The sequence below is a fragment of the Pseudomonas sp. C32 genome (assembly GCF_030417915.1).
GTDB lineage: Bacteria > Pseudomonadota > Gammaproteobacteria > Pseudomonadales > Pseudomonadaceae > Aquipseudomonas.
The window spans coordinates 56,741-171,403 of sequence record NZ_JAUHUK010000010.1 but is presented as its reverse complement, the minus strand read 5'-3'; the positions used below and the strand labels follow the sequence as shown (position 1 = coordinate 171,403).

The window sequence follows — 114,663 nt, the reverse complement described above, 5'->3', positions numbered from 1 at the left end:
TTCACGCCCTTTTTATGAAACACGCTTTTTGGGGCCTGCGCATTGCCGGGGTTCCTTGAAGTGCCTGACGGAGGCGGACAGCCTGTTTAGCTGTTACGCCCGTGGCGACTATGCAAGACACATTGAGAATCACCGAAGTTTTCTACTCGTTGCAGGGTGAAACGCGGACTGCCGGGCTGCCCACTGTTTTTGTGCGCCTGACCGGTTGCCCTCTGCGTTGCCAATACTGCGACAGCGCCTACGCCTTCACGGGCGGGACCATCCGCACCCTCGATGACATCCTCGAGCAAGTCGCAGGTTTTCGTCCGCGTTATGTCTGTGTCACGGGCGGCGAGCCCTTGGCGCAACCCAACGCCATTCCATTGCTCAAGCGCCTGTGCGATGCCGGTTACGAAGTGTCACTGGAAACCAGTGGCTCTATCGATATCTCGGCGGTAGATTCCCGAGTCAGTCGCGTCGTCGACCTGAAGACGCCGGGTTCGAAGGAAGCGCATCGCAACCGCTACGAAAACATTGAACTGCTCACGCCTAACGATCAGGTGAAGTTTGTCATCTGTTCGCGGGAAGACTATGACTGGTCCGTGTCCAAGCTGATCCAGTACGGTCTGGACCAGCGTGCCGGTGAAGTGCTGTTTTCGCCAAGTCACCATGATCTCAATGCTCGGGATCTGGCGGATTGGGTGGTGGCGGACAATCTGCCAGTGCGTTTGCAATTGCAGCTGCATAAATATCTTTGGAATGACGAGCCGGGGCGCTGAGATGACTGATCAATTGAACACCACCGAAAAACGCGCGGTCATCTTGCTGTCTGGCGGTCTGGATTCCGCCACCGTCGTGGCCATGGCTCGAGCCGAAGGCTACAGCTGCTACACCATGAGCTTCGACTATGGTCAGCGCTCCCATGCCGAACTGCACGCCGCGGCGCGTGTTGCTCGCGATCTGGGTGTAGTCGAGCACAAAGTGATCGGCCTTAACCTGAACGGCATGGGCGGCTCCGCACTGACGGACAGCAGCATCGATATCCCAGAAGAGTTGGGTGAGGGCATTCCGGTGACTTACGTGCCTGCGCGTAACACGGTGTTCCTGTCTCTGGCGTTGGGCTGGGCTGAAGTGCTTGGCGCACGCGACATCTTCATCGGTGTGAATGCGGTGGACTACTCCGGTTATCCGGATTGCCGTCCGGAGTTCATCGAGTCTTTCGAGCGCATGGCCAATCTGGCCACCAAGGCCGGTGTCGAGGGCAATGGTTTCCGCATCCAGGCACCGCTGCAAAACCTCAGCAAGGCGCAGATCGTCCAGGCGGGTGTGAAGCTGGGCGTGGATTACGGTCTGACCGTTTCCTGCTATCAGGCCGATGATAACGGCCGCGCATGCGGCAAGTGCGACAGCTGCCGACTGCGTGCAGAAGGCTTCGCGGCAGCCGGAATCAGCGATCCAACCCCTTATTTTTGATTTATTTCAAAATAGGTGTTGAATAGTCCTTAAAAATCAGTATTATACGCGCCACCACACAGCGGGTCGTTAGCTCAGTTGGTAGAGCAGTTGGCTTTTAACCAATTGGTCGTAGGTTCGAATCCCACACGACCCACCATATTTGGCGGTTTAGAAAATCCGGAAGGCCCACGAAAGTGAGGATTTCCGGGTTTTTTTTTGCCTGATGAAGAGCCAGGCCTGAACCGCTCGACGACTCGAGCGATTCTTGGCTGATTAAAGCAGGCCGTCCTCGGCACATACCTTGATGATCTGTGCGCGAAACCAGCTGTTGGCACTGTCCTGGCTCGGCTTTTCGCTCCACATCATGTCCAGCGTGAAGTTCGGTAGACCTGCCGGTGGTCGACGATGGCTGAACGTGTTCTCGTCGCAGGTCAGCGCCTGAATGCGTCGAGGCAAAGAACGACGAGGCGATCAGCATCGCCCAAATGAGCATGCCCCAGTGAGCGGCTGCAAAACCGACGTTTTTCATCAAGGTCTTATTCCTGTGTTGCGGGTCGGAACGTCATGATGGACAAAACGGTCTGCCGTCATCGGTGGACTGTCAAAACCGGGGCTGCGTCGAATGCAGCCCCGGGCGCCAGTGGCCTGTCTTCGTCGACTAGCTGATATGCCGCGCGTATTGCTTGGGATTGAAGCGCAGGACCATCAGGAGCATCAACGCCATGACGGCGGCGAGCGACCACCAGGCCCATTCGAAGCTGCCCAGCTGATCGCGGATCATCCCGGCAATCAATGGCGAAAGCCCGGCGATCAGGTAGCCGATGCCTTGCACGAACGCGGCCAGGCCACCGGCCCGTCGCGGGTTGTCCAAGTGGTCGAGGGATACGATCAAGCTCATCGGGAACAGGCCGCCGATACCCAGGCCCAACAGGCAAGGCCACAACAGGCTGAAGCGTTCCGGGCTGAGGATCAGGCCGCAGAAGCCGGCCATGATCAGGACCAGTAACACGGCGAGGACCACGCGTTTATCCTGGCTGCGGTTGGCAATTGCCGGGGTGACGAGGCCGGAGAGCACTTCCATGGCCGTAAGGAACCCCAGCAGCAGGCCCGCGTGTTGTTCACTCCAACCTTTTTCCACGTAGTACGGGGCCAGCCAGGCCAGTACACAGGTGTAGGAGGCGGTGCCCAGGCCGAAGAAAATCGCCAGCAGCCAAGCCCGAGAATTGCTGAAGAATGACGCTTGCTGCCGAACAGGGGCTTCGGGCAATGGTGTCACGGCTGCGCGCTGGGCGTACCAGCAACCCAAGGCGACCAACGCCAACAGTGCCCAGATCGCCAGGCCGATGCGCCAGCTGCCGGTCTGGGTCAGGACAAGCGGCGAAAACGACGCGGCAAGCGCCGCCCCGCCCATGATCGACGTGACATACAGGCCCATGAACAGCGAGACGTTGTCGGCGTAGCGCGACTTGATCAGCGCCGGCATCACCGCCTGGATCAGCGCGATGCCGAGCCCGGCCAACACCGCGCTGATAATCAGTTCGGCGGCGCTGTCCAGGTACAAGCGCGAGGCGGTGGCGATACCGATGATCAACAGCGACAACACAATGGTGCGGTGCTCACCGATGCGCAGGGCGATGCGCATGCCCAGGAACATGGCCAAGCCCATGGCCATGACCGGCAACATGGTCAGCAGCGAGGCGGTGCTGAAGCTCAGGGGGACCTCGCTGCGAATGGCTGACAGCAACGGCCCGACGGCAGCCATCGAGGGCCGCAGGTTTAGCGCCACCAACACGATGCTGACCATCAGCCAGACGGCGTGGGTGCTTGAGGTTCGAACGTTTTCCATAACAGAGCCTTGGCTAAAACAAAGCATCATTTATGCGGCGGTACGCTGCTTTGGACAAACTGAAAACTGGCGGGGCTTATTGAAAAATCAAATGCGGTGTCAAATCGTTGAAGGCTCGCCGCTCTGTCGGGCTTTCTCCAGGAGCCTGCTTTGTTTGCCAATAGAGTATTGGCAGCCCATGCATCCGCGGGGCGTGGCCACGGTTTTTTGTGTTCGGTCTGTATGTCGTGGTACGCCTGCAGGGGCACAGGTCAGAATCATCTTTTGCATCCGTCGGATATTCTGTAGCCTTGCGCAGCTTCAACGCTGTCCGTGCCTGATGAATACTCACTTTCCCGGCGGTACCCTGAAGGGTCCGGAGCCGGGTGTATACTCGACTTTCGCGCGAATGCGCCTGCAGGTCTTGCGAACATGACGCAGATTTCCGAACGCCTTCTGGTTCAAGCCCACCTCGATGCCAAGCAGCCCAAGCCGCTGACCGCTGACGAAGAGGCTTACTATCGCGCTGCCATCGCTGCCGAGCTCAAGGCTCAGGATGCGGTGCTGGTCGCACACTTCTATTGCGATCCGGTGATTCAGGCTCTGGCCGAAGAAACCGGTGGTTGCGTTTCCGACTCGCTGGAAATGGCTCGCTTCGGTAATGCTCACCCGGCCAAGACCGTGGTCGTCGCCGGCGTGAAATTCATGGGCGAGACGGCCAAGATCCTCAATCCTGAAAAACGCATCCTGATGCCAACCCTGGAGGCGACCTGCTCGCTGGACCTGGGTTGCCCGGTCGATGAGTTTTCGGCGTTCTGCGATCAGCATCCAGAGCGCACGGTGGTGGTGTATGCCAACACCTCCGCGGCGGTCAAAGCCCGGGCGGACTGGGTCGTGACTTCAAGCTGCGCGCTGGAGATCGTCGAAAGCCTGATGGACAACGGCGAAACCATTATCTGGGGCCCGGACAAACACCTGGGCACCTACATTCAGCGCCAGACCGGTGCCGACATGCTGCTGTGGGACGGTGCCTGCATCGTTCACGAAGAGTTCAAGTCCAAGCAGCTCGAAGACATGAAGGCGCTGTATCCCGATGCAGCGATCCTGGTGCACCCGGAGTCGCCGACCTCGGTCATCGAACTGGCGGACGCCGTGGGTTCGACCAGTCAGTTGATCGCGGCGGCACAGCGCCTGCCGAACAAGACGCTGATTGTTGCGACCGACCGCGGCATCTTCTACAAGATGCAGCAGCTGTGCCCGGACAAGGTCTTTATCGAAGCGCCTACGGCTGGTAACGGCGCCGCGTGCCGCAGTTGCGCGCATTGCCCATGGATGGCGATGAATACCCTTGAGCGCACGCTGAAGAGCTTGAAGGAAGGGACGAACGAGATCTTTGTGGATCCGGCCCTGATTCCGCAGGCGATCCGACCGTTGAAGCGGATGCTGGATTTCACTCAGGCTGCACGGATGAAGCTGGCCGGTAACGCTTAAAAGCAAAAGATCGCAGCCTTCGGCAGCTCCTACAGGTGCAAACGAGACCCTGTAGGAGCTGCCGAAGGCTGCGATCTTTTTTTGTGGGCGTTACTTGGTCTTCTTCGGAATCCGCACCAGCTGGGTATTGGAGTACATGTCATGCCAGCTGCGCTTCTGCTTGTCGAACAGCGACCAGAAGAATCCAAGGCCCACGCACAGCAGCGAGGCGATCGACACCACAAAGCGCAGTAACGCCTGCCACAGGCTGATGGAGGAGCCGTCGGCATTCTGAACACGGATGCACCAGACCTGCATGCCCAGCGTCTGTCCGGTGTACGTCCAGAATTTGGCGAAGAACCCAAACAACACAAACAGCAGGACCGTCGAGAGCAAAGGATCACCGTCCAGCGCCCCGGCTTCGGTCAGGGTGCGCATTTTTTCTTCGCCGAGGATCGCCATCTGAATCATCTTGTAGATGCCGCTGGTGACGATCAGCAGGGCAGTGCACAGCAGGAAGTCGTAGAACATCGCTGCCAGGCGACGACCCAGGCCCGCAGCGGGAAAATCGCCCTGGGGGGTAAGCAGGTGTTTCGACATGGCAGGCTCTCGGCGGAAAAAGAAAGCCATTTTACGGATTTACACGCACAAAAAAGCCCCTGATGTCAGCATCAGGGGCTTTTTCGTTACAGAAGATTAGGCTTCTGCTTGTACTTCGTCAGCCTGCATGCCTTTCTGGCCCTGCACGGCGATGAAAGTCACTTTCTGGCCTTCTTTCAGGCTCTTGAAACCGTTGCCCTGGATGGCACGGAAATGTACGAACAGATCCGGACCGCTTTCAGGAGTGATAAAACCAAAACCTTTCTCGTCGTTAAACCACTTGACGGTACCGCTCTGACGTTGGGACATTTCTTATTTCCTTTGACGCAAGAATTAGTGACAGTCTCCTTCACATGAAAGAGTACTGGGGCTGGTTGCAGGAGAGTAAGAAGACGTCGAACGGGATGTAGCTAACTTGTAGGCTACTGCCCAGGTCACGATTCCAAGCGACCCATGCAAACACAGTGAACAAACTCTACGCCAACTACGGGAGAAAAAACAAGCCCCCGCAGAAGGCCCGTATTTGCTCAGCTTGATGGCATTTAGTCAGTCCGCCGGGTGCCTTATACACTTGTGTTGTTCAAATGTGTTCGATCGTTATAAGCAAAGTTCATAATCGAAGCTTAGAGCTAATACAGTGCACTGTTTTATGGCGGCTGCGTTACACATTAGTGCACTGTTAACGCAACCGCGTTACTTATAGGAACAGTTAATCAGCCACGATAGTAGCGTTGCGGAACAAATGGCATTTTGCTTACAAGCAAAGGCACCTTTTTCCCACGAACAATCGCCCAAACAGGCGTGTCCAGCGCGACATAGGCGCTGTCGACGTAACCCATCGCAAGTGGACCACCCAGCGTCGGCCCGAAACCGCCGCTGCAGACGCTGCCAATGATCTCGCCGGCTTCGTTGACGATTTCGGCGCCTTCGCGCACAGGGGTGCGTTCCTGTGGTAGCAGGCCAACACGCTTGCGGCTGACACCGCCTTGTTGCTGGGCGAATACGCTTTCAGCGCCAGGGAAGCCGCCGGCACGCGCGCCATCGGCACGACGTGGCTTGGAGATCGCCCACAGCAGGCTCGCTTCGATGGGGGTGGTGTCGGTGTTCATGTCGTGGCCGTACAGGCACAAACCCGCCTCAAGGCGCAGGGAGTCGCGGGCACCCAGGCCGATGGCCTCGACTTCCGGTTCGGCCAGCAGCGCACGGGCCAGGGCTTCGGCGCTGTCGGCCGGTACGGAGATTTCAAAACCGTCTTCACCGGTGTAACCGGAGCGGCTGACAAAGCACTCCACGCCCAGCAGGTTGACGCGGGCGAACTGCATGAAGGTCATCTTCGCAACGTCAGGCGCCAGACGTGCCAGCACGGTGACGGCGGCCGGGCCTTGCAGGGCCAGCAGGGCACGTTCTTCGAACAGCGGTTCAATGGTGCACTGTTCGCCAATGTGCTTGCGCAGGTGCGCCAGGTCTTGATCCTTGCAGGCGGCGTTGACCACCAGGAACAGTTCGTCGTTACCCAGGTTGGCAACCATCAGGTCGTCGAGGATGCCGCCCGTCTCGTTGGTAAACATGGCGTAGCGCTGCATACCCACCGGCAGGTCGATGATGTCCACCGGCACCAGGGTTTCCAGGGCCTTGGCGGCGTCGGCGCCGGTCAGGCGGATCTGGCCCATGTGCGAGACGTCGAACAGGCCGGCCTGATCGCGGGTGTGCTGGTGTTCTTTCATCACGCCCAACGGGTACTGCACAGGCATGTCGTAGCCGGCGAACGGCACCATGCGTGCGCCGAGTTCGATATGCAGGGCGTGCAACGGGGTTTTCAACAGTTGTTCGGTGGACATATTCAGCTCCTGAAGAGTTGTGCAGATGAGCGCACATCAGCACTCGATAATGTTGACCGCCAAACCGCCACGGGCGGTTTCCTTGTATTTGCTTTTCATGTCGGCGCCGGTCTGGCGCATGGTGCGGATGACCTTGTCGAGGGAGACGAAGTGTTGCCCGTCACCGCGCAGGGCCATGCGCACGGCATTGATGGCCTTGACCGAGCCCATGGCGTTGCGCTCGATACACGGCACTTGCACCAGCCCGCCAATCGGGTCACAGGTCAGGCCGAGGTTGTGTTCCATGCCGATTTCCGCGGCGTTTTCCACTTGCTGTACGGTGCCGCCGAGGACTTCGCACAAAGCGCCCGCAGCCATCGAACACGCCACGCCAACTTCGCCCTGACAGCCGACTTCGGCGCCAGAGATCGAGGCGTTTTCCTTGTACAGAATGCCGATGGCCGCAGCCGTCAGCAGAAAGCGCACGACGCCGTCGTCGTTCGAGCCGGGGATAAATCGCATGTAGTAATGCAGCACGGCGGGAATGATCCCGGCGGCGCCATTGGTCGGCGCGGTCACGACGCGCCCGCCATTGGCGTTTTCTTCGTTGACCGCCAGCGCGTAGAGGTTGACCCAGTCGAGTACTGACAGTGGGTCGCGCAATGCTGATTCGGGGTTCTTGCACAGTTGCCGGTGCAGCGCGGCGGCCCGTCGTTTGACCTTCAGGCCGCCGGGCAGGATGCCTTCGTTGCGGCAACCGGCGGCGACGCAGTCCTGCATTACTTGCCAGATTTTCAACAGGCCGGCGCGGGTTTCCGCTTCCGGGCGCCAGGCGCTTTCGTTGGTCAGCATCACCTGGCTGATCGACAGCCCGTACTTGGTGCAATGACCGAGCAAATCCTTGGCGCTTTTGAACGGGAAGGTCAGGGGTGTGGCGTCTTCGACGATACGGTCGGCGCCGGCAGCGTCTTCATCGACGACAAAACCGCCGCCAACCGAATAGTACTCGCGGCTGCGGATTTGCAGACCCGCGGCGTCGAAGGCACGAAAGATCATGCCGTTGGGGTGATAGGCCAACGGTTTGCGAATCATCGCCAGGTGTTCTTTCTCGTTGAACGCAATGCTGTGTTCGCCGAGCAGGTTCAAGCGTCCGTTAGCGCGGATTTCGTGCAGGCGCGCAGCGACGGTTTCGGTGTCGACGGTGTCCGGGTGTTCGCCTTCAAGGCCCAGCAGCACGGCCTTGTCGCTGCCGTGGCCTTTGCCGGTAGCGCCGAGCGAGCCGTACAGCTCGACTTTGACGCAGGCGGTGGCTTCAAGCAGCTTTTCGCGACGCAAGCCTTCGACGAAGCGCACAGCGGCGCGCATCGGGCCGACGGTGTGGGAGCTGGAGGGGCCGATGCCAATCTTGAACAGGTCGAACACGCTTAACGACATGAGTTGTTCTCCGGTTTCTTGTTATAGGAATTCGCGGAATGTCAGGCTTGATGCAATCCTTGTGGGAGCTGGCTTGCCAGCGATGACGGTGTGTCAGGCAACAAAAATGTAGGCTGATCCATCCTCATCGCTGGCAAGCCAGCTCCTACAGGGGAATGCGGTGTTGTTGAAAGTGGGGGCGAGCGTACCCGCCCCTCATTCGTTTAAGCGTAGCTTTCGATCGACGGGCAGGCGCAGACCAGGTTGCGATCGCCGAAGACGTTGTCGACACGACCGACCGGCGGCCAGTACTTGCCTTCGATCAGCGAGGCAACCGGGTAAACGGCCTGTTCGCGGCTGTACGGGTGGGACCACTCACCGACCAGCTCTGCCGCTGTGTGCGGAGCGTTTTTCAGTGGGTTGTCTTCTTTGTCCAGGGTACCGTTTTCCACGGCGCGGATTTCTTCGCGGATGCGGATCATGGCGTCGCAGAAGCGGTCCAGTTCTTCCTTGGATTCGCTTTCGGTCGGCTCGATCATCAGCGTGCCGGCCACCGGGAACGACATGGTCGGGGCGTGGAAACCGAAATCGATCAGACGCTTGGCGACGTCATCGACGCTGATGCCGCTGCTGTCTTTCAACGGGCGCAGATCCAGAATGCACTCGTGCGCCACCAGGCCATTGCTGCCGGTGTACAGCACTGGATAGTGCTCTTCGAGGCGACGGGAAATGTAGTTGGCATTGAGGATCGCCAGCTGCGAAGCACGCTTGAGACCCGCGCCGCCCATCATACGAATGTACATCCAGGTGATCGGCAGAATGCTCGCGCTGCCGAACGGTGCTGCGCAGACCGCGCCTTCCTTGCGTTCCATCTGGGCGTGGCCCGGCAGGAACGGGGTCAGGTGCGATTTCACGCCGATCGGGCCGACGCCCGGGCCGCCACCGCCGTGTGGGATGCAGAAGGTCTTGTGCAGGTTCAGGTGCGAGACGTCGCCGCCGAACTTGCCCGGTGCGCAGAGGCCGACCATTGCGTTCATGTTGGCGCCGTCGATGTACACCTGGCCGCCGTTGTCATGAATGATGCCGCAGATTTCGCGGATGCCTTCTTCGAACACGCCGTGAGTCGACGGGTAAGTGATCATCAAAGCAGCGAGGTGTTCGCGGTGCTCGATGGCCTTGGCGCGCAGGTCTTCGATATCAACGTTGCCACGGGCATCGCACGCGGTAACGACGACGCGCATGCCAGCCATTTGTGCGGTGGCCGGGTTGGTGCCGTGGGCCGACGACGGGATCAGGCAGATGTCGCGACGGTCTTCGCCACGGCTCTGGTGGTAAGCACGAATGGCCAGCAGGCCGGCGTATTCACCTTGGGAACCGGCATTCGGTTGCAGCGAGATCGAGTCGTAACCGGTGGCGGCGCAGAGCATCGCTTCCAGTTCATCGGTCAGTTGCTGGTAGCCGGCGCTTTGCTCGGCCGGGGCGAACGGGTGCAGGGCGCCGAATTCGGCCCAGGTCACCGGGATCATTTCGCTGGCGGCGTTGAGTTTCATGGTGCACGAACCCAGCGGGATCATGGTGCGGTCCAGGGCCAGGTCTTTGTCGGCGAGCTTGCGCAGGTAGCGCATCAGCTCGGTTTCCGAGTGGTAACGGTTGAACACCGGGTGGCTGAGGATCGGCGATTGACGCACCAGCGCGGCCGGGATCGTGCTGACCACCGAAGCGGCAAGGGCGGCGAAATCTGGCAGTGCTTTACCGTCGGCGAAGATGCCCCACAGGGTTTCAACGTCGGCCTGGGTGGTGGTTTCGTCGAGGGACAGGCCCAGGCGTTCGGCGTCGACCACGCGCAGGTTGATCTGCTGGGTGCGGGCCTTTTCGTGTAGCTTGGCGGTGTTGGCGCCAGTGGCCAGGGTCAGGGTGTCGAAGAAGTTTTCTTGTTCAACGTTCAAGCCCAGCGCGTTCAAACCCTTGGCCAGGATCGCGGTCAGGTGATGCACGCGGTTGGCGATCTGAGTCAGGCCTTTCGGGCCGTGGTACACGGCGTACATGCTGGCGATGTTGGCCAGCAGCACTTGCGCGGTGCAGATGTTGGACGTGGCTTTCTCGCGGCGGATGTGTTGTTCACGAGTCTGCATGGCCAGGCGCAGGGCCGGCTTGCCGAAACGGTCCACGGACACGCCGACCAGACGGCCCGGCATGTCGCGCTTGAACGCATCTTTGGTGGAGAAGTAAGCAGCGTGCGGGCCACCAAAGCCCAGCGGCACGCCGAAGCGTTGCGCGCTGCCGATGGCCACGTCGGCGCCGAATTCACCTGGCGGGGTCAGCACGGTCAGGGCCAGCAGATCAGCGGCTACGGCGACCAGAGCGTTGGCAGCGTGGAAGCGTTCGGTCAGTTCGCGGTAGTCGAACACGTCACCGTTGCTCGCCGGGTATTGCAGCAGGGCGCCGAAGAACGCGCTGACGTCGGTCAGCTCACGCTCGTCGCCAACCACCACGTCGATGCCCAGTGGCTCGGCACGGGTGCGCAGTACGTCGAGGGTTTGCGGGTGGCAATGCGCGGAAGCGAAGAATTGGTGGCTGCCCTTGTTCTTGCTCAGGCGTTTGCAGAAGGTCATGGCTTCGGCAGCAGCGGTGGCTTCGTCGAGCAAGGAAGCGTTGGCGATCGGCAGGCCGGTGAGGTCGCTGATCAGGGTCTGGAAGTTCAGCAGCGCTTCGAGACGGCCCTGGGAAATTTCTGGCTGGTACGGGGTGTAAGCGGTGTACCAGGCCGGGTTTTCCAGCAGGTTGCGCAGGATCGGCGAAGGCGTGTGGGTGCCGTAGTAACCCTGGCCGATGTGGGTCTTGAACAGCTGGTTCTTGCTGGCGATGGACTTGATCAGAGCCAGGGCATCGGCTTCGCTCAGGCCGTCTTCCAGGCCGAGGACGCTGGTGCCTTTGATGCTGTCGGGAATGACGCTGGCGCTCAGGGCTTCCAGGGAGTCGAAGCCGAGGCTGTTGAGCATGGCTTGCTCGTCGCCGGCACGCGGGCCGATGTGACGGGCGATGAATTCGTTGGCGGTACTTACATTTACAACAGCAGGATTCACTTCAGTCATGTCTGTGCTCCTCAGGCTTCGGCTTGGGCTTTGATCAGGCGGTCGTAGGCGTCCTGATCCAGCAGTTGGGCGACTGCCGAGGCGTCGCTTGGCTGGAAGCGGAAGAACCAGCCTTCGCCCAGCGGATCTTCGTTGACCAGTTCAGGGCTGCTGTCCAGCGCCGGGTTCACTTCCAGCACTTCGCCGTCGAGCGGCATGTACACGCCGCTGGCAGCCTTTACGGATTCCACGGTGGCGGCTTCGGCGCCTTTGTCGTAGGACTGCAGCTCAGGCAGTTGTACGAAAACCACGTCGCCTAAGGCGTTTTGTGCGAAAGCGGTGATGCCGACTGTGACGCTGCCGTCAGCTTCGGTGCGCAGCCATTCGTGATATTCAGTAAAACGCAACTCGCTCATGGAAACTCCTAAGGGGCCAGACTCGTCTGGTGGACGCGATTGAATGCTGGGGCAATGCCCTGGTTATGAGGGACTACATAGCAAGATCGCGGCCAATGTTTGTTTTTCTATTTAAATCAATGATTTATATGAATTTAGCGGTCGCGGGATTTCGATGGTTGTAGCGAAATCGATACGCCACATGTCACGGATAAAAGGCGAGGTGGATCAAAGCCTTGCAGGGCCGTGATCGGGGAGTGGTGTAGCGATATCGTTCCGCTGTAGCGCTTTCAGTACAGGTGGGGGTCGTTTTTAGACGTGATTTTCCGATGCATGGACATTCACGACCTGTAGGAGCCGGCTTGCTGGCGATCGCGATTTTGCAGACGCCATCGCCAGCAAGCCGGCTCCTACAGGTCGGTGTTCATCAGACTTTTCAGGCCTTGCCGGGAATTCCGTACTTGCGCAACCGATGGGCAATCGCGGTGTGGGAAGTTTGTAGTCGGGTCGCGAGTTGTCGGGTCGAGGGGTAGCTGGTGTACAGTTTTTCCAGCAGGGTTTTCTCAAACTCGTCCATGGCCTGTTCTAGGCTGTCGACTTCGTGGTCGCCCTGGCGAGCGACCGAGGTGCCGGCGATGTCGAGATCGCCAATGTCCACCAGGCTGCTTTCGCAAATCGCGGCGGCGCGAAAAATCACGTTCTGCAGTTGTCGCACGTTGCCTGGCCAGCGGTTGCCCAGCAGTGCCGGATACGTGCCCGGTGCCAGGCGACAGATCGGTCGCTGGATCTGCGCGCAGGCCTGCTGCATGAAGTAACGGGCCAGCAGCAAAATGTCCTGGCCGCGCTCGCGCAGGGGAGGGACTTCGACATTGAGCACGTTGAGGCGATAAAACAGGTCTTCGCGGAACAGGCCTTCACTGACCATTTTTTCCAGGTCGCGATGGGTCGCGCTGAGGATTCGCACGTTGACCTTCACCTCACGATCACCGCCCACCCGGCGAAAACTGCCGTCGTTGAGAAACCGCAGCAACTTGGCCTGCAAGTACGGCGACATTTCGCCGATCTCGTCGAGAAACACCGTGCCCTGGTTGGCCAGTTCCATCAGCCCCGGCTTGCCGCCCCGTTGCGCACCGGTGAAAGCACCGGGCGCATAGCCGAACAGTTCGCTTTCGGCGAGGTTCTCCGGCAATGCCGCACAGTTCAATGCCAGAAACGGTGAGCTGTGCCGGGCGCTGATGGCATGGCAGGCGCGGGCGACCAGTTCTTTACCGGTGCCGGTTTCACCCTGAATCAGCAGCGGCGCATCCAGTGCCGCCACCCGCTGGGCGCGCGCCTTGAGGGTGCGGATGACCGGGGATTCGCCAAGCAACGCGTCAAACCCTTCAGCATGATCGTGGTGCAACGCGGACAGGCGTTCGCCGATGCGGTTGGGTTGATACAGGGTCAGCAGGGCGCCGGCGTCGGTGATCGGCGTGGCGTCCAGCAGCAAGGTCTGGCCGTTGACGGTGATTTCCCGCAGCGGCAGGCGAAAGCCCTGTTCGAGCAGGGCGTCGAGCAAGGCCGGGTCGGCAAACAGTTCGGCGATGCTTTCACCGGCCGGTTCGCGGCCGTACAGGGCGATCAACGCGGGGTTGGCCAGCAGCACGTTGCCGTCGCTGTCCAGCGCTAGCACCGGGTCGGTCATGGCGGCGAGCAGTGCATCGAGCTGCAAGTGCCGACGCTGACCGGGCAGGATGTCGACGACCGTCACAGCTTGTACGCCACGCACGCTGAACAGCGCATCGCGCAGTTCTTCGAGGACTTGCGGGCTCAGGGTCGGGGCGTCGATGTAGACGTTGGGCGGAACCATTTCCACCGCATCCAGGTTGAGATTGCGCCCGCCGAGCAGGGCCAGGACTTCCTGGGTAATGCCGACGCGGTCGATGAAGCTGACGTGGATACGCATGGACGGTTTCGGGTTCTGCTGTGCGGAGGGTGGCAAGTATGCCTTGGTGAAGGGGTAGAGGTGAAATCCGCAGTCAGGTACAGCACCTGTAGGAGCCGGCTTGCTGGCGATTCGGACGGTGCGGTATGTCAGTAATACCGCGTTATCGTTCATCGCTGGCAAGCCAGCTCCTACAAGGGATAGGGCTTACTCGAATTTCTCGAGGTCTATCGGGTCACCGGATTTCATATTCAGTTGCTTGCGGATGTCTTCGAACATCAGGTCGTAATGTTCGTGTGTCGAACCAATAGCGATTTTTTCCTTGGGAATGCCATGTTTCTCGGCAATTTTCGTCACATTGCTGGCGAAGTTGTAGGCTTCTTCCTTGGGCAGAAAGAAGGGCTCCTTCAATTCCTTGCCCAGAATGCTGCCATGCATCGTGAACTGAATGCCTTTTTCCCCTTTGGGGTTCTTGCTGACTTCATAGTCGAGGTGGATGTTGTAGCTCACATCATCCTTGTTCAGCGCATGGCGCTCGATGTGCAAGTGACCTGGATCAAACGTTGCCATAAACACCTCTCCCTACAAGTAAGTAATGCCCCGTGTCGCGGTGCTGATGCGTGTACCCGCGACGCCCAGAATGATCGATTCGATGTCCGACAGCGAGCCGATCACTGCGATTTTTCCAGTATGGCGTGCAAATTCGCAAGCTGCCTGCACCTTCGGTCCCATGGAACCGGCAGCGAAGCCGAGCTTTTCCAGTTCATCGGGGTGCGCCTGGGCGATGGCTTTCTGGGTGGGTTTGCCGAAGTCGATGAACGCCGCGTTGACGTCGGTGGCGATCACCAGCAGATCGGCTTCCAGCTGTTCGGCCAGCAGCGCCGAGCACAAGTCCTTGTCGATGACGGCCTCGACGCCTTCCAGTTTGCCGGGGGACGTGTACATGGTGGGAATGCCGCCGCCACCGGCGCAGATCACGATGCTGTTTTTTTCCAGCAGCCACTTGATCGGACGGATTTCGAAGATGCGTTTCGGTCTCGGGCTGGCAACCACGCGACGATATTTGTCGCCGTCCGGGGCGATGGCCCAGCCTTTTTCAGCGGCGAGCGCTTCGGCCTCGGCTTTGGTGTAGACCGGGCCGATGGGTTTGGTGGGGTTCTTGAAGGCCGGGTCGTTGGCGTCGACTTCGACCTGGGTCAACAAGGTGGCGAACGGCACTTCGAAGTCCAGCAGGTTGCCCAGTTCCTGTTCGATGATGTAGCCGATCATGCCTTCGGTCTCGGCACCGAGCACGTCCAGCGGATAGGGCGAAACCGAGGTGTAGGCCGCCGCCTGCAATGACAGCAGACCAACCTGCGGGCCATTGCCGTGGGCGATGACCAGTTGGTTGCCGGGGTGGATCTTGGCGATCTGTTCGGTGGCGATCCGGATGTTGGCGCGCTGGTTGTCAGCGGTCATGGGTTCACCACGGCGGAGCAGGGCGTTGCCGCCCAGGGCTACGACGATACGCATGGTGCAGTCCTTCTAAACAGAGGAAAGGCAAACAACTCGATCCCCTGTAGGAGCAAGCTTGCTCGCGATAGGATCGCTGCGGTCGGTCAGAGACACCGAGGCGTGGCTATCGCAGGCAAGCCAACTCCCACAGTGACCATGTCGTGTCAGTGGGAGCTGTATGGCTTACAGATCAGCCAGGGTCGACACCAGAATCGCCTTGATCGTATGCATGCGGTTTTCCGCTTGCTCGAAGGCGATGCAGGCTGGCGACTCGAACACGTCATCGGTCACTTCGATGCCGTTGTTCAGGAACGGGTACTGCTCGGCAATCTGTTTGCCGATCTTGGTGTCGCAGTTGTGGAAGGCCGGCAGGCAGTGCATGAACTTGGTGCGCGGGTTGCCGGTGGCTTTCATCAGGTCGGCGTTGACCTGGTACGGCAGCAATTGCTGGATGCGCTCGGCCCAGGCTTCGACCGGTTCGCCCATCGACACCCAGACGTCGGTGTGGATGAAGTCCACGCCCTTGACCGCTTCTTTCGGGTCTTCGGTGAGGGTGATGCGAGCGCCGCTTTCTTCGCCGTACTGTTTGCAGCGGGCCACCAGATCGTCCGCCGGCCACAGGGCTTTCGGCGCGCAGATGCGCACGTCCATGCCGAGTTTGGCGCCGATCAGCAACAGCGAGTTGCCCATGTTGTTGCGTGCATCGCCCAGGTACGCGTAGCTGATCTCGTGGATCGGCTTGTCGGCGTGTTCGCGCATGGTCAGCACGTCGGCGATCATTTGGGTCGGGTGGTATTCATCGGTCAGGCCGTTGAACACCGGGACGCCGGCGAACTTGGCCAGCTCTTCGACGATCTCCTGCTTGTAGCCACGGTATTCGATGGCGTCATACATGCGCCCGAGCACGCGGGCGGTGTCCTTCATGCTTTCCTTGTGACCGATCTGCGAAGAGTTCGGGTCGATGTAGGTGACGTTCGCGCCTTGGTCATAGGCTGCGACTTCGAAGGCGCAACGGGTGCGGGTCGAGGTCTTTTCGAAGATCAGGGCGATGTTGTTGCCCTTCAGGTGTTGCTGTTCGGTACCGGTGTACTTGGCGCGCTTGAGGTCGCGGGACAGGTCGAGCAGGTAGCGCAATTCGCGAGGGGTGTGGTGTTCCAGGCTCAGCAGATTGCGGTTGTGAATATTGAACGCCATTTTGGATCTCCTTGGGTTTGGGTAATCCCCTTGGCCGCGCGGGATACGCGTCGGCCAAGGTCAACAGGTTAGTAGTCGATCGGGTCGCGGATGATCGGGCAGGTCATGCAGTGGCCACCGCCCCGTCCGCGGCCGAGTTCGCCGGCGCTGATGGTGATGACTTCCACACCGGCCTTGCGCAGCAGGGTGTTGGTGTAGGTGTTGCGGTCGTAACCGATGACCACGCCCGGTTCCAGGGCCACCACGTTGTTGCCGTCGTCCCATTGCTCGCGTTCGGCGGCGTAGCTGTTGCCACCGGTTTCCACCACGCGCAGCGCCTTGAGGTTGAGGGCCTGGGCGACGGTATCGAGGAAGCTGGTTTCTTCGCGGCGGATATCGATGCCATCCGCTTTGCTTTCATCGGGACGCAGGGTGAAGGCGACAATCTGGTTCACCACTTCCGGGAAGATCGTGACCAAGTCGCGATCGCAGAAGCTGAAGACGGTGTCCAGGTGCATCGCCGCGCGGGACTTCGGCAGGCCAGCGACGATCACTTTCTCGACGGCCTTGTTTTTGAACAGGTTCACCGCCAGTTGGGCAATGGCCTGGCGCGATGAGCGCTCGCCCATGCCGATCAACACCACGCCGTTGCCGATCGGCATCACGTCACCGCCTTCGAGCGTGGAGTGGCCGTGCTCCAGGTCTGGATCGCCGTACCAGATCTGGAAGTCGGCGTTGGTGAACTCGGGGTGGAATTTGTAGATGGCGGTGGCCAGCAGGGTTTCCTGACGGCGCGCCGGCCAGTACATCGGGTTGAGCGTGACACCGCCGTAGATCCAGGAGGTGGTGTCGCGGGTGAACTGGGTGTTGGGCAGCGGCGGCAGAATGAAGCTGGAGTGGCCAACAAAGTCGCGGTACATCTCGATGGCCTTGCCACCGAAACTGCTCGGCAAATCGTCGCCCGAAACGCCACCGATCAGGTAGTCGGCGACCTTGCGCGGCTCCAGGCTGCGCAGCCACGAAGCGGTTTCATTGATCAGACCCAGGCCCACCGAATTGGCGGTGATCTTGCGCTCCAGGATCCAGTCCAAAGCTTCGGGAATGGCGACGATGTCGGTCAACAGGTTGTGCATTTCCAGCACATCGATGTTGCGTTCACGCATCTTGGTGACGAAGTCGAAATGGTCACGCTTGGCCTGGGCCACCCACAGCACGTCATCGAACAGCAGTTCGTCGCAGTTGTTCGGGGTCAGCCGCTGATGGGCTAGCCCTGGCGAGCAAACCATGACTTTGCGCAGTTTGCCTGCCTCGGAATGTACGCCGTACTTTTCCATGGTCATTGCAGTGTTCCTCCAGATGACAAAGACGTGTGTTACAGGGTCAGGAAGCCGTCGTAGAGTCCGTAGGCCGCCACCAGGGCGCCCGCGACCACTGCGGCGAAAATCAGCTTCTCGATGTTGGTGAAAACCGGTTTGTTCATTTCAAACTTGGCCTTGGCGAACAGGATCACGCCGGGGGCGTAGAGCAGGGCCGAGAGCAGCAGGTACTTGATGCCGCCGGCGTAGATCAGCCAGACCGCGTAGATCAGGGCCACGGCGCCGATGAACAGGTCTTTCTTGCGTGCGGCCAGCGCACCTTCGTAGGTTTCACCGCGCACCGCCAACAGCAGGGCGTAGGCCGCCGACCACAGGTAAGGCACCAGAATCATCGACGTGGCGAGGTAGATCAGCGACAGGTAGGTGCTGGCCGAAAACAGCGTGATCACCAGGAAGATCTGCACCATGGCGTTGGTCAGCCACAAGGCATTGACCGGTACGTGGTTGGCGTTTTCCTTGCGCAGGAAGGCCGGCATGGTGTGGTCCTTGGCGGCGGCGAACATGATCTCCGCACACAGCAGGACCCACGACAGCAAAGCCCCGAGCAGCGAGATGATCAAGCCGACGCTGATCAGCACCGCGCCCCAGTGACCGACCACATGTTCCAGCACCGCAGCCATCGACGGGTTCTGCAACTTGGCCAGTTCCGGCTGAGTCATGATCCCCAGCGACAGCACGTTCACCAGCACCAGGAACAGCAGCACGGTGACGAAGCCGATGACCGTGGCTTTACCCACGTCGCTGCGTTTCTCCGCCCGGGCCGAGAAGATGCTCGCGCCTTCGATGCCGATGAACACCCACACGGTGACCAGCATCATTTTGCGCACCTGGTCCATCACGCTGCCCAGGTCCGGGTTCTTGAAGCCCCAGATGTCGGCGGTGAAGATGTCCAGTTTGAAGGCGAACACCGCGATCAGCATGAACAGCACCAGCGGCACGATCTTGGCGACCGTGGTCACCAGGTTGATGAACGCCGCTTCCTTGATGCCGCGCAGCACGAGGAAGTGCACCGCCCAGAGCAGCACCGACGCCCCGATCACCGCCGCTGGCGTATTACCCTCCCCGAAAATCGGGAAGAAGTAGCCCAGGGTGCTGAACAACAGGACGAAATAGCCGACGTTGCCCAGCCAGGCACTGATCCAGTAGCCCCACGCCGACGAGAAACCCATGTAGTCGCCAAACCCGGCCTTGGCGTAGGCGTAGACCCCGCCGTCGAGATTGGGTTTGCGATTGGCCAGTGTCTGGAACACAAAGGCGAGGGTGAGCATACCGACGGCCGTAATGGCCCAACCGATCAGAATGGCGCCGACATCGGCACTGGCGGCCATGTTTTGCGGCAGGGAAAAGATCCCGCCACCAATCATTGAACCAACAACCAGCGCAACCAATGCGCCGAGTTTCAGTTTTCCGGGGGATGCAGACATTGCATGGCACCAATGCAGGGGAAGAGTGGAAAGGCTAAGTCTGATGGTTATTAAATTAACTGACGTGGATCAGTGCATTGGTGTATTCAGTAATTATCGGCAGAGTGCCATTACGATTTGTCTGTAATCCGCATTCCAGAGCCTTTTTCGCATTTATCGGATAGTGTTTTTATTTGGTTTGAGTTATCGCGATAGTTCTATTGCGCAATTTTTTGTAAATGTCTTTTGTGAAATATTCTTTTAATAAGAAAGTTGTAAGTAAAACGATTGTCGTCGACGGTTATATAGCCGTTTTGTGCGTGTAAATAGGCGGCTGGTTGGCGTTATTCAATAATCGTTATTACGCTTCACTCATTTGGATACGCACCCTGTTGCCTCCCGGAGACGCAGCCATGTCGCAAGCGCCGCAAAAACTTCGCCTGAACGCACTGATCGCGCTGGTGGTGGGATCGATGATCGGCGGCGGGATTTTTTCCCTGCCGCAGAACATGGCGGTTCAGGCCGATGCCGGAGCCATCATGATCGGTTGGGCGATCACGGCCGTGGGCATGCTGACGCTGGCGTTCGTGTTCCAGACCCTGGCCAATCGCAAGCCCGAACTGGATTCCGGTGTGTACGCCTACGCCAAGGCCGGGTTCGGCGACTACATGGGGTTTTCGTCGGCGTGGGGTTACTGGATCAGCGCCTGGCTGGGTAACGTTGGCTACTTTGTCCTGCTGTTCAGCACCCTCGGCTACTTCGTTCCGGTGTTTGGGCAGGGTAACACCCCCATCGCCATCGGCTGCGCTTCGGTGTTGTTGTGGACCGTGCATTTTGTGGTGCTGCGCGGGATCAAGGAGGCGGCGCTCATCAACCTGGTGACCACGGTGGCCAAGATCGTGCCGCTGATCATGTTCATCGTGATCGCCGCCGTGGCGTTCAAGGCTGACATCTTTACCCGGGACATCTGGGGGCATGGCAATCCGCAGTTCGGCAGCGTAATGGACCAGGTGCGGCACATGATGCTGGTCACCGTGTTCGTGTTTATCGGCATCGAAGGCGCCAGTGTGTATTCGGCGCGCGCGGAGAAACGCTCGGACGTAGGCCGGGCAACGGTCATCGGGTTTCTCGGGGTGCTGGCGCTGTTGGTGCTGGTGAACGTGTTGTCGCTGGGGATCATGACTCAGCCGGAACTGGCCAAGTTGCAGAACCCGTCACTGGCCTCGGTGCTGGAACATATCGTCGGCCGGTGGGGGGCGTTGCTGATCAGCGTCGGCCTCGCGATCTCGTTGCTCGGCGCCTTGTTGTCCTGGGCGCTGCTGTGCGCCGAGATCCTCTTTGCCACGGCCAAAGACAAGACCATGCCGGCGTTTCTGACCAAGGAAAACGCCAACCATGTGCCGGTCAATGCGCTGTGGATGACCAACCTGATGATCCAGCTGTTTTTGCTGATCACGCTGTTTTCCGCCGGCACCTACACCAGCCTGATCTACCTCGCCTCGTCGATGATCCTGGTGCCGTATCTGTGGTCGGCGGCGTATGCGGTGTTGTTGAGCGGGCGCGGCGAAACCTACGAAAACTCACCGGCTGAGCGATCCAAGGATCTGTTGATCGCCGGTATCGCCCTGGGTTACGCGGTGTGGTTGTTGTACGCCGGTGGCTTGAAATATCTGCTGCTCTCGGCATTGCTGTATGCGCCCGGCGTGATCCTGTTTGCCAAAGCCCGGCATGAGCAAGGCAAGCCACTGTTCACGCTCGCAGAGAAGGGCATTTTTGCCTGCGTCATCAGCGGGGCCGGGTTGGCAGCGTATGGGTTGTACAGCGGGTTACTGAGTCTATGAAATTGTGCGGCGCTGGAAGGTGGGTCGGTGACGGCTCGACAGCTGTTGTCGCGTGCCGAGGCGTGGCGGCCTTATCGAGGTATGCGACGCAGTTGTTGTGGACCGCGTTGAGTCGGGAGGATTGAGCTGATTCCGGATCTGTGGTGAACGGTCAGGCGCTTTCGCTGGCAAGCCAGCTCCTACAATTAAACGCGGGACGTGTGCCGACAACTGTAGGAGCCGGCTTGCCGGCGAAGACTATTCGGGCATCACCACTGAGCGCGATGAGAACCCAATGGCGTCGCCGACAATGACCACTGCAACGGCGTCCCATCGATCTTCAGCGGAACCCGCAAGCGATGCGCCGGCCCCCACGGCGTCTGCTCGATCTCCATTCCCTGATCCTTTTGATCCTCATCCCGCAACGGCTCATCGGACCCGGCCCCGGCCTCGATCAACAACCTCGCCGTACGTGCCAACGACAATCGCGCCGAACCTCCAACGCCGCCGCTCAAACATTCGGCCAGCAAGCGGATCGCACTGGCCGCCATCAGATACCCGGTGGCGTGATCGAGGGCCTGCACCGGTAATGGCGTCGGCTTGTCCGCCTGCTTCCAGGTCATGCCCGCCTGCGCAATGCCTGTGCTCATCTGCACCAGGCTGTCGAAACCTCGCCGGTGCAGCCACGGACCGCTCCAGCCGTAGGCATTGAGGCAGACGTCGATCAGGCCAGGGCTCAACTGCTGCCGGTAAACCGCGCCATACCCAAGGCGCTCCAGCGCATCGGCGCGGTAGCCGTGGAGCACAATGTCGGCGTCTTTGAGCAAGGCTTCGAACACGGCGCGATCCGCCTTGTCGTGAAGGTCGAGACGCGCACAGCGCTTGCCCAGGGTGACTTCGGGCACGACGCCTGGCTCATCCCATGTCGGCGGGTCGATGCGCAACACGTCGGCGCCGAGACCGGCCAGAAACCGACTGGCAATGGGCCCCGCCAACACTCGGGTCAAATCCAGCACCTTGATGCCGGCCAACGGTCGGGCAACCGAGCCTTGCCATGGCTTGACGCATTGGCTGTGGTTGCGTGTGAACTGAATCAACGGTTCAGCGTTGACTGCCATGCCTTGTGGGTGTGCGTGCCATTGATCTCGGTTGTACATTTCTGCGGCACAGCCACCGGCCTCGACGACAGCCTGCTCCAGATCGTTTTTGGTCCATTGCGCGACTTTGCCTGCCATCGCTGCTCGGTCGGCGCAGACGCCGAGCACGCGTTCCGCCGCCGCACGGTGATGGGGGGCGTTGGTGTGCAGGCGAATCCAGCCATCGCGCGCGGCGTAGTCACCGGCGACCGGGTCCCACATCGGTGGGAGGCTCCAACCTGTCGGGCGGATCGATGTCGAGAACCAGAACGACGCCAGGCGTCGGTCGACTTCAAGGTTGGGCAGGCGTCCGGTTTGCTGGTGCAGCAGTTCGCTGACAGCCTGGCCGGCAGCGGCGATGCTGGCACAGGCCAGGTCGGTGACGGCGAACGCCGAGGGCAAGGCGCCGCGGGAGGTGAATGGGATCGGGGTGTGGGGCAAGCCGAGTGCGACTTGAATGGGCGTGAGCAGATCAGTCATCGAAGGCCCTCCGGGAGAGAGCCAGATATTAAATCAAAAACTTTAAAGGCCAGATGAAATCCCCCTGTAGGAGCGAGCTTGCTCGCGATAGCGGTGGATCAGGTGACATCTGCATTGCAGGTCAGTCAGCTATCGCGAGCAGGCTCGCTCCTACAAGGGGAATCTCGATTACACGCGGAACTGGTCCATCAGTTTCATCTGGTGAGTGGTCAGGGAGTTGAGTTGGCTGCTGATCTGCGCCGATTCAGTGGCCTGGCCGGTCAGGGTTTCGGTGACGGTGCGGATCGCCGAGACGTTGCGGTTGACCTCTTCGGCCACGGCACTTTGTTGCTCGGCGGCGCTGGCGATTTGCAGGTTCATGTCGCTGATCACGGTCACGGCGTCACTGATTTTGCCCAAGGCCTGCACCGCTTGCTGAATCTGCCCGGCGTTGCTGTGGGCCTGGGTCTGGCTCGAATGCATGGTCGCGACCACGCCGCGCGTGCCGCTCTGGATGCGCTCGATCACCGAACGGATTTCCTCCACCGAGTCCTGGGTGCGTTTGGCCAGGTTGCGTACTTCATCGGCCACCACCGCAAAGCCGCGACCGCTTTCACCGGCACGGGCAGCTTCAATCGCCGCGTTGAGCGCCAGCAGGTTGGTTTGCTCGGCGATGCTGCGGATCACTTCCAGCACCGAGCCGATCTGCTCACTGTTCACCGCCAAGGCTTCGACTTCGGTCACGGCCTTGCTGACTTCCTCGGCCAGTTGATTGATGTCGCGGGTGCTGCGCTCGATGATCTGCATGCCGTCGCGGGCCGACTGATCGGCACCTTTGGCGGCATTGGCCGCGTTCGACGCGCTGTTGGCGACGTCGTGGGCGGTGGCGCTCATTTCGTTGGACGCGGTGGCGACCTGGTCGATTTCGCGGAACTGCACCTGCATGCCTTCGCTGGTCTGGCGGGCGATCTCGGACGACTGATCGGCCGTGCCGCGGGCGTCGGTGATGCTCTGTTTGATCTGCGCAATGGTCGGTTGCAGCTTGTCGAGGAAGCGGTTGAACCAGCTGACCAGTTCGCCCAGTTCATCCTTCTTGCTGTAGTGCAGGCGTTGGGTCAGGTCGCCGTCGCCGCTGGCAATCGCCTTGAGCATTTGCGCCACGCTGTCGATCGGCCGGGTCACGCCCGAGGCGGTGAGCCACATCAGCAACAGGCCAACCACGCCGGCAATCACCGCCACCAACAGGGCTTTGATCGTGCCGCTTTGCTGGGCGTCGTCGAGGACGGTTTGCAGCTTGACCGAGTCGGCCAGCAACACTTGCTTGGGCAGGTCGATCACCACGGCCCAGGGCTTGGCGTCGGCAATCGGGCTGACCGGATAAACCGCGCGGATCAGGTCGCCTTGTTCGAGAACCTTCGGTGCACCGTTGCCGAGCAATTGCAGAATGTCTTTGCCGTCCGCACCGAGCGTATCGCCGATGCTCTTGCCGACTTTCGTTGCATCGACGCTGTAGGCGGCCACTACGCCGGTGCCGGACACAATCAGCATGTGCCCGGCGCTGTTGAACAGTTCACGTTGGGAATCAACCGCGGCCGCTTGCAAAGCGTCGAGGGCGATGTCGATACCGACTACACCGATGGATTTGCCGTCCACCAGCAGCGGCACGGAAATGGTGGTCATCAACATTTCCTTGCTGCCGACAGTATCAGCGTAGGGGTCGAGCAAGCAGATGCGCTTGCTGTCCCGCGGGCAGGTGTACCAGACGTTGTAAGGCGTACCGCTGAGGTTCAGGGTGGTTTTGGTCATGTCCTCTTCGACCATGATCGTGTTCAGCGTTTCACCACCGGCACGGCTGAAGTAGGTGGCGAAGCGACCGGCCTCGTTGGACTGGCGCGCCGCGTCATCGACGAACTCGCTGTCCTTGCCATCCAGGCCATTGGGTTCGAACGCCAGCCAGATCCCCAGCACTTTGCTGTTGCGCTCGAAGGCAGTTTTCAGGCTCTGGTTCAGGTCCTCACGCAGCGCGCCGGGCTCAAGCGCGCGCTTGGCGGCCAGGGTGCGCATGTCCATGATCTGATCGGCAAGGCCGTTGACCACCGTCAGGGTTTCGCCAAACGTCTTCTGCACCCGCACCGCTTGCTCGGCCGCTTTGGCCTGGAGCAGGTCCTGCACGCTGGCGGTGAGCATTCTGCTGCTGGAATCGCTGACCAGATCATCGTTCTGATCGGTCTGGTAAATGTTCATGCCGACGATCAATGCGACTACACCCAGCAGGCACAGACCGGACAGCAGAACGATTTTCAGGCGGATGGACAGTGAGTCGAACATAGGGCGAACTCGCGAATGGATGAAGTGTTGGCTGTGAGCCTTGGCGGCTCGACTCGCTAAATCCATTTAGCGCCATTCAATGCACATCGGCGTGGCGCCGAGGTTTCATGAATGGCACTCCGACGAACGGTAGTGGTTGAACGTTTGCGCGGAAGAATGTCGCGAAGATCGGATTAAAAACGAGAGTAAATCGCGGCTGGGTTCAGGCTGTTTGCCGCAGTGATTCCGGACGTGACCAGATCCACAGATTGCCCAGGGCCATCCCGGCAATCGCCAAATAGATTGGCCAGCCATGGTCGAGCATCACCAGCATGAGACTCACACATAACAGCATGCTGACCGTGGCGCTGATTTTGGCCCGGCGAGCGATGATCTTGCCGTTGCGCCAGTTGAAGAGGATGGGGCCGAACAGTCGATGGTTTTCCAGCCAGGCACTCAAGCGTGGCGAACTTCGCGTGGCGGCCCAGGCGGCCAGCAGGATGAACTCGGTGGTGGGCAGGCCGGGGATGACGATGGCGATCAGGCCGATGCCCAGGCTGACGTAGGCCAGCAGGCCGAAGAGGAAACGAGAGAGTTTGGAGGAGGCGGGCATGGGCTCAAGACAGCACGTGAGGCGGATCGAAATCTAACAGACTGGCGGCGTCCCCTGTAGGAGCGAGCTTGCTCGCGATGGCGGTCAAACATTCAACATTTGAATAGTCTGGCACTCCGCTTCGCGAGCAAGCTCGCTCCTACAGGGGATGGGTCAGGCTACTTCGGTAGCGTAAGCCTGTTCCAGCAACACGGTGAAGCGGTTGAACGCGTCGATGGCGCCTTTTTCCGCTTCGGCTTCTTCTTGCGCAGAGAGCTCCAGGCCGTCGAGGGTTTTGACGAAGCTCTTCCAGCCTTCAGCGCGGCCACCGGCCGGTTCGCCCAGGTGACGGGCACCGAAGGTATCGCTCAGGCCCAGGCCCACAGCACGCTTGATCAGGAACGCCGCGCCGAGCTTGGAACCTTCGGAGACGAAAATCCAGCCGAGGGCTTCGGCTTTGGTCGGGTTGCTCAGGGCACCGGCAACTGGCGCCGGCACTTCGGTGTCGAGGTCCGCCAAGTCAGCCTTGGCCGCATCGGCGCGGCAGCGGGCCGGCAGGTCCGGAACAATGGTGGTCAACTCGGCATCGTTGTACAGCGACACCAGTTCCGACTGGAACAGGTACTGCGCGACCACGAAACGAGCGAAATTGGCCTGGGTTTCGAACGGCGCGTGGGCTTTGACCAGGGCATCGAGCTTGGTGTGCGGCTCGTGGGTGATCTGGTTCAAGCGTTGCGAACGCAGGTTGGGGCGTTGAGCAGTGTCCTGGGTATTCATGGCAAATCCTTGGGAAAGAAGAGGCGCTTGGTAACGAGACGAACAGGAAGACGCCTGACAGTAAAAAATCCTCGCCGGGTGCTTGCATGAATCCCGGCGAGGCGACCCGGATCAGATATCCCAGATCAGGTTGACCGCGAAGTTGCGACCCGGCTGAGTCAGGCGATCAAGGTTGGCCGGTTGTGTCACCGAGGCTTCGCCGACGCTGTCGTAGCCGCGCACGTCATCCCACAGCCAGTACTTCTTGTCGGTCAGGTTGTAGACGCCGCCGCTGACGGTCACATCGTCCGTCACTTTGTAGAACGCGCTCAGGTCCAGAATGCCGAAGCCCGGGGTCTTGAACTGGGTGCTGGTACCGTCCGGGGTTTTGAAGTTGGTGCTGTCGACGCGATCCTTCTTCTTCACCAGGGTCCAGTTGAGCACACCACCGTAGTTGTCCTGGTCGTAGCCGAGGCCGAACACGCCGGTCAGCGGGTTGACGCTGTTGAGCGGTTCGCCGCTGTCGTCGTTGCGTCCGTAGGCATAGGCCACCGAGCCTTGGGTGTACAGGCCTTGCGGCGCGCCGAAGGCGTCGAGGTTCAGGCGGCCCTTGATCTCCGCGCCCTTGATGGTCGCGTGCTTGATGTTGTTGCTCTGGAACGTGGTCTCGGTGTAGCCGGGCGTGATGGCGTTCTCGTCGATGAAGTCGCGGTACTTGTTGTAGAACACCGCCACGTCAAACGAGCCCTGCTCGAAGTTGCCGCGCAAGCCTGTCTCGTAGCTCTTGCTCTTCTCTGGTTCCAGGTCCGGATTCGGCGCGACCTGATAGCCGCCGGCAAGGTTTTCGAAGCGACCGTACAAGGCCTTGGCGGTCGGGGTGCGGAATCCTTCGGCGTACTGACCGTACCAGGTGTAATGGTCGTTGAAGCTGTAGGTGGTGCCGAACTTCGGCGAGAGGCGATGCCAGGTCTGGGTCTCTTCGCTTACGTCGCCGTTACCGCTCTGGTCGGCGGTGACCAGGAATTCATCGGTGACGTGCGGCTTGAGTTCGGTGTAGTCATAGCGAGCGCCGGGCAGGAACGTCCAGTTGCCCCAGCTGATCTGATCCTGGGCGAACAGGCTGTAGCTGTTGATGGTCGGGTCCGGGAAGTCACTGGCGGGTTTAAGCGTGTCGGCGGCGCTCGGGGCACCGATGACACGGCAAGCACCGGCGACGGTCAGGCAGGTGCCGGAACCGGTACGCAGGCCGGTGACCTTGTTCTGCTTGATGGTGGTGCCATAGGTCACGAGGTGCTCGGTGTCGGCGACGGCAAACGACTTGTCAGCCTGGGCGTCGAAGACCCATTGGCGATCCTTGTAGGTGGTGTCGCGGTTACGCAGCACGGTGCGCGACGGCGCGTAGATTTCCTCGGTGCTCTGGTCGGTCTTGGCGATCTGGTAGTTCAGCGACCACTTGATGTTGTCAGCCAGTGCGCTGTCCAGTCCGAAGTTGTGTTCGATGCCAAAACGTTCGCGGGTGATCGTGTCGTTGCCGGTGCGGGCCTTGTAGAAGCCGAAACCGCGTCCGGCGTTGAACGGCCCGCCCACAGCGCTCAGTTGATTGGTGTCGCGGTCGTCCTTGTAGTGCTCGTAGGTCAGACCCAGTCGTGCGTCGTCGGCATAGTTCCAGCCAAGCTTGGCCAGAATGTTGGTGGTGCGCACATCCTCGGGGTTGGCTTCCGTGCGGTTCAGGCCAGTGCCGCCGGTTTCGCCGTAGGACTCTGTTTCATGACCGTTGCGCTGACTGAGGTGCAACAGGCCATCGAACTCGCCGGTGCGGCCCGCGACGGTGCCGGACGTCAGCCAGCTGTCGTCGGCGGAGCTGTAGCCGGTTTTCAGGCGTGCACCGACATCCTTGCCGGGTTTGATGATGTCGTCCGGGTCCAGCGTGTAGTAGCTGACCGCGCCGCCAATCGCATTGCTGCCATACAGCACTGACGCCGGACCGCGGAGGATTTCCACGCGCTTGACGATTTCCGGGTCAACGTAGTTGCGGTTGGTCTGGGCGTACGGGCCGTTGAAGAAACCGTCGGGGACCTGCACACCGTCGATCTGCGTCAAGACACGGTCACCGTCGATGCCGCGAATGTTGTAGCCGGTGATACCGGAACGCTGGCCTGCGCCGCCGACCGAAACACCGGGCTCGTAGCGCACCAGTTCCTTGATGGTATTAACGTTGTTGCGGTCCAGATCTTCGCGGGTGTAGACCGAGACCGTGCTCGGCACGCTGTTTACATCCTGCTCGTTACGGGTGGCGCTGATGGTCACCTGATCCAGATTGAGCGCGCTGTTGGTGGTGCGCTTTTCCAGGACGATGCTGTTGTTGCCCAGCTTGCGATAGCTCAGGTTGGTCCCCACCAACAGGCGATCCAGCGCTTTCTCTGGCGACAGCGACCCGCTCACGCCCGGCGAGGCTACGCCTTGCGCCAGCTCCGACGACACGCCGACCTGCCAGCCGGTGACGGCGGTAAAGGCATTGAGCGCCGATACCAGCGACTGCTGGGGAATGGCGAACGCGTAATCGCCCATTTTGCGTGTCGACTGCTCGGCGGCGTTGGCGGCCATCAGCGGTGCAGCGCCGGCCATCAGGATGGCAGCGGTCAACAGCGACAGCACGCGGGAAGGTGAAGAGGCTGGGCGGGTAAGGCGAGAGGACATCGATAGCGCTCCGTGTCGCACGAATCTTTATAGGTGCTGATTGGCATAGTGAGATGCGAATCAATTGCATTGGCTATAACGAGACGTACGGGATTTGGCTATCGAGTAAAAATAATTCTCATTCAGTTCAGGATGACCAGCGCCGGGAATTCCTGGAGCCGTGCCGAGGTGATGTGGGCGAGGGACCGAACCACGTCCAGCGGTTGGTCGAGGCGATAGTTGCCGGTCACGGTGATATCGGCCAGTTGCTCGTTGTTGTTGATGATCCAGCCCGGGTAATACCGACGAAGCTCCGCCAGCACCTGGTTCAACGGGCAGTTTTCGAACACCAGCCGTCCCTGGACCCACGCCAGGTCTGTGGCAGCATCGAGTTTGGCCGGGCGGTCGAACCCGTTGGGACCGATGCGGATACTTTCCCCGGCGGACAAGCGCACCCGCGCGTCATTGCGGGTGGCGCGCAAGTCGACGTTGCCGCGCTGCACCCGCACCTGCGCCACGCCGTCGAGGTAGCGCACGGCAAACGCAGTATCGCGGACACTGGCCTTGACCGGGCCGGCGTCGATTTCCAATGGCTGGCCGCGATTGGCCTGCACTTCGAAAAACGCCTCGCCCTGATACAGCCGAGCCACGCGCTGTTGGTCGTTGATGGTGCTGGAAAACGCCGAGTTGGTGTTGAGCAGGACTTTGGAACCGTCCTCCAGTTGCAGACGCTGGCGCTCGCCGACCACGGTCAGGTGATCGGCTTGCAGGCGCATCGGCAGGTTGCTGAAGCTGAACAGTCCGAGGATCAGCACGGCGGCGGTGGCCAGCGGTTTCCAGTGCGGACGCAGGCGCGTGAGCACGGTGATTTTCGGTGGACGCGCCGCCAGGCTTTGCGCGCTCTGCGCCACTTGCGGACCGTCCCAGATCGCCTGGGCCTTGGCGAACGCCTGGGCGTTCAGCGGGTCGGCGTCGAGCCATGCGTGGAATTGACGGCTCTGCTCCTCATCAGGACAGCCGAGCACGATGAGCCAGTCCAGGGCCTGGTCCATTGCAGTGGCGGCGTCCTGTGCCGGTGAAGGCGCAGGGGAGCGGTGGTTGTCCGTCACGGTGTTTCCTCGGCGTGTCTGTGCACGACTGTTTTTTTAGTGAAGCGTAAAAAGTGGGCCAAGGGTAGCAAAGGCCGATGATCAGCGCAGTCGATGAGGCTTTGAAAAAAGTCTAACGGCCTCAATCGGCGTTTAGCCGGTCGGCGACACCGATGCAGATCGACATGATCAATTTGAGTTCTTTCTGAACCGTGCTGAGGGACACGCTCAGTTCGTCGGCGATTTCCTGATAGCTGTGCCCGTGCAGGCGACTGAGGATGAAAATCCGCTGCTGCCGGCTGCTGAGTTCACCGAGGCTCACGTTCAGGCGCTCCAGCAATTGTTCGGCATGGGCAGCATCTTCAGCGCTGCTGGTCGGGGCGGCGACGCTGTGCATGACCTCTTGCGGAACGTCGTCAACCATCGTGCGCGAATGAATACGCCGCGCGCGCAAGTGGTCCAGCGCCAGGTTACGGGCCGTCTGGAACACGAAGGGTTCGAGATGATCGATGGTCCGCTCACTGAGCGCCCGGGTCACCCGCAGGTAGGTTTCCTGCAGGAGGTCTTCGGCGGTGCTGTGATTGTTGACCATCCGCTCCAGCGTGCGCAGCAGAGAGACCCGCTGGGTGATGAAGACGTCGTTGAAGCGCGATTGACTCACGGGAGGACCTGATCCATTTCAAGCGAATGATAATGCTTATCATCCACTTAAATGGTCAAGTACTGATTTGTGAAGGATTACACCCGGGCTTGCAAATAAGTCGCGTAATCCGGAATCCGATGCGCATGCGCCTGATCCATCATCGGGCTGCTGAGCAGGTAATCGGCGCTGCATTCATTGCAGGCCACCGGGATGTTCCAGACCGCTGCAACCCGCAGCAACGCCTTGATGTCCGGGTCGTGTGGTTGCGGTTCGAAGGGGTCCCAGAAAAACACCAGCATGTCGACCCGTTGCTCGGCGATTTGCGCGCCGAGCTGCTGATCACCGCCCAATGGGCCGCTGATCATGCTTTCCACCGGCAGGTCGAGACGTTGTTGCAACAACAACCCGGTAGTGCCGGTGGCGACCAGGTTGTGTTGCGCCAGTGTGGCTTTGTGCCGTGCAGCCCAGTCGAGCAAAAACTCCTTGCAGTGGTCGTGGGCAACCAGGGCGATACGCTTGCGCGCCGCCAGGTTCTTTTGCGTAAAGCTGATACCGATCATGGATGGTTCCACAGGCGATTTGCGAGGGTGATTCTGAGGACGCTATCGCCAGCAAGCCGGCTCCTACAACAATCGTATACGGCACAACCTTGTAGGAGCCGGCTTGCTGGCGATAGCAATTTTGCAGACGCAGAATTACTCAGCGTTGCACAGCGCCAGGCAGTTATCGAGCATGCGGTTGGAGAAACCCCATTCGTTGTCGTACCAGGCCAGAACCTTGAGCAGCTTGCCGCTGGATTTGGTGTGGTTGGCATCGAAGATCGACGACAGCGGGTTGTGATTGAAGTCGCTGGAGACCAGCGGCAGGGTGTTGTAGCCGAGGATTTTCGAATGCTGGCTGGCTTCTTTCATCAGCGCGTTGACTTCCTCGGCGCTGGCGTCTTTTTTCAGCTGCACGGTCAAGTCCACCAGTGACACGTTGATCACCGGAACGCGCACCGCCATGCCAGTGAGCTTGCCCGCCAGTTCCGGCAGTACCAGGCCGACCGCTTCGGCAGCACCGGTCTTGCTCGGGATCATGTTCTGGGTGGCCGAACGGGCGCGGTACGGGTCGGTGTGGTAGACGTCAGTCAGGTTCTGGTCGTTGGTGTAGGCGTGGATCGTGGTCATCAAACCGCTTTCGATGCCCAACTCCCGGTGCAGCACCTGGGCCACCGGGGCCAGGCAGTTTGTGGTGCACGAAGCATTGGAAATAATCTGGTGCGACTGGCGCAGAATGTCGTGGTTCACGCCATACACCACCGTGGCGTCGGCACCGTTGGCTGGCGCTGAGATAATGACTTTTCGTGCACCCGCCGTAATATGCGCGGCGGCTTTGGCCCTGTCGGTGAACAGGCCGGTGCATTCGAACACGACATCAATTTTTTCCGCAGCCCAGGGCAGGTCGGCCGGGTTGCGGATGGCGCTGACCGCGATGCGATCACCGTTGACGGTCAGGCTTTCCTGATCGTGCAAGACATCGGCGTCGAACGTGCCGTGAACGGTGTCGTACTTGAGCAAGTGTGCGTTCATTGCGCTGTCGCCCAAGTCATTGATGGCGACGATCTGCAGATCCTGACGGTAGCCCTGTGTATAGAGTGCGCGCAGTACGTTACGGCCGATGCGGCCAAAGCCATTGATTGCGATTCGAAGAGTCATTTGTCTGCGCTACCGTCGTTTTGTTGTTGGAATTACAAGATTATTCGCAAAAAAATAGAAAACAAGCCTTTTTAATGGCAATATTTTGTTCAATCTACAACGAGTGACCTGAACCAACTGGTCCGACCGATCAAGAAAACCGTCTGTCATCCCATCGACACCGGTCTTTGATCAGCATAGACAATCAGGTCGCCACATCCGTTAGCCTGGAGTTCTACACATGCATCCCCGCGTCCTTGAGGTCACCGAACGGCTTATCGCCCGCAGCCGCGCCACGCGTGAGGCTTACCTTGCATTGATTCGCGGTGCGGCCAGCGACGGTCCGATGCGCGGCAAACTGCAATGCGCCAACTTCGCCCACGGCGTGGCCGGGTGCGGCAGCGACGACAAGAACAGCCTGCGGATGATGAACTCCGCGAACATTGCGATTGTTTCGTCATATAACGACATGCTCTCGGCGCACCAGCCGTACGAAGTCTTCCCTGAACAGATCAAAAAAGCCCTGCGCGAGATCGGCTCCGTCGGCCAGTTCGCCGGTGGCACGCCAGCCATGTGCGATGGCGTGACCCAGGGTGAGCCGGGCATGGAACTGAGCCTGCCGAGCCGTGAAGTGATCGCGCTGTCCACAGCAGTGGCGCTGTCCCACAACATGTTCGACGGCGCGCTGATGCTCGGCATCTGCGACAAGATCGTGCCGGGCTTGATGATGGGAGCGCTGCGTTTTGGTCATCTGCCGATGATCTTCGTGCCGGGCGGGCCGATGGTTTCGGGCATTTCCAACAAGCAGAAAGCCGATGTGCGCCAGCGCTATGCCGAAGGCAAGGCCAGCCGCGAAGAGCTGCTGGAGTCGGAGATGAATTCCTACCACAGCCCCGGCACCTGCACCTTCTACGGCACCGCCAACACCAACCAGTTGCTGATGGAAGTCATGGGCCTGCACTTGCCAGGCGCTTCTTTCGTCAACCCGAACACGCCGCTGCGCGATGCCCTGACCCGCGAAGCCGCGCATCAGGTCACGCGCCTGACCAAGCAAAATGGCGACTACATGCCGATCGGCGAAATCGTCGACGAGCGCTCGCTGGTCAACTCCATCGTGGCCCTGCATGCCACCGGCGGCTCGACCAACCACACCTTGCACATGCCGGCCATCGCCATGGCGGCGGGTATTCAACTGACCTGGCAGGACATGGCCGACCTCTCCGAGGTGGTGCCGACCCTGAGCCACGTCTACCCGAACGGCAAGGCTGATATCAACCACTTCCAGGCGGCGGGCGGCATGTCGTTCCTGATCCGCGAACTGCTGGAAGCCGGGCTGCTCCACGAAAACGTCAACACCGTGCTCGGCCATGGCCTGAGTCGTTACACCATGGAACCGTTCCTCGATAACGGCGAACTGGTTTGGCGCGAAGGCGTGACCGACAGCCTTGATGAAAGCATCCTGCGTCCGGTCGCACGTGCATTCTCGGCAGAGGGCGGCTTGCGCGTGATGGAAGGCAACCTCGGTCGTGGCGTGATGAAAGTCTCCGCCGTGGCCGTGGAAAACCAGATCGTCGAAGCACCGGCCATGGTGTTCCAGGATCAGCAAGACCTGGCGGATGCGTTCAAGGCCGGCTTGCTGGAGAAGGATTTCGTCGCAGTGATGCGCTTCCAGGGCCCGCGTTCCAACGGCATGCCGGAACTGCACAAGATGACGCCGTTTCTCGGTGTGCTGCAGGATCGCGGCTTTAAAGTCGCACTGGTCACCGACGGGCGCATGTCCGGCGCATCGGGCAAAATCCCGGCGGCGATTCACGTCAGCCCCGAAGCTTATGTCGGTGGCCCTTTGGCGCGGGTGCAGGAGGGCGATATCATCCGCGTCGATGGCGTCAAAGGCACCCTGGAGCTTAAGGTGGACGCCGAAGAATTTGCAGCGCGCACGCCGGCCAAAGGCCTGTTGGGCAACAACATCGGCACCGGTCGCGAACTGTTTGGTTTCATGCGCATGGCCTTCAGCTCGGCGGAGCAGGGCGCCAGCGCCTTCACTTCTGCCCTGGAGACGCTTAATTGAAACTGGCTTTGGTCGGTGACATCGGTGGGACCAACGCACGTTTCGCGTTGTGGAAAAACCAGCAGCTGGAATCGGTCCAGGTGCTGGCAACGGCCGATTTTTCCAGCCCGGAAGAGGCAATCAGCCTCTATCTGAGCGGGCTCGGTCTGGTGCCGGGTTCAATCGGTTCGGTCTGCCTGTCGGTGGCCGGGCCCGTGAGCGGCGACGAGTTCAAGTTCACCAACAATCACTGGCGCCTGAGCCGCAAGGGGTTCTGCCAGACCTTGCAGGTCGATCAGCTGTTGCTGGTCAACGACTTCTCGGCCATGGCGTTGGGCATGACCCGTTTGCAGCCCGGCGAATTCCGCGTGGTCTGCGACGGTACGCCCGAGCCGTTGCGCCCGGCGGTGGTGATCGGGCCGGGCACTGGCCTGGGCGTCGGCACTTTGCTCGATCTGGGCGAAGGGCGGTTTGCCGCGCTGCCGGGTGAGGGCGGTCACGTCGATCTGCCATTGAGCAGCCCGCGTGAAACCCAACTCTGGCAGCACATCTTCAACGAGATCGGCCATGTCAGCGCCGAAACCGCGTTGAGCGGCGGCGGCCTGCCGCGCCTTTATCGAGCCATTTGCGCAGTGGACGGTCACACGCCGGTGCTCGACACGCCGGAAGCGATTACCGCTGCTGGTTTGGCAGGTGATCCGATCGCCCTGGAAGTGCTTGAGCAATTCTGCTGCTGGCTCGGTCGAGTGGCGGGCAACAACGTGCTGACCAGCGGTGGGCGCGGTGGCGTGTACATCGTGGGCGGGGTGATTCCGCGGTTTGCCGATTTCTTCCTTGAAAGCGGTTTCGCCCGCTGCTTCGCCGACAAGGGTTGCATGAGTGATTATTTCAAGGGCATTCCGGTGTGGCTGGTGACGGCGCCGTATTCCGGTCTTGTTGGTGCCGGTGTAGCACTCGAACAGGCTTGAGAACGAGTCGCCTTCATCGCTGGCAAGCCAGCTCCTACAGGTTTGTGGTGTTCTTGCGTTTGGCACGAACTCTGTAGGAGCTGGCTTGCCAGCGATGGGGCCAGGACAGGCAACAACTATTCAAGGTGCATCAGGCATAATCCGCCCAATTCAAACAACAAGGACGCCGCCCCGTGAGCTCAGTCAACAAGTCGATTTTGTTGGTCGATGACGATCAAGAGATACGCGAGTTGCTGGACACCTACCTGACCCGCGCCGGGTTTCAGGTGCGGACCACGCCCGATGGCGCCGGTTTTCGCCAGGCCCTGAACGAGGCGCCGAGTGATCTGGTGATCCTTGATGTGATGCTGCCGGACGAAGACGGTTTCAGTTTGTGTCGCTGGATTCGTCAGCACCCACGCCGGGCGCAAGTGCCGATCATCATGCTCACCGCCAGTTCCGACGAAGCTGATCGGGTGATTGGTCTGGAGCTTGGGGCGGACGATTACCTCGGCAAACCCTTCAGCCCGCGTGAATTGCAGGCGCGGATCAAGGCGTTGCTGCGTCGCGCGCAGTTCGGTCAGGAGCGCAGCGGCGGTGAAGTGCTGGCCTTCGATGACTGGCGCCTGGACATGGTCAGCCATCGGCTGTTCCACACCGACGGCGAAGAGGTGATTCTCTCCGGCGCCGATTTCGCCCTGCTCAAACTTTTTCTCGATCACCCGCAGCAAATCCTCGACCGTGACACCATCGGCAACGCCACCCGTGGGCGGGACCTGATGCCGCTCGACCGCATCGTCGACATGGCGGTCAGCCGTTTGCGGCAACGTCTGCGCGACACCGAAAAACCGCCACGGCTGATCCGCACCGTGCGCGGCAGCGGCTACCAACTGGCCGCCAACGTGGTTGCCGGCAATGGTCACTGAGTCTCTTCGCAAACTCGCCGCCAGGGTGCCGGTGCCGCGTTCGCTGCTGGGGCGGATGTTGCTCCTGACGCTGCTCGCGGTGCTGTTCGCCCAGGCGTTGTCGAGCGTGATCTGGGTCTCGCAACTGCGCGCCACGCAGCTGGAAGGCCTGGTCACCAGCGCCCGCAGCCTCGCCCATTCGATGACGGCCAGCGTCAGTTATTTCCGTTCGTTGCCGGTGGCGTATCGACCCTTGGTGCTGGATCAGTTGCGCAGCATGGGCGGCACCCGGTTCGTGGTCACGCTCAACGACAAACCCCTGGGCATGGAAGTGTTGCCGGTGACCCCGCGCAAAGCGGCGGTGATCAACGCGGTGGACCAAGTGCTGCGTGACTCCCTCGGTCACGACACGGATATCTCGGTGACCTTCGTCAGCCCCGAGGACCTGCGGATTTTCAACGGTGGCCTCAAGCTCGATGAGCTGCCGCGTTCCTGGGCGCACTATGCGCTGACGCTGGAACCGGTGAACCCGCCGGTGCTGGTCACGCAGATCCAGATGGCCCCGGGTGAATGGCTGTACATCGCCTCGCTGTTGCCCGAGCCCTACACCAGTCTTGAAGAGCAAGGTCTGCCAGCACAGCAAGTCTGGTTCATCGTGCTGACCAGCAGTTTTCTGTTGCTGTTCATCGGCCTGCTGGTGCATTGGCAGAGTCGTCCGCTCAAGCGCCTGGCGCGGGCTGCGCGGGATCTGTCATTGGGCGCCGATGTCGAGCCGGTGGCCGAGGGCGGTGGCAGCGAAGTCGTCGAAGTCGGACGCGCATTCAACACCATGCGCGAACGCATCAGCCGCTACCTGACCGAGCGCAGCCAGTTATTCAGCGCGATTTCCCACGACTTGCGCACACCGATCACCCGCTTGCGTTTGCGGGTTGAACTGCTCGAAGACGAGACGCTGCAAACCAAGTTCGGCCGCGATCTGGATGAGCTGGAGTTGCTGGTCAAAGGCGCGCTGCAATGCGTGAAAGACACCGACATCCACGAAAACATCGAGCCGGTGGATCTCAATCACGTACTCGACTGTCTGGTGGAACCGTACCTGGCACCCAACGGCAATGGTCGCGTGACCCAGCAGGGGCGAGCGCTGGCCGCGTATCCCGGCAAACCGCTGGCGCTCAAGCGTTGCATCGGCAACCTGATCGACAACGCACTGAAGTACGGACAGAACGCTCACCTGCACATTGATGACGACGACAGCGCGTTTGTGCTGCATGTCGACGACGAAGGACCGGGGGTTCCGGAGCAGCGGCTGGAGCAAGTCTTCGAACCGCACTTCCGCCTGGCCGGGCAGCAGCAGGGTTATGGGTTGGGGCTGGGGATTGCGCGCAACATTGCCCATAGCCATGGCGGTGAGGTCACTTTGCAGAATTTGCGTGAAGGTGGGTTGCGGGTGACGTTGCAGCTGCCGCGCTCGGCGGATTGACATCGACCCTGTGGCGAGGGAGCTTGCTCCCGCTAGACTGCGCAGCGGTCCCTCTTTTGGGGGCGCTTCGCACCCCAGCGGGAGCAAGCTCCCTCGCCACAAACATCACTCACCATCCAAATGTCACAGCTCGGTGACATAACCCACCCCCTTCGTTACAAGCCCGTCTTCGTCCGTTGTTTATGCTGCCCCTCAGTCATAACAACAAAAAAGGCACCCCATGGACTCCGATCAACCCGCCTTCAGCAGTTGGCTGAATGCACCCGCCCATCAGCAATGGCTTGCCGCTGAAGGCCTGCGACTCCTGGCATTTGCCAAGGCCTCAAAGTTACCTCAAGGCTTCGGCAATCTCGACGAGCGCGGCCATCTGCCGGCCGGCGCCCAAGCCGAAACCATGAACACCGCACGCATGACCCACAGCTTTGCAATGGCTCACATTCAAGGGCTGCCGGGTTTTGCCGAACTGGTCGATCACGGCATCCATGCCTTGCGCGGACCACTGCGCGATGCCGTGCACGGTGGCTGGTTCGCGAGCGCCGAGCATCGCGATGGCAACACCGGCAAGAACGCCTATCTGCACGCTTTCGTCGCGCTGGCCGCCAGTTCTGCGGTGGTCGCGCAACGCCCCGGCGCGCAGGCCTTGCTCGATGATGCGATTGACATAATCGACACGTATTTCTGGAGCGAGGAGGAGGGCGCCATGCGCGAATCCTTCAACCGCGACTGGAGCTGCGAAGAAGCCTATCGCGGCGCCAACAGCAACATGCACGCCACCGAAGCCTTCCTCGCCCTGGCCGATGTCACCGACGACAACCGCTGGTTGGGTCGCGCCCAACGCATCGTCGAACGGGTGATCCACAATCACGCCGCCGCCAACGACTACCTGGTGATCGAGCATTTTGACCGCGACTGGCAGCCGCTGCGCGAGTACAACCATGACAACCCGGCTGACGGGTTCCGTCCTTACGGCACCACGCCGGGCCATGGTTTCGAATGGGCACGGCTGGTGCTGCACCTCGAAGCTTCACGGGTACGAGCCGGCATGCTCACGCCGGGCTGGCTGGTCACCGACGCGCAAAAACTCTTTGAGCACAACTGCCGTCACGGTTGGGACGTCGATGGCGCGCCGGGCATTGTCTACACCCTCGATTGGGCCAATCGGGCGGTGGTTCGCCATCGTCTGCACTGGACTCATTGCGAAGCCAGCGCCGCCGCCAGCGCTTTGCTCAAGCGCACCGGCGACGCGCAGTACGAACATTGGTACCGGCTATTCTGGGAATTCTGTGACAGTCATTTCATCGACCGTTGCGAGGGCAGTTGGCACCATGAACTCGATCCCTTGAACCGCCCGAGCGCCGACATATGGGCCGGAAAACCGGACCTTTATCACGCCTGGCAAGCCGTGCTGATTCCGCGCCTGCCGTTGGCGCCGAGCATGGCCAGCGCGCTGGCGAAGTCGTCCCAGAGCGCTTCTATGTAACCATGCGGTGACATTCGCACGTCCCTTCGTTACCTGCGAAGGGATATCCCCTGTTTAGAATCCTATGCAGCGCAAGCACCAGACTTGCAATGCATAACAACAAGAAAGGTACTCCTAGATGAATGCGATTTCTCGCCTCGCTACTGTCATTTCTCTCGCTTCCCTGTCTGCGCTCCCTCTCAGTGTCCTGGCCGCCGAATCCAAAGGTTCCGTGGAAGTTGTGCATTGGTGGACGTCCGGTGGTGAGAAAGCAGCGGTTGATGTCCTGAAGGCCCAAGTCGAAAAAGACGGCTTCACCTGGAAGGATGGCGCAGTCGCCGGCGGTGGCGGTTCCACGGCCATGACCGTGCTCAAGAGCCGCGCCGTGGCCGGTAACCCGCCGGGCGTTGCACAAATCAAAGGTCCGGACATCCAGGAGTGGGGCAGCACTGGCCTGCTCAGCACCGACGCGTTGAAAGACGTTTCCAAAGCGGAAAACTGGGACGGTCTGCTGTCGAAGAAAGTCTCCGACACCGTGAAGTACGAAGGCGATTACGTGGCCGTGCCGGTGAACATTCACCGCGTGAACTGGCTGTGGATCAACCCGCAAGTGTTCAAGAAAGCCGGGATCGAAAAAGCCCCGACCACCCTCGAAGAATTCTATGCCGCCGGCGACAAGCTGAAAGCCGCCGGCTTCATCGCGCTCGCCCACGGCGGTCAGCCTTGGCAGGACAGCACCGTGTTTGAAGACATCGTGTTGTCGGTCATGGGTGTCGATGGCTACAAGAAAGCCCTGGTCGACCTGGATCAGAAAACCCTGTCCGGCCCGCAGATGACCCAGTCGTTCGCCGAGCTGAAAAAAATCACCACCTACATGGACCCGAACCGTGCCGGTCGTGACTGGAACATCGCGGCTGCCGAGGTCATCAACGGCAAGGCCGGCATGCAGATGATGGGCGACTGGGCGAAAAGCGAGTGGACCGCCGCGAAGAAAGTCCCGGGCAAGGACTACCAGTGCGTGCCGTTCCCGGGCACCGAAAAAGCCTTCACCTACAACATCGACTCCCTTGCGGTGTTCAAGCTCAAGGCTGATCGCAAAGGCGACATCGCTGCCCAGCAAGACCTGGCCAAGGTCGCATTGGGTACCGACTTCCAGAAAGTCTTCAGCATGAACAAGGGTTCGATCCCGGTGCGCAACGACATGCTGAAGGAAATGGACAAGCTCGGCTTCGACGAGTGCGCCCAGAAGTCGGCGAACGACTTCATCGCGGACGACAAGTCCGGCGGCCTGCAACCGAGCATGGCGCACAACATGGCCACTTCGCTGGCGGTGCAGGGCGCGATTTTCGACGTGGTCACCAATTTCATGAACGACAAGGATGCTGACCCGGCCAAGGCCAGCGCCCAACTGGCGTCGGCTGTCAAAGCTGCCCAGTAATACCACGGCCGCCGCAGGCCAGGCCTGCGGCATCTATCGATGATCTGCCAACTGTAGGAGCCGGCTTGCTGGCGAAAGCTGTGTGCCTGACACACCGCGTCGTCTGGTTCGCCAGCAAGCCGGCTCCTACAGGTTTGATCTTCATTTCTAACACTGGATTATCCCGATGAGCTCTGTGGCGGTTTTCAGCAAAGCCTCACCGTTCGATGCGCTGCAACGCTGGTTACCCAAGTTGGTACTCGCGCCGAGCATGCTGATCGTGTTGGTTGGTTTCTACGGTTACATCATCTGGACGTTCATTCTGTCCTTCACCAACTCCAGCTTCATGCCGAGCTACAAGTGGGTCGGCCTGCAGCAATACATGCGGCTGATGGACAACGACCGCTGGTGGGTCGCGAGCAAGAACCTCGCGCTGTTCGGCGGCATGTTCATCGGCATCAGCCTGGTGTTGGGCGTGTTCCTCGCGGTGCTGCTGGACCAGCGCATTCGCAAGGAAGGCTTCATCCGCACCGTCTACCTGTACCCGATGGCGCTGTCGATGATCGTCACCGGTACGGCGTGGAAATGGCTGCTCAATCCTGGCCTGGGCCTGGACAAAATGCTGCGTGACTGGGGCTGGGAAGGCTTCCGTCTCGACTGGCTGGTGGATCAGGATCGCGTCGTCTACTGCCTGGTGATCGCTGCCGTATGGCAGGCCTCCGGGTTTGTCATGGCGATGTTCCTCGCCGGCCTGCGCGGTGTCGATCAGTCGATCATCCGTGCCGCGCAAGTCGACGGGGCGAGCCTGCCGACCATCTACCTGAAGATCGTGTTGCCGAGCCTGCGCCCGGTGTTCTTCAGCGCCTTCATGATCCTCGCGCACATCGCAATCAAGAGCTTCGACCTGGTCGCAGCGATGACGGCGGGCGGTCCGGGTTACTCGTCCGACCTGCCGGCGATGTTCATGTACTCCTTCACTTTCAGCCGTGGCCAGATGGGCATCGGTTCGGCGAGCGCCATGCTCATGCTCGGTGCCGTGCTGACCATCCTCGTGCCGTACCTGTACTCCGAGCTGCGAGGCAAACGCCATGACTGATCAATTCGCAAAGCGTGGTGTCAGCTTCAGCCGCATCGCGATCTACGCCACCCTGATTTTGGCAGCCGCGGTGTACCTGATCCCGCTGATCGTGATGCTGCTGACCAGCTTCAAATCCCCGGAAGACATTCGCACCGGCAACCTGCTGAGCTGGCCGACCGTGATCGACGGCATCGGCTGGATCAAGGCCTGGGACGTGGTCGGCGGCTACTTCTGGAACTCGGTGAAAATCACCGTACCGGCGGTGCTGATTTCAACCTTCGTCGGCGCCATGAACGGCTACGTATTGTCGATGTGGCGCTTCCGTGGTTCGCAACTGTTCTTCGGTTTGCTGCTGTTCGGTTGCTTCCTGCCGTTCCAGACCGTGCTGCTGCCGGCCTCGTTCACCCTTGGCAAGTTCGGTCTCGCCAACACCACCACTGGCCTGGTGCTGGTGCACGTGGTCTACGGCCTGGCGTTTACCACGCTGTTCTTCCGCAACTACTACGTGAGCATTCCGGATGCGCTGGTCAAGGCTGCGCGGCTCGATGGCGCGGGCTTCTTCACGATCTTCGGGAAGATCCTGCTGCCGATGTCGATCCCGATCGTGATGGTTTGCCTGATCTGGCAGTTCACCCAGATCTGGAATGACTTTCTGTTCGGCGTGGTCTTCGCCAGTGGCGATGCCCAGCCAATTACCGTGGCCCTGAACAACCTGGTCAACACCAGCACCGGGGCCAAGGAATACAACGTTGATATGGCCGCCGCGATGATCGCCGGGCTGCCGACACTGCTGGTCTACATATTCGCTGGCAAGTATTTCCTGCGTGGGCTGACGTCCGGCGCGGTCAAGGGGTAGAACATGGCAACTCTCGAATTACGCAACGTCAACAAGACCTACGGCGCCGGTTTGCCGGACACCCTCAAAAACATCGAACTTAAGATCAATGACGGGGAATTCCTGATCCTGGTCGGCCCGTCGGGCTGCGGCAAGTCGACGTTGATGAATTGCATCGCGGGCCTGGAAACCATCAGCGGCGGCGCAATTCTGGTGGACGACGCCGACATCAGCGGCATGAGCCCGAAAGATCGCGATATCGCCATGGTGTTCCAGTCCTACGCGCTGTACCCGACGATGAGCGTGCGCGACAACATCGCCTTCGGCCTGAAGATTCGCAAAATGCCGACCGCGGACATCGACGAAGAAGTCGCACGGGTTTCCAAACTGTTGCAGATCGAACACCTGCTCAGCCGCAAGCCGGGCCAACTCTCCGGTGGTCAGCAACAGCGTGTGGCGATGGGCCGTGCCCTGGCGCGTCGGCCGAAGATTTATCTGTTTGACGAACCGCTGTCCAACCTCGACGCCAAGCTGCGGGTCGAGATGCGCACCGAAATGAAACTGATGCACCAGCGCCTGAAAACCACCACGGTCTACGTGACCCACGACCAGATCGAAGCCATGACCCTGGGCGACAAAGTGGCAGTGATGAAGGACGGGATCATCCAGCAGTTCGGTACGCCGAAGCAGATCTACAACGATCCGGCCAACCTGTTCGTGGCGAGCTTCATCGGCTCGCCACCGATGAACTTCATCCCCCTGCGTTTGCAGCGCAGGGACGGTCGTCTGCTGGCACTTCTCGACAGCGGCCAGGCCCGTTGCGAGTTGCCGCTGGGCATGCAGGACGCCGGTCTCGAAGACCGCGAAGTGATCCTTGGCATGCGTCCGGAGCAGATCGTTCTGGCGAACGGCGAAGCCAATGGTTTGCCGACCATTCGCGCCGAAGTCCAGGTCACCGAACCGACCGGTCCCGACACCCTGGTGTTCGTCAACCTCAACGACACCAAGGTCTGCTGTCGCCTGGCTCCGGACGTGGCGCCGCAGGTGGGCGAGACCCTGACCTTGCAATTCGATCCGGCGAAAGTGCTGCTGTTCGATGCCAAAACGGGTGAGCGTCTGGGGGTTGCTGGAGTAGCGAAAACCGAATTGCACGCTGACAACGTCGCCCAATTCAAAGGTCGCTGAAGATCAAAACGGTAGGAGCCGGCTTGCTGGCGATTGCGGTCTGACATTCAACATTGATGTCGACAGTCCGATTGCCATCGCCAGCAAGCCGGCTCCTGCAGGGGGATTCGCAATGCGCGGCCTGTCGCGCATTGCACCGGATGTAACCGCGTTAAAAAAAAGAAAAGTTAATAACAATAAAACGAGGATGTAGGGATGAAAGTGAAGAACAACGCCCGGTTGATCTGCCAGGTTTCAGCAGCGGCAGTACTGGTGCTGGCCGGCAACGCGATGGCCGATGAAGCGTTCAGCTCCGACTCCAAGTGGATGACGGGTGACTGGGGTGGCGCGCGCACCAAGCTGATCGAGCAAGGCATCGACATCAAGATGGATTACGTCGGTGAAGTCGGCGCTAACCTCCATGGCGGTTTCAACGATGACAAGACCGCACGCTACGCCGACCAGTTTGGCCTGGGCGCGGCGCTGGACCTGGAAAAACTGTTCGGCTGGGACAACACCCAGGCCAAGATCCAGCTCACCAACCGTAACGGCGAGAACATCTCCAACGACCGTATCGGCGACCCGCGTGCCGGCACCTTGAGTTCGTCTCAAGAAGTCTACGGTCGTGGTCATATGGTCCGTCTGACCCAGTTGTGGATCCAGCACCAGTTCTTCGACAACAAGCTGGACGTCAAGGCCGGTTACTTCGGTGAAGGCGAAGACTTCAACACCTTCCCGTGCGAATTCCAGAACCTGGCGTTCTGCGGCTCCCAGGTGGGCAACTGGGCCACCAACATCTGGTACAACTGGCCGGTCATGCAGGCCGCGATTCGCGTGAAGTACAACATCAATGACGAGCTCTACGCTCAGATCGGTGCGTACAACCAGAACCCGTCGCAACTGGAACACGGCAACGGCTTCAAGCTCAGCGGTAGCGGCACCGAAGGCACCGTCCTGCCGGTTGAGCTGGTCTGGTCGCCGAAGGTCAACACCTTGCCGGGCGAATACCGTGTCGGTTACTACAAAAGCACGGCCAGCGCCGATGACGTCCGCGAAGACGACAATGGCGATGATGCCGCCACCAGCGGCAACGCCTATCGCAGCCACAGCAGCAAGAACGGCTACTGGTTCGTTGCGCAGCAGCAACTCACCAGCCATAACGGCGACGCCAGCCGCGGTCTGAACATTGCCGCCAACGCCACGTTCCACGACAAGGACACCAACATTGTCGACAACTACCAGTCGCTGATGTTTGTGTACAAAGGCCCGTTCGATGCACGTCCAAAAGATGATGTCGGTATCGGTTTTGCCCGTATCCATGTCAACGAAGACGTGAAGAAAAACGCTGAACTGACCAACGCCGCCAATGGTGTCAGCGACTACAGCGATCCTCTGTTCTCGCCACTGCGCGACACCGAGTACAACTATGAACTCAACTACGGTTTCCACGTGACCAACTGGCTGACCGTACGTCCCAACCTGCAATACGTCACTCACCCAGGTGGTGTGAATGAAGTCGATGACGCGCTGGTAGCTGGCCTGAAAATTCAGTCGGTGTTCTGAAGCGTCTGCGATAAGCTCCTCTCTATGTGCGCATGTTTGCGGACAGCCATGGCTGTCCGCTTTTTTTTGCAGCGACAAGCTGTTTAGAGAGATGAGTTCCCCCATGTTTTTCAGGACCGTAGTCCATGCTTGAGCATCCGCTACAACGCTTCTTCAAATCCTTGCGCGAGCGTCCGGTGTTTGCGTGGGAGCGCTATCAGATGCGCGATGTGCTGGTGATCGATCATCCGCTGTGTCAGGCGGTGTTCAGTCGGCAGGGTGCGCAGTTGCTGCACTTCCAGCCCCAAGGTCAGAAGCCCTGGCTGTGGTGTGCGGCGAAGTGGCCGCAGGTCGGTGCGATTCGCGGTGGCGTGCCCGTGTGTTGGCCGTGGTATGGCCGGCATCCGAGTGAGAATGCCTGGCCGTCCCATGGCTGGGCGCGATTGCTCGACTGGAAACTGCTCGACAGCAGCCATGACGACGATGGCGTGCATCTGCACTGGCAGCTGAAGTTGTGCGACTGGCAAGTTGACCTGTACGCGGACCTGGGGGAGCGCATGGATCTGCGCCTGAGCACTGAACATCAGGACGACATGCCGTGCCAACTGAGCCAGGCTTTGCATGCTTACTGGCGTATTGGCGATATCAGTGAGGTAGCGCTGTCTGGGCTCGAAGGTGCGCAGGGTTACGACCAATTGAGTCGGCAGGTTTGTCAGCAGGAAGGTGAGTTACGCGTTGATGGCGGGTGCCAGCGGGTGTTCCAGCATGACGGCGAGTTACAGCTGAACGACCATGCCTGGGACCGGGCGTTGTGCATCGATACGGGTGAAACGGCGGATACGGTGGTCTGGCATCCGGGTTCGCGACCGTTGCTCGGCGTGACCTGGAACGAGATATCCGAATTCGTTTGCGTGGAAGCCGCAAGCGGCGGCACCGACAGCCTGTGCCTGAAGCCTGGGGAACGGGCGCATTTGAGTTTGCAGGCGCGGGTGGGGGCTTAGCGAAAAGGCAAGGTGTTGCGGATGACGCTTTCGCTGGCAAGCCAGCTCCTACAGGTTCGCGGTCGGTCGCTTTTTTGTACTCGACACAAACTCTGTAGGAGCTGGCTTGCCAGCGAAGAGGCCGGTTCTTCAATGCAGATTCATGCCGGTTTCAATTGAACTCATCACCCACCGGATACCGGCTCGCATTCAAGCTCTCTTTGATCTTGCGTAAATGTGGCTGGAAATCCACGCCCCGGCGCAGCGTCATGCCGGTCGCCAGCACATCGAGCACGGTCAGTTGAATGATCCGCGAGGTCATCGGCATGTAGATGTCGGTGTCTTCCGGCAGCGGAATGTTCAGGCTCAGGCTGCTGGCCTTGGCCAGTGGCGAGTTTTCGGCAGTCAGGCCGAGAACCGAAGCGCCGTTCTCTCGAGCGATGCGCGCCACTTCCACCAGTTCGCGGGTACGGCCGGTATAGGAGATGATCACGAACAATTCGCCGGTGTGCGCCACCGAAGCAATCATGCGCTGCATCAGCACGTCGGCATGGGCGGTGACAGCGAGATTGAAGCGGAAGAACTTGTGCTGTGCATCCAGCGCCACCGGGGCCGAGGCGCCGAGGCCGAAGAAGTGGATCTGCCGGGCCTGGATCAACAGATCGACGGCGCGGCTGATCAGGTTCGGGTCGAGGGCCTGGCAAGCGCTGTCCAGCGACGCAATGGCGCTGCCGAAGATCTTCTGCGTGTAGGCCTCGGGATTGTCGTCGGCCTCAACAGCACGGCTGACGTAAGCAGCGCCGCTGGCCAGACTTTGGGCCAGTTGCAACTTGAGTTCGGGATAGCCGCTGACGCCGAATGAACGGCAGAAACGGTTGACCGTCGGCTCGCTGACCGAAGCAGCCTGGGCGAGGGCGGCGATGCTGAAGCGGGTGGCCTGCTGCGGGTTGAGCAGGATCACCTCGGCGACTTTGCGTTCGGCCTTGTTCAGGTCTTCAAGGCGATTCTGGATCTGTTCCAGTAAATTTCGCACGCGGTCCATATGGATTTCCTTGATTCACCGGTGCCGATAGGCGCGCGGCTAATGCAAAAAGGGCCTTTGTTGAGGCCCGTAACGGTGGCCTATCCTACTGATGGCTCCGACCGACCACCACTCGGAATCTGTATTTTGCGAAAATGTTGTGGTTATTACTACATTTTCCCTTGAGTGATGCCTTGAAAAAAGGTATTTGTAGCTTAACTTGATAAAAGAACAAACATCATGCTCTCGATTACGGTTGAACCGTGCACCTTTGCCTTGTTCGGCGCCCTTGGCGATCTCGCCTTGCGCAAGCTGTTTCCTGCCCTCTATCAACTCGATGGTGCAGGCCTCTTGCACGAGGACACGCGAATCATCGGGCTGGCCCGTGAAGCGGGCAGCGAGCAGGAACACCTGGCGTTCATCGCTTCCGAGCTGCGTCGCTACGTGGGCGCCAAAGAGCTGGACGAAGCCGTGCTCGAGCGGTTTCTGGCGCGCCTGAGCTATTTGCACGTCGACTTCCTCAAAGCGGATGACTATGTGGCCCTGGCGGAGGCGGCTGGCAGCGCACAGCGAGTCATTGCTTACTTTGCTACCCCGGCAGCGGTCTACGGCGCGATCTGCGAGAACCTGGCGAAAGTCGGCCTGGCGGAAAACACCCGCGTGGTGCTGGAAAAACCCATCGGTTCGGACCTGGAATCCTCGCGTAAGGTCAACGATGCCGTCGCGCAGTTCTTCCCGGAAAACCGCACTTACCGAATCGACCACTATCTGGGTAAAGAAACCGTCCAGAACCTGATCGCGCTGCGTTTCGCCAACAGCCTGTTCGAAACCCAGTGGAACCAGAACTACATTTCCCACGTGGAAATCACCGTCGCCGAGAAGGTCGGGATCGAAGGCCGTTGGGGCTACTTCGACAAGGCCGGTCAGCTGCGGGACATGATCCAGAATCACCTGCTGCAATTGCTCTGCCTGATCGCCATGGACCCACCGGCTGACCTGTCCGCCGACAGCATCCGCGACGAGAAAGTCAAAGTGCTCAAGGCCCTGGCGCCGATCAGCCCGGAAGGCCTGACCACTCAGGTGGTGCGCGGCCAGTACATTGCCGGTTACAGCGAAGGCAAGCCGGTGCCGGGTTATCTGGAAGAGCCGAATTCCAACACCCAGAGCGACACCGAAACCTTCGTCGCCCTGCGTGCCGACATCCGTAACTGGCGCTGGGCCGGCGTGCCGTTTTACCTGCGAACCGGCAAGCGCATGCCGCAGAAGTTGTCGCAGATCGTCATCCACTTCAAGGAACCGTCGCACTACATTTTCGCTCCCGAGCAGCGCCTGCAAATCAGCAACAAGCTGATTATCCGCCTGCAACCGGACGAAGGCATTTCCTTGCGCGTGATGACCAAAGAGCAAGGCCTGGACAAAGGCATGCAGCTGCGCAGCGGTCCGTTGCAGCTGAATTTTTCCGACACCTGGCGCAGCGCACGGATTCCCGATGCCTACGAGCGGTTGTTGCTGGAAGTGATGCGCGGCAATCAGAACCTGTTTGTCCGTAAAGATGAAATCGAAGCCGCGTGGAAGTGGTGTGACCAGTTGATCGCCGGGTGGAAAAAGTCCGGTGATGCGCCCAAGCCGTACGCGGCCGGGTCCTGGGGGCCGATGAGCTCCATTGCTCTGATCACGCGGGACGGGAGGTCGTGGTATGGCGATATCTGATTTGAAACTGCCGCAGGGCGTCAGCGCGAATGCGTTCAAGAGCGCGGTGTTGCTGGCCGAAGGTTTGGCGCTGAACGTGGCCAAGCAATTGAGCGATGCCATTGAGGCCCAAGGCTCGGCGACCCTGGTGGTGTCCGGTGGCCGCAGCCCGGTGGCGTTTTTCCAGCACCTGGCCAAGCAAAAGCTGGACTGGTCGAACGTGGTCATCAGCCTGGCCGATGAGCGTTGGGTGCCGGTCGAGCATGCCGACAGCAATGCCGGCCTGATCAAGCGCTATCTGTTGCAAGGCCCGGCGGCCAAGGCTCAGTTTTTGAGTCTGTACAGCGCCAGCGCCAACCTGGAACAGGCGGCCGAACAGGCTGATCGCCTGCTTTCCGAACTGCCGGTGATTGATGTTCTGGTGCTGGGCATGGGCGATGACGGCCACACCGCGTCGCTGTTCCCCAACAGCCCGAATCTTGCCGAGGCCTTGCAGGCCGATGGCATACGTCGCTGCTGGCCGATGCTGGCGCCGACCGTGCCGCATCAACGCCTGACCATGAGCCGTGCGCTGCTGGCCTCGGCCAAGCACAAAGTCCTGTCGATTTCCGGTCAGTCCAAGCTGACCACCCTGAGTACCGCACTGGCCGGTGACGATGTCGCCGCAATGCCGATTCGCGCGTTTCTGCAACCTACGTTAGAGATTTACTGGTGCCCATGATCCAAGGAACAGCCGCTATGACAAACCCATCCCCGACCGTTTCCATGGCGGATAAAGTTGCCCTGATCGACAGCCTCTGCGCCAAGGCGCGGATCCTGCCGGTGATCACCATCGCCCGCGAGCAGGACGTTCTGCCGCTGGCCGATGCCCTCGCGGCCGGTGGGCTGACGGCCCTGGAAGTGACCCTGCGTTCGCAGTTCGGCCTCAAGGCGATCCAGATCCTGCGTGAGCAGCGCCCGGAGCTGATGACCGGTGCCGGCACCGTGCTCGACCGCACCATGCTGGCAGCGGCCGAAGCGGCAGGATCGCAGTTCATCGTCACGCCGGGCATCACTCGCGACTTGCTGGAAGCCAGCGTTGCCAGCCCGATTCCGCTGTTGCCAGGCATCAGCAATGCCTCGGGCATCATGGAAGGCTACGGCCTGGGTTATCGCCGTTTCAAGCTGTTCCCGGCTGAAGTCAGCGGCGGCGTCGCGGCCATCAAGGCATTGGGCGGCCCGTTCGGCGAAGTGAAATTCTGCCCGACCGGCGGTGTCGGTCCTGCCAACATCAAGAGCTACATGGCGTTGAAAAACGTCATGTGCGTGGGCGGTAGCTGGATGCTTGATCCGGAGTGGATCAAGAACGGCGACTGGGCCCGCATTCAGGAATGCACCGCCGAGGCTTTGGCGCTGCTGGACTGATTGCTTCACCCGACACTTCGTTGTGTGTTCTACGGCTTTACGGTGCGCTTGGTCGGTGCACCGTTTTTTTTTGCCTAAAGAAAAAAGTAGGCGCTGCCGAAGGCTGTGATCTTTTGCTTCTCGGGAAAGTTGCCCAGGGCCGAAGAAGATCGCAGCCTGCGGCAGCTCCTACGCATGAAATCATCGACATCATGCGATACATAGTTACCGCATCCTGAAAATCGACCGATGCTAGCCTGCGTTCATCTTATGGAAGAGAGAACGTCATGGACGCCTACACCTCATTTGCACCCTTCACAGCGGGTTGCCTGTTGTCCCCCGAGCAGATTGCCGGCCCGTATTTCCGCAACCCGAAACTGATCCGCAGGAACATCAGCGAAGGCGCCGACGGCATTCCGCTGGTGCTGCGGCTGACCATCGTCGATGCCATGACCGGTGAACCCGTCCCGGATGCTCTGGTGGACATCTGGCACTGCAATGCGCGCGGCGCCTATTCGGGCTGGAGCAAAGTCAATCCGGACGTTGAGGTCGATTCCGCCGACATCGGCGCAATCGCCCGGACCGACGACGACACCTACCTGCGCGGTGCGCAGTTCAGCGACAAATCGGGCATCGTGCGTTTCACCACCATCTATCCAGGGTTCTATGCCGGACGTGCGCTGCACATTCACGTCGCCGTGCGCATTACCTCGGGCAACAATTATCTGGAGGAGCGGCATGTCGCCTGGGTCGGGCAGCTTTACCTGCCTGAAGTCGCTTCGCGTGCGGTGCTCTGCTCCCGTCAGTACGAAGGGCGCAGCACAGTGCGACTGACCAATCCCGAGGATTTTTTCTACACCACCATGGGCGGTGATGCCTCGACCCTGAACGTGCACACACTGGGACGGGATTCGAATGAAGACGGGTTCTTCGGGCAGATGACCATCGGCATCGACACCTTCGCGGCGTCGACACAGATCAAGCCTGAAGACTTCGACAAGTACACCGTCTGACGTCAGCGCAGTTCGGTCAGTGCCTTGCTCAGTGCATCGATATCGTCAGCGGTGGTGATGAGGCCGGGGGTGATGCGAATGCAGGGGCCACACGCCGCGCCGCTTCGCGTGACGGTGAACAGGTTGTATTCCTTGAGCAGTCGTTCGACCATCAGTTGCTGGTCGGTGTGGCGGGAAAAACGCATCGAGGTGATGCCGCAATACAGCCGCGGATCATCCGGGGTCATGACTTCGATCCCCGGTAACTGGCGAACCGCACCGACCCAGCGGTTGCGCAGGTAGTTGAGTCGTGCACCCTTGGCCCCGGCACCGCCCATGGCCCAATGTTCTTCGAGCACCAGCGGCAGGGTCAGCAGTGCCGGAATATTAGGCGTGCTGTAGGAGGTGCGGGCACGGATGTCGGTCACCGGGTAATGCACCTCGCCCATGTCCGGGTCGATATCAGCCAGGCGTTCGGGGGCGATGTAGATGAAACCCAGCGTCAACGGTGCACCGATCCACTTGTGCAGGTTGAAACCGGCGAACGCGATACCCAGCTCGGTCAGGTCGAATTCGATCTGGCCGAGTGCGTGGGCACCGTCGAGGATCACATCGATGCCGTGTTCCCTGGCGGCGGCTGCAATTGCCTGCACCGGCATCACCAGGCCGGTGCGATGAGTGACGTGGGTCAGGGCCATCAACTTGAGCCGCGGATAACGGGTGAAGGCGTCACGGTAGGTGCTGAGCAAACTGTCGTAGCTTGCCGGGTGCGTGTGTTCGATCTCGATCACTTCAACGCCGCGATGGCGCGCCAGCCAGCGCATGGCGCCTTTGACCGTGTCGTACTCCAGGTCGCTGATCAGAACCTGATCACCGGGCTGGAGCAGGTTGTAGTTGCGGATCAACGACTGCAAACCCTCCGTTGCATTGCGGGTGAGAGCGATGCTATCGCCCGATACGCCAATCAGACGGGCCAACTGCGCGCGAATCTTCAGGCTGTCACCCTGTTCAAACCGTTGACGCACATAGACCGAGTTGCTGCGGTTGATCAGCTCGATGTTGCGCTGATACTCCTCAACCACCGTGCGCGACATGCGCCCGAAGTAACCGTTTTCAAGGTTGATCGGGCCGGGTTCGACCTCGTATCGGTCGGCGAAGGTCTGCCAGAAAGCTTCATCACGGGCACGGAGCGTATTGTCAGGCATGGGGGTACTCAGTCGGGGGCCGGGTGAGTCAGTGACGCGGGGCTGGTTTGCCGTGTTTGGCGCGCAACGGCTCGAGCAAATCCGACAAGCCGTTGTGATCGATTTCCTGCATCAGGGCCAGCAGACCGCCGAGCTCGCCATGGGGGAAACCTTCCCGGGCGAACCAATTCAGGTAAGGGCCGGGCAGGTCGGCAATGATTCGTCCCTTGTACTTGCCGAAGGGCATTTCGCGGGTGATCAGCAGTTCAAGCTTTTCAGGGTTCATCGATCAGTCGTCTTGATTCAGTCAGTGGAGAAAATACAGGCATTCTGCATGCAGGCCAATTGACAGATCATGCAAAAAAAACGGATACAGATTTTTAGGTTATTGATAAGTATTTGAAATATAACGATTAAATAAACAGTTTCAGGCTGGCATGCAGGGTGCACTGTTCATTGCATCTTCCATCACGGCAAGGAATTGAAAAATGACCGACATGAATAAAGAAGCCATTTCTGTACTCAACGACCTGATTGAAACCAGCAAGGACGGTCAGAAAGGGTTCAAGACTTGCGCTGAAGACATCAAACACCCTGAACTCAAATCCCTGTTTGTTCAACGCTCCTCCGACTGCGCCACGGCCGCGGCCGAACTGCAGGCCGCCGTTCGTTCGCTGGGCGGCGACCCGGAAACCTCCAGCAGTGTCGCCGGCGATCTGCATCGTCGTTGGGTCGATGTGAAGTCGATGTTCACCGGCAAGGACGAGGAGGCTGTGCTGAATGAAGCCGAGCGTGGTGAGGACCATGCATTGAAGGCATACCGGGATGCCATGGAGAAAATCAACAAGAACAACCTGATTGGTATTCGTGACCTGGTTGAGCGTCAGTACCATGGTGTGCAGCGCAACCACGATCAGGTAAAAGCCCTGCGTAACCAGGCCCGTGCCCGTTCGTAACGCGTATTAAAAACGCCAGCAGGGCTGGCGTTTTTCTAGATCAAAAGATCGCAGGCGCGATCTTTTTAGCGATCAACCAATGCTGATGGCGGGCAGCTCGGTCAACGTCACGCTCTGTTGCTTGCGTGGCGCCAGAATCTCCGCCTCGCCATCCACCACCAGCTCATCGCGCTGGTTGAATACACGGGTGGCAATGCGCACGCGGAATTTCGGCAGTTTTTCGAGGATTTCCAGACGCACCGTCAGGGTGTCGCCAATCTTCACCGGCTTCTGAAAACTCATTTGCTGGCCGATGTAGATGGTCCCCGGCCCAGGCAACTCGCACGCAACCGCTGCACTGATCAACGCGCCGCTGAACATGCCGTGGGCGATGCGTTCCTTGAACATGGTGCTGGCGGCGTACTCGGCATCCAGGTGCACCGGGTTGTGATCGCCCGACATCGCGGCGAACAACTGAATGTCGCGCTCCTCGACAGTCTTGCTGAAGCTGGCGGTCTGGCCGACTTCAAGGGCTTCGTATGGCGTGTTGGTAACCTGGGTCATCTGTCTCAATTCCTGTGACGAATTAGAAAATACACAAAAAGCTATTCGGCCCTGGGCGGCCGGGGGCTGCTCAAGACCTGTGCGATCCAGTTCAGCACATCGGCGATGACTTCATCGCGGTTGCTCTCGTTGAACAGTTCGTGCCGCGCCTGCGGGTAAATGGTCAGTTGCAGGTGCTGGTTGCCGGCCGCGCGCAGGGCGTTGGCCAGATCAGTCAGACGCTTGCCTTCGCTCACCGGATCACATTCACCGCCAATCACCAGCAGCGGCAGGCCCGGATCGATCTGCGCGAGATTGGACGCTTTGCTGATTTGCTGCAACCCACCGAGCAAATCGATCCACAGTTGATTGGTGCAGCGAAAGCCACACAGCGGATCATTGGCATACCGATCGACCTGCGCCGGATCGCGGCTGAGCCAGTCGAACCGAGTGCGCGCCGGTTTGAATTTTTGGTTGAACGAGCCGAACGACAGCCATTCGATCAGTGCGCTGCGTCCCTTCGGCCCTTGGCGCAGCCTTTCCAGACGGGCGATCTGCCGCGCCGCGCGATAAAGCGTCACGGGCTGGAAGTTAGAACCGCTGAGAATCGCCCCGTGCAGACTGGCGCTGTGGTGCATTAGATAAGCCTGGGCGATGTAACTGCCCATGCTGTGACCGAGCAATACGATCGGCACGCCGGGATGCTCCTGGCCGATGTGCTGGTTGAGGCTCGCCAGGTCGCTGACGACTTTGCACCAGCCGTCGTCGTCGGCGAAATGGCCAAGGGTCCCGTTTTCGGCAGTTTTGCCATGTCCGCGCAAGTCCGGCGCACAGACGCCGTAGCCGTTTTCAGTGAGTTTTTCCGCCAGATCCGCATAACGACCACTGTGTTCGGCCATGCCGTGGGCCAGCAGAATCACTGCCTTGAGACTGCCGTCTGGCAGCCACTGGTTAACGAAGAGGCGGCTGTGGTCGCTCGTGGTCAACCAGAACGTATCGTGGATCATTGCGGTTCCTTTGCATGGGGCTGCCGGATCGGAAACAGCTCGTTGCATTTTATAGCGCATCCTGCGTCGGGCGTCTGATCAGGCCACGCCACTGCACGAAGATTCACACGATCAATGACGGTTGTGGGCATATTTGCCTGAATCGCCATTGCTGCTAGTGTCCGTGAAGCTCCGCTTTTCGTAGTTTGTTTTTGAAATGACAGAAAAGTGGCCTCGGATAGGCTCAGGTAAAGAGGACAAGAACAATGCAACCTGATTTCTGGAATGACAAACGCCCGGCCGGCGTACCCCTGGATATTGACGTTGGGGCTTACAAATCGGTGATCGAGGTGTTCGAGCGTTCCTGCAAGAAATTTGCTGATCGCCCGGCCTTCAGCAACATGGGCGTGACCCTGACCTACGCCGAACTGGAACGCCATAGCGCCGCTTTTGCCGCTTACCTGCAATCGCACACCGATCTGGTCGCCGGGGATCGCATCGCAGTGCAGATGCCCAACGTCCTGCATTATCCGATCGCTGTATTCGGTGCCTTGCGCGCCGGGCTGATCGTGGTCAACACCAACCCGCTGTACACCGCGCGGGAGATGCGTCATCAGTTCAAGGACTCGGGTGCCCGGGCGCTGGTGTACTTGAACATGTTCGGCCAGAAGGTCCAGGAAGTACTTCCCGACACCGATATCCAGTACCTGATCGAAGCGAAGATGGGCGACCTGATGCCTGCCGCCAAGGGCTGGCTGGTCAACACCCTGGTCAGCAAGGTCAAGAAAATGGTCCCGGAGTATGCCTTGCCCCAGGCCGTTTCCTTCAAGAGCGCGTTGGCGCTGGGCCGAGGCCTGGGCATCAAGCCGCTGACCGTCGGCCTCGATGATATCGCCGTGCTGCAATACACCGGCGGCACCACCGGTCTGGCCAAGGGCGCGATGCTGACCCATGGCAACCTGGTCGCCAACATGCAGCAGGTGCGCGCATGCCTGGAGCAGTTCGGCAACGACGGTCAACCGCTGTTGCGCGAAGGGCAGGAGGTGATGATTGCACCACTGCCGCTGTACCACATCTATGCATTTACGGCGAATTGCATGTGCATGATGGTGTCGGGCAATCACAACGTGCTGATCACCAATCCACGGGACATCGGTGGCTTCATCAAAGAGCTGAAGAACTGGCGGTTCTCGGCACTGCTGGGGCTTAACACGCTGTTCGTCGCGCTGATGGATCACCCGGACTTCAAGACCCTGGACTTCTCGACGCTCAAGCTCACCAACTCCGGTGGCACCGCGCTGGTCAAGGCGACCGCCGAACGCTGGGAGCAGATGACCGGCTGCCGCATCACCGAAGGCTACGGCCTGACCGAAACCTCGCCGGTGGCCTGCACCAACCCTTACGGCGACCAGTCGCGGATCGGTACAGTCGGCCTGCCGGTGCCGGGCACCACGTTGAAAGTGATCAGTGATGACGGTATCGAACAGCCCTTGGGCGAGCGCGGCGAACTGTGCATCAAAGGTCCGCAGATCATGAAGGGCTACTGGCAGAAACCCGAGGCCACCGCCGAGGTGCTGGACGCCGAGGGCTGGTTCAAGTCCGGCGACATTGCGGTGATCGATCCGGACGGTTTCGTGCGCATCGTCGATCGCAAGAAAGACATGATCATCGTCTCTGGTTTCAACGTGTACCCGAACGAAATCGAAGACGTGGTGATGGCTCACCCGAATGTCGCTAACTGCGCAGTCATCGGCGTGCCAGACGAACGGTCGGGAGAGGCGGTGAAGCTGTTTGTGGTGGCTCGCGAAGCGGGTGTCAGCCTTGAAGAGCTGAAGGCCTACTGCAAGGAGAACTTCACGGCGTACAAGGTACCCAAGCACATTGTGTTGCGTGAGTCGTTGCCGATGACGCCGGTGGGCAAGATTCTGCGGCGGGAGTTGCGTGATATCGCTTGATGGGTGAATGGCCGCGCGTCGCGCGGATCGCGGGCAAGCCACGCTCCCACAAGGATCTATGTAGATCCTGTGGGAGCGGGCTTGCCCGCGATGCTTTTGGTCGGACGTTAAAGCCCCGGTTTTCGTGGCTTTCAGGGCTTTATAGGTTTTTTGCTCTAAAATGACTGCTTGTTATTCTTGAGTCACAATTGTGACTGTAGAGGCCGCTTTTGGCTCTAGGCGACCCTTGGCAAAGCTGCTACTCTCGGCGCGCTTTGTGACTTCTCGGCCTTCTGTCAGCCAGATTCACCAATGACCAAACACCAATAATAATCGCATCAAATGCGGTGCTGAATTCGCGTTGCTGAGGAGTGGGCTTCCATGAACGAAGACTTTTGGAAGGATAAGTACCCAGCTGGGATTGCTTGCGACATCAATCCAGACGAGTACCCGAATATTCAGGCAGTGTTGAAGCAATCCTGCCAACGCTTCGCCAATAAGCCGGCATTCAGCAACCTGGGCAAGACAATCACCTACGGTGAACTGTACGAATTGTCCGGTGCCTTTGCCGCTTACCTGCAACAGCATACCGACTTGCAGCCCGGCGATCGAATCGCGGTGCAACTGCCCAACGTGTTGCAGTACCCGGTTGCCGTCTTCGGTGCCATCCGCGCCGGCATGATCGTGGTCAATACCAACCCGCTGTACACCGCGCGGGAAATGGAACACCAGTTCAATGACTCCGGTGCCAAAGCGTTGGTCTGCCTGGCCAACATGGCGCACCTGGCTGAAACGGTCGTGCCGAAGACGGGCGTCAAGCACGTCATCATCACCGAAGTCGCCGACCTGCTGCCGCCGCTCAAGCGCCTGCTGATCAACAGCGTCATCAAATACGTGAAGAAGATGGTCCCGGCGTATCACCTGCCCAAAGCCGTCAAGTTCAACGATGTGCTGAGCAAAGGCATGGGCCAACCGGTCGCGGAAGCCAGCCCGGCCAGCGGTGATGTCGCGGTGCTGCAATACACCGGCGGCACCACGGGCGTAGCCAAGGGCGCGATGCTGACCCACCGCAACCTCGTCGCCAACATGCTGCAATGCAAGGCACTGATGGGTTCCAACCTGAATGAAGGTTGCGAGATCCTGATCACGCCGCTGCCGCTGTACCACATCTATGCGTTCACCTTTCATTGCATGGCGATGATGCTGATCGGCAACCACAACATCCTGATCAGCAACCCGCGCGACCTGCCGGCGATGGTCAAGGAACTGTCGAAGTGGAAGTTCAGCGGTTTCGTCGGGCTGAACACGCTGTTCGTGGCCCTGTGTAACAACGAAGGCTTCCGCAAGCTGGATTTCTCGGCGCTGAAAGTCACGTTGTCCGGCGGCATGGCCCTGCAACTGGCCGCGGCCGAACGCTGGAAAGCGGTCACCGGTTGCGCCATCTGCGAAGGTTACGGCATGACCGAAACCAGCCCGGTCGCGACGGTCAACCCGATCCAGAACATTCAGATCGGCACCATCGGCATTCCGGTGCCGTCGACCCTGTGCAAAGTCATCGACGATGCGGGCGTTGAACAGCCAATGGGTGAGATCGGCGAGCTGTGCGTGAAGGGCCCGCAAGTCATGAAAGGTTACTGGCAGCGCCAGGACGCCACCGATGAAATGCTCGACAGCGAAGGCTGGCTGAAAACCGGCGATATCGCGCTGATTCAGGCCGATGGTTACCTGCGCATTGTCGATCGCAAGAAAGACATGATCCTGGTCTCCGGTTTCAACGTGTACCCGAACGAGCTGGAAGACGTACTCGCCGTTCTGCCGGGCGTGCTGCAATGCGCAGCCATCGGCATACCGGACGAGAAGTCGGGCGAGGCGATCAAGATTTTCATCGTTGCCAAACCGGGCGTGACCCTGACCAAGGAACAGGTGATGGAGCACATGCGCGCCAACGTCACCGGCTACAAGGTCCCGCGCGCCGTGGAGTTCCGCGATGCACTGCCGACCACCAACGTCGGCAAGATCCTGCGTCGTGAATTGCGCGATGAAGAGCTGAAAAAGATCAACGCGAAGAAAGCCACCGCGTAATACAAAAAGCCCCGCAAATGCGGGGCTTTTTGTTGGCGCAGACTTTCTGGTCAAAGTGCTTTTGTGGCGAGGGGGCTTGCCCCCGCTGGGCTGCGAAGCGGCCCCAAAACCAGCAGCTGCCATTCGCCTGACACACCATACTCATCTGATTTACGACGGCTGCGCCGCCGAACGGGGGCAAGCCCCCTCGCCACAACGATTTTGTGTATTACAAGCGGAACGGCGCGAAGTTGACGTTGGTCCCTGTCGGACGCATGTCCTGCAGGTATGAGTCCTTGTCGGCGCTCAGTTCCAGGCTCAGGGCCGCCTTGCGCTTGCCTTCGTTGCGTATCACCAGGCCTTCAAGTTTCTCGCGCAGGAACACGGTCGGCACTTTCAGGTGCAGCAGTTCGTCGGTGTCCGGTGTGTGCATCAGCAGGTGAATCCACTCGTACTGACCAATCGCCAGGCGCGCGACCGGGAGGTCGAACCACCAGATGTTGCGGTTACGGTTCAGTTCGGCGAAGTGGCAGTTGTTGACGCCAAGCACTGCACCGCCGAGTTCCTGGTTTCTGCGGGCAATGGCCTGCTTTTTATCGAGTTTCATAACATTCCTACGGGATTGGATCTTCAGCGCCATGGCCTGAATGTGTTGCGCATTCTCGGGGGTTGCCGGGCAAACATAAAGCCCAACCTGCATCGAGCGATGAAATGACGCGGTGAAAATAAATGAAACTCCGCGCAAACGCCCCCGGTCAACCTTGTGTAACCACTTTTCCATCCAGATGTTCACAGGAGAAATACCATGAGCAGCACAGGCGATAAAGTGAAAGGCATGGCCAATGAAGCCGCGGGCAACGTCAAGCAAGGCGTTGGCAAGGCCACCGGTAATGACAAAATGCGCGCCGAAGGCGTGGTGCAGGAAAAGAAAGGCGAAGCACAACAAGCCATAGGCAAAGCCAAGGATGCGGTCAAGAAAAGCGTCGACGAGGCCTGATTCGGCCTTGGATGACGGTAAGGAACGGCCATCTGCGGATGGCCTTTTTTGTGTCAGGCTGAACTTGATCAAGGAAATTGTTTCAAAACCGCCAAGTAAGCTACTTTGATGAAACAAAACGGCCCCTGAGTCGCCACGACTTGACACCTGAATCTGATTGCGGCGAATGGAGACGCTAATGATTTTCCCGGACATGAAAGGCATGCCGCTGCACCGTGTGATGGTGCGCACGGTCACCGAGTTCGTCGACGACGAAATGTCGACCTATGCCTCGGCGCTTGCCTATCAAATGCTGTTTTCGCTGTTTCCGTTCATTCTGTTTCTGATTGCCTTGATCGGTTTTTTGCACCTGCCTGATTTTTTTTCGTGGCTGCGCCTGCAATCGGAACTCGTGCTGCCGCCCCAGGCCCTGGAACAGGTCAACCCGGTCATTGACCAGCTTCAGCAGTCCAAGGGTGGTTTGCTGTCGGTGGGTATTGTGATTGCCTTGTGGACCGCTTCAGCCGGTGTGCGCTTGATGATGAGCGCGATGAACGCTGCCTACGACGTGGTGGAAGGTCGTCCTGCGTGGAAGCGTTTTCCGCTGTCGATCATCTACACGGTCGGCATCGCCGGTATGTTGCTGATCGCCGCCGCGCTGATGGTGCTCGGTCCTCAAGTGATGAGCTGGATCGCATCGCAAGTCGGCCTCGAATATTTCATCGTCACACTCTGGACCATCGCGCGCTGGCCGGTGATCGTGATCCTGTTGATGGTCGCAGTGGCGTTGATCTACTACGTCATGCCTGACGTCAAACAGGAGTTTCGTTTCATCACGCCCGGCTCTGTACTGGCCGTGGTGGTATGGATCATCGCGTCGCTGGGCTTCGGTTTCTACGTCAAGGAGTTCGCCAACTACAACGCCATGTATGGCAGTATCGGCGCGATCATCGTGCTGTTGCTGTACTTCTACATTTCCGCCGCGGTGCTGTTGCTCGGCGCGGAAATGAATGCGGTGATCGAGCACATGTCGCGAGAGGGCAAGGACCCCGGCGAAAAGGTCCCCGGCGAACACGGTCCGGGCCATGAGGAAAAACACCACGTGTCGGGGCTGGGCCGGGATCACTCGCTCAAGCCGACCACTGACGAAGCCCAAACATGATTCGTGACATTCTGAAAATGGGCGACGAGCGCCTGCTGCGCATTGCTCCGCCCGTACCCGCCGAGATGTTCGACAGCCCCGAGCTGTGGCAACTCATCGACGACATGTTCCAGACCATGGAAAGTGTCGGCGGAGTCGGCCTCGCCGCACCGCAGATTGGCGTCGACCTGCAATTGGTGATTTTCGGGTTCGAGCACAGCGAACGCTATCCGGACGCCGAAGCAGTGCCGCAGACGATTCTGATCAACCCGTTGATCACGCCGCTGAGCCCGACGCTCGAGGAGGGCTTTGAAGGTTGTTTGTCAGTGCCCGGCCTGCGCGGCGAGGTACAGCGCTACCAGCATATTCGCTACGAAGGTGTCGACCCCAAGGGCGAACCCATCGTGCGCATTGCCTCGGGGTTCCACGCGCGGGTGGTGCAGCATGAGTGCGATCACTTGATCGGCCGCCTGTACCCTTCGCGGATTACGGACTTCAGCAAGTTCGGGTTTACCGAGGTGATGTTCCCGGATCTTGATCCCAACGCGGACGAATAAAACCACCCCAAACCCTGCGGGAGCGAGCATGTTCGCTCCCACAATTGTTTATGGGGTCAATCCCATCGCAATCATCGGCTTGCTGCGCGCATAGCGCGTCAAACGCTCAACCATCGCGTAAGGCATCTGCGGATCGAACGTAAAGCCGCGACGCTCATAAAACCCCCGCAGATCCGGATGGCAGAACAACCACACCGGGAGTTCGCAATCCTTCACCGCCGCCTCGATCAGTCCCGCCGCAATCCCTCGCTCGCGACAGCCCGGATCGACAAACAGCCCCGTCAGCCAATGCCCGCCGGACACCGGGCGCAGACACAGCACGGCAACGATTTCGTCACGCCGGGCCACCCATAACTGAGCGTCACGGACGGCTTTCATTGACGACTGGTGGGCGCGATAGAACTTGTTCATCAACGGCCATAACGGCTCGTCGAGTCGGCTGTATTGAGTGCTGGGCATGTCTTCGACTGTCGGTGCGCAAAACGAGCGATTATAAAAGAACATGCGCGTGGGGATAGGTGTATACCTGATCTCACATCCCAGTGTGTGGAGTACGTGTCATGTCCAAAGGTATGGATTCAAAGAAAGCGGCGAAAAAGAAACCGGCGAAAACCGCCATCGAAAAACGTGCTGATAAAAAAGCCAAGAAGGTTGACGTGTTCGGTCATTGAGCCCGCGTTGACTGATCGCTCCCATGCAATGTGGGAGCGAATCGCTGAAAACAATCTGCAGGATTTCCCTTGTAAACCGCTGAATCAAGCGTCTTTTTTTACCGCCCGTCGGTATCGAAATACATTTTTCTCACAGCCCTGCGGAAGCTGAACCGATTTTGTCCTCATGATGGCCGATTAGTGGCCTTGCAAGGGGGGCGCTGCTGGCTATGCTGACGTGTAACTAACGATATCGACCATGCTGGACAGGTCGATATTGGCGGTCAGAGTGCGCAATTCAAGGCACCCACACTTGACCAAAGGAGCCTTGCGTTAAATGGAGTTACTTGACGAGTCTGTTAGGGCTGGCCCGCGTGCGGGCTATCAAGAGAAGGATGTCTTGATGAGAGTGCCGGTATAGGGACCCTCCGATTGATCATCATTTATCACCTGACAAATCCTTCTTATTGGAGGAACGCGTGTGCCTGTTCCGTGGAACGTAGTGGTGGATGTGAAAGACCAGCAACTTTCATTAATCAAAAGAACGCGCCGAAGGTGATACGACCATGTTCAACTTACATCACAAGGCTGACCTGCTGGAAATCGAACGATTCAGTTGTGCGCTGACCGAGGTCAATGCCAAGTTGGCGGCGGTCAGTCGTTCGATGGCGATGATTGAATTCACCCCGGATGGCTTCGTGATCGAGGCCAATGAGAATTTCTGCAGCGCCATGGGTTACAGCGCCGATGAAGTGCGCGGCAAGCATCACCGCATTTTTTGTGAAGAACAGTATTACCGCAGCGACGCCTACACCAAGTTGTGGCGTGATCTGGCGCGTGGCGAGCCGCTGAGTGGCACGTTTTTGCGGTTGGACAAGGCCGGCAGGGAAATCTGGCTCGAAGCCAGTTACATGCCGGTGATGGGCCCCGATCGCCAGGTCAGGAGCGTGATCAAAGTCGCGACCGAGGTCACTGCCAGGGTCAACAAGGAACATGAAAACCAAAGCATGCTTGCAGCGATCGGACGCTCGATGGCGGTGATTGAGTTTACCCCTGAGGGCCGGGTGATCACCGCCAATGAAAACTTCCTGAAAACCATGCAGTACACGCTCAACGAAGTGGTGGGGCAACACCACAGTCTGTTTTGTCATCGTGCTGAAGCCGAGTCCCAGGGTTACAAGAATTTTTGGGCTTCGCTCAATCGCGGCGAATATCACTCCCATCGTTTCGAGCGCAAAAACAAGCAAGGTCAGACGATCTTTCTCGAAGCCTCCTACAACCCGTTGTTCGACGCGAAGGGCCGCCTGTACAAAGTCGTCAAGTTTGCCAGCGACATCACTCACCAGATGACAACCCTGCAAACCGCCGCTGAATCGGCCCACAGCACCTCCGTGCAAAACGATGTTTGTGCGCGCAAAGGGTCCGAGGTGGTGCAGCAAACGGTGCAGATCATCCAGGACATTTCCAAGGACTTGAACGAAGCGGCGGTGAGCATCGACGCTGTCAGCAAGCAGTCCGACATCATCGGCACCATTGTGCAGACGATCCGCGGCATTGCCGATCAGACCAACTTGCTGGCACTCAACGCAGCCATCGAAGCGGCTCGCGCCGGGGAGCATGGGCGAGGGTTTGCGGTGGTGGCCGACGAAGTGCGCAGTCTCGCAGCGCGCACCAGCCAGGCGACGCTGGAAATTGTCGAGGTGGTGCGCAAGAACCACGATTTGTCGTTGAGTGCGGTGTCGAGCATGCAGTCAAGTTTGAGTCGAACCGGGCTCGGTGTGGAGTTGGCGAACGAGGCGGGGGAGGTGATTCTGGAAATCCAGCAGGGCTCGCGCCATGTGGTGGATGCGATCAGCCAGTTCAACTCGACGTTGCAGCTGAACTAGCCGCAACGCTGAACCTGTGGCGAGGGAGCTTGCTCCCGTTGAACTGCGCAGCAGTTCCTTTTTGGGGGCCACTTCGCTGCCCAGCGGGAGCAAGCTCCCTCGCCACAGGGGGTTCGTTTCCGTTCACGGCAAGCCGTTGCAGCCGTATTTGAGGAATCCGGGGCGCTGCGCCAGGCGTTGGAAATACTCATCGACTGCCGGGTAATCAGGGCGGTCAATCGGCGTCATCAGCCAGCGATTAACCGACAAACCGATGACAATATCCGCCAGGGTGAATCGTGGGCCGTCCACATACGCCTTGGTGGTCGCGAGTTGATGTTCAAGGATTCCCATCTTCTGGTTCCAGCCACGCACGCTGACGTCGGTACGATGCGCGTCCTGGAATTCCGGGTCTTTGCGCACCAATGCCATGAACGCGTAACTCCATGACGCATTGAGCTCGATGGCTTGCCAGTCCATCCACTGTTCAACCCGGGCGCGTGCCGCCGGTTCGCCAGGCAGCAGCTCATGCTGGTGTTGGTATTTGCCGGCCAGGTAGCGGCAGATGGTATTGGATTCCCACAACACGCCAGCCTCATCGATGATCACCGGCACCTGTGCGTTGGGATTGAAGCGCAGGAACTCGGGGCTGTGGGTGGATGCAAAACCACTGCCCCAGTCCTCGCGTTCGTAGGCAATACCCAGTTCCTCACAGGTCCACAGCACTTTTCGGACGTTGATGGACGAGGCTTTGCCGAGAATCTTCAGTGCATGTTCCATTGGGCTACTCCATCGAGAATGGCGTATATGCAAGTGTAGGAGCTGCGACGGGGAAACTATGTGCTCTCGCGCACCATCAACTCAAACCCCATGTCCTGCACCGGTTTGGCCACGGTGTTGCCGGCCATCAGCGTCAGCATCTGCTCCGCCGCTCGACGACCAATGGCTTCGCGGGGGGTGTTGATGCTGCTGAGGCGCGGAACCATGTGTTCTGACATCGGCAAATCGTTGAAGCCCAGAATCGCCACCTGTTCCGGAATCTTGATCCCGCAGCGCATGGCTTCGAGCAAAGCTCCCTGGGCCAGGTCGTCGTTGCCGAAAAAGATCGCATCGACATCCGGATGACTGGCCAGCAGTTGCAGGAACAGCTCGCCGCCGAGGCCGACGGAGGAAGAGCGGGGCGTCAGCACTTCCAAATCCGGGTCGTACAGGCCGGCCTTTTTCAGTGCTTTGCGGAAACCTTCGCCGCGCAGCAACGTGCGTTGATCCAGCTGCGCGCCGATGTAAGCCAGGCGCTTGCGCCCGCGTGACAGTAAATGCTCGGCCGCCGTTTCACCGGCCGCCAACTGCGAGAAACCGACGCAATTGAGCCCGGCGGCGCTGTCCAGTTCCATCATGTACACACACGGAATGTTGCTGGCTTCGATCATCCGACGCGAACTTTCGGTGCGGTCGAAACCGGTCAGCAACAGGCCGCGCGGCTGATACGCCATGTAATTGCGCAGCAGGTTTTCTTCTTCATCGCGCGAGTAATGGAAGTTGCCGATCAGCACTTCGAAGCCCTTGGGGCGCAAAACCTGATGAATGGCTTCCAGGGTGTCGATGAACAACAGGTTGGACAACGACGGCACCAATACCACCACCGAATGGCTCTGGGCCGAGGCCAGGGCGCGGGCGGCAGGATTGACCACGTAATTGAGTTCCAGCGCGGCCTTCTGGACTTTTTCCACCAGTTCGGTGGCCACCGTGCTGACCCCGCGCAGGGCGCGGGAAGCGGTGATCGGGCTGACGCCAGCCAGTCGCGCCACTTCGTTCAGGGTAGGGCGGCCAGTGGTGCGGGTATTTTTATCGTTTTTAGTTGGGGTCATCGACGGCTTGCCAAACAAAATTCAAGGCACTAAGGTAGCGCTGTCTCGATGCAGCTGCAATGCGTGAGCGAGGGTTCGCCTGATCCTCGCTTTTTGGCGTCGGGACTTAACCAGCTGCAACCCACAAAATGACAAGAAAGGCGTCGGCAACTTCTGCTTTTGATCGAGTGTCATAACCGGCAAAGGTAGCGCTGTCTGCGCGCTGAGGTGTTACATGAATCATCCCATCACCGCCCTGGTCATCATGGGCGTTGCCGGTTGCGGCAAGACGTGCGTCAGCGAGGCCCTGTGCCATCTGAGCGGCGCCACTGCCATTGAAGGCGACTCCTTTCACCCTGCCGCCAACATCGAAAAGATGAGCGCGGGTATCCCCCTGAACGACGAAGACCGTGCCGGCTGGCTCGACAGCCTGTGCGATGAACTGCGTCGTATCGATGCCAGGGGCGAGCGCCCGGTGTTGACCTGTTCGGCCCTCAAACACATTTATCGCGAACGTCTGCGCAGTGCCTTGCCGGGCCTGGGTTTCGTGTTTCTTGAGTTGACCCCTGAAGTCGCTGCCGACCGCGTCTCCCATCGGCCGGGTCATTTCATGCCGTCGACCCTGATCGACAGCCAGTTCGCCACCCTCGAATCGCCTGTGGGCGAGCCGTTGACCCTGGCGCTGGATGCTTCGACCAACAGTGTCGGGCAACTGGCGGCGCAGGCTCATGCGTGGTGGCAGGCGAACGGCCTGAAACAGGCGGTATGACTGTGCTTGCAAAGACAGCGCTGTCCTCACCACTTCTGATTAACCCGCTTTAATAACAACAACAACCAGGAGACACCCCCAATGTTTGGCATGTCCCACGAGACGTTCCTGCTGCTCGATGCAGTGGTCACGGTGATCGGGCTTATCGTCCTGATCACCAAGTTCAAGTTGCACCCGTTCCTCGCACTGATCATCGCCGCTGCCTTCCTCGGCCTGACCTCCGGCATGCCGATCGGCACCATCATCAAGGCGTTCCAGGACGGCTTCGGTGGCGTGCTTGGTTTCGTCGGCATCATCCTGGCGCTGGGTACGATGCTCGGCAAAATGATGGCCGAATCAGGTGGTGCGGATCAGATTGCACAGACGTTGATCCGCGCCTTCGGCAAGGACAAGGTGCAGTGGGCAATGATGTTCGCCGCGTTCCTGGTCGGCATTCCGCTGTTCTTCGAAATCGGCTTTGTGTTGCTGATTCCTTTGGTGTTCATCGTGGCCCGCCGTACCGGCGTGTCGATCATCAAGATCGGTATCCCGCTGCTGGCCGGTCTGTCCGCCGTACATGGCCTGGTGCCGCCGCACCCGGGTCCGCTGCTGGCCATCGGCGTGTTCGGTGCCGACATCGGTAAAACCATTCTGTACGGCCTGATCGTAGCGCTGCCAACCGCCATCATTGCCGGCCCGATCTTCGGTACGTTCATCGCCAAGCACATTCCCGGTCACCCGAACCAGGAACTGGTGGATCAACTGGCGCGCGAAACCGATTCGGCTGAGCTGCCGAGCTTCGGCATCACCCTGGTGACCGTGCTGCTGCCGGTGTTCCTGATGCTGCTAAAAACCTTTGCCGACGTGGTGCTGCCGGACGGCAACATTTTCCGCGCCTTTATGGACCTGATCGGTCACCCGATTTCGGCGTTGCTGCTGGCATTGCTGCTGTCGCTGTATACCTTCGGCTACAAGCAGGGCATCGGTTCCAGCCAAATGATGAAATGGCTGGATGCGAGCCTCGCGCCGACCGCCGCGATCATCCTGATCATCGGTGCCGGTGGTGGCTTCAAACAGATGCTGGTGACCAGCGGTGTGGGCGACGTGATCGGCCACATGGCAGTGAACGCACAGATCTCGCCGATCCTGCTGGCCTGGCTGGTGGCGGCGGTGATCCGTATCGCCACCGGTTCGGCGACCGTGGCGACTATCACGGGTGCCGGCATCGTGGTGCCGGTGGTGGGGATGATTCCGGGTGTGAACCGTGAGCTATTGGTGCTGGCCACCGGTGCCGGTTCGTTGATCCTGTCGCACGTGAATGACGCCGGTTTCTGGCTGGTCAAGCAGTACTTCAACATGACCGTGGCCGAAACCTTCAAGACCTGGACCGCGATGGAAACCATCCTCTCCGTGGTTGGCCTGGGCTTTATTCTGTTGTTGTCGCTGTTCGTTTAAGCATTTCGACAGACACAAAAAAACCGCAGCGATGCGGTTTTTTTGTGTCTGATGCAAACCCCTGTAGGAGCCGGCTTGCTGGCGATCGCATCGACGCGGTTATACGTTAAACCGAGTCGCCTGCATCGCCAGCAAGCCGGCTCCTACAAGCCAGGTCAGGTGGTGGACTTGGTGGCCAGGCCATCTGCCCGGAACATCCCGCGAATCCCACGTACGGCCTGGCGGATCCGGTCCTGGTTTTCGATCAGGGCGAATCGCACGTGATCATCGCCATACTCACCAAACCCAACACCCGGTGAGACGCAAACCTTGGCCTCGGCCAGCAGTTTCTTGGCGAACTCCAGCGAGCCCAAATGCGCGTAAGCCTCGGGAATCTTGGCCCAGACGTACATCGATGCCTTCGGGTTTTCCACCATCCAGCCCAGCTCATGCAGGCCTTTGACCAGCACGTTGCGGCGTTGGCGATACTGCTCGGCGATGTCGCGCACGCATTGTTGATCGCCTTCCAGCGCCGCGATCGCCGCGACTTGCAGCGGGGTGAAGGTGCCGTAGTCGTGGTAGCTCTTGATCCGCGCCAGGGCGTTGACCAGTTCCGGGTTGCCGACCATGAAGCCGATGCGCCAGCCGGCCATGTTGTAGCTTTTGGACAGGGTGAAAAACTCCACCGCAATGTCTTTGGCGCCTGGCACCTGCATGATCGATGGGGCTTTCCAGCCGTCGTAGACGATGTCGGCGTAGGCCAGGTCGTGCACCACCAGCACGTCGTATTGCTTGGCGAGGGCGATGACACGCTCGAAGAAATCCAGCTCCACGCACTGTGCGGTCGGGTTGGACGGGAAACCGAGGATCATCATCTTCGGCTTCGGAATCGACCCGCGAATGGCTCGCTCCAGTTCCGCGAAGAAATCCACACCCGGCACCAGCGGCACCGACCGCACCTGGGCGCCGGCAATCACGGCACCGTAGATGTGAATCGGGTAGCTCGGGTTGGGCACCAGCACGGTGTCGCCCTGGTCGAGGGTGGCCAGCATCAAATGCGCCAGGCCTTCCTTGGAACCGATGGTGACAATGGCTTCGTTTTCCGGGTCGATGTCGACCTCGTAGCGTTCCTTGTACCAGTTGGAAATCGCCCGGCGCAGGCGCGGAATGCCCTTGGACGTGGAGTAACCGTGGGTGTCTTCGCGCTGAGCGACCTGCACAAGTTTTTCGACGATGTGCGGCGGCGTGGGGCCGTCGGGGTTGCCCATGCTCAAGTCGATGATGTCTTCGCCACGACGACGGGCGGCCATCTTCAGCTCGGCAGTGATGTTGAAAACGTAAGGGGGGAGTCGATCTATGCGCGCAAAGCGGCGCGGCGAACCTTGTTCGGCCATTGTTGCCTCGGATAACGTAAGCGCCCGGAACCGTCCGAGCGACGCTGGTCACTGCGGTGACCTGTGGCGGAATGTACGGTCAGCTGTGGCAGACTGTCCAGCCTCAAATCAAACAAATGTGTCCGAAGGATAGGGTTCGATGGAATTTACCAGTGGCTTCTTGTTGAGCCTGTCGCTGTGTCTGGACATTGGCGTGGCCAATATTGCGATGATCACGCTGGCCATGCAGCGCGGCTATTTTCAAGGCTTTGCGCTGGGGTTGGGGACTTGTGTGGGTGACCTGATCTACGCCGTGCTGGCGCTGGCCGGCATGACGGTGTTGCTGCAGTACGAAACCGTGCGTTGGGTGCTGTGGATCGGTGGTTCGGCGCTGCTGGTGTACTTCGCGGCGAAGATGATCTATTCGGCGATTCACCACGAGGCACTGCTCGCCCAGACGGCGGAGGTGGGAAACAACTCCCATCGCAAGGAGTTCTTGCGCGGTATTTTTCTCGCCATGTCCTCGCCCAGTGCGATTCTCTGGTTCGCGGCCGTTGGCGGCACCCTGATCGCCCGTTCCGGCGGTGGTGGCCCGCTCAGCTCGGCACTGTTTCTCGGCGGTTTCCTCTGCGCGGGTTTGCTCTGGTCAGCCGGCCTGTGCTTCGCCGCGAGCCACGGCGGCAAGTTGCTGGGCGATAAGTTGTTGCGTTATTCCTATATGGCATCGGCTGCGATCTTCTGCTATTTCGCGGTCTACGTGATCCTATCGGGCTACAACGAGTTTGTGGGGGCGGGCGCCGTCGAGCAGTTGCACGCCCTGTAATTGGGCGAATCGGGTTTGGCTTCTATACTCCCAGCCGAACCCATTTTTAGTTCCAGGAGTCGAGTCATGGATGAGCAAACACGCGTTGAGGTGTCCGAGCCACGGTTTGTACATGGACACTTCCTGCTGATTGCAGGGCTTGGCGGCAAATTTACCCAACAAACCGTAAAAGGCATTCCCGAGCTCTGGGAAAAGTTCGTGCCCCACATCGGCCATGTCCCGGGTCAAAAAGGCGAAGTGACCTACGGCGTCTGCTGCAATTTCGACGGCCAGGGCGGCTTTGATTACATCGCCGGGGTCGAGATCAGCAAACTCGACGATTTGCCGGAGACGTACCGCTGGGTCGAGATTCAGCCGCAGCAATACGTGGTGTTCGAGCACAAAGGCTCATTGGACACCTTGGCGCAAACCTTCCAATACATCCATGGCACATGGCTGCCGCAGTCCGGGCGTGAACTGCTCAACGCCCCGGAGTTTGAGCGTTACAGCGAAGACTTCAACCCAAAGCTCAATACCGGCAAGCTGGAAATCTGGCTGCCGCTCAAGGCTTGAGCCCCGCATCGAGAGACGGATCGCTCGATTCGTTTCTCGATGTCACACAGCGGCTGATTTATGATTCACGCCTTTCCCACGCTGACCCCGAGCTGCCATGAACACCGTCATCCGCCACGTCACGTCTGCTGATCTGGACCGTTGCTACGCCATCGAAACCGTTGCCTACGAAGGCGACGAAGCCGCCACCCGCGAGAAAATCGCCACCCGCATCGCCACCTGGCCCGAAGGCTTTATCGTGGCCGAAGTGGACGGCGTTGTAGCCGGTTTCATCAATTCCGGTGCGGCGTTTCAGGTGGAAATGTCGGACGAAGCGTTCAAGGAGCTTATCGGCCACGACCCGGCCGGGCCGAACGTGGTGATCATGTCGGTGGTGGTGCACCCGGATTACCAGGGGCAGGGTTTGGCCAAGCGTTTGATGGGTGAATTCATCGAGCGTATGCGCGGGATGAACAAGGCAACCATCCATTTGATGTGCAAGGAACGGCATATTCCGTTGTATGCCGGGTTTGGTTTTGCCTACATCAAACCGTCAGCATCCGACCATGGCGGCATGGCGTGGCATGAGATGGTTTTGACGCTGTAATCTCCTACGAAGGTTCATCGGCGCGCAATTAAAATAACAACCCCATCCGCCGCTCATAACCGATCCGGCCCTTGTACGCTTCGCCGCTGTCGACAAAACCATACTTGGCATACAGCGCAATCGCCGCAGCGTTATCCGCATCCACCGACAGCTCCAGCCCTTTGATTTCCGGCCAGGCCTGGCGCGCTACCTCGGGCAGTGCTTGCAGGCAGGCCTTGCCGAAGCCTTGGCCCTGAGCGCGTTGATCGACTTGCAGCGCATGCAGGGTCGCGCTGTGTTCATCGGCCCAGGCTGGCAGCACTGGCGGGCGCTTGAGCAGCAGGAACGCCACGGGAACGTCTTCGGCCAGCAAGGCGAACCCCTTGACCCCCGGGCCGGGTTTGGACAACAACGTGTGCAACGCACCGTGGATGTCGCCGGAGAATTTGATCTGTTCCGAATGCACTTCGATGGCCTCGACCTGTTGGCGCTGCAGCGTGTTCAGGCTTTCATAAGGCACGAGTCGGGCTGTCACTGGCGTGTCCTGTTTCCAACGGAAAATGAGTCTCGGATTCTAGCGAGTCTGGCGATATGGATTATTTTTATTTCTTCTGTCGACTCGCCGGATCGCCAGACGACTAAGGGTGTCTTCCAATAAAAACCACGGAGAACCACCATGAACTCGCACACCCAGATCCAGAACCTGATCGAAACCTATCGTCAGGCCATGATGGCCAAGGACGTCGATAAAATCATGACCCTGTATGCCGACGACATCGTCTCCTTCGACGCGGTCAAGGCGTTGCAATTCAAGGGCAAAGAGGCGTATCGCGCGCATTGGGAAGATTGCATGAAAATGTGCCCCGGCCCGCACATTTTCGAGTTCCAGGACATCCGCATCGAGGCGTCCCAGGAGATCGCCTTCGCCCATTGGCTGGCCCATTGCGGCGGCACCAACGACAAGGGCGAAACCCAGGCCTGCTGGATGCGCGGCAGTGCGTGCTATCGCCAGGAAGGCGGGTTGTGGCAGATCGTCCATGAGCACTGGTCGGCGCCGTTCGACATGATGAGCGGCACCGTCCTGTTCGATCTGAAACCCTGATCGATGTTATTTGTCGGGGCGCCGCGCCAAATGGCCAATCCACGCCCATAGTTGATCCGTTCGAATCAGGAGACGTTCATGAAGTATTTATGCCTGGTCTACAGCGATGAGCGCCTGCTGCATTCGCTGCCGGAAAGCCCGAAGGACGAGGAGTGCATGGCCTATGCCGAGTCGATCCAGGGCAGCGGCCGGATGGTCGCCGCCGAAGCGCTGGAGTCGGTGCAGACCGCTACCACGGTGCGTATGCGCAACGGCAAGATGTCGATCACCGATGGCCCATTCGCTGAAACCAAGGAGCAGTTGGCCGGTTTTTACCTGATCGATGCCAAGGACCTCAACGAAGCGATCCAGGTTGCCGGGAACATTCCGGCGGCCCGGGTCGGCAGTGTCGAAGTGCGCCCCGTTCGGCGGTTGAATCCTTAAGATGCCAGGGTTGCCGGTTCAGGCGCAGGTCGAGCGGGTCTACCGCGAAGAGTCGCGGCGCATTCTGGCGACCCTGATTCGTTTGCTGGGTGATTTCGACCTCGCGGAAGAGGCCTTGCACGAGGCGTTTTTCATCGCGGTCGAGCGCTGGCAGCGCGACGGCGTGCCGGCCAATCCCCGCGCCTGGCTGGTCTCCACCGGGCGCTTCAAGGTCATTGATGCCTTGCGCCGACGCGCACGCTTTACCGCGTCGCAACCGTTGCTGGTGGCGCAACTGGAAGCGCTGGAGCAGGCCGACTGGAGTGAAGAAGACGTGGAAGACGATCGCCTGCGTTTGATCTTCACCTGCTGTCACCCGGCCCTGGCCTCGGATGCGCAAGTGCCGCTGACGTTGCGGGAAGTCTGCGACCTGACGACAGAAGAAATCGCCCGGGCGTTTCTGTCGGCGCCGGCCACCATTGCCCAGCGCATCGTGCGCGCCAAGGCGAAGATCCGCGACGCGAAAATCCCTTATCAGGTCCCCAGCCTCGCCGAACTGCCCGAGCGCCTCGACAACGTGTTGCGGGTGATTTACCTGGTGTTCAACGAGGGGTATTCGGCGTCTGTCGGCGAGACGTTGATTCGCGAGGATCTGACCCGCGAAGCCATCCGTCTAGGCCGATTGTTGATGGAGTTGCTGCCGGAGCCTGAAGTGATGGGGTTGCTGGCGTTGATGCTACTGCACGAATCGCGGCGGCCGGCCAGAACCTCCGCCAGTGGCGAGCTGATTGTGCTGGACGAACAAGACCGATCGTTATGGAGCGCCGAACTGATTGCCGAAGGCTGCGCGCTGATCGAACGGGCGCTGACCCTTGGGCGTTTTGGGCCGTACTGTCTGCAGGCAGCGATTGCGGCAGTGCATGCCGAAGCATCGACGGCTGAGCAAACCGACTGGCCGCAGATCGTCGGTCTGTATGACGTGCTGCTGCGAGCGGTGCCGTCACCGGTCGTCGAGTTGAACCGGGCGGCGGCTTTGGCGCGGCGTGATGGGCCATTGGCGGGCCTGACGCTGGTCGAGCGGATTCTGGCTCGGGGAGATTTACAGGATTACCACCTGGCGCATTCGGCGCGGGCGGAGTTTTGTCGGCAACTGGGGCGTTTCGATGAGGCGCGGGCGGCGTGGGAGCGGGCGCTGGAGTTGACTCAGCAGGCACCCGAGCGGCGGTTTATCGAAGGGCGGCTCAAGACACTGGAGTGACCTGGCTCAAGCCGCCTCATCGCCGCTAGAGACTGAACCCTCCGTCCAGCGGAATGATGTTGCCAGTCATGTAGGCCCCCGCCGTGCTCGCCAGGCTAATTGCCAGCGCAGCCATTTCCTCCTCTCGACCCCAGCGCTTCATCGGAATCAGCGCCGTATCCTGCGCCAGCGCTTGCTCATCATCGCCGATGTGCTGGGTCATTTTGCTCGGAAAGCGCCCCGGGGCGATGACGTTGACGTTGATGTGCTGGCCGACCAGCTCCCGCGCCAGAATCCGCGACAGTTGATGCAGGGCAGCCTTGCTCGGGCCGTAGGCATAAGCCTGTTCGCCGAAGGATGAAATCCCGGCCACCGAGCCAATGTTGATGATCCGCGCCGGGTTGGCTTCGCAACCGGCCTTGCGCATCAATGGCAAGAACTGCTGGATGCAGTTGAACACCGACGTCACGTTGAGCTGCATGACCTTTTCCCAGCCCTTGATCGGGTAACTCTCCAGCGGCGCGCCCCACGTGGTGCCGGCGTTGTTCACCAGAATGTCGAGGTGGGTGATCTGTTCGCCTAAGCGCGTGGCCAACTGCTGCACGCCTTCTTCTGTCGCCAGGTTGGCCGCTATGGCGTGGCAGCGTCCGAGTGCACCGAGTTCATCGGCCGTTTGCTGACAGGCTTCGGCATCACGGGCACAGACGTACACGGTCGCGCCGGCTTCGACATAGGCCTTGGCGATCATTTTGCCGATACCACGAGTGCCGCCGGTCACCAGGGCGGTGCGGCCTTGCAGGGAAAAGTAGGGGTGCATGGCAAGTCCTGAGAGCTGATGGTTATTACACCCTAGCCGTCAGCCGACGGAAGCGGAGCCACTATTTTTGCGCGGAATGGGGATTCATACAGCCGCCCTTGTCGGCGCCGGCTTGCTGGCGATGGCGTTTTGAGAATTGCCATCGCCAGCAAGCCGGCTCCTACAAGGGATGGGCGATTACTGCGGGCGAACGCGCAGGGTCAGGCCCTTGAGGAAGTTGCGCAGCAACTGGTCGCCGCACGGGCGATAGTTGGTGTGGCCGAACTTGCGGAACAGCGCGCTCAGCTCAGGCTTGGACACCGGGAACTCGGCCGCCTTGAGGATTGCGTGCATGTCGTCTTCCTTCAGTTCGAAGGCGACGCGCAGCTTCTTCAGGATGATGTTGTTGGTCACCGGGACTTCGATCGGCTGCGGCGGACGGCTTTCGTCCTTGCCGCGCTTGAAGATCACCAGGCCGTCGAGGAAATGCGCCATGACTTCGTCCGGGCAACGTACGAAGCCTTCCTCGTCTTCCTCTTTCTTGTCGAGGTAGGTCAGCAGGTCCGGCAGGGTCACGTCCATGCCGCCTTGCTTGATGATCTCGATGACTTTTTTGTCGCTGATGTCGAGCATGTAGCGCACGCTGCGCAGTACGTCGTTATGAATCATGTGGGCAGTCCTGATATTCAGCTGTGGGCGTCGCGGCCAGGCACGGCGCCGAAATGTGTGGCGGCAAGAGCAGCCTTAGAACTTCTCTTTGCCGGACAGGTAGCGCCATTGTCCCAGCGGCACTTTGCCGATGGACACGCCGCCGATGCGAATGCGGCGGATACCGATGACCTTCAGGCCGACAGCCTGGCAGAGCAGGGCAATGATGCCCGGCTGCGGATTTTTCATGGCGAAGCGCAGACGGTTTTCGTTTTGCCAACTGGCTTTGACCGCCGGCAGCTCCTTGCCCTTGTAGGTCAGGCCGTGGTTCAAGCGGTTGAGGCCGTGAGCCACCATTTCGCCTTCGACTTCGACCACGTACTCCTGCTCGATCTTGTTCGAGTCGGCGGTGAGTTTGCGCAGGATTTTCCAGTCCTGGGTGAACACCAGCAAACCGCTGGCATTGGCCTGCAGGTCGGTGCTGGCGGTCAGGCGCAGGAAGTGGCCCTTGAGCGGACGTTTGCCGTAGCGGTGCTCTTCGCTGAGGGTCTCGGCGCTGATGCTGGCCATGGCGGTGTCTGCGTCCATGCCGGCAGGCACGTTGAGCAGCAGGGTCACCGGTTCCGGTGCAGTGGCCTTGGCCTCCGGGTCCAGTTCGACTTTCTGGTTGTCGACCTTGAACTGCGGTTCGTCGATGACCTCGCCGTCGACGGTGACCCAGCCGCCCTCAATGAACAGCTCCGCCTCCCGACGGGAACAGCCGACGAGTTCGATGAGGCGTTTGGAGAGACGAATCGGGTCAGTCATGTCAGGGCCGTAACAAAAAGGGGGTGGGCATTGTACCTGCCTGGCGCCGGTTAATCCCGGTTCCATTTACACCGTAGAGTTTTTAGTAGGAGCTGGCTTGCCAGCGAAAGCGGTGTGTCTGTGAAAACAATGCCGGATGTGCCGACGTCTTCGCTGGCAAGCCAGCTCCTACAGTTGTTCCGTGTTGTGTCAGCCATGTCGGGAGTGTTGCTGATTTTGGCGCATACGCATGTGCAACAACGGATACGGCTGGCCCATGCCATCGACTTCGGAGCGTCCGATCACTTCAAACCCTTGCTTGAAGTAAAAACCGAGGGCTTGGGGGTTCTGTTCGTTGACGTCCAGTTCATCGGCGTTGAGGTTTTCCAGGGCATAGCGCAACAAGCGCTTGCCAAGGCCCTGGCCGCGATACGCCGGGTCGATGAAGAGCATTTCGATCTTGCCCGCCGCAACCCCGGCAAACCCGGTGATGCGCTGGCTCGAATCTTTGGTGCAGATCAACATCACCGAATCGAGGTAACGGGTCAGCACCAGGTCTTTCAGCAGCTTGATGTAGCTGTCTGGCAGGAAGTCGTGGGTGGCGCGCACCGAAGCCTCCCAGACCCGGGTCAGTTCTTCGTAATCGCTTTGTTTCGGCGTGTGGATGACCGAATGCTGGCGCATGCCTGTCTGCCCTTTATGCGTGAGTGATGAGAGTCCTTTCCACCTCAAACGATAGCCGTAAAAAAGCCCCGCATCTCGTCAATAGAGCGGGGCTTTTCGTGTTTTTTGCGTTTAGATCTGTTCAGCCCACAGATCGTACTCGTCGGCGTCGGTCACCTTGCACCAGACTTTGTCGCCTGGCTTGAGGTTGCTGCCGTTGTCGATGAACACGTTACCGTCGATTTCGGGGGCATCGAAGAAGCAGCGGCCAACGGCGCCTTGCTCGTCGACTTCATCGACCAGCACTTCGATCTCACGGCCGATGCGCATTTGCAGGCGCGCCGAGCTGATGGCCTGCTGGTGCGCCATGAAACGGTCCCAACGGTCCTGCTTGACGTCGTCCGGGACGACTTCCAGGTCCAGATCATTGGCCGGAGCGCCTTCTACCGGCGAGTACTGGAAGCAGCCAACGCGGTCGAGTTGCGCTTCGGTCAGCCAGTTCAGCAGGTACTGGAAGTCTTCTTCGGTTTCGCCGGGGAAGCCGACGATGAAGGTCGAACGGATGATCAGGTCCGGGCAGATCTCGCGCCAGTTCTTGATGCGCGCCAGGGTCTTGTCTTCGAAGGCCGGGCGTTTCATCGACTTCAGCACTTTCGGGCTGGCGTGCTGGAACGGGATGTCCAGGTACGGCAGGATTTTGCCGGCGGCCATCAGCGGGATCAGCTCGTCAACGTGTGGGTACGGGTAAACGTAGTGCAGACGAACCCAGACGCCGAGGGTGCTCAAGGCTTCGCAGAGTTCGGTCATGCGGGTCTTCACCGGAGCACCGTTCCAGAAACCGGTGCGGTACTTCACGTCGACGCCGTAGGCGCTGGTGTCTTGCGAAATCACCAGCAACTCTTTGACGCCGGACTTGACCAGGCGCTGGGCCTCGTCGAGCACATCACCGACCGGACGGCTGACCAGTTTGCCGCGCATCGACGGGATGATGCAGAAGCTGCAGCTGTGGTTGCAGCCTTCGGAAATCTTCAGGTAGGCGTAGTGGCGCGGGGTCAGTTTGATCCCTTGTGGCGGCACCAGGTCGATCAACGGGTTGTGATCCTTACGCGGCGGCACGACTTCGTGCACGGCATTGACCACTTGCTCGTACTGCTGCGGACCGGTCACGGCCAGCACGCTCGGGTGTACGTTGCGAATGTTGCCTTCTTCGACGCCCATGCAGCCGGTCACGATGACCTTGCCGTTTTCCTTGATGGCTTCGCCGATCACTTCCAGGGACTCGGCCTTGGCCGAATCGATGAAACCGCAGGTGTTGACCACCACGACGTCGGCGTCCTGATAGGTGGACACCACGTCATAACCTTCCATGCGCAGCTGGGTCAGGATGCGCTCGGAGTCGACCAGTGCTTTGGGGCAACCCAGGGATACGAAGCCAACCTTTGGATTGGCCGGCGCAGGAGTGGTGGACATGTCTAACCTCGGTGTTTTGTGACGCCGCTGCCGCGTAGGGCAAACCGACGGACGGGCGCTTGAAGTGCGCCTCTGATCAAAAAGTGCGCAATTCTAGCGATGAGTCGTTCACTTGACCAGCTTTATGCAGGGAAATACGACGAGTGCTGCGCTATGCTTCGCGCCGTTGGCCTTTACTGATTTTTTACTGTCAACAAATCGTCTGTAACGTGAAGTAAAACAGCGCATGCTGCGCGTCAAAGCATAGTGCTTCTTTCAAAGAAGCCCGGGTCTGGGTAGTAGGGGGGGTGGATGGGTCAGGCAAGTAGTCAGGCGGCGGGGGCCGAGCATTCGGCGGCAAAACCGATCGGCATGCTGGTCGCTGCAGTCGGGGTGGTATATGGCGACATCGGCACCAGTCCGTTGTACACCCTCAAGGAAGTGTTTTCCGGCGCCTATGGCGTGCCGGTCAACCATGACGGCGTGTTGGGGATTCTGGCACTGATTTTCTGGTCGCTGATCTGGGTGGTGTCGATCAAGTACATGATGTTTGTGCTGCGTGCCGACAACCAGGGCGAAGGCGGGATCATGGCCTTGACCGCGCTGGCCCGGCGGGCGGCGGCGGGGCATGCCAAATTGCGCGGCTTTCTGGTGGTCTGCGGGCTGATCGGCGCGGCGCTGTTCTATGGCGACAGCATGATCACACCGGCGATTTCCGTACTCTCGGCGATTGAAGGCCTGGGGCTGGCATTCGACGGTATCGATCATTGGGTGGTGCCGCTGTCTTTGGTGGTGCTGGTCGCGCTGTTTCTGATCCAGCGTCACGGCACGGCGCGGATCGGCATTCTGTTCGGGCCGATCATGGTCACCTGGTTTCTGGTGCTGGGCGCACTGGGCGTCTACGGCATCATTCAGCATCCGGAAGTGTTGCAAGCGATGAACCCGGTGTGGGGCGTGCGCTTCTTCATCGTGCATCCTGGCATGGGCGTGGCGATTCTCGGTGCCGTGGTGCTGGCATTGACCGGTGCCGAAGCGCTGTACGCGGACATGGGCCACTTCGGCCGCAAACCGATTGCCCGTGCGTGGTTCATCCTCGTGCTGCCGGCGCTGGTGCTGAACTATTTCGGTCAGGGTGCCTTGCTGCTCGGTGATCCGGAAGCGGCCCGCAACCCGTTCTATTTGCTGGCGCCAAGCTGGGCGTTGATCCCGCTGGTGGGGCTGTCGACTCTGGCGACGGTCATTGCCTCGCAAGCCGTCATTTCCGGAGCGTTCTCCCTGACCCGTCAGGCGATCCAGCTCGGTTACATTCCGCGGATGCACATCCAGCACACCTCAAGCGCCGAACAGGGCCAGATCTACATCGGTGCGGTGAACTGGGCGCTGATGGTCGGCGTGGTCCTGCTGGTGCTGGGCTTTGAATCCTCTGGCGCCCTGGCTTCGGCTTATGGCGTAGCCGTGACCGGGACCATGCTGATGACCAGCATTCTGGTGTCGGCAGTGATTCTGCTGCTGTGGAAGTGGCCGCCAGTTCTGGTGGTGCCGGTTCTGTTGGGCTTCGTGTTGGTCGACGGTTTGTACTTCGCCGCCAACGTGCCGAAAATCGTTCAGGGCGGTGCGTTCCCGGTGATCGCCGGTCTCGCGCTGTTCGTACTGATGACCACCTGGAAGCGTGGCAAGCAGTTGCTGGTCGACCGGATTGATGAAGGTGGATTGCCGCTGCCGATCTTCATCAGCAGTATCGCCGTACAACCGCCACACCGTGTCCAGGGTACCGCCGTGTTCCTGACGGCGCGACCGGATGCCGTGCCCCATGCGCTGTTGCACAACCTGTTGCACAACCAGGTGCTGCACGAGCAAGTGGTGTTGCTGACGGTGGTGTACGAAGACATTCCGCGGGTGCCACCGACCCGGCGCTTCGAGGTCGATTCCTACGGTGAAGGCTTCTTCCGGGTCATCCTGCACTTCGGTTTCACCGACGAGCCGGACGTACCGAAAGCGCTGAAGCTGTGTCATCTCGATGAGCTGGACTTCAGCCCGATGCGCACCACGTATTTCCTCAGCCGCGAAACGGTCATCGCCTCCAAGCTCGAAGGCATGTCCCGCTGGCGCGAGGCGCTGTTTGCGTTCATGTTGCAAAACGCCAACGGCAACCTGCGCTTCTTCAATCTGCCGCTGAACCGGGTGATTGAGCTGGGGACGCAGGTGGAGATGTAAGCCCCAGCAAAAAGCCCCCGTTGCCATGAAGGCAGCGGGGGCTTTTTTGTGTTCAAAAGATCGCAGCCTTCGGCAGCTCCTGCGGGGCGTACGCCGCGTCATGTAGGAGCTGCCGAAGGCTGCTATCTTTTGGGAGGCTCTATCAGATCACTCTTGAGCGCTCGCTTCGGCTTCCTTCGCCTGACGCTTCACGATCACATCCACCAAACGCTGTGCCAGCGCGGGGTAGTTCTCGTCGAAGTGGTGACCGCCCGGCAACTTGATGACTTCGCCCACGACGCTCTTGTCGGTGCAGCCACTTTCGTCGACTTCTTCTTCACCGTAGATGCACACCACTTTATCGGCTGGCAGCTTGGCCATTTCCGGGCCGGTGGCGGCTTCTTTGCCAGCGTTGCCGAGCCAGCCTTCGACTTCGATTTCGAAGCTGCCGGTGCGGGCGAAGGCCAGCAGGATAATGGCATCGACGCGCTGTTGCTCGGAAGCTTCCAGACGGTTGTAGATCGCCGGCAGGACATCGGCGCCAAACGAATAGCCGGTCAGGATGAAGCGCTTGGTGCCCCATTTCTGGCGGTAGTGCTGCATCAGTTCGGCCAGGTCCAGGGCGCTTTGCTCAGGGCTCTTGTGCTGCCAGTAGTAGCGCAGGGTGTCGATGCCGACTACCGGATAGCCGATCTTCGCCATTTCTCCCGCCACGTCGCGGTCGAGGTCGCGCCAGCCGCCGTCACCGGACAGGAACAGGGTCACGGTGTCCTTGGCCTGGCCTGCCGGTACTTCGACCACCGGGATCTGCAGGCCGCCAGCGGCTTTGTCGCCGCCGACGAGGATCTTGCGCAGTTCGTTGTTCAGCACTTGCGGCAGGTTGATGTCGTAGTCGCTGATGCTGGTTTCGGCGTTGGGCTGGTCACGTACGAAGCCGGCACTGGTGTCGTCCGGGTTGTCGTTCCACGCCACCAGCCAATGGCCGTGGGCGGCGCTTTTCGGCAACAGGTGAGTGCATCCACCGGGTCTTTCCAGGGCCAGGTCTACCGAAATGGCCTGGGCCTTGTCGTTCTTCTGTTCCGACAACCAACGCCAGGCCAGCACGGCGCCCGGGCCGATACCGCTGACCAGCGTGGCGGGGCCTTTCAGTTCACGCAGGCCCGCTTGCAAGGCGCGACTTTGCAGCAAACATTCCTTGGGCAGGATCACCTGGACGATTTGCGCCGAAGCGCTGCGGCTCAGGGTGGTCAATTGCTTGTCACTGAGCTTCTGGTCGTCGTTGACCGCCACCAGTACCTGAGCCTTCGGCGTCGTGCCGGGGGTGACGCGGGTCATGGCGGCGCCATCGGCCGGTGTGAGCTGTTCCAGGGTCGGTTCCGGTGCCGGGCGTTTGAGGTACCAGAAACCGCCACCGAGAATCACGGCCAGCACAATCAGTACGGCCAGGATGTACTTCAGGGAGCGTTGAATCATCAGCGTTTCACCAATCCAGTCAAGCCGCCCGCGATCAGGGCGGCAGTATCGGCCAGGGCGACCAGCGGATCGAGTCCGGCGGGCACGGCCATATAACGGGGTTCCCAGTCAGGCTGGAACTTGTCTTTGAAGCGGCGCAAACCTTGGAAGTTGTACAGCTGCTCACCACGGCGGAATACCATCGAGCCCAGGCGCTGGGTCAACGGTGCACCGCGACGGGGTTGCAGCCCCGACAACGGCACCATGCCCAGGCTGAAGCGCGCGTATCCATGGTTTTTATAATGTTGAATCAGGCCGACCATCATGAATTCCATGGTCAGCTTCGGGGCCTCCGGGTGTGCGCGCATCAGGTCGAGGCTGGCCAGGTCGTGGCTGTAGGTCTCGAGCAGGTTGGCGAACGCCACCGGGCGTCCTTCGAAACGAATCACCGCGATGCGGAAATGCTTGAGGTAGTCATCGCTGAAGCGGCCCAGCGAAAAACCTTTTTCGCGGACATTCTTGCCGGTCAGCCAGGCATCGGAAATTACCCTGAGCTCTTCCATCGGCGCCTGGCCCGGTTCATGGATTTCCAGCGACAGGCCGTCACGGGTGCCGCGGTTCCAGGTGTAGCGCAGGTCCTTCATCTCTTTGCCCTTGGCTTCGAGATCAAAACGCTGGAGGTCGACCCGGGCTTCTTCGCCGAGCTTGATCGCGGTCAGGCCGATGTCCATGTAATACGGCAGGTTCTCTGCACGCACTTGATAGAACACAGGGCGGGCGTGGTGGAGATCGCACAGGTCGCGGAACTGCCAGATCATTTCGGCCCGTTGCTGACCCGGCCCGATCGGGTCATACAGCGCCACCAGGCTGCGGCCACGGCGGGCGTACATCAGGAACGCCTCGTCGTTAGGGTGAAACAGCAACGCCTTGTCACCGGTCAATGCGAGGCCACCATCCGGTTGCGCGGAGGCCATGAGGATCTTGCTCGCTCGCTCCAGCTCTTCAGGTGTCGGCAGATGGATCACCGGGCGCGCGGTACGCAGCAGCCAGGTCAGGGACACCACCACCAGCAGCACTGCCGCGCCGAGCAACGAGCGCAAGCCGCGCGGGGCATCGGCGTCGAGGGTGAACTGCCACCATAGCTGATGGCTGTAGGGGACGTCCTGGTAGGCAAACAACAGCAACCACATCGAGGCGCCGAGCACGCACAGGCTGGCCACCAGATACAACGGCGAGAAGGGCAGTTCGGTCAGGCGGCTCGGGCGATAGAACGAACGCCGGAAAACGCCCAGCAGGCTCGCCGTCAGCACCATCAGGCTGGCTTCCTCCCAGTCAAAACCTTTGAGCAGCGAGAGCAGGGCGCCTACCAGCAACAGAATGGTGGTCAGCATCCACGCAGCCGAGAGGCGACGGCGCAAGCCTTGGGCCAGCAGCAGGCACAGCACGCCGATCAGGCTGGCGCCAAAGTGCGAGGCATCGACCAGGCGATGAGGGATCAGAAAGCCGATGTGTTCCAGGCGCGTGTCGATTTCCGGGGTGGCCCCGGAGAACAGCAGTACCACGCCGGACAGGAACACCAGTACCGCCAGGATCGGTGCAGCCAGGCCAGAAGCTGCACGCAGGGTCTGGCGCGTCTGGAACAGGCGTTGGCCTTCGTTGATCAACAGCAGCAAGCAAGCCACCAGCAGCGGCAGCACGACATAGATCAAGCGATAGAGCAGCAGCGCCGCGGCCAGTGGTGCGGCGCCGAGGGTGTCGGAGAAAGCGGCCAGCAGGATCGCCTCGAACACGCCGACGCCACCCGGCACATGGCTGAGCACGCCGGCGGCCAGGGCCAGCAAGTACACCAGCAGGAAGGCGCCGAACGGTGGCGCTTCGGGCAACAAGAGATACAGCACGGTCGCAGCGGCGGCGACGTCCAGGGCGGTGATGATCAATTGCAGGAAGGTCAGGCGCCGCCCCGGCAGGCGCAACGTGCGGCGTCCGATCTTCACCAGCAGATTGTCCGGCACAGGCTGTTCCGGAAGGCGACGGCGGTAGATCCCGATCGCCAGGACCGAGAACAGCAGCAGAACGGCCACCGCAATGGCGCCCAGCAAGGTCGCGGAGAGTCCCAGGGCGGCAGAAGCCGCAGGCAGGTTGCTCAGGGTTGCCAGCGCGGCCAGCGGGGGCAGGGCGCAACCCAGCGAGAGGCTGGCAAACAATGTCATGCGGGCGACTTCGGCCGCTCCCACACCATCGCGGGCATATAAGCGGTAGCGAACCGAACCGCCCGACAGCATCGAAAGACCGATGGCGTTGCCGATGGCAAATGCCGTGAAGCCGCCCAGCGCCATGGTGCGCGGTGCCAGGCTCACGCCGGCATACCGACTGGCGGACCACTCGTAACCCAGCAGAATGATGAAACCTGCCACGGTTGCGGCCAAAGCGCCGAGCAAGGCCGGTTGCGGCACTTCGAGGATCGAGTCGTGCAGGGCGTCGAGGTCGAGTTCGCTCAACAGGTGGCGACAGGCAATCAGCGCGATCGTGAACAGCAACAACGTGACCGCCAGACCGATGGGTTGGCGGTATTTGCTGATCCGGTCAAGCAGGCGCAGGCGCTCGGCCTTGATCGGTTGTGTCGCTGTGACGGTGTCTTGTGGGTCAGACGAGTTGGCGAGCATCAATCACCTCTTGGATTGTGCGCGACAGGATGGAGGTATCCAGCCAAGTTACCAATCCCTGTAGAAAAAATAATCTCAAATACGGGCGTCCATCATCGGATGCCGGGGGGGTGATTCATTATCAGAAGTAGAGGTTTTCAGCCTGCGAGTGAGCATAGCCTGAACTCGGCGCGTTGGGCGACCCTAACGACTCGCTACACAGTGACAGATCATTGTTGCGAAAGGACTTTTTCAGCAGATACAAAAAAGGCCACTCTTTCGAGTAGCCTTCTTTGATGTTTGGTTGCGGGAGCCGGATTTGAACCGACGACCTTCGGGTTATGAGCCCGACGAGCTACCAGACTGCTCCATCCCGCGTCTGTGTGGCGGCATTCTATAGAGAAACGCCGGGGTGTCAACCGTTAATACCGAGTTGGGTCAAATAAACGTAAAACAGCGGTAAACGGTCGCAGGGTTGGCTTAAGTTTTGGAATCTGAAGGATTTCTCATTTCTGAATGGCCGGGGCGTCTGCCTTCATTTGTAGGAGCCCGGCTTGCCGGCGAAGGCGTTATTGAATGTCGCATCAACAGGAAGACTTGCTTCGCTGGCAAGCGAGCTCCTACAGGAAAGACGTCGGGAGTCTGGCGGTGGAGCAAAGGCCACCTTCGCTGGCGTCTAGCAGGAAATACGCGCGCACAAAAAAGGCCACTCTTTCGAGTAGCCTTTTTTGATGTTTGGTTGCGGGAGCCGGATTTGAACCGACGACCTTCGGGTTATGAGCCCGACGAGCTACCAGACTGCTCCATCCCGCGTCTGTGTGGCTCATTCTATAGAGATGCGCCCGGGTGTCAACCTTCAATTCTGATAAAACCTGTTCATCTTCAATCGCTTAGGTCGTTTTGTGGGTGATTGAAAGGGCTGAGAGTGAGGCAGGGCAAGGGCTGTGGCTCTATTGTGGTGAGCTTTCTGATTGAAAAAATAAATTCATCAGCGTGTTTTCCTACAAGGGGAAAAGAACATTCAGACTACTGGTGCTATATACAGGGGTCAGTGAGATACTGTTTATCCGACACACCATGACCCCTTTTTCTGCCATGAACACTGCTTCGACATGACCCAGCGAAAGATCATTCACGTCGATTGCGACTGCTTTTATGCCGCCATCGAAATGCGCGACGATCCACAGTTGGCGGGTAAGCCACTGGCGGTGGGCGGCTCGGCGGATCGCCGTGGGGTCATTGCCACCTGCAATTATGAAGCGCGAGCCTATGGTGTGCGTTCGGCCATGTCTTCAGGGCATGCCCTTAAACTGTGCCCGGACCTGACCATCGTCAAACCGCGCATGGAGGCCTATCGGGAAGCCTCGAAGGAAATTCACACGATCTTTCGCGATTACACCGACATCATCGAACCCCTTTCCCTTGATGAAGCGTATCTCGACGTGTCGGACAGCGCCTATTTCGCGGGTAGTGCGACACGTATCGCCCAGGACATCCGGCGCCGCGTTTCCAATCAGTTGCACATCACCGTGTCTGCCGGGGTGGCGCCGAACAAGTTTCTCGCCAAGATCGCCAGCGACTGGAAAAAGCCCAACGGTTTATTCGTGCTCACGCCGGATCAGGTCGAAGAATTTGTCAGTGGTTTGCCAGTGAGTAAGCTTCATGGTGTTGGCAAAGTCACGGCCGACAAGCTTGGCAAGCTCGGGATCGCCGATTGCTCGCAGTTGCGCGAGTGGGACAAATTGGCGCTGGTGCGCGAATTTGGCAGTTTTGGTGAGCGACTCTGGAGTCTGGCCCGCGGGATTGATGACCGGGTAGTGCATAACGACAGCCGTCGTCAGTCGGTCAGTGTCGAAAACACCTACGACGTGGATCTGCCGGATCTGAAAAGTTGCCTGGATAAATTGCCTGAGTTGCTGGACACCCTGGCAGGTCGCATGGCGCGAATCGACAGCAGCTACCGCCCGGGCAAGCCTTTCGTCAAAGTGAAATTCCACGACTTTACCCAGACCACGCTTGAACAGGCCGGGGCAGGGCGGGATCTGGGGAGTTATCAGTTGATGCTGACCCAGGCGTTCAATCGCGGCGGTAAACCGGTGCGGTTGTTGGGCGTTGGGGTGCGACTGGAGGATTTGCGGGGTGGGTTCGAGCAGATGGAGTTGTTTGAGCGTTAAGTCATGTAAAGCAAAAGATCGCCGCCTGCGGCAGCTCCTACAGGGAAATGCATTCCGATGTAGGAGCAGCCGAAGGCTGTGATCTTTTTTTGGCTTTAATTCGGTCGGGGTGTTGCCACCAGACGCTTGCCATCCTTGGCCAAGGACTTCAGGAACTCATCCTGCAACTCCGGATCATTGCGCGTCAGTTCGATCAGGCTCTGTTCCAGTTCACTGGCTTCTTCTTCAAGACCCAGTTCCGACAGCCGCTTGACCCGATGCACCCACTGGCTCACTTCGTCGCCTTCAAGGTCGTCATAAATCAACCCGTGGGCCTCAAACAGCTTGCTGCGCAAGGTGCTGCTGACGGCCAGGGACGAGTCGGTGTGCACGTCGTCCTGGGCATCTTCGACCTTGATCAGCAGTCGGCTCAGATGATTGATGTCATGTTCGGCGAATGGGCTGTCCAGCAAATTCAGGCGCAACACACCGTTCTTGTCGGTACTCAGCTCGAACGTTTGCTTGCCGGCCTTGACCTCGACCGGGCGTTCGCTCCAGGGCAGGCTTGAGTATTCCGTGCGCTTGTCGCGCTGAACCTCGTCGATGCCGGCCAGGTTTTGCTGCGCGCGGCCGTGAGACTGCACGTTCATGAACGGGTTGAGACCGGCGAAACCATAGCTGAGCCAGTCCTTGGTCACGCTGTCCGGCAGATTGCCGAGGGTGAACACATTGACCACGTTGGCACCGACACCCGCCACCACCGCCACCGCGCCCAGCGGGATTTCGTAAACCTCCCGCCAGGGTTGGTACGGCGTATAGCGATCGTAATGGCGCGTGACTTCGAACTCGGTGACTTCGAAGGTCTTCTGCTCGTGGATCTTCACCCGCCGTTGCGGCAGCTCAAGCACCTTGGGCTCACCAACATCGATCTGCAGGCTGTGATCGAGCAATTTGCGCTCGACACGTTCCTCGTGCTCGCTGCGTTGTGACATGTGGTTGGCACAGCCGCTGACCAGCAGGGCGCCGCACAAGGCGGCACCACCGAGGCCTAAGGTGTTTCGCTTGAACATGACGTCTCTATCTGGATTCAGCGGCGGATACGGGCCTGAAGGAAAGACAACACGTCTGCGACCGGCAGCGCTTGCGCCTCGGCCTCGGTGCGGCTCTTGTATTCCAGGTTGCCTTCGGCGAGGCCGCGGTCACTGACCACGATCCGGTGCGGAATGCCGATCAGTTCCATGTCTGCGAACTTGATGCCCGGGCTGGTTTTCTTGTCGCGGTCGTCCAGCAGCACTTCGAAGCCGGCTGCGGTCAGTTCCGCATAGAGCTTGTCGGTCGCTTCGCGAACTTGTTCGGTTTCGTAGCGCAATGGCACCAGGGCAATCTGGAAAGGTGCGAGGGTGTCGCTCCAGATGATCCCTTTTTCGTCGTTGTTCTGCTCAATGGCCGCAGCCACTACGCGGGACACGCCGATGCCGTAGCAACCCATTTCCAGGGTGACCGGCTTGCCGTTTTCGCCCAGAACTTCGCACTTCATCGCCTTGCTGTACTTGTTGCCCAGCTGGAAGATGTGTCCGACTTCGATACCGCGCTTGATTTCCAGGGTGCCTTTGCCATCCGGGCTTGGATCGCCGGCAACGACATTGCGCAGGTCAGCCACGGTTGGAACGGGCAGGTCGCGCTCCCAGTTCACGCCGAAGTAGTGCTTGTCGTCGATGTTGGCACCAATGCCGAAGTCGCTCATCAGCTCGACCGAACGGTCGATGATGATCGGCAGCGGCAGGTTCAGCGGGCCGAGGGAGCCGGCACCGGCGCCGATGGCGTCGCGAAGCTCGCTTTCGGAGGCCATGACCAGCGGGCTGGCAACGCCTGGCTGGTTGGCGGCCTTGATTTCGTTCAGCTCGTGGTCGCCACGGATGATCAGGGCAATCAACTTGCCTGGCTCTTCAGCGTGAACCACGAGGGTCTTGATGGTTTTCTCGATCGGCAGGTTGAAGCCTTCGACCAGTTGCGCGATGGTCTTGGCGTTCGGGGTGTCGATCAGGCGCAGCTCTTCGCTCGGCGCGGCGCGGGAGGTTTCGCGCGGTACAGCCTCGGCTTTCTCGATGTTCGCCGCGTAGTCGGAACCGTTGCTGAAGACGATGTCGTCTTCGCCGGATTCGGCCAGTACGTGGAACTCATGGGAGCCGGCGCCGCCGATGGAGCCGTTGTCGGCTTCTACCGGGCGGAACTTCAGGCCCAGGCGAGTAAATACGTTGCAGTAAGCCTGGTGCATGCGGTCGTAGGTGACCTGTAGCGACGGCTGGTCAGCATGGAACGAGTAGGCGTCCTTCATGATGAATTCGCGGCCGCGCATCAAACCGAAGCGAGGACGGATTTCGTCACGGAATTTGGTCTGGATCTGATACAGGTTGATTGGCAGCTGCTTGTAGCTGCTCAATTCGTTGCGCATCAGGTCGGTGATAACTTCTTCGTGGGTCGGGCCGGCGCAGAAGTCGCGGCCATGGCGATCCTTGAAGCGCAGCAATTCAGGGCCGTATTCTTCCCAGCGACCGGATTCCTGCCACAGCTCAGCCGGTTGAGTGCTCGGCATCAACACTTCGAGAGAGCCGGCGGCGTTCATTTCTTCACGAACGACAGCTTCGACCTTGCGCATTACCCGCAGGCCCATCGGCAGCCAGGTGTACAGGCCCGAAGCGAGTTTGCGGATCATGCCGGCGCGCAGCATCAGCTGGTGGCTGATCACGACCGCGTCGGAAGGCGTTTCTTTCTGTGTGGCGAGCAAAAATTGACTGGTGCGCATGGTTGGCCGTTATCGCTTGCTGATGACGAAATATGACGGAGCATTGTACGGGCGAGATCCGCTGGCGTACAGGCGTGCGGTCGGTGGTGTGGCGGCGGGCGGATTTCACGCCGCCCGCTGCAAAGGTTCCTGCAAAAAGCTTCTTACGATTCTTCCGCGACCTGGGTCGGCACCGGTTCCTGCCTTGGGGTCGGGCCTGCGTGACGGTTCTCCTGGAACCAGTGCAGGGCGATCAGCAGCAGTGTCGGGACGCCCAGCAGGGCGGTGATCAGGAAAAAATTGTGGTAACCGAATTTTTCCACCATGACGCCTGAATAACCGCCGATCAGCCGCGGCAGCAGCAGCATGATCGAACTGAGCAGGGCGTACTGGGTGGCGGAGAACTTGAGGTTGGTCAGGCTCGACAGATAGGCGACGAACGCCGAAGTGGCCAGGCCGGAACTGAAGTTGTCCAGGGAAATGGTCAGGATCAACATGTTCAGGTTGGCGCCCATGTCGGCGAGCATCAGGAACAGGATGTTGGTGCCCGCCGAGGCGACGCCGCCGATGAAAAGGATCGGCAGAATGCCGAATCGCACGATCAGCAGGCCACCCATGCCGGCGCCCACAAGGGTCATGATCAGGCCGAAAATTTTGCTGACACTGGCGATCTGGTCCTTGGTGAAGCCCTGGTCGATGTAAAACACGTTGGCCATCACGCCCATGACCGTGTCAGACATCCGATAGGTGGCGATCAGCCCGAGCAGCAGTAGCGCTTGCCAGCGGTAACGCAGGATGAAGTCGTTGACCGGCGTCAGCACCGGCGCCAGACCACGGCGTCCCATGGCTGACAGACACAGAGCGGTAAAGAGTGTGTAGAGGATCGCCCGCAGGAAGGCGCGGTCCTCGAGCAGCAGGTCGAGCACGCTCGCGCCTTCGAACAGCACGCTGGCGAAATCGGTGTTGTAGAGCTGGGTGAACATGGCGGGTACAGACACCAGCAGCACGATCAGGACAAACACCGAAGCCAGTTGATGCACAAAGCTGTAGCGCCCGGCCTGCAGTTGTGTGCGCAGCGGCACTGGTGGTTCGCGCATGAACAGCGAGGTCAGCAGGGCGGGAACCATCAAGGCGCCGAACAGCAGATACGTACCGGCCCATGCCGAATGCTTGTAATTGAAACCTGTGGAACCAAAACCTTCCGCGAAGAACAGGGCGCCGGCCGTGGCCAGCAGGGCGGCTATCCGATACCCGGACATGTAACTGGCGGCCAGGGCGGCCTGACGGCTGTCGTCGGCAATTTCCAGGCGATAGGCATCCACCGCGATGTCTTGCGTGGCCGAAGCAAAGGCCACCACAACAGCGATGGCGATCAGCCAGGACAGATGCTTTTGCGGGTCGCAGAAGCCCATCCCGACCAGGCCGAGGATCACCAGTGCCTGTGACAGCACCAGCCAGGATCGTCGTCGACCGAGTTTGCCCAGCAGTGGCAGGCGCCATTGGTCGAGCAGGGGGGACCAGACCCACTTGAAGGCGTAGGCCAGTCCGATCAGGCTTGCGTAGCCAATGGTTTCGCGAGCCACACCGGCTTCACGCAACCAGACCGAAAGCGTCGAAAACACCAGCATGTAGGGCAGGCCGGCGGCGAAACCAAGCAACAACAGCACAAGTGTCGATGGGCTGGCATAAGCGGCGAGCGCGGCGCGCCAGGTTTTACGGGGCATGGGCTGAAGTCTGCCTCAAGAAATACGGAAACAAAGCGCGCACTCTAACCGCTGTGCTCTACCGGACGCCAGCCATGGCGCTGAATATCAACACGATTATTCAGGACACTGATCCCTTCCATGCGCAGTCGGGCACGCTGTTCGTCTCCCGAAGGGCTTCCGGCCGGCAGGCTCAGGCGGCCACCTGCGCCCAGCACACGATGCCAGGGTAATTTGCTGTCGCCCGGCAATTGACTGAGGGTGCGCCCCACCCAGCGGGCAGCGCGACCCAGTCCCGCGAGCTCGGCCAATTGACCGTAGCTCACAACTTTACCTTCGGGCACTTGCGCGAGGGTCAGATACAGCGCCGTGCGTCGGATTTTCGCGGCGCTCTCGGGTTCGGGGGGGGATTCGGTCACGTCCAGAGTTCCTGAAAAATGCACAGTACCGTTTGTAGAGTAAATCCTGGATCGCCAATTGAGAAATGAACTCAATAGAAATCGTCGGGTCAGTCCTTGCTAGTGCACTATTCCTGCGGATAATGCCGACTTTTTTCGAATTCCAGAGCCTCTATCTGTTTATGTTGTCCAGAACCCTGCTGTGTCTCGCTGTCGTCAGTGCTTCTATGCCCTTGCTCGCTGATACCGTCTGGTTGAAGAACGGTGACAAGTTGAGTGGCAAGATCATTCTGTTCGATGGCGGAAAGTTGTTGGTCCAGACCGAGTACGCCGGTGCGGTACCGATCGACTGGAGCAAGGTGAAAACCCTTGAGAGTGACCAGCACTTGTTGGTCAAACAGGATGCCTACACCGGGGAGGTGACCAAGTCGCTGCACGCCGCGGAGGATGGCAAGGTGACCCTGGTCAATGGTGATGCGCCCAAGACGGTCGAGCTCGCGAGCATCCAGCAGATGCTCAAGCCCAAGCCAGTGGTCGAAGATCTGGTCTGGAAGGGCAGCATTGACGCTGCTCTGGATTACCAGCGCGCCGACAATGACACCGACGATTACGATATCGACTTCAGGACTTCTGCGCGCCATGGTCGCTGGCGGCACATCGCCGAAGGCGAGTACAACCGGGAGTTCCAGGATGACGTGGTCACGACAGACAACTGGCGCGGCGAATATTCCCTTGACCGTTTCCTCACTGACAAGTGGTTCTGGCAAGGTCGCCTGGTCTACAAGCGTGACAAGGTTGAAGATCTTTCCCGCCAGCGCACGGCCGGTACCGGTCCTGGTTATCAGTTCTGGGACAATGAGCTGGGCGCGTTCTCTCTCGGTTCGTTGGTCAACCGCACGGACTATGAGTTCGCCGACGGCAGCAAGGAGAACTTCTATTCCGTGGCCATGAAGTGGGATTACAACCGTTACCTGGTGGGCAAGAAAGTGGAGTTCTTCACTAACGGCGAGGTGGGCAAGCCGCTGACAGATGTGGCCAATTACGCGCTGGATACAGAGATAGGCCTGCGCTACAAGGTGACCGACTGGGCATCGCTCAATCTGAAGGCGGAACGCAATATCATCGACGGCACCGACGATGCCGATCTGGACAAGACCCGCTACACAGCCGGGTTTGGCGTGACCTGGTAAACGCCAGAAGCTCAAAAGATCGCAGCCTTCGGCTGCTCCTACGGATGACTTTGTAGGCGCTGCCGAAGGCTACGATCTTTTTTTGCGCGGGTAAAAACATTCGCCCACAAAAAAGCCCCGCTTTTAAGGGCGGGGCTTTTTACTAAAGCAAGTACAAGTTAGATAACTTGAACTTCTTCAGCTTGCATGCCTTTCTGACCGCGGGTAGCGATGAAAGAAACCTGTTGGCCTTCTTTCAGGCTTTTGAAGCCGTCGGATTGGATAGCTTTGAAGTGAACGAACAGGTCGTCACCGGATTGTGGAGTGATGAAGCCGAAGCCTTTTTCATCGTTGAACCACTTAACGGTACCGGTTTGGCGATTAGACATGGTGTAACTCCTTGAACAAAGATAACTGCGACTCAGGAAGAACCCTGGCCGAGACTGAGTGCAAAGAGCAGGAAAAATTCTTGTAGATGGTTGGATCGAAATTCAACATATCGTGTAGAGATTCTCAGTGACACAAGCAGCACAGTGGCGCCACCTTAACCCTTTTTCCGGAACGTGCCAATGCTTCTTGCGAAGGTTTCTCTGTTTTAGTGACTGACGGTGCAGTGTTTTGCTGCGAAGGGCCCTAAAACCGGCCGGATCGTCGAGAATTGCGAGCGGCGCTTTGAACCCGGCGGCGCGCCCCGGTAAGATGCCGGACAGATTTTCTCCACCTCGCTATTCAGGACACCGCCATGAGCATCAAATCGGACAAGTGGATTCGCCGCATGGCGCAAGAGCACGGCATGATCGAACCTTTCGTCGAGCGCCAGGTGCGCGGCAGCGACGATAGCCGTGTGATCTCCTACGGCGTGTCGAGCTATGGCTACGATGTGCGTTGCACCAATCATTTCAAGGTGTTCACCAACATCAACTCGGCCATCGTCGATCCGAAGAACTTCGATGCCGGCAGCTTCGTCGACATCCATAGCGACGTGTGCATCATTCCGCCGAACTCCTTCGCCCTGGCCAGCACCGTCGAATACTTCCGTATTCCGCGCAATGTATTGACCATTTGCCTGGGTAAAAGCACTTACGCGCGGTGCGGCATCATCGTCAACGTCACGCCGCTTGAACCTGAGTGGGAAGGTCACGTAACCCTGGAATTCTCCAACACCACCAACCTGCCGGCGAAGATCTACGCCAACGAAGGCGTGGCGCAGATGCTGTTCCTCGAGTCTGACGAAGAATGTGAAGTGTCCTACAAGGACCGTGGCGGCAAGTACCAGGGCCAGCGTGGCGTGACCCTGCCGCGGACCTGAGTCAGCCGTCTGACAAACCGTGGGAATTCTTGAGCGAGCGTACACTCTATGGGGTGTACTGCTCCGATCCGCGCAAGGCGGACCGGGCCATCGCTCAGGAGTGCGTTATGAAGATCGACCCGCGAATCAGTGCCGAACTGGCAAGGCTTGAGCCCAATCAGGTTGGCGTGCTGGCCTGGTCCTTGTTGGCACACCCGCCCATCAGCATGGCCGGTGGCATTCCGGGCCAGCCTGATCCCGATACCCCGAACGAACAGCCTAACGAACCGGGCGAGCCAACGCTGCCGGATGAGCCGCCGCCTGCGCCTGTGGCCTGAGGCTGTCTGAAGTGAATCCGAACCTGAGCTGCCTCAGGCTGCGATCTTTTGATCTTGATGTTTTTTTAACCATTGAAGATCAAAAGATCGCTGCCTCGTAGCTCCTGCAGGACGTCACCGGCTGTTTTACTTCAGGTTGCCGCTGAGGAACTGCTTCAAACGCTCGCTCTTTGGATTGCCCAGCACGTCTTCCGGCGCGCCTTCTTCCTCCACCAGCCCCTGATGCAGAAACAGCACCTGGCTCGATACTTTGCGGGCGAAGCTCATTTCGTGGGTCACCATGATCATGGTCCGGCCTTCCTCGGCCAGGCCTTGGATCACCTTGAGCACTTCACCCACCAACTCCGGGTCCAGTGCCGAGGTCGGTTCGTCAAACAGCATGACCTCCGGCTCCATGGCCAGTGCGCGCGCAATCGCTACCCGCTGTTGCTGACCACCGGACAGGAATGCCGGGTACTGGTCCGCCACCCGGGACGCCAGGCCCACCTTGTCGAGATAGCGTCGGGCGCGGTCTTCGGCTTCTTTTTTGTCGCAGCCCAGCACCCGGCGCGGGGCCATGGTGATGTTTTCCAGCACCGTCATGTGGCTCCACAGGTTGAAATGCTGAAACACCATGGCCAGCCGGGTGCGGATCCGTTGCAGTTCATCGGCGTCAGCCACGTGCATGCCTTGACGATCCTTGATCATGCGGATGTTCTGGCCGTCCAGGCTCATGGCACCGTCATTGGGCTGTTCGAGAAAGTTGATGCAGCGCAAAAAGGTACTTTTACCCGAGCCGCTGGCGCCGATCAGGCTGATGACGTCGCCGGTCTTGGCCTTTAGCGAAACACCTTTGAGGACTTCATGATCGCCGTAGCTTTTATGCAGGCCTTCGATGGTCAATTTGTACATGGGGCATGCATCCTCAAGGCGAAAGTAGGTAGCCGCTGCGATAGGCTTCGGCGCCCGCGACATGGGCGATCACCATGCCGGCGGTGGCCATGCGGCGCAGCGAGCGGGCGTACATCAGCCCGGCGGCGGAGCAATGAACAGGGGTGACGCGATCGATGATCGGGTCAATGATTTCGGCGATCAATTGCCCGGCTTCCAGGTATTCCCCCGGCAGCGCGGCGAACACCAGCAGTCCGCCCACGGGAGTGGTCACCGGCTCGACACCGGCCAGCGGCGTCGCCGGGTAAGGCAGGTCGGGCAGGGGCGCAGGTTCACCGGCAATCGCGCCGTAATGGATCAAATAATCGATCAGCGCCTGGCAATCGATGCTGGCCAGCGGGTGATTGACGTCGCCCTGGCCGCGCAGTTCGACGGTTACCGAAAAACTGCCCGGCGGAATGTCGAAGTGCTCGCCGAAGCGTTCCTTCAACTGCCACCAGAGCAGGGTGAAGCATTCGTCGAACGACTGGCCGCCGGAATCGGTGGCCAACAGGCTGGCCTCGGCCCCGATGTACCGGGCCAGCGGCTCAACCTGCGGCCAGGCTTCAGGCGTGGTGTACAGGTGCGCGACCGCTTCGAAATCGCAATGCAGGTCCAGCACCATATCCGCATCGCAGGCCAGTCGTTGCAGGATCAGGCGCTGGGATTGCAGTTGGGTGTCGGCGCTCTGTCGGGCCAGCGCATCGCGCAGGCAGCTGCGAATCAGTTGCAGGTTGTGCTGCGGATCGTCGCCGAGCTTGCCCTCGATCTCGTTACCGACTTCTTCACTGAGGTCGACAAACCAGCGGTTGAAGTTCTGGCCGCTTTCCAACTCGTAACGGCCGAGCGGCACATCCATCAACACCTGTTCCAGCCCGACCGGGTTGGCGATGGGCACCAGCACGATTTCGCTGTGCAGGCGACCGGCGGCCTCCAGTTCTGTCAGGCGTTGCTTGAGGTGCCAGGCGACCAGCATGCCGGGCATCTCGTCGGCGTGAAGGGAGGCCTGGATGTAGATCTTGCGGTGGCTCGGCTGTGGGCCGAAGTGAAAGCTGTGGATCTGTCGTGCGGTCCCCGGCAGCGGGGCCAGCAGATCGTGAATCTGGTGGCGCATTTGCAAGTTGTCCTAGTGGGTCGGCCCGAGAAAGGCCAGCCAGCGGCGTTCGGCGAGACGGAACAGGCCGACCAGCGCAAAGGTGACGGTCAGGTAGATCAGCGCGGCGATACCGAACGACTGGAAGGTCAGGAATGTCGCCGAGTTGGCGTCCCGAGCGACTTTGAGCACGTCAGGGATGGTCGCGGTGAAGGCCACGGTGGTCGAGTGCAGCATCAGAATCACTTCGTTGCTGTAGTAAGGCAACGAACGACGCAGGGCTGACGGCATGATCACGTAGGCATACAGCTTCCAGCCGGTCAGACCATACGCCTTGGCGGCTTCGACTTCGCCATGGTTCATGCTGCGAATCGCCCCGGCGAAAATCTCCGTGGTGTAGGCGCAGGTATTCAAGGCGAAGGCCAGGATCGTGCAATTCATCGCATCGCGAAAAAATGCATCGAGTACCGGTTGGGCGCGAATGGCGGCCAGGCTGTAGATCCCCGTGTAGCAGATCAACAGCTGGATATACAGCGGCGTACCACGGAACAGGTAAGTGTAGAACTGCACCGGCCAGCGGATGTGGCGGTGCGGCGACACTCGTGCGATAGACAGCGGAATCGACACCAGAAAGCCAATGAAAATCGAAGCACTCAGCAGCCACATCGTCATGGCAAGGCCGGTGATGTTGTTGCCGTCGCTGTAAAGAAAGGGGCGCCAGTATTCCTGAAGAAGCTCGATCATCGTACGGCCTCCCGGGTTCCGGCGGAGTAGCGACGTTCGAGCCAGCGCAGGACGAAGTTCGAGGCGCTGGTGATCAGCAGATAGATCACTGCGGCAAGCACCAGGAAATAAAACAGCTGGTAAGTGCTTTTACCGGCGTCCTGGGCGGCTTTGACCAGATCGGCCAGGCCGATGATCGAGACCAGCGCCGTGGCCTTGAGCATCACCATCCAGTTATTGCCGATGCCCGGCAGGGCGAAACGCATCATTTGCGGAAACACCACGATCCAGAAACGCTGGCCGCGCTTGAGACCGTAGGCCGTGGCAGCTTCGACCTGGCCCCGCGGGACGGCGAGGATCGCGCCGCGGAACGTTTCGGTGAAGTAGGCGCCGTAGATAAAGCCCAGGGTGATGACCCCGGCACTGAACGGGTTGATTTCGATGTATTCCCATTCCATGTAGTCAGTGAACGACGTCAGCCAGGTTTGCAGGCTGTAGAAGATCAGCAGCATCAGCACCAGATCGGGCACGCCGCGAATCAGCGTGGTGTAGCACTGGGCAACCAGGCGCAGCAGTTTGACTTTTGACAGTTTGGCACTGGCGCCGAGCAGGCCGAGCAATACGGCCACCAGCAGCGACATCGCCGATAATTTGATCGTCATCCAGGTGCCTTCCAGCAACAGCGGACCGAAGCCCTTGAGGCTGAAGGCGGAGAGCCCCAGATTTTGTAAGAGGTTTTCGAACATAAATCAGCAACCTGATCGGATAAAAAAAGCGCCCATCGCGAGATGGGCGCCGGGCATTACTTGCCGCTGTACAGATTCAGATCGCCAAAGTGTTTCTTCTGAATGGTGGCGTAGGTGCCGTCATCGTGTAACGCTTTGATACCTTTATCCAAAAGTGCTTTCAGCTCGGTGTTACCTTTCTTAATACCGATCGCAGTTTTGGCTGGCAGCAGTTCGCTGTCGACAGGCTCGCTGATATCGTAACCGGCGCCATTTGGCGACTTCAGGAAGCCCAGTTCAGCTTGCAGCATGTCCTGGATCCCGGCGTCGAGACGGCCGGAAGTCAGGTCGGAATACACCTGGTCCTGGTTCTGATAGGCCTGGGTTTTCACGCCCGCCTTGTCGAGCACGGCTTTGGCGTAGGCTTCCTGGATGGTGCCTTGTTCGTAGCCAACGGTTTTACCCTTGAGCGACGCGACGTCGGCGGTGATGCCGGAGCCTTTCTTGGACACGTAAGCGGTTGGACCGGAGAACAGCTCGCTGGAGAAGTCGATGACTTTTTCGCGGGCCGGGGTCACGGTCATCGACGAGATAACGCCGTCGAATTTATTGGCTTTGAGGCCTGGAATCATGCCGTCGAAATCGCTTTCGACCCATTTGCACTTGACCTTCAGCTCGGCGCAGATTGCGTTCCCCAGATCGATGTCGAAGCCCACCAGGTTGCCGTCGGCCGCTTTCGACTCGAACGGTGCGTAGGAAGGGTCAACGCCGAAACGCAATTCTTTGTACTCCTTCGCCATGGCGGAGCCACCAGCCACGCACAACGCCAGTGCAGAAAGGGTCAGCAATGCTTTTTTCATTATTCAATCCCTAAAACCAATATGAGCGCTTGTGGCGCAGAATTATTGTTACTGGAACGCGTAAGACCTTAAGAAAGTAGCAATTTCCGAACCAGAGTGGCGAACGAGCGTTTTAAAAGGTGCGCGACGAACGGCCGGAGCACGATTTATGCACGAAAACGGGCGCAAGGAAATGGCCGCACCGGATTGGCACGAAAAGAATCGAATCCGAAGTGGGCCAAAGGCTTATCCGAGCAGATCCTGCAGGTCGAACCCGCTGTAACCCTCTACCAGCGGTGAAACCGGGTGATCACCGAGCGTTCGACCGGTCGCCGCGGGTCGATGTAGAAATCCCCGATGGGGCAGTACACATCTTCGGGACCCATCACCGTCCCCTGTAGGAGCGAGCAGGCTCGCTCCCACTAAGGGCGGAGTTTATTTCCCGGGGGTAAGGGTCAACCGCGACTTGCCATAGGCATTGTCGAAGTTTTGCGGCTGCATCGGCAGGCTCATGTACTGGCCCTTGAGCCACGGATCGACGCTGTTGAGGTAGTTCGGGCTGACCGGATTGCCAGACTGGCCGGTGCCGTTCTGGGCCATCAGCGGTTCGGACTGGCTGAAGTCGACGATCAGGCGCATGGCCGGCGCCAGCGTGGTATTGAAGTCCTGGCCCCAGGCGAACGCGGCGGTGTTGAGGGTGGTGTGATCGCCGCCCGCCGGAACAGGGCCACGCACGGTCTGGCCGCCGGCGTTCTTCCATTCATAGCGATGCAGTTTGCCCCACTGCCAGGCCTTGTGATTACCGCCCAACTGGCTGTCGCCCGCGCTGATCGCTGCCGCAAGGCTGCGCGCGAGGATCGCCGGTTTGTCTTCTTTCTGCGCGGTGCGTGCGTCATCCCAGAACGGGCTGTCTTCGCGGCCCAGCAGGTGATCCGCTTGCGCCGCGTAGGACAACTTGCCATCTGCGACAAAGGCTTTCCACGCCGGGCTGCTTTCCGGGCCCAGTTCATCGAGGAAAATCTGCCGGGTGCTTTCTTGCAGGAACAGCTGGTAGATCGCCGCGTCGGTGGACGCCGGGCCCAGTTTGCCGTCGAAGGCCATCAAGCGGCTGAAGGCTTCGTTTGCCTTGGCGCGATCGGCCACCGGCAGTGCGTCGATGGCTTGTTTGAGTGGCTGGGACATGCCCGGCGCCTCGAACATTTTCTTCAGTTTGGCGGCGAAGGTGGTGGTCTGGTCATACTGCATGGCGATCATGCTGCGGCTGTCGTGTTTGCCTGCGCCGGCCAGTTCAGCCAAGCGCTCGCCACGTTCCGGTGCCGACCATGAGTTGGACAGTTGCATGCCGTAACCATGGGGGATAACCCGCTGGTTGGCGGTGCCGAGCCAGCCTTGGGCCGGGTCCTGGTCGTAGGGGTGCAGCATCGGGTCGGCATAACCGTCCCAGTCGTAACGACCTTCCCAACCCGGCGAGGGCAGCAGGCCTTCGCCTTCGCGCCGGTTCGGGTAGCGGCCGGTGACTTGCCAGCCAATGTTGCTGGCATCGGCAAACACCAGATTCAACGCGATGGCGCGGATTTCGCGACTGGCGTCCGAGGCTTTCTCGACGCTCTGGGCGCGGGTCAGGTCGAAGAACGCATCCAGGGTTTTGTCATCGGTGAAGCTTGGCGTCTGCAAGGCCAGGCCGAAACCATTGGCCAGCGTGGTGCCTTGGGCGCTGTTGAGCAGCGGACCATGGCGGGTTTCGTAGACCGCTTCGCGAATCGGTCGCTGGCCTTTGACGAAATAGGTCTCGTTGCGCACGATCACTGGTTGCCACTTGCCGGCGTTTTCGTAGGTGATGGCGTTGCCCTGGCGTTTGACTTTCTCCAGGAACAGATCCTGGTTGTCACCCATGACGGACGTCATGCTCCACGCCACTTTGCCGTTGAAACCACCCAGTACCATCGGCAAGCCGGCGATGGTCACACCGGATGCCTGATACTTCGGCGCGCGGATCTGCACGTAACTGAACAATGACGGGACGCCCAGCGGGCCGTGGCTGTCGCTGGCCAGCAGGCTTTTACCGCTGCGGCTGCGTTGTGGGGCGATGGCCCAGTTGTTCGACGAAGTGGCGCCCAGCAGGTTCAGGTCAGACAGTTGTGCGGTGGCCTTGCTGATTTGCGCCAGCCCCGGGATTTGTCCGTTGAGCTTGAGGCCTTGCAGCTTTTCGCTTTCGGCCGCAGGCAGTTTTTCGTCGGGCGCGGACGGCGACAGCCACGCGAGTTTGTCGGTGGTCACCGTTTGCGCCAGCACCAACGAGGAGATTTCTTCCGGCAAGTTGGCCGACTGACTGAAGTTCAGCAGGCAGAAAATCAGCGCCGAGTCTTCCGGCTGCCAGTATTCAGGCTTGTAACCGGTGGCGGCAAGGTCTGCCGGCAACTTGTCGCGGTAGCGGAACAGGTAAGCATTGACCCCGCGCGCATAGACTTCAAAGAAGCGCTTGAGCCGCGGCGAAGACGCTTTGTACAACTCACCGGCATTTTTCTTCAGGTTGACGGCGCGCATGTAGCGGTCGGCATCCAGCAGTTCCGCGCCGTGCATTTCGGAGAGGCGGCCCTGAGCAAGCAGGCGCAGGGTGGCCATTTGCGTGATGCGGTCGCTGGCGTGCACATAACCGAGGGCGAACAGTGCGTCGTGGAAACTGTTGCTTTCGATCAGCGGCATGCCCATGGCATTGCGTCGCACGGAAACGTTTTGCGCCAGACCCTTGAGCGGCTGCATGCCTGAGGTCGGCGGGAGGGTGTCCTGGGCGTTGAAAGTCTGACAACCGGTCAGGCTCAAAACGCCGGCCACTGCTGCGGCAACGCCGAACCGGGGTAGAAAATGAGTAAGGGCTGGCGAGGCCATGGCAAAGCTCCTGCGGGGGTGGTGGCGCAATAAAGCCGCTACGTTAGTGAGCAGGCGATGGCCGCGCAAGCGGGGCAAGAGGTTATTTCTGGATTTGTCAAAGATCGCAGCCTTCGGCAGTGATACGCCGATCTCGCGTAGGCGCTGCCGAAGGCTGCGATCTTTTGATTCTCAAGTGACTTGCCAGCCTGTAACCGGTGATGCTGAAGTGCAGCAGGCACAATATCCTGGAGAACAGTCGGCATGGAGCTCAAGACAAACGCAGCACTGATCATCATCGATCAACAGAAAGGCATCCTTCACCCCAGACTCGGTCGCAGGAATAATCCCCAGGCTGAAGAGCGCATGCTGGAGTTGCTGAGCCATTGGCGACGCACCGGTCGGCCGGTGATCCATGTGCAACACCTGTCCCGGTCAGAGGATTCGGTGTTCTGGCCGCAGCAATCGGGAGTGGAGTTTCAGGAGCGTTTTCAGCCGGGTGCAGGTGAGCGAATGATCCAGAAACAGGTGCCGGATGCGTTTTGTTCAACTGAGCTGGCGTCAGGGTTGCGCGAAGCGGGGATCGGGCAATTGGTGATCGTCGGCGTCGCGACGCACAACTCGGTGGAGTCCACGGCACGCTCGGCTGGAAATCTGGGGTTTGATGCGTGGGTGGTGGAGGATGCGTGCTTTACCTTCGACAAGGCTGACTTCTATGGCCATGCCCATTCAGCCGAGGAGGTGCATGCGATGTCGCTTGGCAATCTGCATGGCGAATACGCAACGGTTGCAAGCAGCGCGCAGATCCTGTCAGCCGACTAAGCACTTGTAGGAGCGAGCAAGCTCGCTCCTACAGGGACGGCATCAAGCGCCGTGGCACTTCTTGAATTTCTTGCCGTTGCCGCATGGGCAAGGGTCGTTGCGGCCGACGTCTTTCAGGGCGTTGCGCACCGGCTCCTGGTGGGCATGGCCGCAGTTCGGACCGTGGACATGGCCATGGTCGTGATCATGATCATGATCATGCTGGTGATGGTCATGATCGTGGTTGCAGTCAGGGCCATGGACGTGGGGTTGCTGGGTCATCGGGGTTACTCCGGAATTAAATCGGCGGGGATTATCACGCCATTACGCGTCAGGTGCACGTAGTGGGCGATGAATAAACCGGTTTCCATTTCACCTTCCAGACGATAGGGGATGCCTTGCTTGGGGTTTTTGAGTTGTTTGACCAGATCCTTGACCCTGGGCCACAGGTTGGTGCGGATTGGCACCTTGAAGTAGACGCTGTGTTTGGGGCGGACCGTAAACCACTGTTCATGCTCGCCTTCGGCCAGCAAGATGTCCGCCAGGTGAATGCGATATTCCAGGCCGCGCACCGTCAGGTCGCTGTCGTTGGGGTTGTCGACGCGAAAGTGCAGGATGAACTTCTGATCAAGCAGCCTGGCCCGCACGACTTCGACTTTTACCAGGTGGACCTCGGGATCCGGCTCGTCGCTGCTGAACCAGGACGCACAGCCCCCGAGCCCGAGGAACAAAAACAGCGTGAAGGTCTGCAAGAAACGTCTGTGACTGGTCATGTCGAGGTTCTCCCTTAATGCCAGTCTAGTCCCTTCATCTCATGCGCCGAAGTAACCTGCACAGCACTTCTTGAACTTCTGTCCGCTGTCACATGGACAGGCATCATTGCGCCCGGTTTTGAGCGGCACAGTGGGGTCGATGAAATACCAGCGCCCGGTGTTCTGCACGAACGAGGAGCGCTCGCGGTGGCTGTGCTCGCCATGACTGTCATGCCAGCGCGCGGTGAACGTCACGAAGGCATGTTCGGGCTGGCCGCCCAGGACTTCCGAACTTTCCACTTCAAGCCCCAGCCAGGTGCTTTGGGCGCTCCAGTCACTGATTGCCTGACGATCAAGGCCTGCCTGTTGCGCCGGCAAGGTCGTGGCCACCAGATAATCGATCAAGCCCAGCACATAGGCGCTGTAACGCGAACGCATCAAGGCTTCGGCGCCGGGGGCAGGGTGACCGGTATGATAATGACCGCAACAGGCGTCGAGCAGGGTGCCGCTGCCGCAGGGACAAATGGATGTACTCATTGCATTACCACCAGTATTTCCCGAAGTTTTCCGGATTGGCCCAAAAGCGTGAATTGAGCCAGTCGGGCACTTGTTTGTATTCAAGCAGATCGTAGGTGAACAGGGTCAATACCTGTTCGTCACGGGCAAAGCGCTCGCTGGCTTGCAGCGCCAGGGAGAAAAAGTCCGTTTCCTGCCAGCCGCAGGCCGTCAGGTCCGCCAATACCGCGATGCGACTGGCGTTGAGGTTGCGGATGCCGCCCAACAGGTTCAGACCCTCGCGCTTGGGCAGATGCTCCAGGCAATCGACCACCAGGGCCAGGTCAAAACGCCGTGCCGCCAGCTCGGCAGGCAATGGCCCCGGTGCGGCGAACGCGACGCAGCTGTCCGGGTGGGCCGCTTTGAACGCTGCCAGCGCCGGGAACTCGCTGGCGCCGATCAGCAACAGGCGCGCGGGGGCATATCGGTCAAGTAGAGCGGCCAGTGCCTGCTGGGGCGTGCGTGAAGAAATACCTGCAATCATCGAAGTTCCTCAATCAGATCCGTCAAGACTAGCCTGCTCGAACGTTCGGGCCTAGAGCGGCTTGACGACAAATGCGCCAACCTCTCGTTAATACAAGAATAAACAGCGTGGTCCATTGCTGGCGGAGTTTAAAACTCGGGTCTTTACTAGCTGAATCGGTTCTAAGCCGATCCTTCAGGAGAAAACTCGATGAGCATAGTTCGGACAGCATTACCCTTGGTCCTGCTAACCAGTCTGTTGACTGGTTGCGCAGGTTTGCAGAAAACCGACTGGCCGACCTGTGCGGCAGTTGGTGGTGTCGTGGGCGCCGGTCTCGGTGCGACCGAAAGTTCGGCATGGGCAGGGTATGGTGCTCTGCTTGTCGGCGGTACGGCAGCGGCTTATTGCTGGGTTCACGGTGATGGCGACGAAGACGGCGACGGTGTGCCGGATAGCCGCGACAAGTGCCCGGGCACGCCTAAAGGCGTACAGGTCGACGCTGACGGTTGCCCACCTGCACCAGTGGTTGAAGAAGTGGTTGTAGTCAAGGAAGAAACCATCGTCATTCGCGATGTTCACTTCCAGTTTGATAAGGCCACACTGACCGAGTCTGACAAAGCGGTACTCGACAAGATAGCCACTCGCCTGAAAGCCGAAGCTCCGACTGCTCAATTGACTGTCACCGGCCATACGGACAGCGTGGGCAGCGACACCTACAACGAGAAACTGTCGGATAAACGCGCTCACTCGGTGGTTGAATACCTCATCGAGCAAGGCGTACCTCGCAGCAACTTCGTGTCGGTTGTCGGTGCCGGTGAAAGCCAGCCGGTAGCGGACAACTCAACCGATGACGGTCGTGCACAGAACCGTCGCACGGAAATCAAAATCCAGCGTTAATCCCTTCGCATCCGCGCCTTGTGCAGTCGCGGATGCGGGTCTTTACTCCTGTGTAACCGGTATTGGCCGGTGACACAGGAGCTTTCAACATGATCTTTCTCACAAGGACCGTATTGCCGGTTCTGCTACTTGGCAGCCTGTTGACGGGCTGCGCCACTCACAGTGATGGCACTGCCCCCCTCAATCAACGAACCTGGCCGATCTGCAGTCTTATTGGCGGGCTGGTCGGTGGAGGCCTTGGTGCAATCGAAAGTGCCGGCTGGGCCGGTGGTGGAGCTGCGCTGGGCATCTTGGCCGGTGGCTTGATCTGCTATGCACAGGATGGCGACGAAGACAGCGATGGCGTTTTCGATCGACGTGACCGCTGTGCCGATACTCCTGCCAATACCACGGTCGATCATCGTGGTTGTCCGTTGCCGCAGAACGCAGTTAGCGAGACTCCCGCCCCCACTCCTGCGCAATCTGAAGTCATCACCCTGAGCGATGCCGGCGAAGTGTTGTTTGCGTTCAACCAGGCCGATCTGACCCCTACGGCAAAGAGCCAGCTGGATGCAATCATGGGCAAGCTGGAAGACGCCAGCGTGGTGAGCGTGAAAGTGGTTGGCCACACCGACAGCGTGGGTGCGGATGCCTATAACCAGGCCTTGTCGGAGCGACGTGCCACTAGCGTGGCGGAATACCTGTTGAGCCAGGGTGTGGCGCCGAACAAAGTTACCAGCGAAGGCAAAGGTGAGAGCGAGCCGATTGCCGATAACGAAACCGAGGAGGGGCGCGCGAAGAACCGTCGCGTAGAACTTCACGTCAACCGCTGAGCCTTGAAATAGAGCCGTCGGACGATATTTTTGAGCGTCGCGACGGCCATTTGGCGGCCTTCATGAAGAATTTTCTATTGCCCTCTGGCTTATCCTGCGTGGAAGCCGTTACTGTGCGTGCAAATAATAATTCTCATCGGGGGGCGTATGAAGGCGTTATGGGGGCTGGGGAAGTTACTGACCCTGATGTTCTGGCTGGTGGTGCTGTTCAATCTGCTCATGCCGTTTGTATTTCCGCTGCACCATCTGGTCAATCTGGCCGGTGGCCTCCTGGCATTCTTTCATCTGCTTGAAGTGCTGCTGTGCAATCGCAGCCTCAAAGGACGCGCCCACCCTTGGCGCGATCGCCTGAAGATTGTCATTTTCGGCGTTTTCCATCTGCAAACCATTCCTGCCCCCACCGCACCGAAGGCTTCCCATGCGTAAACTCTGTCTGCTCGCCGTATTCATCAGTCCATTGGCCTGCGCACAGGTGGTGAGCGTCGAAACCAACTCGCTGATGCGATTGCCCAACACCGCCAGCACCCTGCAACTCGAACGCCTGGACGTCGCCGATTACGGCACTTTGCTGATCCCCTCGAACGTGACCGAAGTCTCCGTGGGCGAACTGCGTTTGGGGCGTGACGCACGCATTGCGATTGTGCCCGGCGAACAGACGTTGGCGTTGAAGGTCCATCGGGCTGATTTGTCCGAGGGTAGCCAGATCACGGCGCGCGGTGCGCCGGGGACGTATCAGAAGGCTGCCCGTTCCGGACGAAACCTGGATTTACAGATCAAGACCCTGAATGCACCGCAACTTCAGGTGGACGCTCGCGGTGGCGCAGGAGCGCCGGGGTTTGTGGGCCTCGACGGGGCCAACGGTCAGGATCCGGGCTGCACTTGGGGCCAGGCCGGTCGTGGTGCCGATGGCAGCGACGGCAGTAATGGTCAGGCCGGCGCGCCGGGGGCACTGGTCAAACTGACATTGCCGCGCGACTACCCGGCCGATCGGATCAAGGTTCAGGTGGCCGGTGGTGCTGGTGGCCTGGCCGGCCCTGGCGGCAAACCGGGGGCGGGTGGCAAAGCCAAGGGTTGCCTCGTTTACGAGGCCGACGGCGGCAAGGGCGGCAAACCTGGAGCGGATGGTCAGCCAGGACCGGAAGGCGCGGCGGGCTCGGTGACTGTGCAGCGGTTGTAAATCCAGCCAGGACTCTGTGGCGAGGGAGCTTGCTCCCGCTGGGGCGCGAAGCGGCCCCGAATCCGGATAATGTATTTTTTTCAGGATGAGCGCGTTCACCGGTTTACGGCTGCTTCGCAGCCGAGCGGGAGCAAGCTCCCTCGCCACAAACGTTCGATAGATTCAAAACATCGGCCGTGCCGCACCAATCGCCACCACGACCAACCCCACCAGCAGATTGATCCCCACCAGCTTGCGGATCCGCCCCAGCACCGCTGCACCCGCGGGCCAATCCTGCTCGGCCACGGCCGTGCGCAGTTCCGGCAGCATCAGCGCCTGAATCCGGATAAACAACGCCGTCATCACCACATACAAACCCATCATCACCTGCACATAACGTGGCGCAGTCTCAAAGCCACCGAAGTGCATGTGCAGCATGCCCACGCCGCTGACCGGCAACAGCACGACCGCCACCCAGACCCAACGGAAAAAACCTTGAAACACTTCTACCCACAGCTTTAGCCGGGCAGGGCCTTCCAGTGCCGTCACCGCTGCGGGGCGCAGGACCATCCAGGCGAAAAACATGCCGCCGACCCACACCAGTGAGGCAAGGACATGCAGGCTATAAATGAGGCTAAAAGGTGTCATTGAGGTACTCCGTTCTGCGCGGGATTCATTAGCGGGGTATGATAGCCGCCGAACCGAACCACTGAAAATTTATCCAGCGTTTTTTGCGCCCGACAATCCATGATCAGCACTGAACTCAAAACCACGATCCAGGGCGCCTACTCGCGTTTTCTCGAAGCCAAGAGCCTCAAGCCGCGCTACGGCCAACGCCTGATGATCGCCGAAGTCGCCAAAGTCCTCGGTGATATCGACACCGACGACGAAGGCCGGCGCAGTGGCGACCCCGCGATTGTCGCGGTGGAAGCCGGCACCGGTACCGGCAAGACCGTGGCCTACAGCCTGGCGGCGATTCCGACGGCGAAGGCTGCCGGCAAGCGCCTGGTGATCGCCACGGCGACCGTCGCGTTGCAAGAGCAGATCGTCTACAAGGACCTGCCTGACCTGATGCGCAACAGCGGGCTGAATTTCAGCTTCGCCCTGGCGAAGGGGCGTGGGCGCTACATGTGCCTGTCCAAGCTCGACATGTTGCTCCAGGAAGGTCACGCGCAAACCGCCACCGCTCAGCTGTTCGAAGAAGAAGGCTTCAAGATCGAAGTCGACGAAGCCAGTCAGAAGCTGTTCACCAGCATGATCGAGAAGCTCGCCGGCAATAAGTGGGACGGCGACCGCGACAGTTGGTCCACCGCGCTGGAAGACGCCGATTGGGCGCGCCTGACCACCGACCACAGCCAGTGCACCAACCGTCATTGCCCGAATTTCGGCCAGTGCGCCTTTTACAAGGCCCGCGAAGGCATGGGCAAGGTCGACGTGATCGTCACCAACCACGACATGGTCCTGGCCGACCTGGCCCTGGGCGGCGGCGCGGTGCTGCCGGACCCGCGCGACACCATTTATGTATTCGACGAAGGTCATCACCTGCCGGACAAGGCCATCGGCCATTTCGCCCATTACACCCGCCTGCGCTCCACGGCCGACTGGCTGGAAACCACCGCGAAGAACCTCACCAAGTTGCTGGCCCAGCATCCCTTGCCGGGCGACTTGGGCAAGTTGCTCGAGCAGGTGCCGGAGCTGGCGCGAGAGATCAAGACCCAGCAGCAATTCATGTTCACGGCCTGCGAGCAGATCGCCGATTTCAAACCCGGCGAAGACGTCGAAGGTCGCGAGCGGCCACGTCACCGGTTTGTCGGCGGGGTGATTCCCGATCACATGCGTGAAATGGGCATCGAGCTGAAGAAAGGCTTCGCGCGCCTGACCGACCTGTTCACGCGCCTCACCGAATTGCTCAAGGAAGGCATGGACGGCGAGGTCAACATCGGCATCGCCAGCAATCAGGCCGAAGAATGGTATCCACTGTTCGGCAGCCTGTTGTCCCGCTCTTCGGGCAACTGGGAATTGTGGACCGCCTTCACCGTTGAAGACCCGGAGGACAACCCGCCCATGGCCCGTTGGCTGACCCTGGCCGAAAGCGGTTCGCTGTTCGACATTGAGGTCAACGCCAGCCCGATCCTCGCGGCGGAAATGCTCCGGCGCAATTTGTGGAACGTGGCCTATGGCTGTCTCGTCACGTCGGCGACCCTGACTGCACTCGGCACTTTCGACCGCTTCCGCATGCGCGCCGGGCTGCCGAAAAAAGCCGTGACCGCCGTGGTCCCGAGCCCGTTCCACCATGCCGATGCCGGCGTGCTGCGGGTGCCGAACCTGAACGCCGACCCCCGTGACGCAGCGGCGCACACCGCCGCAATCATTCGCGACCTGCCGGAACTGGTCGAAGGCTCGCGGGGCACGTTGGTGCTGTTCTCCTCGCGCAAACAGATGCAGGACGTGTTCGACGGACTCGACCGCGACTGGCGCAAGCAAGTGTTCATTCAAGGCAACCTGTCGAAACAGGAAACCCTGAACAAGCACAAAGCGCGGGTCGATGGCGGGGATTCGAGCGTGCTGTTCGGCCTGGCGAGTTTCGCCGAAGGGGTCGACTTGCCCGGCGCCTATTGCGAGCACGTGGTCATCGCCAAGATTCCGTTCTCGGTACCGGATGACCCGGTCGAAGCCGCGCTGGCCGAATGGATCGAAGCCCGTGGTGGTAATCCGTTCATGGAAATCTCCGTACCGGACGCCTCGCTGAAACTGGTTCAAGCCTGCGGACGCTTGCTGCGTACCGAAGAAGACCGCGGCACCATCACCTTGCTCGATCGACGCCTGGTCACCCAGCGTTATGGCAAGGCGATCCTCAATGCATTGCCTCCTTTCCGCCGCGAAATTTCCTGAGACTCCGGTGGGCGGTTTCGCCCACTGCGTTGTCTATCTTTCAGCCATCGCTTTTCCACAGGCCCATTGAAGGTCGTTAGGGAGAATTTCGTTCTCATGATTCGCCGTTCGTTGCCCGCTGTTTTTGCCCTGTTGTTCGCAACACCTTTGCTGGCCGCTCCCGCCGGTCAGCAAACGCTGTTCAACTTTGTGCGCCCCGCCGACGTGGTTCAGGTGGCGACTCAGGACGCCAGCCTGCCGCAATCCAACGCCGAGCAAACCCCCGAGGGCGAAGTGCTGCGCCGGGTAACGTTCAACCCGGTCGCGCGACCGACCTTGCGCCTGAGTCCGCAGAGCGGTGCCTGGGACTGGTCGCAATCGGGTTTCATGAGCTTGCGGGTCCAGAGTGCGATGGACTGGGCCCTGACCCTGTACGTGACGATCCAGAGCAATGACGGCAAGACGCTGGTCAGCCGCGTCGACCTGCCGGCCGGCCCCGCGCAAACGCTGTTGGTGCCATTGCAACCGACTTCACCGCTGAGCCTGGGCATGAAGGCCGGCCCGCCAATGCCGATGACGATCGACGGCCAGCGTGTGTTGTTGGCCAGCAGTGCTGGTGCGCTGGACCGTGGCCAAGTGGTGTCGGTGAGTGTGTCGATGGATCAGCCGAACGTCGCGCAAAGTATTTTGCTGGAACGCTTTGGGGTGCAGGACGGCGAGTCGGTGACCCAAACCGTGTATGGCGGATTGGTCGATGCTTACGGTCAATCGACGCGGGCCAAGTGGCCGGAAAAAATCAGCACTGACGAGCAGCTGAAAAGCGCCGCCGCCAAGGAACAGCAACAACTGAAAACCTGGCTCGCCGAGCGCGAAAAGTCGCCTTTGGACAAATTTGGCGGCTTGAACAAAGGTCAATCGTTCAAGGCCAGCGGCTTTTTCCGCACCGAGAAGCGCGACGGTCGCTGGTATCTGGTGACGCCGGAGGGCCATCCGTTCTATTCGCTGGGCGTCAACACCGTCACCCCGGACGTCAACCAGACCTACGTGGCCGGTCGCGAGTGGATGTTCGAATCCCTGCCCAAGGCTGACGAAAACCTGGCCAGCCACTTTGGCGAAGGCGACAACCGGGGCGGCAACGGTGCTGACTTGGGACGCGGCTACAACGCCGGGCGCTGGTACGATTTTTACGGGGCCAACTTGCAGCGTTTGTATGGCGACCCTTGCGCACTGGGCAGTGACACCAAGGCGGGCGTCGCTGCTGCGGCCAAGGCTGATGCAGTTGAGGCCACGGCAGAGAAAGCCGTTGAACCAGCGGTTGTGCCGCCGAGCCCTGAAGCCGGTGTCGCTGAAGCTGCCCAAACTGAAGCGAAAGCGCCAGCGCCAATTGCTGTCGAGCCTTGCAAGGCGGTTTTTGACGAGCAGCGCTGGGCCCGCCACACACTCGATCGCCTGCAAGCCTGGGGCTTCAACACGATCGGCAACTGGAGTGCGCCGGCGCTGGGTAATGCCGATCGCGTGCCGTACACCTTGCCGTTATCGATCGTCGGTGATTACGCCAGCATCAGCACTGGCAGCGATTGGTGGGGGGGCATGCCTGATCCGTTCGACCCGCGCTTCGCCATGGCCACGGAACGCGCCGTGGCCATTGCCGCTCGCGATCACCGCGACGACCCATGGCTGATCGGTTATTACGCCGACAATGAACTGGCCTGGGCCGGTCCTGGCGATGATCCGAAAGACCGTTATGCCTTGGCCTACGGCACCTTGAAAATGACCACCGACGTCCCGGCCAAGCGTGCGTTCCTCAAGCAATTGCGCGATAAGTACCGCAACCAGGCAGGCCTGTCGAAAGCGTGGGGCATCGATTTGCCCGCGTGGGAATTGATGGAAGACCCGGGTTTCGTGCCACCGATGCCAAGCGCCGAATATCCGGAAATCGAAGCCGACTTCAAATACTTCCAGAAGGTCTTCGCCGACGCTTACTTCAAGACCATTTCCGATTCGCTCAAGTGGCACGCGCCGAACCAGTTGTTGCTCGGCGGCCGTTTTGCCATCACCACGCCGGAAGCGGTCGAATCCTGCGCCCAGTATTGCGATGTGTTGAGTTTCAACATGTACACGCTGCAACCCCAGGATGGTTATGACTTCGCCAAATTGCGCAGCCTCGACAAACCGGTGCTGATTACCGAGTTCAATTTCGGTTCGGCTGATCGTGGTCCGTTCTGGGGTGGTGTCACGCAACTGGCGAAAGAAGAGGACCGTGGCCCGGCCTATGCGAACTTCCTCAAGCAAGCGATGAGCGAGCCGTCGATTGTCGGCGTGCATTGGTTCCAGTACCTCGACCAACCGGTGACCGGTCGCCTGCTTGATGGCGAAAACGGCCACTTCGGTCTGGTGGGGATCACCGACCTGCCGTTCCAGGGCTTCGTCGACAGTGTGCGCAAAAGCAATCTGGCGACGGTCGATAAAATGGGTAAAGAAGCCGAGAAAGCGGCGACCGAGGCCGACAAAGCCAGCCACGATGCCGAGGGCGGGCGTAAAGCCGATGCCGGCAAAGGACCGGGGAAGGGCGCGGGTGGACATTCCGGCAAAGGCCATTGATCCCGTTTGCAGCCTGCGGCAGCACCTGGAGGAGCTGCCGCAAGCTGCGATCTTTCGATCTTGGCCCTCAATTGACCATCCAGCCCAACCCTGTTCCCAAAACCCTCAAGGGCTGGAACAATGCCCGCCACTTTGTAGAGCGTTAATCCGGGGAGTTACGGGTGCAGATTCAGGGTCATTACGAGCTTAAGTTCGAACCGGTGCGTGAGGCGTTCGCGGCGCTGTTCGACGATCCTCAGGAGCGTGGCGCGGCGTTGTGCATCCAGGTCGGCGGCGAAACCGTCCTCGACCTCTGGTCCGGCACCGCTGACAAGGACGGCGCCGAAGCCTGGCACAGCGATACCATCGCCAACCTGTTCTCCTGCACCAAAACCTTTACCGCCGTTACCGCGTTGCAACTGGTGGCTGAAGGCAAGCTGCAACTGGATGCGCCGGTTGCGCGCTACTGGCCGGAATTCGCCGCTGCCGGCAAAGAATCCGTCACCCTGCGCCAACTGCTTTGCCACCAGGCCGGATTGCCCGCGCTGCGCGAGTTGCTGGCCCCTGAAGCGCTTTACGATTGGCAAACCATGGTCGATGCGCTGGCCGCCGAAGCACCGTGGTGGACGCCGGGTGAAGGCCACGGCTATGCGGCCATCACTTACGGCTGGTTGATCGGCGAGTTGTTGCGACGTGCTGATGGTCGTGGGCCGGGAGAGTCCATTGTGGCCAGGGTTGCCAAACCGTTGGGTCTGGATTTTCACGTTGGTCTGGCTGACGAGGAGTTCCATCGCGTGGCACACATCGCTCGCGGCAAAGGCAACGTCGGCGATGCGGCGGCCCAGCGCCTGCTGCAAGTGACCATGCGTGAGCCGACGGCCATGACCACCCGAGCTTTCACCAATCCGCCGTCGATCATGACCAGCACCAACAAACCGGAATGGCGACGCATGCAGCAGCCGGCCGCCAATGGTCATGGCAATGCCCGTAGCCTTGCCGGCTTCTACGCCGGACTGCTCGACGGCAGCCTGCTGGAAAGCGAGATGCTCGACGAGCTGACCCGCGAACACAGCCTCGGCGAAGACAAGACTTTACTGACCCGGACCCGTTTCGGCCTGGGTTGCATGCTCGATCAACCTGACGTGCCTAATGCAACGTTCGGTCTGGGTCCTCGGGCCTTTGGTCACCCGGGTGCCGGTGGCTCCATCGGTTTTGCCGACCCCGAGCACGATGTGGCCTTCGGTTTTGTGACAAATACCCTGGGACCGTACGTCTTGATGGACCCGCGTGCGCAAAAGCTGGTGCGGGTTCTGGCCACCTGTCTGTAAGAATCGCTCAAGGGTTCCAGGATTGGAACCCGAACGTCTTTTCAGTTTCAAACCTCCGTTTAGCGGGCCGCTGTGGCCTGATGTTTTTTGACTTCATTTTTGTGGATATCCAATGTCATCCAATAAAACCCTCGCCTTGGCCCTGTGCTTCGCTATTACCGGCTGCGCACAGACTCCACAAAAAGATTCCGATGGCGGTAGCTGGTGGTCGTTCGGCTCCTCCGACAAAGTCGCAGCAAAAGAATCGGCCCCGGCGCCGTTGAAACCAGCGGTAACCGCACCGGTGGCCAAGGCTGACACCAGCAGCCCGTGGTACTGGCCGTTCGGTTCCGACCAGCCGGCAACCAAAGCCGAAGTGAAACCCGAAGCTAAGCCCGTCACCGTGGCCAAGACCGGAGCCGATACCGGCAGCCAGTGGTGGTGGCCGTTCGG

104 protein-coding genes, 3 tRNA genes and 1 pseudogene (1 of these 108 running past the window's edge) are annotated in these 114,663 nt (G+C 59.8%); 49 read left to right on the top strand and 59 right to left on the bottom strand.

What is annotated here, in order from left to right; genetic code table 11:
• Positions 1–110: 110 nt before the first annotated feature.
• From queE to QYH43_RS13805, 3 genes are all read left to right on the top strand, one after another.
• A complete protein-coding gene (queE, locus tag QYH43_RS13815; protein WP_007995628.1) occupies positions 111–758 on the top strand; it encodes a 7-carboxy-7-deazaguanine synthase QueE in 648 nt (215 codons plus the stop codon).
• Position 759: 1 nt separating this feature from the next.
• Positions 760–1,452 carry a 7-cyano-7-deazaguanine synthase QueC gene (queC, locus tag QYH43_RS13810; RefSeq protein ID WP_053155344.1) on the top strand — a complete coding sequence of 231 codons (693 nt, stop codon included), beginning with the start codon at positions 760–762 and terminating at the stop codon, positions 1,450–1,452.
• Positions 1,453–1,515: 63 nt separating this feature from the next.
• A tRNA-Lys gene (locus QYH43_RS13805) sits at positions 1,516–1,591 on the top strand.
• Positions 1,592–1,707: 116 nt separating this feature from the next.
• Here QYH43_RS13805 and QYH43_RS13800 read toward each other — a convergent pair.
• A pseudogene (locus QYH43_RS13800) lies at positions 1,708–1,830 on the bottom strand (LysR family transcriptional regulator); the annotation flags it as partial.
• A 262-nt stretch (positions 1,831–2,092) separates the two neighbouring features.
• Positions 2,093–3,280, bottom strand: coding sequence for a cyanate transporter (locus QYH43_RS13795; RefSeq protein ID WP_095061334.1), 1,188 nt, complete (start codon positions 3,278–3,280; stop codon positions 2,093–2,095).
• 411 nt (positions 3,281–3,691) lie between these two features.
• Here QYH43_RS13795 and nadA point away from each other — a divergent pair, with 411 nt between their 5' ends.
• The gene (nadA, locus tag QYH43_RS13790; RefSeq protein WP_095061336.1) at positions 3,692–4,750 is read left to right on the top strand and encodes a quinolinate synthase NadA; all 1,059 of its coding nucleotides are present in this window, start codon (positions 3,692–3,694) and stop codon (positions 4,748–4,750) included.
• Between the two features lie 90 nt (positions 4,751–4,840).
• Here the strand turns inward: nadA and QYH43_RS13785 are convergent, their stop codons facing one another.
• The 12 genes from QYH43_RS13785 to arcD (QYH43_RS13730) form a co-directional block, all read right to left on the bottom strand.
• Positions 4,841–5,329, bottom strand: a complete 489-nt coding sequence (locus QYH43_RS13785) for an RDD family protein (protein WP_095061338.1) — start codon at positions 5,327–5,329, stop codon at positions 4,841–4,843.
• A 96-nt stretch (positions 5,330–5,425) separates the two neighbouring features.
• A complete protein-coding gene (locus QYH43_RS13780) occupies positions 5,426–5,638 on the bottom strand; it encodes a cold-shock protein (protein WP_007977299.1) in 213 nt (70 codons plus the stop codon).
• Positions 5,639–6,042: 404 nt separating this feature from the next.
• Positions 6,043–7,167 (bottom strand): glycine cleavage system aminomethyltransferase GcvT, encoded by a 1,125-nt coding sequence (gene gcvT, locus QYH43_RS13775; protein WP_095061340.1) that lies wholly within the window; start codon positions 7,165–7,167, stop codon positions 6,043–6,045.
• Positions 7,168–7,203: 36 nt separating this feature from the next.
• Positions 7,204–8,580, bottom strand: coding sequence for an L-serine ammonia-lyase (locus tag QYH43_RS13770; RefSeq protein ID WP_095061341.1), 1,377 nt, complete (start codon positions 8,578–8,580; stop codon positions 7,204–7,206).
• Between the two features lie 203 nt (positions 8,581–8,783).
• Entirely contained in the window at positions 8,784–11,651 is a 2,868-nt protein-coding gene (gene gcvP, locus QYH43_RS13765; protein ID WP_095061343.1) for an aminomethyl-transferring glycine dehydrogenase, read from the bottom strand.
• Positions 11,652–11,662: 11 nt separating this feature from the next.
• Entirely contained in the window at positions 11,663–12,046 is a 384-nt protein-coding gene (gene gcvH / locus QYH43_RS13760) for a glycine cleavage system protein GcvH (RefSeq protein ID WP_301157225.1), read from the bottom strand.
• Positions 12,047–12,461: 415 nt separating this feature from the next.
• A complete protein-coding gene (locus tag QYH43_RS13755; RefSeq protein ID WP_095061346.1) occupies positions 12,462–13,970 on the bottom strand; it encodes a sigma-54-dependent transcriptional regulator in 1,509 nt (502 codons plus the stop codon).
• Between the two features lie 186 nt (positions 13,971–14,156).
• Positions 14,157–14,519, bottom strand: coding sequence for a DUF5064 family protein (locus tag QYH43_RS13750; protein WP_095061348.1), 363 nt, complete (start codon positions 14,517–14,519; stop codon positions 14,157–14,159).
• 12 nt (positions 14,520–14,531) lie between these two features.
• On the bottom strand, positions 14,532–15,461 hold the full coding sequence (arcC, locus tag QYH43_RS13745; protein WP_095061350.1) for a carbamate kinase: 930 nt from the start codon (positions 15,459–15,461) through the stop codon (positions 14,532–14,534).
• A 165-nt stretch (positions 15,462–15,626) separates the two neighbouring features.
• Positions 15,627–16,637, bottom strand: coding sequence for an ornithine carbamoyltransferase (locus QYH43_RS13740; protein ID WP_301157224.1), 1,011 nt, complete (start codon positions 16,635–16,637; stop codon positions 15,627–15,629).
• A gap of 68 nt (positions 16,638–16,705) precedes the next feature.
• Complete coding sequence (gene arcA, locus QYH43_RS13735; protein ID WP_095061354.1) at positions 16,706–17,956, bottom strand: arginine deiminase; 1,251 nt, start codon at positions 17,954–17,956, stop codon at positions 16,706–16,708.
• Positions 17,957–17,988: 32 nt separating this feature from the next.
• Positions 17,989–19,416: an arginine-ornithine antiporter gene (gene arcD / locus QYH43_RS13730; RefSeq protein ID WP_301157223.1), complete on the bottom strand. Its 1,428-nt coding sequence runs from the start codon at positions 19,414–19,416 to the stop codon at positions 17,989–17,991.
• A 392-nt stretch (positions 19,417–19,808) separates the two neighbouring features.
• On the opposite strand from arcD (QYH43_RS13730), the gene arcD (QYH43_RS13725) reads away from it, so the two are divergent.
• Positions 19,809–21,236 carry an arginine-ornithine antiporter gene (gene arcD, locus QYH43_RS13725; protein ID WP_301157222.1) on the top strand — a complete coding sequence of 476 codons (1,428 nt, stop codon included), beginning with the start codon at positions 19,809–19,811 and terminating at the stop codon, positions 21,234–21,236.
• 248 nt (positions 21,237–21,484) lie between these two features.
• Here arcD (QYH43_RS13725) and QYH43_RS13720 read toward each other — a convergent pair whose 3' ends face one another.
• The 9 genes from QYH43_RS13720 to gap form a co-directional block, all read right to left on the bottom strand.
• Positions 21,485–22,831 (bottom strand): CoA transferase, encoded by a 1,347-nt coding sequence (locus tag QYH43_RS13720; RefSeq protein ID WP_301157221.1) that lies wholly within the window; start codon positions 22,829–22,831, stop codon positions 21,485–21,487.
• Between the two features lie 168 nt (positions 22,832–22,999).
• Positions 23,000–25,138: a methyl-accepting chemotaxis protein gene (locus tag QYH43_RS13715; RefSeq protein WP_301157220.1), complete on the bottom strand. Its 2,139-nt coding sequence runs from the start codon at positions 25,136–25,138 to the stop codon at positions 23,000–23,002.
• Positions 25,139–25,340: 202 nt separating this feature from the next.
• Positions 25,341–25,730: a YbaN family protein gene (locus tag QYH43_RS13710; protein WP_301157219.1), complete on the bottom strand. Its 390-nt coding sequence runs from the start codon at positions 25,728–25,730 to the stop codon at positions 25,341–25,343.
• 153 nt (positions 25,731–25,883) lie between these two features.
• A complete protein-coding gene (locus tag QYH43_RS13705; RefSeq protein WP_301157218.1) occupies positions 25,884–26,486 on the bottom strand; it encodes a biliverdin-producing heme oxygenase in 603 nt (200 codons plus the stop codon).
• Positions 26,487–26,597: 111 nt separating this feature from the next.
• Positions 26,598–29,162 carry a TonB-dependent receptor gene (locus QYH43_RS13700; protein ID WP_301157217.1) on the bottom strand — a complete coding sequence of 855 codons (2,565 nt, stop codon included), beginning with the start codon at positions 29,160–29,162 and terminating at the stop codon, positions 26,598–26,600.
• Positions 29,163–29,284: 122 nt separating this feature from the next.
• Positions 29,285–30,250 (bottom strand): FecR domain-containing protein, encoded by a 966-nt coding sequence (locus tag QYH43_RS13695; RefSeq protein WP_301157216.1) that lies wholly within the window; start codon positions 30,248–30,250, stop codon positions 29,285–29,287.
• Between the two features lie 121 nt (positions 30,251–30,371).
• Positions 30,372–30,890: an RNA polymerase sigma factor gene (locus QYH43_RS13690; protein ID WP_095152731.1), complete on the bottom strand. Its 519-nt coding sequence runs from the start codon at positions 30,888–30,890 to the stop codon at positions 30,372–30,374.
• Between the two features lie 77 nt (positions 30,891–30,967).
• Complete coding sequence (locus QYH43_RS13685) at positions 30,968–31,432, bottom strand: methylglyoxal synthase (RefSeq protein ID WP_301157215.1); 465 nt, start codon at positions 31,430–31,432, stop codon at positions 30,968–30,970.
• A 135-nt stretch (positions 31,433–31,567) separates the two neighbouring features.
• Positions 31,568–32,569 carry a type I glyceraldehyde-3-phosphate dehydrogenase gene (gap, locus tag QYH43_RS13680; protein WP_301157214.1) on the bottom strand — a complete coding sequence of 334 codons (1,002 nt, stop codon included), beginning with the start codon at positions 32,567–32,569 and terminating at the stop codon, positions 31,568–31,570.
• Positions 32,570–32,789: 220 nt separating this feature from the next.
• Between gap and edd the strand changes: the two genes are divergently transcribed.
• The 11 genes from edd to QYH43_RS13625 all read left to right on the top strand — a co-directional run bounded on the left by edd (position 32,790) and on the right by QYH43_RS13625 (position 46,423).
• Positions 32,790–34,616 (top strand): phosphogluconate dehydratase, encoded by a 1,827-nt coding sequence (gene edd, locus QYH43_RS13675; protein ID WP_301157213.1) that lies wholly within the window; start codon positions 32,790–32,792, stop codon positions 34,614–34,616.
• On the top strand, positions 34,613–35,563 hold the full coding sequence (locus tag QYH43_RS13670) for a glucokinase (protein WP_301157212.1): 951 nt from the start codon (positions 34,613–34,615) through the stop codon (positions 35,561–35,563). The genes edd and QYH43_RS13670 overlap by 4 nt, the downstream gene beginning before the upstream one ends.
• Before the next feature lie 173 nt (positions 35,564–35,736).
• A complete protein-coding gene (locus QYH43_RS13665) occupies positions 35,737–36,468 on the top strand; it encodes a response regulator (RefSeq protein ID WP_095058814.1) in 732 nt (243 codons plus the stop codon).
• Entirely contained in the window at positions 36,458–37,927 is a 1,470-nt protein-coding gene (locus tag QYH43_RS13660; RefSeq protein ID WP_095058813.1) for an ATP-binding protein, read from the top strand. Before QYH43_RS13665 ends, QYH43_RS13660 begins: the two co-directional genes overlap by 11 nt.
• Positions 37,928–38,147: 220 nt before the next feature.
• Positions 38,148–39,407, top strand: a complete 1,260-nt coding sequence (locus QYH43_RS13655) for an AGE family epimerase/isomerase (RefSeq protein WP_095058812.1) — start codon at positions 38,148–38,150, stop codon at positions 39,405–39,407.
• Positions 39,408–39,525: 118 nt separating this feature from the next.
• The gene (locus QYH43_RS13650; RefSeq protein WP_095058811.1) at positions 39,526–40,824 is read left to right on the top strand and encodes an ABC transporter substrate-binding protein; all 1,299 of its coding nucleotides are present in this window, start codon (positions 39,526–39,528) and stop codon (positions 40,822–40,824) included.
• A 166-nt stretch (positions 40,825–40,990) separates the two neighbouring features.
• On the top strand, positions 40,991–41,899 hold the full coding sequence (locus QYH43_RS13645) for a carbohydrate ABC transporter permease (RefSeq protein ID WP_008032969.1): 909 nt from the start codon (positions 40,991–40,993) through the stop codon (positions 41,897–41,899).
• Complete coding sequence (locus QYH43_RS13640) at positions 41,892–42,737, top strand: carbohydrate ABC transporter permease (RefSeq protein WP_095058810.1); 846 nt, start codon at positions 41,892–41,894, stop codon at positions 42,735–42,737. Before QYH43_RS13645 ends, QYH43_RS13640 begins: the two co-directional genes overlap by 8 nt.
• 3 nt (positions 42,738–42,740) lie before the next feature.
• A complete protein-coding gene (locus tag QYH43_RS13635) occupies positions 42,741–43,901 on the top strand; it encodes an ABC transporter ATP-binding protein (protein WP_095058809.1) in 1,161 nt (386 codons plus the stop codon).
• A gap of 195 nt (positions 43,902–44,096) precedes the next feature.
• Complete coding sequence (locus QYH43_RS13630; protein WP_301157211.1) at positions 44,097–45,443, top strand: carbohydrate porin; 1,347 nt, start codon at positions 44,097–44,099, stop codon at positions 45,441–45,443.
• 125 nt (positions 45,444–45,568) lie between these two features.
• On the top strand, positions 45,569–46,423 hold the full coding sequence (locus QYH43_RS13625; RefSeq protein ID WP_301157210.1) for a D-hexose-6-phosphate mutarotase: 855 nt from the start codon (positions 45,569–45,571) through the stop codon (positions 46,421–46,423).
• Positions 46,424–46,574: 151 nt separating this feature from the next.
• Here QYH43_RS13625 and QYH43_RS13620 read toward each other — a convergent pair whose 3' ends face one another.
• A complete protein-coding gene (locus QYH43_RS13620; protein WP_301157238.1) occupies positions 46,575–47,435 on the bottom strand; it encodes a MurR/RpiR family transcriptional regulator in 861 nt (286 codons plus the stop codon).
• A gap of 228 nt (positions 47,436–47,663) precedes the next feature.
• On the opposite strand from QYH43_RS13620, the gene zwf reads away from it, so the two are divergent.
• The 4 genes from zwf to QYH43_RS13600 all read left to right on the top strand — a co-directional run bounded on the left by zwf (position 47,664) and on the right by QYH43_RS13600 (position 51,508).
• A complete protein-coding gene (gene zwf, locus QYH43_RS13615; protein WP_301157209.1) occupies positions 47,664–49,133 on the top strand; it encodes a glucose-6-phosphate dehydrogenase in 1,470 nt (489 codons plus the stop codon).
• Complete coding sequence (pgl, locus tag QYH43_RS13610) at positions 49,120–49,833, top strand: 6-phosphogluconolactonase (protein ID WP_301157208.1); 714 nt, start codon at positions 49,120–49,122, stop codon at positions 49,831–49,833. Before zwf ends, pgl begins: the two co-directional genes overlap by 14 nt.
• A 17-nt stretch (positions 49,834–49,850) precedes the next feature.
• Positions 49,851–50,516, top strand: coding sequence for a bifunctional 4-hydroxy-2-oxoglutarate aldolase/2-dehydro-3-deoxy-phosphogluconate aldolase (locus QYH43_RS13605; RefSeq protein WP_095058804.1), 666 nt, complete (start codon positions 49,851–49,853; stop codon positions 50,514–50,516).
• A gap of 266 nt (positions 50,517–50,782) precedes the next feature.
• Positions 50,783–51,508 (top strand): intradiol ring-cleavage dioxygenase, encoded by a 726-nt coding sequence (locus tag QYH43_RS13600; RefSeq protein WP_301157207.1) that lies wholly within the window; start codon positions 50,783–50,785, stop codon positions 51,506–51,508.
• Between the two features lie 2 nt (positions 51,509–51,510).
• On the opposite strand, the gene QYH43_RS13595 is transcribed toward QYH43_RS13600, so the two are convergent.
• Positions 51,511–52,692 (bottom strand): aminotransferase class V-fold PLP-dependent enzyme, encoded by a 1,182-nt coding sequence (locus QYH43_RS13595; protein ID WP_301157206.1) that lies wholly within the window; start codon positions 52,690–52,692, stop codon positions 51,511–51,513.
• Between the two features lie 28 nt (positions 52,693–52,720).
• Positions 52,721–52,957: a DUF3820 family protein gene (locus QYH43_RS13590; protein ID WP_003227425.1), complete on the bottom strand. Its 237-nt coding sequence runs from the start codon at positions 52,955–52,957 to the stop codon at positions 52,721–52,723.
• A gap of 202 nt (positions 52,958–53,159) precedes the next feature.
• Here QYH43_RS13590 and QYH43_RS13585 point away from each other — a divergent pair, with 202 nt between their 5' ends.
• Entirely contained in the window at positions 53,160–53,627 is a 468-nt protein-coding gene (locus QYH43_RS13585; RefSeq protein WP_095058801.1) for a PA2169 family four-helix-bundle protein, read from the top strand.
• 72 nt (positions 53,628–53,699) lie between these two features.
• Here the strand turns inward: QYH43_RS13585 and QYH43_RS13580 are convergent, their stop codons facing one another.
• Positions 53,700–54,170, bottom strand: a complete 471-nt coding sequence (locus QYH43_RS13580) for a MaoC family dehydratase (protein WP_007974451.1) — start codon at positions 54,168–54,170, stop codon at positions 53,700–53,702.
• Positions 54,171–54,211: 41 nt separating this feature from the next.
• The gene (locus QYH43_RS13575) at positions 54,212–55,156 is read right to left on the bottom strand and encodes an alpha/beta hydrolase (protein WP_301157205.1); all 945 of its coding nucleotides are present in this window, start codon (positions 55,154–55,156) and stop codon (positions 54,212–54,214) included.
• Between the two features lie 245 nt (positions 55,157–55,401).
• On the opposite strand from QYH43_RS13575, the gene fadD2 reads away from it, so the two are divergent.
• On the top strand, positions 55,402–57,090 hold the full coding sequence (gene fadD2, locus QYH43_RS13570) for a long-chain-fatty-acid--CoA ligase FadD2 (protein WP_301157204.1): 1,689 nt from the start codon (positions 55,402–55,404) through the stop codon (positions 57,088–57,090).
• Between the two features lie 360 nt (positions 57,091–57,450).
• On the top strand, positions 57,451–59,151 hold the full coding sequence (gene fadD1, locus QYH43_RS13565; RefSeq protein ID WP_301157203.1) for a long-chain-fatty-acid--CoA ligase FadD1: 1,701 nt from the start codon (positions 57,451–57,453) through the stop codon (positions 59,149–59,151).
• 208 nt (positions 59,152–59,359) lie between these two features.
• Here fadD1 and QYH43_RS13560 read toward each other — a convergent pair whose 3' ends face one another.
• Positions 59,360–59,737 (bottom strand): hypothetical protein, encoded by a 378-nt coding sequence (locus QYH43_RS13560; RefSeq protein WP_095058797.1) that lies wholly within the window; start codon positions 59,735–59,737, stop codon positions 59,360–59,362.
• A gap of 198 nt (positions 59,738–59,935) precedes the next feature.
• On the opposite strand from QYH43_RS13560, the gene QYH43_RS13555 reads away from it, so the two are divergent.
• From QYH43_RS13555 to def, 3 genes are all read left to right on the top strand, one after another.
• Positions 59,936–60,127 carry a CsbD family protein gene (locus QYH43_RS13555; RefSeq protein ID WP_301157202.1) on the top strand — a complete coding sequence of 64 codons (192 nt, stop codon included), beginning with the start codon at positions 59,936–59,938 and terminating at the stop codon, positions 60,125–60,127.
• Positions 60,128–60,305: 178 nt separating this feature from the next.
• A complete protein-coding gene (locus QYH43_RS13550; protein WP_301157201.1) occupies positions 60,306–61,268 on the top strand; it encodes a YihY/virulence factor BrkB family protein in 963 nt (320 codons plus the stop codon).
• Complete coding sequence (gene def / locus QYH43_RS13545; RefSeq protein WP_095058794.1) at positions 61,265–61,804, top strand: peptide deformylase; 540 nt, start codon at positions 61,265–61,267, stop codon at positions 61,802–61,804. The genes QYH43_RS13550 and def overlap by 4 nt, the downstream gene beginning before the upstream one ends.
• 48 nt (positions 61,805–61,852) lie before the next feature.
• Here def and QYH43_RS13540 read toward each other — a convergent pair whose 3' ends face one another.
• Complete coding sequence (locus QYH43_RS13540; RefSeq protein ID WP_301157200.1) at positions 61,853–62,263, bottom strand: GNAT family N-acetyltransferase; 411 nt, start codon at positions 62,261–62,263, stop codon at positions 61,853–61,855.
• Positions 62,264–63,020: 757 nt separating this feature from the next.
• Here QYH43_RS13540 and QYH43_RS13535 point away from each other — a divergent pair.
• A complete protein-coding gene (locus QYH43_RS13535; RefSeq protein WP_301157199.1) occupies positions 63,021–64,340 on the top strand; it encodes a PAS domain-containing methyl-accepting chemotaxis protein in 1,320 nt (439 codons plus the stop codon).
• 123 nt (positions 64,341–64,463) lie between these two features.
• Here the strand turns inward: QYH43_RS13535 and QYH43_RS13530 are convergent, their stop codons facing one another.
• Complete coding sequence (locus tag QYH43_RS13530) at positions 64,464–65,099, bottom strand: glutathione S-transferase family protein (RefSeq protein ID WP_301157198.1); 636 nt, start codon at positions 65,097–65,099, stop codon at positions 64,464–64,466.
• A gap of 56 nt (positions 65,100–65,155) precedes the next feature.
• Complete coding sequence (locus QYH43_RS13525; protein WP_301157197.1) at positions 65,156–66,187, bottom strand: LacI family DNA-binding transcriptional regulator; 1,032 nt, start codon at positions 66,185–66,187, stop codon at positions 65,156–65,158.
• 214 nt (positions 66,188–66,401) lie between these two features.
• On the opposite strand from QYH43_RS13525, the gene QYH43_RS13520 reads away from it, so the two are divergent.
• Both QYH43_RS13520 and QYH43_RS13515 read left to right on the top strand, forming a co-directional pair.
• Positions 66,402–66,935 (top strand): gluconokinase, encoded by a 534-nt coding sequence (locus tag QYH43_RS13520; RefSeq protein WP_301157196.1) that lies wholly within the window; start codon positions 66,402–66,404, stop codon positions 66,933–66,935.
• Positions 66,936–67,016: 81 nt separating this feature from the next.
• Positions 67,017–68,369 carry a GntP family permease gene (locus tag QYH43_RS13515; RefSeq protein ID WP_007974485.1) on the top strand — a complete coding sequence of 451 codons (1,353 nt, stop codon included), beginning with the start codon at positions 67,017–67,019 and terminating at the stop codon, positions 68,367–68,369.
• Positions 68,370–68,524: 155 nt separating this feature from the next.
• On the opposite strand, the gene alaC is transcribed toward QYH43_RS13515, so the two are convergent.
• A complete protein-coding gene (gene alaC, locus QYH43_RS13510) occupies positions 68,525–69,742 on the bottom strand; it encodes an alanine transaminase (protein ID WP_095058789.1) in 1,218 nt (405 codons plus the stop codon).
• A 139-nt stretch (positions 69,743–69,881) separates the two neighbouring features.
• On the opposite strand from alaC, the gene QYH43_RS13505 reads away from it, so the two are divergent.
• The 3 genes from QYH43_RS13505 (at position 69,882) to QYH43_RS13495 (ending at position 71,682) form a co-directional block, all read left to right on the top strand.
• The gene (locus QYH43_RS13505) at positions 69,882–70,544 is read left to right on the top strand and encodes a LysE family translocator (protein WP_301157195.1); all 663 of its coding nucleotides are present in this window, start codon (positions 69,882–69,884) and stop codon (positions 70,542–70,544) included.
• Positions 70,545–70,610: 66 nt separating this feature from the next.
• Positions 70,611–71,096 (top strand): GyrI-like domain-containing protein, encoded by a 486-nt coding sequence (locus tag QYH43_RS13500; protein ID WP_095058787.1) that lies wholly within the window; start codon positions 70,611–70,613, stop codon positions 71,094–71,096.
• A 97-nt stretch (positions 71,097–71,193) separates the two neighbouring features.
• A complete protein-coding gene (locus QYH43_RS13495) occupies positions 71,194–71,682 on the top strand; it encodes a GNAT family N-acetyltransferase (RefSeq protein WP_095058786.1) in 489 nt (162 codons plus the stop codon).
• Between the two features lie 28 nt (positions 71,683–71,710).
• Here QYH43_RS13495 and QYH43_RS13490 read toward each other — a convergent pair whose 3' ends face one another.
• On the bottom strand, positions 71,711–72,196 hold the full coding sequence (locus tag QYH43_RS13490) for a GNAT family N-acetyltransferase (RefSeq protein ID WP_095058785.1): 486 nt from the start codon (positions 72,194–72,196) through the stop codon (positions 71,711–71,713).
• 141 nt (positions 72,197–72,337) lie between these two features.
• Here QYH43_RS13490 and QYH43_RS13485 point away from each other — a divergent pair, with 141 nt between their 5' ends.
• The 3 genes from QYH43_RS13485 (at position 72,338) to QYH43_RS13475 (ending at position 74,423) form a co-directional block, all read left to right on the top strand.
• Complete coding sequence (locus QYH43_RS13485) at positions 72,338–72,763, top strand: nuclear transport factor 2 family protein (RefSeq protein ID WP_095058784.1); 426 nt, start codon at positions 72,338–72,340, stop codon at positions 72,761–72,763.
• Between the two features lie 78 nt (positions 72,764–72,841).
• Entirely contained in the window at positions 72,842–73,186 is a 345-nt protein-coding gene (locus tag QYH43_RS13480; protein WP_301157194.1) for a YciI family protein, read from the top strand.
• 1 nt (position 73,187) lies between these two features.
• A complete protein-coding gene (locus QYH43_RS13475) occupies positions 73,188–74,423 on the top strand; it encodes an RNA polymerase sigma factor (protein WP_301157193.1) in 1,236 nt (411 codons plus the stop codon).
• Between the two features lie 25 nt (positions 74,424–74,448).
• Here the strand turns inward: QYH43_RS13475 and QYH43_RS13470 are convergent, their stop codons facing one another.
• The 5 genes from QYH43_RS13470 to rimO form a co-directional block, all read right to left on the bottom strand.
• Positions 74,449–75,219 (bottom strand): SDR family oxidoreductase, encoded by a 771-nt coding sequence (locus tag QYH43_RS13470; RefSeq protein ID WP_095058782.1) that lies wholly within the window; start codon positions 75,217–75,219, stop codon positions 74,449–74,451.
• Between the two features lie 177 nt (positions 75,220–75,396).
• Positions 75,397–75,867: a DUF1456 family protein gene (locus QYH43_RS13465; protein ID WP_095058781.1), complete on the bottom strand. Its 471-nt coding sequence runs from the start codon at positions 75,865–75,867 to the stop codon at positions 75,397–75,399.
• Positions 75,868–75,942: 75 nt separating this feature from the next.
• The gene (locus QYH43_RS13460) at positions 75,943–76,653 is read right to left on the bottom strand and encodes an rRNA pseudouridine synthase (RefSeq protein ID WP_095058780.1); all 711 of its coding nucleotides are present in this window, start codon (positions 76,651–76,653) and stop codon (positions 75,943–75,945) included.
• 189 nt (positions 76,654–76,842) lie between these two features.
• Entirely contained in the window at positions 76,843–77,316 is a 474-nt protein-coding gene (locus QYH43_RS13455; RefSeq protein ID WP_301157192.1) for a GNAT family N-acetyltransferase, read from the bottom strand.
• 111 nt (positions 77,317–77,427) lie between these two features.
• Positions 77,428–78,765: a 30S ribosomal protein S12 methylthiotransferase RimO gene (gene rimO / locus QYH43_RS13450; RefSeq protein ID WP_095058778.1), complete on the bottom strand. Its 1,338-nt coding sequence runs from the start codon at positions 78,763–78,765 to the stop codon at positions 77,428–77,430.
• Between the two features lie 291 nt (positions 78,766–79,056).
• Here rimO and QYH43_RS13445 point away from each other — a divergent pair, with 291 nt between their 5' ends.
• Positions 79,057–80,958: a potassium transporter Kup gene (locus QYH43_RS13445; RefSeq protein ID WP_301157191.1), complete on the top strand. Its 1,902-nt coding sequence runs from the start codon at positions 79,057–79,059 to the stop codon at positions 80,956–80,958.
• 147 nt (positions 80,959–81,105) lie between these two features.
• Here QYH43_RS13445 and QYH43_RS13440 read toward each other — a convergent pair whose 3' ends face one another.
• The 4 genes from QYH43_RS13440 to QYH43_RS13425 form a co-directional block, all read right to left on the bottom strand.
• Complete coding sequence (locus tag QYH43_RS13440) at positions 81,106–82,410, bottom strand: virulence factor family protein (RefSeq protein WP_301157190.1); 1,305 nt, start codon at positions 82,408–82,410, stop codon at positions 81,106–81,108.
• Positions 82,410–85,052, bottom strand: coding sequence for a bifunctional lysylphosphatidylglycerol flippase/synthetase MprF (mprF, locus tag QYH43_RS13435; protein ID WP_301157189.1), 2,643 nt, complete (start codon positions 85,050–85,052; stop codon positions 82,410–82,412). Before mprF ends, QYH43_RS13440 begins: the two co-directional genes overlap by 1 nt.
• Before the next feature lie 280 nt (positions 85,053–85,332).
• Positions 85,333–85,409, bottom strand: a tRNA-Met gene (locus QYH43_RS13430).
• A 358-nt stretch (positions 85,410–85,767) separates the two neighbouring features.
• Positions 85,768–85,844, bottom strand: a tRNA-Met gene (locus QYH43_RS13425).
• Positions 85,845–86,143: 299 nt separating this feature from the next.
• Between QYH43_RS13425 and dinB the strand changes: the two genes are divergently transcribed.
• Complete coding sequence (gene dinB, locus QYH43_RS13420; RefSeq protein WP_301157188.1) at positions 86,144–87,205, top strand: DNA polymerase IV; 1,062 nt, start codon at positions 86,144–86,146, stop codon at positions 87,203–87,205.
• Positions 87,206–87,300: 95 nt separating this feature from the next.
• Here the strand turns inward: dinB and QYH43_RS13415 are convergent, their stop codons facing one another.
• The 4 genes from QYH43_RS13415 to QYH43_RS13400 all read right to left on the bottom strand — a co-directional run bounded on the left by QYH43_RS13415 (position 87,301) and on the right by QYH43_RS13400 (position 92,088).
• A complete protein-coding gene (locus QYH43_RS13415; RefSeq protein WP_301157187.1) occupies positions 87,301–88,254 on the bottom strand; it encodes a hypothetical protein in 954 nt (317 codons plus the stop codon).
• Between the two features lie 17 nt (positions 88,255–88,271).
• A complete protein-coding gene (locus tag QYH43_RS13410; RefSeq protein WP_301157186.1) occupies positions 88,272–89,987 on the bottom strand; it encodes a proline--tRNA ligase in 1,716 nt (571 codons plus the stop codon).
• A 143-nt stretch (positions 89,988–90,130) separates the two neighbouring features.
• The gene (locus QYH43_RS13405) at positions 90,131–91,690 is read right to left on the bottom strand and encodes an AmpG family muropeptide MFS transporter (RefSeq protein WP_301157185.1); all 1,560 of its coding nucleotides are present in this window, start codon (positions 91,688–91,690) and stop codon (positions 90,131–90,133) included.
• Positions 91,691–91,734: 44 nt separating this feature from the next.
• A complete protein-coding gene (locus QYH43_RS13400; RefSeq protein WP_301157184.1) occupies positions 91,735–92,088 on the bottom strand; it encodes an MGMT family protein in 354 nt (117 codons plus the stop codon).
• A gap of 161 nt (positions 92,089–92,249) precedes the next feature.
• Here QYH43_RS13400 and QYH43_RS13395 point away from each other — a divergent pair, with 161 nt between their 5' ends.
• Positions 92,250–93,257, top strand: a complete 1,008-nt coding sequence (locus tag QYH43_RS13395; RefSeq protein WP_301157183.1) for a DUF481 domain-containing protein — start codon at positions 92,250–92,252, stop codon at positions 93,255–93,257.
• 158 nt (positions 93,258–93,415) lie between these two features.
• On the opposite strand, the gene QYH43_RS13390 is transcribed toward QYH43_RS13395, so the two are convergent.
• Positions 93,416–93,625, bottom strand: coding sequence for a cold-shock protein (locus QYH43_RS13390; protein ID WP_002554837.1), 210 nt, complete (start codon positions 93,623–93,625; stop codon positions 93,416–93,418).
• Between the two features lie 353 nt (positions 93,626–93,978).
• On the opposite strand from QYH43_RS13390, the gene dcd reads away from it, so the two are divergent.
• Both dcd and QYH43_RS13380 read left to right on the top strand, forming a co-directional pair.
• On the top strand, positions 93,979–94,545 hold the full coding sequence (gene dcd / locus QYH43_RS13385; RefSeq protein ID WP_007904652.1) for a dCTP deaminase: 567 nt from the start codon (positions 93,979–93,981) through the stop codon (positions 94,543–94,545).
• A 107-nt stretch (positions 94,546–94,652) separates the two neighbouring features.
• A complete protein-coding gene (locus QYH43_RS13380; protein ID WP_095058769.1) occupies positions 94,653–94,862 on the top strand; it encodes a hypothetical protein in 210 nt (69 codons plus the stop codon).
• Between the two features lie 126 nt (positions 94,863–94,988).
• On the opposite strand, the gene QYH43_RS13375 is transcribed toward QYH43_RS13380, so the two are convergent.
• From QYH43_RS13375 to QYH43_RS13350, 6 genes are all read right to left on the bottom strand, one after another.
• Positions 94,989–95,753 (bottom strand): ABC transporter ATP-binding protein, encoded by a 765-nt coding sequence (locus QYH43_RS13375; protein ID WP_095058768.1) that lies wholly within the window; start codon positions 95,751–95,753, stop codon positions 94,989–94,991.
• 13 nt (positions 95,754–95,766) lie between these two features.
• Positions 95,767–96,885 carry a succinylglutamate desuccinylase/aspartoacylase family protein gene (locus QYH43_RS13370; protein WP_301157182.1) on the bottom strand — a complete coding sequence of 373 codons (1,119 nt, stop codon included), beginning with the start codon at positions 96,883–96,885 and terminating at the stop codon, positions 95,767–95,769.
• 12 nt (positions 96,886–96,897) lie between these two features.
• A complete protein-coding gene (locus tag QYH43_RS13365) occupies positions 96,898–97,608 on the bottom strand; it encodes an ABC transporter permease (protein ID WP_301157181.1) in 711 nt (236 codons plus the stop codon).
• Positions 97,605–98,333 (bottom strand): ABC transporter permease, encoded by a 729-nt coding sequence (locus QYH43_RS13360; RefSeq protein WP_301157180.1) that lies wholly within the window; start codon positions 98,331–98,333, stop codon positions 97,605–97,607. The genes QYH43_RS13365 and QYH43_RS13360 overlap by 4 nt, the downstream gene beginning before the upstream one ends.
• A 56-nt stretch (positions 98,334–98,389) precedes the next feature.
• Positions 98,390–99,172, bottom strand: a complete 783-nt coding sequence (locus tag QYH43_RS13355; RefSeq protein WP_095058764.1) for a transporter substrate-binding domain-containing protein — start codon at positions 99,170–99,172, stop codon at positions 98,390–98,392.
• 414 nt (positions 99,173–99,586) lie between these two features.
• Positions 99,587–102,037 (bottom strand): penicillin acylase family protein, encoded by a 2,451-nt coding sequence (locus tag QYH43_RS13350; protein WP_301157179.1) that lies wholly within the window; start codon positions 102,035–102,037, stop codon positions 99,587–99,589.
• A gap of 243 nt (positions 102,038–102,280) precedes the next feature.
• Here QYH43_RS13350 and QYH43_RS13345 point away from each other — a divergent pair, with 243 nt between their 5' ends.
• Positions 102,281–102,838: a cysteine hydrolase family protein gene (locus QYH43_RS13345; protein ID WP_301157178.1), complete on the top strand. Its 558-nt coding sequence runs from the start codon at positions 102,281–102,283 to the stop codon at positions 102,836–102,838.
• A gap of 42 nt (positions 102,839–102,880) precedes the next feature.
• On the opposite strand, the gene QYH43_RS13340 is transcribed toward QYH43_RS13345, so the two are convergent.
• From QYH43_RS13340 to QYH43_RS13325, 4 genes are read right to left on the bottom strand one after another with little or no spacing between them, the layout of a single operon-like run.
• The gene (locus QYH43_RS13340; protein ID WP_301157177.1) at positions 102,881–103,099 is read right to left on the bottom strand and encodes an SEC-C metal-binding domain-containing protein; all 219 of its coding nucleotides are present in this window, start codon (positions 103,097–103,099) and stop codon (positions 102,881–102,883) included.
• A 5-nt stretch (positions 103,100–103,104) separates the two neighbouring features.
• Positions 103,105–103,590 (bottom strand): LEA type 2 family protein, encoded by a 486-nt coding sequence (locus QYH43_RS13335; protein WP_095058761.1) that lies wholly within the window; start codon positions 103,588–103,590, stop codon positions 103,105–103,107.
• 39 nt (positions 103,591–103,629) lie between these two features.
• The gene (locus QYH43_RS13330) at positions 103,630–104,106 is read right to left on the bottom strand and encodes a YchJ family protein (protein ID WP_095058760.1); all 477 of its coding nucleotides are present in this window, start codon (positions 104,104–104,106) and stop codon (positions 103,630–103,632) included.
• Between the two features lie 4 nt (positions 104,107–104,110).
• The gene (locus QYH43_RS13325; RefSeq protein WP_095058759.1) at positions 104,111–104,608 is read right to left on the bottom strand and encodes a DUF6231 family protein; all 498 of its coding nucleotides are present in this window, start codon (positions 104,606–104,608) and stop codon (positions 104,111–104,113) included.
• Positions 104,609–104,797: 189 nt separating this feature from the next.
• On the opposite strand from QYH43_RS13325, the gene QYH43_RS13320 reads away from it, so the two are divergent.
• From QYH43_RS13320 to QYH43_RS13305, 4 genes are all read left to right on the top strand, one after another.
• Entirely contained in the window at positions 104,798–105,484 is a 687-nt protein-coding gene (locus QYH43_RS13320) for an OmpA family protein (RefSeq protein WP_095058758.1), read from the top strand.
• A gap of 89 nt (positions 105,485–105,573) precedes the next feature.
• Positions 105,574–106,296: an OmpA family protein gene (locus QYH43_RS13315; protein WP_095058757.1), complete on the top strand. Its 723-nt coding sequence runs from the start codon at positions 105,574–105,576 to the stop codon at positions 106,294–106,296.
• Between the two features lie 147 nt (positions 106,297–106,443).
• Entirely contained in the window at positions 106,444–106,722 is a 279-nt protein-coding gene (locus QYH43_RS13310; protein ID WP_095058756.1) for a DUF1145 domain-containing protein, read from the top strand.
• The gene (locus tag QYH43_RS13305) at positions 106,715–107,473 is read left to right on the top strand and encodes a collagen-like protein (RefSeq protein ID WP_301157176.1); all 759 of its coding nucleotides are present in this window, start codon (positions 106,715–106,717) and stop codon (positions 107,471–107,473) included. Before QYH43_RS13310 ends, QYH43_RS13305 begins: the two co-directional genes overlap by 8 nt.
• A gap of 162 nt (positions 107,474–107,635) precedes the next feature.
• Here the strand turns inward: QYH43_RS13305 and QYH43_RS13300 are convergent, their stop codons facing one another.
• Positions 107,636–108,100, bottom strand: coding sequence for a CopD family protein (locus QYH43_RS13300; RefSeq protein WP_301157175.1), 465 nt, complete (start codon positions 108,098–108,100; stop codon positions 107,636–107,638).
• Positions 108,101–108,199: 99 nt separating this feature from the next.
• On the opposite strand from QYH43_RS13300, the gene dinG reads away from it, so the two are divergent.
• From dinG to QYH43_RS13280, 4 genes are all read left to right on the top strand, one after another.
• The gene (dinG, locus tag QYH43_RS13295) at positions 108,200–110,344 is read left to right on the top strand and encodes an ATP-dependent DNA helicase DinG (RefSeq protein ID WP_095058753.1); all 2,145 of its coding nucleotides are present in this window, start codon (positions 108,200–108,202) and stop codon (positions 110,342–110,344) included.
• Positions 110,345–110,440: 96 nt separating this feature from the next.
• Complete coding sequence (locus tag QYH43_RS13290) at positions 110,441–112,924, top strand: beta-galactosidase (RefSeq protein ID WP_301157174.1); 2,484 nt, start codon at positions 110,441–110,443, stop codon at positions 112,922–112,924.
• Between the two features lie 161 nt (positions 112,925–113,085).
• Positions 113,086–114,231 carry a serine hydrolase domain-containing protein gene (locus tag QYH43_RS13285; protein ID WP_301157173.1) on the top strand — a complete coding sequence of 382 codons (1,146 nt, stop codon included), beginning with the start codon at positions 113,086–113,088 and terminating at the stop codon, positions 114,229–114,231.
• A gap of 112 nt (positions 114,232–114,343) precedes the next feature.
• On the top strand, positions 114,344–114,663 hold the 5' end (the start) of the coding sequence (locus QYH43_RS13280) for an OmpA family protein (protein WP_301157172.1). The gene runs 760 nt beyond the window's last position; only the first 320 of its 1,080 coding nucleotides appear in the window; its start codon is at positions 114,344–114,346; its stop codon lies off the right edge, out of view.

Bases quoted from the DNA above. Each gene is read 5' to 3' on its own strand.
- queE (WP_007995628.1), top strand. From the start codon at position 111: ATGCAAGACACATTGAGAATCACCGAAGTTTTCTACTCGTTGCAGGGT.
- queC (WP_053155344.1), top strand. From the start codon at position 760: ATGACTGATCAATTGAACACCACCGAAAAACGCGCGGTCATCTTGCTG.
- QYH43_RS13795 (WP_095061334.1), bottom strand. From the start codon at position 3,280: ATGGAAAACGTTCGAACCTCAAGCACCCACGCCGTCTGGCTGATGGTC.
- nadA (WP_095061336.1), top strand. From the start codon at position 3,692: ATGACGCAGATTTCCGAACGCCTTCTGGTTCAAGCCCACCTCGATGCC.
- QYH43_RS13785 (WP_095061338.1), bottom strand. From the start codon at position 5,329: ATGTCGAAACACCTGCTTACCCCCCAGGGCGATTTTCCCGCTGCGGGC.
- QYH43_RS13780 (WP_007977299.1), bottom strand. From the start codon at position 5,638: ATGTCCCAACGTCAGAGCGGTACCGTCAAGTGGTTTAACGACGAGAAA.
- gcvT (WP_095061340.1), bottom strand. From the start codon at position 7,167: ATGTCCACCGAACAACTGTTGAAAACCCCGTTGCACGCCCTGCATATC.
- QYH43_RS13770 (WP_095061341.1), bottom strand. From the start codon at position 8,580: ATGTCGTTAAGCGTGTTCGACCTGTTCAAGATTGGCATCGGCCCCTCC.
- gcvP (WP_095061343.1), bottom strand. From the start codon at position 11,651: ATGACTGAAGTGAATCCTGCTGTTGTAAATGTAAGTACCGCCAACGAA.
- gcvH (WP_301157225.1), bottom strand. From the start codon at position 12,046: ATGAGCGAGTTGCGTTTTACTGAATATCACGAATGGCTGCGCACCGAA.
- QYH43_RS13755 (WP_095061346.1), bottom strand. From the start codon at position 13,970: ATGCGTATCCACGTCAGCTTCATCGACCGCGTCGGCATTACCCAGGAA.
- QYH43_RS13750 (WP_095061348.1), bottom strand. From the start codon at position 14,519: ATGGCAACGTTTGATCCAGGTCACTTGCACATCGAGCGCCATGCGCTG.
- arcC (WP_095061350.1), bottom strand. From the start codon at position 15,461: ATGCGTATCGTCGTAGCCCTGGGCGGCAACGCCCTGCTCCGCCGTGGT.
- QYH43_RS13740 (WP_301157224.1), bottom strand. From the start codon at position 16,637: ATGGCGTTCAATATTCACAACCGCAATCTGCTGAGCCTGGAACACCAC.
- arcA (WP_095061354.1), bottom strand. From the start codon at position 17,956: ATGACCATGGAAAAGTACGGCGTACATTCCGAGGCAGGCAAACTGCGC.
- arcD (WP_301157223.1), bottom strand. From the start codon at position 19,416: ATGTCTGCATCCCCCGGAAAACTGAAACTCGGCGCATTGGTTGCGCTG.
- arcD (WP_301157222.1), top strand. From the start codon at position 19,809: ATGTCGCAAGCGCCGCAAAAACTTCGCCTGAACGCACTGATCGCGCTG.
- QYH43_RS13720 (WP_301157221.1), bottom strand. From the start codon at position 22,831: ATGACTGATCTGCTCACGCCCATTCAAGTCGCACTCGGCTTGCCCCAC.
- QYH43_RS13715 (WP_301157220.1), bottom strand. From the start codon at position 25,138: ATGTTCGACTCACTGTCCATCCGCCTGAAAATCGTTCTGCTGTCCGGT.
- QYH43_RS13710 (WP_301157219.1), bottom strand. From the start codon at position 25,730: ATGCCCGCCTCCTCCAAACTCTCTCGTTTCCTCTTCGGCCTGCTGGCC.
- QYH43_RS13705 (WP_301157218.1), bottom strand. From the start codon at position 26,486: ATGAATACCCAGGACACTGCTCAACGCCCCAACCTGCGTTCGCAACGC.
- QYH43_RS13700 (WP_301157217.1), bottom strand. From the start codon at position 29,162: ATGTCCTCTCGCCTTACCCGCCCAGCCTCTTCACCTTCCCGCGTGCTG.
- QYH43_RS13685 (WP_301157215.1), bottom strand. From the start codon at position 31,432: ATGATCGGTATCAGCTTTACGCAAAAGAACCTGGCGGCGCGCAAGCGT.
- gap (WP_301157214.1), bottom strand. From the start codon at position 32,569: ATGACTCTTCGAATCGCAATCAATGGCTTTGGCCGCATCGGCCGTAAC.
- edd (WP_301157213.1), top strand. From the start codon at position 32,790: ATGCATCCCCGCGTCCTTGAGGTCACCGAACGGCTTATCGCCCGCAGC.
- QYH43_RS13660 (WP_095058813.1), top strand. From the start codon at position 36,458: ATGGTCACTGAGTCTCTTCGCAAACTCGCCGCCAGGGTGCCGGTGCCG.
- QYH43_RS13655 (WP_095058812.1), top strand. From the start codon at position 38,148: ATGGACTCCGATCAACCCGCCTTCAGCAGTTGGCTGAATGCACCCGCC.
- QYH43_RS13650 (WP_095058811.1), top strand. From the start codon at position 39,526: ATGAATGCGATTTCTCGCCTCGCTACTGTCATTTCTCTCGCTTCCCTG.
- QYH43_RS13645 (WP_008032969.1), top strand. From the start codon at position 40,991: ATGAGCTCTGTGGCGGTTTTCAGCAAAGCCTCACCGTTCGATGCGCTG.
- QYH43_RS13640 (WP_095058810.1), top strand. From the start codon at position 41,892: ATGACTGATCAATTCGCAAAGCGTGGTGTCAGCTTCAGCCGCATCGCG.
- QYH43_RS13635 (WP_095058809.1), top strand. From the start codon at position 42,741: ATGGCAACTCTCGAATTACGCAACGTCAACAAGACCTACGGCGCCGGT.
- QYH43_RS13630 (WP_301157211.1), top strand. From the start codon at position 44,097: ATGAAAGTGAAGAACAACGCCCGGTTGATCTGCCAGGTTTCAGCAGCG.
- QYH43_RS13625 (WP_301157210.1), top strand. From the start codon at position 45,569: ATGCTTGAGCATCCGCTACAACGCTTCTTCAAATCCTTGCGCGAGCGT.
- zwf (WP_301157209.1), top strand. From the start codon at position 47,664: ATGCTCTCGATTACGGTTGAACCGTGCACCTTTGCCTTGTTCGGCGCC.
- pgl (WP_301157208.1), top strand. From the start codon at position 49,120: ATGGCGATATCTGATTTGAAACTGCCGCAGGGCGTCAGCGCGAATGCG.
- QYH43_RS13605 (WP_095058804.1), top strand. From the start codon at position 49,851: ATGACAAACCCATCCCCGACCGTTTCCATGGCGGATAAAGTTGCCCTG.
- QYH43_RS13600 (WP_301157207.1), top strand. From the start codon at position 50,783: ATGGACGCCTACACCTCATTTGCACCCTTCACAGCGGGTTGCCTGTTG.
- QYH43_RS13595 (WP_301157206.1), bottom strand. From the start codon at position 52,692: ATGCCTGACAATACGCTCCGTGCCCGTGATGAAGCTTTCTGGCAGACC.
- QYH43_RS13590 (WP_003227425.1), bottom strand. From the start codon at position 52,957: ATGAACCCTGAAAAGCTTGAACTGCTGATCACCCGCGAAATGCCCTTC.
- QYH43_RS13585 (WP_095058801.1), top strand. From the start codon at position 53,160: ATGACCGACATGAATAAAGAAGCCATTTCTGTACTCAACGACCTGATT.
- QYH43_RS13580 (WP_007974451.1), bottom strand. From the start codon at position 54,170: ATGACCCAGGTTACCAACACGCCATACGAAGCCCTTGAAGTCGGCCAG.
- QYH43_RS13575 (WP_301157205.1), bottom strand. From the start codon at position 55,156: ATGATCCACGATACGTTCTGGTTGACCACGAGCGACCACAGCCGCCTC.
- fadD2 (WP_301157204.1), top strand. From the start codon at position 55,402: ATGCAACCTGATTTCTGGAATGACAAACGCCCGGCCGGCGTACCCCTG.
- fadD1 (WP_301157203.1), top strand. From the start codon at position 57,451: ATGAACGAAGACTTTTGGAAGGATAAGTACCCAGCTGGGATTGCTTGC.
- QYH43_RS13560 (WP_095058797.1), bottom strand. From the start codon at position 59,737: ATGAAACTCGATAAAAAGCAGGCCATTGCCCGCAGAAACCAGGAACTC.
- QYH43_RS13555 (WP_301157202.1), top strand. From the start codon at position 59,936: ATGAGCAGCACAGGCGATAAAGTGAAAGGCATGGCCAATGAAGCCGCG.
- QYH43_RS13550 (WP_301157201.1), top strand. From the start codon at position 60,306: ATGATTTTCCCGGACATGAAAGGCATGCCGCTGCACCGTGTGATGGTG.
- def (WP_095058794.1), top strand. From the start codon at position 61,265: ATGATTCGTGACATTCTGAAAATGGGCGACGAGCGCCTGCTGCGCATT.
- QYH43_RS13540 (WP_301157200.1), bottom strand. From the start codon at position 62,263: ATGCCCAGCACTCAATACAGCCGACTCGACGAGCCGTTATGGCCGTTG.
- QYH43_RS13535 (WP_301157199.1), top strand. From the start codon at position 63,021: ATGTTCAACTTACATCACAAGGCTGACCTGCTGGAAATCGAACGATTC.
- QYH43_RS13530 (WP_301157198.1), bottom strand. From the start codon at position 65,099: ATGGAACATGCACTGAAGATTCTCGGCAAAGCCTCGTCCATCAACGTC.
- QYH43_RS13525 (WP_301157197.1), bottom strand. From the start codon at position 66,187: ATGACCCCAACTAAAAACGATAAAAATACCCGCACCACTGGCCGCCCT.
- QYH43_RS13520 (WP_301157196.1), top strand. From the start codon at position 66,402: ATGAATCATCCCATCACCGCCCTGGTCATCATGGGCGTTGCCGGTTGC.
- QYH43_RS13515 (WP_007974485.1), top strand. From the start codon at position 67,017: ATGTTTGGCATGTCCCACGAGACGTTCCTGCTGCTCGATGCAGTGGTC.
- alaC (WP_095058789.1), bottom strand. From the start codon at position 69,742: ATGGCCGAACAAGGTTCGCCGCGCCGCTTTGCGCGCATAGATCGACTC.
- QYH43_RS13505 (WP_301157195.1), top strand. From the start codon at position 69,882: ATGGAATTTACCAGTGGCTTCTTGTTGAGCCTGTCGCTGTGTCTGGAC.
- QYH43_RS13500 (WP_095058787.1), top strand. From the start codon at position 70,611: ATGGATGAGCAAACACGCGTTGAGGTGTCCGAGCCACGGTTTGTACAT.
- QYH43_RS13495 (WP_095058786.1), top strand. From the start codon at position 71,194: ATGAACACCGTCATCCGCCACGTCACGTCTGCTGATCTGGACCGTTGC.
- QYH43_RS13485 (WP_095058784.1), top strand. From the start codon at position 72,338: ATGAACTCGCACACCCAGATCCAGAACCTGATCGAAACCTATCGTCAG.
- QYH43_RS13480 (WP_301157194.1), top strand. From the start codon at position 72,842: ATGAAGTATTTATGCCTGGTCTACAGCGATGAGCGCCTGCTGCATTCG.
- QYH43_RS13475 (WP_301157193.1), top strand. From the start codon at position 73,188: ATGCCAGGGTTGCCGGTTCAGGCGCAGGTCGAGCGGGTCTACCGCGAA.
- QYH43_RS13470 (WP_095058782.1), bottom strand. From the start codon at position 75,219: ATGCACCCCTACTTTTCCCTGCAAGGCCGCACCGCCCTGGTGACCGGC.
- QYH43_RS13465 (WP_095058781.1), bottom strand. From the start codon at position 75,867: ATGATTCATAACGACGTACTGCGCAGCGTGCGCTACATGCTCGACATC.
- QYH43_RS13460 (WP_095058780.1), bottom strand. From the start codon at position 76,653: ATGACTGACCCGATTCGTCTCTCCAAACGCCTCATCGAACTCGTCGGC.
- QYH43_RS13455 (WP_301157192.1), bottom strand. From the start codon at position 77,316: ATGCGCCAGCATTCGGTCATCCACACGCCGAAACAAAGCGATTACGAA.
- rimO (WP_095058778.1), bottom strand. From the start codon at position 78,765: ATGTCCACCACTCCTGCGCCGGCCAATCCAAAGGTTGGCTTCGTATCC.
- QYH43_RS13445 (WP_301157191.1), top strand. From the start codon at position 79,057: ATGGGTCAGGCAAGTAGTCAGGCGGCGGGGGCCGAGCATTCGGCGGCA.
- QYH43_RS13440 (WP_301157190.1), bottom strand. From the start codon at position 82,410: ATGATTCAACGCTCCCTGAAGTACATCCTGGCCGTACTGATTGTGCTG.
- mprF (WP_301157189.1), bottom strand. From the start codon at position 85,052: ATGCTCGCCAACTCGTCTGACCCACAAGACACCGTCACAGCGACACAA.
- dinB (WP_301157188.1), top strand. From the start codon at position 86,144: ATGACCCAGCGAAAGATCATTCACGTCGATTGCGACTGCTTTTATGCC.
- QYH43_RS13415 (WP_301157187.1), bottom strand. From the start codon at position 88,254: ATGTTCAAGCGAAACACCTTAGGCCTCGGTGGTGCCGCCTTGTGCGGC.
- QYH43_RS13410 (WP_301157186.1), bottom strand. From the start codon at position 89,987: ATGCGCACCAGTCAATTTTTGCTCGCCACACAGAAAGAAACGCCTTCC.
- QYH43_RS13405 (WP_301157185.1), bottom strand. From the start codon at position 91,690: ATGCCCCGTAAAACCTGGCGCGCCGCGCTCGCCGCTTATGCCAGCCCA.
- QYH43_RS13395 (WP_301157183.1), top strand. From the start codon at position 92,250: ATGTTGTCCAGAACCCTGCTGTGTCTCGCTGTCGTCAGTGCTTCTATG.
- QYH43_RS13390 (WP_002554837.1), bottom strand. From the start codon at position 93,625: ATGTCTAATCGCCAAACCGGTACCGTTAAGTGGTTCAACGATGAAAAA.
- dcd (WP_007904652.1), top strand. From the start codon at position 93,979: ATGAGCATCAAATCGGACAAGTGGATTCGCCGCATGGCGCAAGAGCAC.
- QYH43_RS13380 (WP_095058769.1), top strand. From the start codon at position 94,653: ATGAAGATCGACCCGCGAATCAGTGCCGAACTGGCAAGGCTTGAGCCC.
- QYH43_RS13375 (WP_095058768.1), bottom strand. From the start codon at position 95,753: ATGTACAAATTGACCATCGAAGGCCTGCATAAAAGCTACGGCGATCAT.
- QYH43_RS13370 (WP_301157182.1), bottom strand. From the start codon at position 96,885: ATGCGCCACCAGATTCACGATCTGCTGGCCCCGCTGCCGGGGACCGCA.
- QYH43_RS13365 (WP_301157181.1), bottom strand. From the start codon at position 97,608: ATGATCGAGCTTCTTCAGGAATACTGGCGCCCCTTTCTTTACAGCGAC.
- QYH43_RS13360 (WP_301157180.1), bottom strand. From the start codon at position 98,333: ATGTTCGAAAACCTCTTACAAAATCTGGGGCTCTCCGCCTTCAGCCTC.
- QYH43_RS13355 (WP_095058764.1), bottom strand. From the start codon at position 99,172: ATGAAAAAAGCATTGCTGACCCTTTCTGCACTGGCGTTGTGCGTGGCT.
- QYH43_RS13350 (WP_301157179.1), bottom strand. From the start codon at position 102,037: ATGGCCTCGCCAGCCCTTACTCATTTTCTACCCCGGTTCGGCGTTGCC.
- QYH43_RS13345 (WP_301157178.1), top strand. From the start codon at position 102,281: ATGGAGCTCAAGACAAACGCAGCACTGATCATCATCGATCAACAGAAA.
- QYH43_RS13340 (WP_301157177.1), bottom strand. From the start codon at position 103,099: ATGACCCAGCAACCCCACGTCCATGGCCCTGACTGCAACCACGATCAT.
- QYH43_RS13335 (WP_095058761.1), bottom strand. From the start codon at position 103,590: ATGACCAGTCACAGACGTTTCTTGCAGACCTTCACGCTGTTTTTGTTC.
- QYH43_RS13330 (WP_095058760.1), bottom strand. From the start codon at position 104,106: ATGAGTACATCCATTTGTCCCTGCGGCAGCGGCACCCTGCTCGACGCC.
- QYH43_RS13325 (WP_095058759.1), bottom strand. From the start codon at position 104,608: ATGATTGCAGGTATTTCTTCACGCACGCCCCAGCAGGCACTGGCCGCT.
- QYH43_RS13320 (WP_095058758.1), top strand. From the start codon at position 104,798: ATGAGCATAGTTCGGACAGCATTACCCTTGGTCCTGCTAACCAGTCTG.
- QYH43_RS13315 (WP_095058757.1), top strand. From the start codon at position 105,574: ATGATCTTTCTCACAAGGACCGTATTGCCGGTTCTGCTACTTGGCAGC.
- QYH43_RS13310 (WP_095058756.1), top strand. From the start codon at position 106,444: ATGAAGGCGTTATGGGGGCTGGGGAAGTTACTGACCCTGATGTTCTGG.
- QYH43_RS13305 (WP_301157176.1), top strand. From the start codon at position 106,715: ATGCGTAAACTCTGTCTGCTCGCCGTATTCATCAGTCCATTGGCCTGC.
- QYH43_RS13300 (WP_301157175.1), bottom strand. From the start codon at position 108,100: ATGACACCTTTTAGCCTCATTTATAGCCTGCATGTCCTTGCCTCACTG.
- dinG (WP_095058753.1), top strand. From the start codon at position 108,200: ATGATCAGCACTGAACTCAAAACCACGATCCAGGGCGCCTACTCGCGT.
- QYH43_RS13290 (WP_301157174.1), top strand. From the start codon at position 110,441: ATGATTCGCCGTTCGTTGCCCGCTGTTTTTGCCCTGTTGTTCGCAACA.